Below are 83,610 nucleotides of genomic sequence, written 5' to 3' on the forward strand. Positions count from 1 at the left end.
TAAATCGTTAATTAACATTGAGACATGATGCAATCGCCGATTAAATCGTGACTTTTCTAACATTCGTGGTATCAAATTATGATCTTTCATGTAGCTGCAAGCCTTACTATGATTACCACTAAAGTACATAGCTGCAATTATTGCCGTTGTGATAATTTCTGCATCACTCATTTCACAACGAATATCCTGATCATGTCCAATCGCCTTTAATAGGTCATCTATCACAGAATAGATCGTAACTATTTCATTTAACATATCTTCCTCCTCATTGTCTGTTTGGAGGGATTTTCTTTTTTCTCTACCCCTATGTCATCCCTCTTCCAGAGTAACTAGCAACTTGAGTTAATAGGGATTTTGATAAATTGCAATAGATGATATCTTCCCGTGACAATCACCTGTTTTCTTTCAATCCCTAATAGGGATTTTGATAAATTGCAATTTGTGGATGGTTCTCGCCCGAATTGTCTCTTTCTTTCAATCCCTAATAGGGATTTTGATAAATTGCAATCGTGCTTTATAAAGTGCTTGAACTACACCACTATTACTTTCAATCCCTAATAGGGATTTTGATAAATTGCAATAAGGCGCTGCAAATGATTCTCAAAAATATATTACTTTCAATCCCTAATAGGGATTTTGATAAATTGCAATGCTGGCTTCTGAAAGCTTTGCCCTATTTGGTTTTCGAGGTTCGGTTGCGCGAATGCTGAAATGATAACACGATGAATTGTGATTTGGCTAGAGGCAAATGGCTGAAAACTAGTCTCCATAAGGTGCGCGGATGGTTTGAAATGCGTAGGCGTAGCCCGCCGCCGGCATCGCTCCCCAGTTCTTGCACATAGAACAGTTCAGCCATTTTTCTAGTTACCCCTTTCCCAACACCTACCCATCCGCGCATTTAGCAAAAAAACTAATCTGATTGGAAAGCTGCCTACTTATAAATACCCTACTCGATTAGTTAGAGTGATGCCGGGGTGGGCTACATCTACAAAATACCAGCACCCCCATGATTAACTTTATTTGCCAACGTCTTCAAAGTCTGTTATCGCACAAGCAAACTCCCTAAAAGCTGTTTTAATCAAAACCTCTTTCGTTCCCCTTTCTAGCGAAGAATTACGTATCATGTCTGTTAATTCTATGAACAGTAGAGAAAACATAAAACGATCTTGCCGATCAACTTGTTTCAAGCAAGACGATATAAACTGATAAAGCTCTGTTTTTCTCGGTTTGGTTTGTTCTTCCCATATTTGTAACCCAAGCCGGAAGGTTCTTAAGCGGATCTCGTTGCTATTGAAGGACGCGTCTTTGTAGCGAACAGATACGCGTTGGGGTATTTCCATGAGTTTTAGCTATACATATTCAATGTAAAGTAGTTATTCACTTATATTTTGGCTTAACCGGAAAAATCTGGTATTTTGCACCAATCTCAACAGCCGTCATACATTAGCAACGAATGATGTGCGTGGAATCTAGACGGTTAGTAGGGGGTCGTAACTGTGCATTGATGTCAACTTCAAGTCAAAGCCAGTAAGCAGTTGCAGCCCATCCAGCTTAAACCTGGAAATGAGGTTTTAAAAGGGTTTTGGTTTCAGTAAACACTAATGACAGCCATCTACCCCTACTACGATCAATTTAGAGGATGCCCCAGAAATGGAGTAACCCTTGACCAGAAAAAGCTTCAATCAAAATCGCAGATAAAAAACCAATCATTGCAAGACGACCGTTCCAATTTTCACTTTGAGGAGTGAAGCCAAAACGCACAGCATTAGGATCTTCTGAAACAATAGGCGCAGGATTCTTAAAACCTGTCATGAGTAAAACTCCAAAGTTCAAGTGTTATAGCAGTTGTAACTGTCTGTAAAGTAATGTAACAGATGTTTAAAAAAATGCAACATTGGGTGAATAAAGAAAAGCTGAAGAAAAATCTGCTCAATGAAGAGGCAGGGGGGGAGGGGTAGGCTGAACAGGTGTAGGTATTTAACAAATGTGGCTGTAATAGGGTTTTTCCGTTGGTTGAGAACTCAAATTTTAATTTCTGATTTCCCACCCAAGAACGAAATTTCGTTATTTGAACCACGTTTAGAACTCTGTTTGAGAGTGCCCATTCATGCACAAATAAAAAACCTACACCTGTCAGCCTCCTCCTCCCTCATCTCTGGCAAAGTTAGCAACAATTCGACAACCCGCGCCCGGTTTACTGACAATTTCTAGCTGGGCATTTACTGTAGCCATTCGTTCTCGCATTCCCTGGAGTCCGTATCCGGCAACGGATTGATCGCATTCAAAGCCTTTGCCATTATCTTGGAGTATCAACGATAGCCCCGCCGCCGTTGTTTGAATTCTAATTTGAACAGCTGTGGCATTGGCGTGTTTATAAATATTGGTTAGCCCTTCCTGGATAATGCGATACACAACATGATTTACTGAATCGGAAAGCGGTTGTGACAAATCAATTTTGCAGTATGGTAAGACATCGGTGAGGTGATAAAATTCCTGTGCAAGGTTAGTGATCGCATTTTCGAGTAATTGTCCGTGGAGTGGATCGGAGCGAATTGCCGAAACTGATTCGCGTACCTCTTGCAAGGCTTCAGAACCCAATTTTTTCGCTGCTGATAAAAACGATCGCGCCCGATTAGGATCGGTTTCCCAAAGGGTTAATGCTGTTTCCATTTGCACATTTAGCGCTACGAGAGAATGTCCTAGAGAGTCGTGGATGTCACGCGCAATGCGATTGCGTTCTTCTAGCGCCACCATTTCCTCGATGCGTTGATTCAACGCTTTTTGATGATCGAGCGATCGCCTTAGTTCTGCTTCTGTCTCCTGCAAGCGCCGATTTTGCTCCTGGAGTTGCATTTGTAAGCGGCAAAGGTTGAGTTGATGCTCCATTCGAGCAACCACCTCTTCAATCTGAAAAGGTTTGTTAATAAAATCAACGCCTCCAACCGAAAAGGCTTTCACTTTATCAAATACCTCATTCAACGCACTAATAAAAATGACAGGAATCTCTTGTGTTTGAGGATTAGATTTGAGTCGCTGACATACTTCATAGCCGTTCATTCCGGGCATGGTAATATCGAGCAGAATCAAGTCTGGAGGTTGAGCTTGTATGCCAATCAACGCCATAGAACCATTGGTAACACTCCTCACTTCGTATCCTTGCTCGGTAAGCATTGCTGATAGGAGGCGAAGATTATCTAGAGTGTCATCAACTATGAGAATATCTCCCTTGGATGATTGGCTTAATTCCATACTTCTCAAAGGGCTAAGAGAGTCGTTAATTATCAAGCTAGTGGTAACTTAATGTAAATAAATTATGGATTATAAGTGATAATAAATTCCATCTATGCAACAAATCTATTGATGATATTGGCAATTTCCAAGGCACTGATAAATTTACATTTATTTATATTATTTTTTTATATCCGTTTACCTACTTAAGTTATTTTTATTGGCAGTAATTAAAAAGAAATTGAGTACGTAAAAATTTTCTATTTTAATTACTTTACATAATTTTCTCACAATTTTAAATCAAGTTATAACCTTATTATTATCCGTTTTTTAGCTTGATTTTTCAAGATTGAGTAGCTAGGGCAGCGTACCAGAGTTAGCTCGGTACAAGCAAGCTATATGTAGCGTTTCTTAAAGGAGAAGGACTTAGAGGATTCTGAACTTTTTAAGAAAAAGATAAATTCAAACTCTCACAGAATAGGATGATGTATTAGTTTTCAATATTACCCAAAAGGGTAATATCATCTGAGAGAGTTAATCTTCTATAATTATGCCAAATAGAATTCATCAAAATCAAGAGGCTTCTGTGTAAATATTATTACCCCAACATTGCTGTTTAATTTCAGGAATTCGGATATGCCTTCTTTCACCCTTCAACTTTCAAAGCTTACTAAAAATGTGCAGTTGCGCCACATTCTTGTAGTGCCGTTTGTACTGCAAATTTCTCTAGCCGTAGGGCTAACTGGGTGGCTATCAATACATAATGGGCAACGAGCAGTTAATGAAGTTGCAATCCAACTCCGAAATGAAATCACAGCTCGAATCCAGCAGTACCTAAAGGTATATGTTGAAACGCCTCATAAAATCAATCAACTAAATGCTAATGCCATTAAGCTGGGTGAACTTAATATCCAAAAATTATTAACATTAGAACAACACCTTTGGTATCAACTGAAGACCTTTGACACAGTGACAGCAGTTTACTTTGGGTCAGAATATGGTGAACATGTTGCAGTTCAAAGGGCGGATGATGGTCAGTTTGAGGTGAAACTTTCAGGTAAGTCCACTGGGAATGAAATTCGGATTTACGCCGCAGACCAACCGGGACATTACACTAAATTATTAAGATCCAAGCCTAATTACGATCCTCGGACTCGTCCGTGGTATAAATCGGCAGTTAAGTCTAAGACACCTAGCTGGGGTGGAATTTATAAACTGTTTGCCACACCCAAATATGTGCTAAATGCCAGCTTGCCGATCTATGATGATGGCGGCAATCTGCTCGGCGTTACTGCTGTCGATTTTTCACTGACTGGGATTAGTCAATATCTGCGGAGTCTCAAAATCGGGCGAACGGGTGAAACTTTCATCCTAGAACGCCAAACAGGATTATTGGTTGGGAGTTCTGCCACTCAACAACCCTACGTAATTGCAAATCCGACAGCCCCAATCATAGATCAGAATCCGGTTCGAGTTCAGGCGATCGCCAGTAGTGATATTTTGACGCGACGTACTGCTGATTTTTTGCAGCAACACTTTGTAGACTTAACCCAGATTACCGAAAAACAACAACTAGATTTTGACATTGAGGGTCAACGGCAATTTTTACAAATTGTACCGATGAAGCAGCAGGGATTGGACTGGCTAATCGTTGTAGTTGTCCCAGAACGGGATTTCATGGATCAAATTAATGCGAATACCCGTTCCACAATTTTACTTTGTCTATGTGCCTTTGCACTTGCAACTGGATTGGGCATTCTGACAGCCGGCTGGATTACACAGCCAATTCTCCGACTGGGAAGTACAGCCAAAGCGATCGCCGCCGGGAACTTAGACCAAAAGGTTTCTGTGAACAGTACAACCGAGCTAAACTCTTTGGCGGAGTCTTTTAACCTTATGGCCCATCAGTTGCGTGAATCCTTTTTAGCCCTAGCACGAACCAACGAAGAATTAGAAAGCCGAGTCACGCAACGCACCATAGAACTCGGTGAGAAAAATGCCCAACTTCAGAGGGAAATTCGCGTTAGCGAAGCTGCCCAAAAGAGTCGCCGAAAAGTAGAAGCAGCACTAAAAACATCCGAAGCAGAACTCCGGTTAATGTTCGCTGCTATGACTGATATGGTAGTGGTTTTTGATGCAGAGGGACGTTACCAAAAGTATGTGCAAACAAAGTATGTGCTAACACAATCCTTCGCTTATAAGCCTGATATGGATCGCATTGGCAAAAAAGTTGATGAAGTTTTACCAAAAGAAATCGCCAATTTAATACTTGATGCCATTCAGCAAGCGTTGCATCTGAGAGAAGAACCCAGAAACCCAGATGGAAGTCGCAAAAATGTTTTTGTTGAATACCACTTATCAAACAAGAATCGAGAAACTTGGTTTTTAGCTAGTGTTTCGCCATTAACTGACAATACAGTACTTTGGGTGGCTCGTGATATCACCAAGCTGAAAAAAACCGAAGCCGCGCTCAAGCAAGCCAAAGAAACCGCAGATGCTGCCAACCTCGCCAAAAGCCAGTTTCTCTCTAATATGAGTCATGAACTGCGGACTCCTCTTAACATCATCCTTGGCTTTACCCAACTGCTGCTGCGAAATCGATCGCTCAACTCACAGCAACAGGAATATCTTGACACGATCAACCGCAGTGGCGAAGACTTACTGACCTTAATCAATGATGTATTGGAAATGTCCAAAATTGAAGCAGGTCGAGTTATCCTCAGCGAAACAAATTTTGACCTCTACGGGCTTTTGGATCGCCTGCAACAGATGTTTGCATTGAAAGCCCAATCGAGAGGATTAAAACTCATTTTGGAGCGATCGCCAACCATCCCGCAATACATCTGTGCCGATGAGAGTAAATTACGCCAAGTTCTAGTTAATCTATTAGGAAACGCAATTAAATTTACACGGTTCGGTCAAGTAACCTTGCGGGTAGAAACTCCTCACCAAAACATCACACCAGATGAACCCATTACCCTGAACTTCAGCGTCGAAGATACAGGTTGCGGTATTGCTGATTCTGACTTTAATCGTCTATTTGAGCCATTTGTCCAAACAGAGGCGGGACAAAAAGCTCAAGAAGGGACTGGACTTGGATTACCCATCAGCCAGCGATTTGTGCGGCTCATGGGCGGAGATATCAGGGTAAATAGCACGCTAGGAAAAGGCTCAATTTTTACCTTTGATATCCGAACTCGTGCAGTAATTATGGATACCTTGCCAACGCCTGCACCAAGTCGGCAAGTTATTGGTTTAGAAAAGGGACAACCCAGCTATCGCATTCTGATTGTTGAGGATAAACTAGAAAATCGGCAGCTTCTAATTGAGTTATTAACACCCGTTGGCTTTGAGGTACGGGAAGCGGTAAATGGTCAAGCTGCGATCGAACTTTGGCAAAATTGGTCGCCTCACCTCATTTGGATGGATTTACGGATGCCAATTATGAACGGATTTGAGGCAACCAAACATATTAAAGCAGCAGGCGCTCAAACCCCAATTATCATTGCGTTGACCGGAAGCGCATTTGAGGAAGACCGCTTAACAGCGCTGTCTGTAGGTTTTGATGACTTTGTGCGTAAGCCATTTCGGACGACCGTAATTTTTGAAAAGATGGCTGAATATTTGGGTGTTCGTTATGTTTATGCTGATGAACGAGAAAATCAGGAAAAAGCATCTTGGCCTTCTAACGCTTCATTCATCACACCGAAATTAACGGTTGCAGATTTAAGCGTTATGCCTAGCGACTGGATTGAGCAATTGCATCAGGCAGCGCTTCGAATAAATGCTAAAGAAATTCTTATGCTGATTAAGCAAATTCCTGAGCAACACGCTCATCTGATCGTGGCACTAACCAATCTCGTAGACTACTTCTGCTTTGAAGAAATTATTGCATTAGGGAGTAAAAAAAATAAATAACCCAAAAATGTAGATGCACAAAGCACGTTTGCTTCATCTTGATTAGAGGTTATTTATATTGTTTTAGTTCTTCAGATGTCAGAGATGTAATTAGACTTAACGGTAGTGGTTGCTGACTAATTTTATTAACATATTCTGTACTCAAGTATGGAAGGTAACTTGGCTGTCCAGCAATATACGTTTCAAAGAAAGGAACACTTAAAGCTTTAACATAGCGACGTGCCAAGGCTGGACTTGAACCGACTGCTTGTATAGGAATAGGAATAGTTGCATTAGGTGATTCGGCAATCGTAGAAAAGTGTGTCCCCCCATTGATCAGCGTTAAATACTTATTTGAAGTTGTTAACCAAGTAAAAGGCTGAATTTGTTCTAACAAAGCCGGAGCAACAGTATCAGAACTGCCAGATATAATCATCACAGGAATTTTGATTTGGCTAAGACTAGCTTGACCAAAAATACTGCTACCAACTGGATTAATGACAATTGCTGCTTTTATTCTTGTATCCGATAAATTATATTGGAAATTTGGTAAATTAACACCCAAGCATTGAAGTAATAGCGAAACATTTAACGTATCTTCCAAAGCTGAACAGTCAGCTTTTAATTGCTCAAAATTGATCTTTGCACCGGCTAATGCTAACGCTGTATATCCACCGAATGATTGCCCTATTACACCAACTTGATCTAAATTTAAACGTCCTTGAAAGGTTGGATTAGACTTAGATAACCTAGTGAGTTCATCTAGTAAATATTTAATATCTAAAGGTCTGTCAACAAGTTCTCTAGGATTAGTAACTTGATTTGTTGTACCTTTTAATAATGCTTGTAGTTGTTTTGAATCACTACCCGGATGTTCTGGAACCGCAACCACAAAACCATAAGAAGCGAGATGTTCAGCTAGATATGCAAAACTTGTTCTGTCAGAACCAAGTCCATGCGAAATAACAATTATCTTCCGAGGAGTTGGAGCAACTGGGAGGTAAATATCAGCTAAGAATCTTCTATTACGTGTAAGGTCATTAAGAGTAATGGTTTGCTTTAAGAAACGAAAACTTCCGGTTTTTCCTAAGTCCATCAAGGTAATAGAATCAAGCTTAGAAACAGTAATTACATTTTGTTGAGATTCTTCGTTAATAAGTGCTACTGCATTTTGAGTTTGATTTACTAAATCTTGTAATGTCTCTGCTATTTCTAAAGTCTGGTTTAAGTTAATTGAAATTGAGCTTGCAGGAAACTTGCGTAATATATTTAAAAGAGTAAAATCTTTTTGATCTGCGGCTGATAAAATTAGTGCCGAGCGAATTGCATAAAAGCCTGACAATCTAGATTCTGTCTGAATAATTTTCCCCAATCTTTGTAATAATCGCTCACCAATTGGTGTATAAAGGAACTGCGAAATTTCTACTTCATTTAAGGGAATGCGAGTTAGTAAAACTTTCCGCAGTTGAGTTAGTTGTTTTTTGTCTACATACTTACTATATCCAGCAAAATCATCATCTACATTGCCTGTTTTAGCATAGTTTTCAAGCGAACTAATGGGGATAGACCTTTCTAAAACACCATAACTAAATTTTAGGCGCTCTGCACCGAAAGCGGGATAAGTAGTTAGTGTAGGCAGCAATGCCATACTAAAAATTCTTAAAGCTAATTTCTGCCAAACAGTTTTTTTACCGATAAGATGAGTCATTAGACCACACTAGAGATACTACATTGATTACGCGACGAGAAAATTGGCTGATCATAAAATTTTAGATCGTTGAGGAAAGTTTTCTAGAATTTCCGCTTTGATTGTTTAAGTTAATTCGTGGGAAGGCAATAGGCAATAGGCAAAAAGGCTTTTTGAGTTGTACGAAGGAGGTATTTTTAAAAAATTAAATATTAGCCATATAATAATTATGTTTTCTGGAAAGACTAATTACTCAACTAAAACTGTATAATTATGCTGTTCCCATTTGCTGCTTTCAATCCAGAAAAAGGTAAAGTTTATTGGCTGTTGTTGGTTATTTGAAACAGAGATATCTACAAAGTCCACTCCTAATTTTGTGAAAGTAGAAGGCGTATCTTTTACGGTTTGCCAATTATCCTGCGACCAATGCAACCGAAAAGAAGCTAAAGCGTGAATTCGCAATGTATAACCTTTTTTAACTTTGTCTATTTGACGGTTAAACTTCCACATTTCCAATAATTTACACTCTTGTCTTTCGCCTAAATAGCGATTCGCCACCTCTGGAATAAAATCAAACACCTGATTGTCATGATTTGAGCGTACCAGCTTGATATACTCTGCGTGCGCCCACATTAAAGGCATGGCGGAACCTGTTGGTTTTCCTAAATATAGATGGCTTTCAGGTCTATCTCCTTCATCCCAAACCTGTTCTGGTAGCAAACAAGTGTTTGAAGCAAATCCTTCCATTGCCTTGATATATGTTTTGACATCACCACCAACAGCTAGTTCATAATGTCCCCTCTCTCCTGTCAAGAGAGGCCAAGCGCGTCCCTTACCCCAACCAGTGTAAGGACTGCCATCTTCTTGCTGTCCATAGCCATCGTGGTTGTAACGATGCCAACAAGGCCCAACGGGTGTATCTACTTTCAAGACTGCATCAATTACTTTGACAGAATCAACAATAATCGGATCATCAGGTTTACGAATTCCATAGCGTACTAGTTGCAAAAAGCCTGCATCCACAATTTCTTTCGCAGGAAATTCTGCTGGTTCACCAGGAGGTTGACTGCTAATCAAAATAGTTCCCTGATTAGGATTTTCGTTGGGTTGAGGATTATTAATATCTGTAGGAGTAATGCGGATGTAATGCCGATTGATGCCAGGAACAAGAGTGCCTTCGGTAGTAACTGTCCAAGCTTCAACGTGACATTCTAAAAAATCGGCGTATTCTTCGATAAATTGTGCTGTTACTTCATCCCCACGTTCACGAACAAATTTAGCAGCGCAGATTAAAGCGGCAATATTAGATGCCAGTGTAGAAGGTGAATAGCCGCTGTTTTCTTCCCAGCGTTCTTGTTGGGTAGCCGGGCCATGACGAATTAAATAACCTGCTGCCCGTAAAATCATGGGATAAATATCAAAGTTCAGTGGTATTTTTTGTTGGTGCAGTAGCCATGCTAGTAGAATAGGAAATCCCACTTCATCTAGTTGAATACCCTTCCAGTAAGGTTCCCCATTAACCCAGAAATTTTGGGCAAAACCGCCGTCTTCCTGCTGACTCGTGGCCAGATAGATTAGCGATCGCACTGCTGTTTCAGTTTCCCCAGCAGCCAATAAACCTGATACACTGCTAACCATATCCCGCGTCCAGACAAGGTGATATCCCCCTTGGTCTTGGTCGTCTTTGGCTTCACCCCAAGGAATTGCTAGGGAAGCAATTAAAGCACCTGGATAAGTTTTGTCTTCATGGGCCAAAAGCAGACTAATGCTGTGGTGATACAAGTTACCATCATCGAATGAAATATTTTCTAATGGTTTGATGCCCTGGCGCGTAGATGCAAAGCGGCTTGTCGTTAGACATCGCTTCCACTGTTCGATATAATGTTGCTTCTGCTGTTGAAAAGGAATATTTAGCGACTGAAACAGTGTGGAAATTGCATTGTGCAGAGTTGTACCAAATGCTAGTCCCAAAGTGAACTCGTGACTCTCATTTAGATTTAGTTGTCCAGTCAAAGCAATGTTGCCATCCAAAGCACTGTCAAACTCCCAATCCATCTGGAAATTATCAGCTAAATCTGTCCACCCATCACTTTGACCAACATAACCACATGAAAGACGGGCAAAGGGAACCGTTGCACCTAGCACCATCCATCTTCCTGCTTTCTCGGCCGTTAGAATCCGATGTCCAGCAACTTCTATGACGTAACCATTGTTACCTCTGCCGCCAACTTCCAAATGTGGCGCACACAAAGCGTATAGCTGGAGTTGCGAGATAAACTCGCTCTCTCCTATTAACTTTGTATGTTGTAAAATACAGGAGAAATGGGGGTCAGCAATCACTTCTTTGATCGCAGCATAACGCCCTTGTGGATCAGAATTAGTGACGCGGTATCCTAAACCATGAGTCCACATCTGTTCAACTTTTGATTCCAGATGCCGTTTCTCGTCATGGAAAAAGCTTTTGCCATCAGAAATTAGATATTGCAAATCTCGAATTTGGGGTCTGTCTACTGTGGGGTGGTAGACTTCTGTCACAACACCGTTGCAAACAGTAAACCAAACCCGACTAGAGGTAAAATAAGCTGTTCCGACTGCATCTTTATTGGCATGAGTCCATCGAGGCTCGATACCTGGTGAACCAAAAGCCTGTGCTTGACCAATAATCTTTACCATAATTGATTGTGCCGATAAGCTTTGAGTGCTATTTGGAAATGCTGTAGTTGATATTTATCGAAACAAAATTCTCCTTCAATTGAAAGGTTGAGAATATTTGCGAGTAGCAGCTAAAGACTTTGCTTCAATAAAAATTTGTTTTATTTCTGGATGCTTTCGGCGAATTTTTATTTATAAACGTTCTACAGTTAATGCTATTTCTTCGCCTGTGAGATTTTTAGAAAACTGGATTTCCAAGTTGAGTAATACTTCTTGTGGAGCAAGTTGCATTGTTAGTACCCGAATAACTTCTTGTACCCCTGGTTCTGTTTTTGATAAAGAACGGATATTGGCTATAGTTTGAGGATTAGCACTTTCACCAACTAATAATCCTTTACTTTCTCTAGCTAGTAAGACTGCTACTATAGACAAGATAATACCAATAATAATAGAGGCAATACCATCAAAATAAACATTATTAAATAAATGTCCTAAAAAAATTCCGATCAAAGCCACAATTAAGCCTAAAATTGCGGCAGTATCCTCAAATAATATTGTAAATACTGTTGGGTCTTTACTATTTTTGATTGCTTGCCAAAAATTTTCCTTACCCTTGGTCGGCAAAAATTCTTTTAAAGCTACAGTCCAAGAAAAGCCTTCCAATATTATTGCGATACTCAATACAATATAATTCCATATTGGATCTTCTAAAGGGCTGGGGTTAATTAAATGAGTAATTCCTTCATAAATTGACATCCCACCACCAATTGCAAAGATCAGGATAGCAACGATAAAAGTCCAGAAATAAAGTTCTTGACCATATCCAAAGGGATGGCTATCATCTGCTGGTTTTTGGCTTCTGTGCAGTCCTAGCAAAAGTACAAGTTGGTCGCCTGTATCTACAACTGAATGAATTCCCTCAGAAATCATGGCGGAACTGCCAGTAATGGAGGCGGCTATAAATTTAGTAATTGCGATCGCTAAGTTAGACCCTATCGCTGCAAAGATTGTTTTTTTAGATGAATCAGTTGCCATGAGCGTAAATAAGAGCTATCCAGAAACTTAGGTGCATCGTGCATCCCACATACAATCTCGTGTCTGACAGTTAAAAGTAAACTATCAGAAGGTATAAGATAGCTTTACTATGAGACTCATATTTGATTGCGTGAAAAAACCCCCTACAACTCAAAAAGCCTTATTTCCTATTGCCTCTTGCCTTTAACCATTTTCCGTAAATCCTGGATACAAGGTCATGCCGCCATCAATAAATAGTGTTGTACCGTTAACATAATCAGAGTCATCAGAGGCTAACCAAACTGCTGCTTTGGCAATATCATCAACATTTCCTACACGTTTTGCCGGGATCAGTTTTAGTAACTTTGCTTCTGCTTCGGGAGTATCCCAAGCTGATTTGTTAATTGGGGTTTTGATAGCACCAGGAGCAATACTATTAACGCGAATTTTATGGGGGGCAAGTTCTTGGGCAATACTTTTCATCATCATATTAATACCACCCTTGCTAGTAGCATAATTAACATGACCAGCCCAAGGGATTACTTCATGCACGGAACTCATGCAAATAATTTTACCTGCTGCACAAGAAATATTAGGCTTCACACCTCGACGCAAGAATTCCTTTGCAGCTTCCCTAGCACACAAGAATTGTCCCGTCAGATTTATCCCAATAACTGCATTCCATTGCTCAATGGTCATATCGATAAATGCTGAATCTTTTTGAATGCCAGCATTACTTACTAAAATATCAATAGTGCCAAATTCTTGAAGCGTTTTGCTAAACATCGCTTTTACTTGGTCTTCTTTGCTGACATCGGCTTGAATAGCGAATGCTTCTCCATTATTAGCTTTGATATCATCAACAATTTTGTGGGCTGATTCAGCTTCAGAATGGTAGTTGATGGCTACTGCTGCACCTGATGCAGCAAAATTGCGAGCAATGGCTTCACCAATCCCAGAACTAGCACCTGTCACCAGTGCTTTTTGACCTTTAAGCAGGTAAGGGGAATAGCTCATAATGCTTTCAATACTTTTCAAACGTGTATTCTTTGTAAGTGGCTGAAGGCTTGCATAATATGATAATTTTGCTTGCTTTGTGTAGTATTGCCTGAGCAAATTTAGATTATCAAATCGTTAAAATATCGATGAGACTAACAAAATCTTTTAGTATTTTAAGAGAACTTAGTATTTTACTAATCTATCCAGAGAAAGAGAAAAGTATATTCTTTTACTGACCAATATTTTAATTGTTTGTCATTCTTATGACAATACTATGTCTTTCTTTCTAAGATTTGTTAAGTTATAGATTTTAAGGCTATTTCAATCTGAACAATAATTTATGGTATATTCAGAGAAAGCTAGTTTATCAGTTTGAGTTGATATCGATTGGTATACTAAATAGACGAAAAGTCTAGCTATTGTGATTAGTTTTTATGTTTAAATAAATAATTACTAAAAAACAGTAGATACGAGAAAATTCTGATTTTAAAATATGTTTTAAAATTTTAAATGTATCACGTTTTTTGAATTTTTTTTAATTACTTGATATGCGGCTTTAGCACTAGCATTCTTGACAATATGAATGATGCGTTAGGCGGATAGCATCTATCTAAATACTTAGACTTATAAGGAAAAAGCGATGCCTGCTCTGTCTCTGAATAGCCAAAATTTACCATACCCCGATCCTTTGCACCCAATTATCGTTCACTTTGTGATTGCAATGGTGCTTTTTTCCTTCGTGTGTGATGTTCTAGGCTATTTCACCCGCAACGTGCGTTTATTTGAGGTGAGTTTTTGGAATATGTTTGTTGCTGCGATCGCAATTTTCATCGCAATTATCTTTGGCCAGTTTGAAGCCGGACTAGCACAAGCCCAGAAAGCAGCCCAGTCAACGCTGAATTATCATACCGTCTTGGGTTGGTCATTAGCGGCGATGGTTGCCGCGATCGCAGCTTGGCGTTTTGTGATTCGCAACCGCAGCCCCCGAAAAGTACCACCAGCTTATCTGGGGGTTGCAACATTGTTAGTCTGCCTAGTATTTTTGCAAGTGTATTTGGGGAGTAAACTGTTTTGGGTGTATGGGTTGCACGTTGAGCCTGTAGTTCAAGCTTTGAAACAGGGAGTTTCACCATGAACCCACAACTGATTGAGCAGTTGAGATTGCGGCTGGGTGCTAACGGATTACCCTACGAGATTCCTTTACATCCCCAGTTGGTGCATCTAACGCTGGGTTTGTTCATCATTGCCATCATTTTTGACATAGCAGGAGTGTTGTTTTCTTTAGAAAAACCAATTTTCAAATTTCTGGGATTGGCCGCCATCCGTTCTAGCTTTTTTGATGTCGGCTGGTACAACCTCATAGCAGCAGCAGCTATTACATTTTTCACGGTTGCGGCTGGTTTTTTTGAGCTACTTTTGGCAAATCCACCAGTAGATCAAAAGAGTGCTTGGGGGTTGAGTCCTGCTTGGACGATGCTTTTACATGGTTTGGGTGGCGTTTTGCTGTTGGCGATTATTGTCACTATGACTGTATGGAGAGGTTGGCAACGCTATCGCTGGCGTAAGGATGCTTCCAGACAGGTGCAGTGGAGTTACTTGTTAGCAGGGATTGCGATGCTAGGCATATTATTCGTCCACGGAACATTGGGGGCGCAATTGGGAGAAGAATTTGGGATTCATGTTACTGCTGCTAATACGATTTCTAAAAATGTTGACACCAAATAATTAAACGAGAATTTATTAAATTTTATGTTTAGTGTTTTTGAATATGTATTAATAGCGGTTTATGTAGCAGTGTTGCTCGTCGTCAGTCGGTGGATTGGGCAACAAGCGTTTTCTTGGATGCCTCCCCAAGCTACAGCAGAAGCACAACGGGTAGATGATTTATTTAGCTTCTTAGTTTCAATTGGAGCATTTATCTTACTTGGGCTAGTTGGCGTTATGGTGTATGCGATCGCATTCCATCGCGCCCCTCCAGAAGACTACACCGAGGGACACCCCTCTAGAGGTGATACGAGGCTAGAAATATTGTGGACAGCAACCCCGACTTTGTTAGTAGTGTGGATTGCCTTTCAAAGCTTCAATATTTATCAGCAGTTAAATATTTTAGGTCTAAAGCAAATTGTGCATTTGCATACACCTATAGAATCTGCCTCTGCCGCAACCATCAGCGATGTCCCTAAACCTGCATCTGAAACTATTGATGTTTTCGTTAAGCAGTGGGATTGGTCTTTTCGTTATCCAAATAATGTTACTAGCAATCAACTGCATCTACCTATTAATCAAAGCACTCGCTTAAATCTGCAAGCGCAGGATGTAATCCACGGTTTCTACGTCCCTGAGTTTCGCTTAAAGCAGGATATTATTCCAGGACGCGACATTGATATTGTGCTAACGCCCATTCGTGCAGGCAAATATCGGCTGAAAGATTCTCAATTTAGCGGTACTTACTTTGCCTTAATGGAAACGGATGTATACGTTGAATCCCTCAATCAATATAATCAGTGGCTCACGCAAACTGCTAATAGCGAACAAACCCCTGTAAATCAGGCAGTTGCCGAAAATATCCAACCACCAAAAACATTGTTTAATAGCGGCTGGTATACCGTCACACCTGCTCAACCTGGCATTGCCAATAAAAGGAAGCAAAATAATGACACATGATTTTAGTCAAGATATTACCGGGGATCGAGAATCGAAAAATTATCAGAACCAAGAGGGTAATAATTGGCGGGAATATTTCAGTTTCAACACCGATCATAAGGTGATTGGAATTCAGTACATGGTGATGACCTTCATTTTCTTCCTGATTGGCGGGCTGTTGGCGATGTTGATCCGGGCTGAGTTGCTCACCCCAGAATCGAATCTGGTCGATCGCCCGCTTTATAACGGTTTGTTCACCATGCACGGGACAATCATGATTTTCCTGTGGATTATTCCCTTCAATGCAGGGCTTTCTAACTATTTAGTACCGTTAATGATTGGAGCGCGGGACATGGCTTTTCCCCTGCTCAACGCCATCTCTTTTTGGATTTTGCCACCCGCAGGTCTTTTACTACTATCTAGCTTCTTCCTGCCAAATGGGACTGCACAATCTGGCTGGTGGTCTTATCCACCAATTAGTCTGCAAATCCCAGGCGGTGAACTGATTAACGGTGAATTTTTATGGATAGTCAGTTTAGTTTTGATAGGCATCTCTTCAATCATGGGGGCTGTCAACTTTGTGACAACCATCTTTTGGATGCGGGCCCCAGGGATGACATTTTTTCGGATGCCTGTGTTTGTTTGGTCGGTTCTCAGTGCCCAGTTATTGCAACTGATTAATTTACCTGCCTTGACGGGTGCATTGGTACTGCTGTTGTTTGACCTATCCTTTGGTACACAATTTTTTAAACCGGATGGGAATGGCGATCCGATCATTTATCAACATCTATTTTGGTTCTACTCTCACCCAGCAGTTTATATCATGGCACTACCAGCCTTCGGTATTTTTGCTGAGGTGCTGCCTGCATTTTCTCGCAATCCCCTATTTGGTTATCGGTCAGTGGCGATCGCAACCTTGGGTATTGCTTTTATCAGCATCTTCGTTTGGGCACATCACATGTTCACCAGTGCAACCCCCGGTTGGATGCGGATGACCTTCATGGCTACCTCAATGTTAGTTGCCATACCCACCGGTATTAAAGCCTTCGCTTGGACTGCCACCATCTGGAGAAGCAAGCTACATCTAGAGACACCAATGCTGTTTGCAATGGGAGGTGCAGCCATGTTTATTTTTGGCGGTGTTACTGGTGTAATGCTTGCTGCCACGCCCTTTGATATCCATGTTAATAACACCTACTTTGTTGTGGGACACTTCCATTACATCGTTTTTAACACGATTACAATGGCAATCTTCGCGGCAATTTACTACTGGTTTCCCAAAATAACTGGAAGAATGTATGCCGAGGGTTGGGGCAAATTACATTTTTGGCTAACCTTTATACCTGCCAATATCACCTTCTTCTCCATGCACCCATTAGGTTTACAAGGGATGCTACGCCGAGTTTCTTCCTACGAACCACAGTATCAAGGATGGAACGTCATCGCTAGTTTGGCTTCATTTTTACTAGGAGCATCCACACTGCCTTTCATTGCTAACATAGTAGGCTCTTGGCTTTACGGGCCGAGGGCAGTTGATAATCCTTGGCACACTACTGGATTGGAATGGACAACCTCTTCACCACCTCCGCGAGATAACTTTGAAGAGATTCCAATTGTCACAAGACCTCCTTATGACTACGGCAATCCAAAGTACTCAGTAATCGAAAATTCTAACAACATGGAGTAAGAAATTAGACTGATTTTAATTACGAATTACGAATTACGTAGCTTGCTTCTCGCCTTTGGCGAGTATTACGAATTATGCGTCGTACTCATATAGATGAAAGTCCAATCCGTTTTGATTTGTGGCGGCGACGCTTACCAAATTGGTTACAGCGCTTCCTACCAAGTGGTGGTGGCAGTCATGAAGATCATCATGGTAAAGGAATGTTCGGATTCACCGTATTCCTGCTGTCAGAAAGCATCATTTTTTTGAGTTTTATCTTTACTTATGTTGCTCTACGACTGAATAGTAAAAACTGGCTACCGCCTGGTATTTCGGGACCGGAATTGTCTACACTCGTGATTATTAATACGGTAGTATTACTTTCTAGTAGCTTTGTCATTCAACCAGCAGAAAATGCCCTCAAGCGTAATCAACTCACAAAATTTCGTTGGCTATGGTTAATAACGATCGCAATGGGAAGTTACTTCTTAGTTGGTCTGTTAATTGAGTGGAAAAATCTCGATTTCAAGATTACTACAGGATTAGTTGGTTCGACATTTTACTTACTAACAGGCTTCCACGGTCTACACGTCCTGGCTGGTGTTGTGCTTCAGATAATTATGCTGATTCGTTCATTCATCCCAGGCAACTATAATAAAACTCACTTCGGGACAAGTGCGACTACTCTTTTTTGGCACTTTGTTGATGTAGTTTGGGTCTTTCTTTTCTCGCTTCTCTACCTTTGGCGGGCATAAAAAAATTCATAAATTCCAGTATTTTAAGGAGTAATGTGATGAATCTATTCTTACAAGAAATACCAGCCTCCGAACGTACCCTAAAAACAATTCAAGAAACTCCAGCACCAAGTCAAGATCCATTAATTGCACGCGGATTACAAAAAGAGCAATACGCTGGCATTATTGGGCTAGCGATCGCTCTGATTGCTGCTGTCGGATTTTTTAGTCAGAGAGTTGAATATGCTATTGCATTTGCTGTGTTCCTCAGCGCTATTTTGATAGCTTTGTTTTTATTCATCTAGCAAAGCTTTCATTATCTGATTTAACAACATTTGTGAGGGATTTTATGAACAGCCCAGTTTATCAAACTGTGATTGTCGGCGGTGGTTTTTCAGGGCTATTTACAGCCTTACATTTAGCTCACGAACATTATCCTCGTTCTGTTATCTTGATTGATAAAGACGAGCGCTTTTGCTTTAAGCCGCTACTATATGAATATTTCGATGGCGAGATGGATACCTTTCAGGTAGTCCCACGTTTTTCGGAACTACTTAAAGGTAGTGGTGTCATCTTTGTGCAAGATACAGTGCAATCGATAGACTTGCATCAACGGGAAGTCAAATTAGTATCGGGAAACTCCTATAATTACAGCAACTTAGTATTAGCCTTGGGCAGCGTTACTGGCTATCATCAAGTTGAAGGTGCTAATGTTAATGCCTTTCCTTTCTGGACGCAAGCAGATGCGATCGCTCTTGACCGTCATTTACGTGATTGTTTGCACAAAGCCGTCCAAACTGAAGATTTAGAACAACGCCGAAAACTACTAACAGTAGTCATTGTTGGTGGTGGTGCAAGTGGTGTAGAAATGGCAGCTACTCTAGCTGATTTTCTCCCACATTGGTATAGCGCTTTGGGAGGAGATTCAAGTGAAATTCGTGTAGTACTACTCAATCATGGTAAAGAAATCCTTGATGGCGATATAAATAACCCATTGCGTGAAATTGCCGAACGGGAATTGAACAAACGTGCTGTGCCAATAGAGATGATTGTGGAAGCAGAAGCTACTGCTATTGGTTCCAACTCAATTCAATATAAGCGTAACGAGCAAATTGAGACATTAGCTACACATACTACAGTTTGGACTGCTGGCACTTCTACCCATCCACTGATTAAAGATTTGCCAATTCCTAAAGAACATCGAGATCGTCGCGATCGCCTTTTAGTTACTCCCACCTTACAATTACTCGATTTTCCAGAAGTTTTTGTCGGTGGTGATTGTGCAGCAGTTCAGGATAATTCGCTACCGCCTACGGCTCAAGTGGCTTATCAGCAAGGAGCCAGTATTGCCCAGAATTTGAAAGCGATCGCTCTAGGAGAAGACCTCAAACCTGTTAAGGTTAACATCCGAGGAACTCTTTTGAAATTGGGGATAAATGATGCTGCTGCTAACCTTTTCAATGTTTTTGAAGTTGCAGGCGAATCTGGGCATTTAATCCGTCAAGGCACTTATTTAACGCTATTGCCAACACCAATTCACGACTTTAAAGCAACAACGGAATGGGTGGATGAAGAGATTTTCCATCACCACCTTGACCCTCATGATGTCGGTAAAAAAGTGGTGCAAGCAGCGGAAATAGTTGGCGCAGGAGTTGTAGGTATTCTAGCTGCGAGAAAATTACTGAAAATGTTGGGAGATGAGGATAAAAAAGAGTAGGTAGGGAATCTCCTTTAATACAAGGTAAATTGCCAGCACAAAGGTTTCCTTTAAGTCTCTAATGTGAAGAATCATTTCTAGAACTGCTTACTTGGCAATTCACAGAGATAATTTTTTTACTTTGATACTGTGGATGCCCAAATATTTGAATATGTTTGTTAGTACTAAAATAAATCTCTCGTGTTTACCTGCTTTTACTAAGTCGAAGATATATAGTGCGATATTCGGTTTGATATTATCAGCATCCCTACCTGGTGTTGCAGGGGCAGAAACTGTGATGCAAAAAGTAGCACGAACAGGAGTATTAACAGCAGGTACAAGTAGAGATGCTTTACCCTTTGCATATTCTGACAGTCAAGGAAAATTGATTGGTTATTCTGTGGATATGCTGACTTTGATCCAGAAGCAGTTAGAAAAAGAATTAGGCAAGAAAATTCAACTTAAATTAGTTGGAGTTACCCCAGCAGAAAGAATTCCCAAGATAATTAATCGACAAGTTGATATTATCTGTGATGCGAGTAGTTTTACTTGGGAGCGAGATAAAAAGGTTGATTTTTCAATCAGCTATGGTGTCACAGGTACGCAAATTTTAATTAAGAAGGACAGCAATTTAGGTTCGCCTGAATCTCTCATTAACAAGCGTGTGGGTGTGCTGGCTGGAACTACCAATGAACAAGCCATCAAGCAGATACAACCCCAAGTCAAACTTGTATATTTTAAGACTAGAGCAGAAGGATTTGCGGCTTTGGAACAGGGTAAAATTGACGCTTTTGCATCCGATAGTATTCTTTTAGAGGGATGGTTACAAACAGCAAAAAATCAAGATAGTTTTGCGATCGCACCTCCTCGTCCCTATTCACGAGAAGGAATTGCTTGTATGGTTCCTGAGAATAACTCTAAATTCCTCGATTCAGTGAACTATTCCCTCGTCAAGTTTATGCAAGGATTTGTCAACGATAACCCCAAATATGTTGCGATTTTTGACCGTTGGTTTGGTTCTCAAGGTGTTGTATTTCTAAATCGAGACTTACGTGATTTAGCTGTGGAAACCATGCAATTGATGATAGAGTTTCACGAAGATATTCCCCAGAAAGATTTGTAGGCTGTAGTTAAGCTACATTGGTGTCAACTTAAGCTCAAACACTCAATTTACCGTAGTTTTAGATCCCCCAACCCCCTTAAAAAGGGGGCAAAAAACTCTAGTTCCCCCCTTTTTAAGGGGGGTTAGGGGGGATCAAAAATCTAGGTGGTACATCTAAAATTTTTGAAATGCTTATCAGACTCGGCTTTCACGTTAAGTTGACACCTATGGTTAAGCTAACGCGCCTACATATTACAATATTTTCCGTGTAGACCGTCATTAGTCATCACCAGTTGATGTGCAATCTTATTTGCGTAACAGCTTAGTATTGATGGTGAAGAAATTTGAGAGTATATTAGACCTCTAGCAAAACTCTTTTATTGTTATGAATCCAATGTCACAGTTTTAACTGGTAAGGTAATAACAAACTCTGTCCCTTGCCCCAGTATAGAAGTGCAGCTCAGATTACCACCGTGAGTTTCTTCGACAATTTGCCGAGCGATCGCCAACCCCAATCCAGTCCCTTTACCAACAATTTTTGTAGTAAATAAATGGTCAAATATTTTTCCTTTAACTTGTTCACTCATTCCCTTACCATTATCTGCAATGGCAATTTTAACTAGATGATTCTCGACTGAGGTTGTAATTATAATTTGGTTAGTAATTTCTTGAATCTCTGCTAAACTCCGCCCAATAGTTAACTCATCTAAAGCATCAATCGCATTTGCCAAAATATTCATAAACACCTGATTGAGTTGCCCTGGAAAACATTCAATTTGAGGTAAATCACCGTAGTTTGTGACAACTTCAATAGCAGGGCGTAGTTCATTAGCTTTCAGACGATGTTTCAAAATTAAAATTGTGCTATCAATGCCTTGGTGGATATTGAAAGGCACTTTGTAATCTTGATCTGCACGAGAGAAAGTTCTTAAACTGGTGCTGATTTTTTTTAACCTGTCGCATGCCATAGACATTGAATCAATCATCTTGGGCAAGTCTTCTAAGCTATAATCTAAGTCAATTTCGACCGCATGATCGAGAATTTCATCACTTGGATTAGGCACGCTTTCTTGATAAAGTTTCAAGTGTTTAACAATATCAGTAACAGTTGGTTGAGCTTGTTTGAGACTGGCAGCAATAAAACCGAGGGGATTATTCATTTCGTGAGCGACACCAGCAACTAAGTTACCCAGTGCAGACATCTTTTCACTTTGGACTATTTGTAATTGGGCGTTTTGTAGATCATTTAGCGCTTGTTGCAAATCAAGTGATTTTTGCTGTAAAGTAAGTTCTGCTTGTTTGCGATCGCTAATATCTCGCATCACAATTACTGCGCCAAGTTTGTTGCCTAAAGAATCGACGATCGCTTGTCCGCTAGCTAACAAAATTCTCTTAGAACCATGCTTCGGCGCAATTACAATTTCTGCATTTTCAACTATTTCCCCTTGCAAGGCGCGAAACAAAGGAATTTCTGTTGTTGATAGGGGTGTTTGACCGTCAGGTTGATAGAGATCGAAGTGTTGTGCCCATTGCTCTGGTGGTAATGATTCTAGTGGTAAGCCATGAAACTCACGAGTTGCGTTATTGAATAAGATCAAATTTCCATTAGGGTCACAAACAACAATCCCATCTGTAATATTTTGAATAATGGCATTCAAGAACTCTCGTTCTTTGGCTAGAGATGCTTCGGCCTGTTTGCGTAAGCGAAGCTCGTCGTAGACATCGCTAATATCAATTACCACCCCATCCCATAAGATTGCACCATCGGCTTGTCGCTCTGGCCGAGCCGCAGATTGAATCCATTTTACGGTTCCTGAAGGTAGGATAATGCGCCATTCTTGCTCAAATGGTGTCAGAGTTTGGGCAGAGTAAGCGATCGCTTTTGCAATAGCTTGTTGATCGTCAGGATGATTCATAGCGTAAAGGCTGTGTATCCCTGCCATCACTAACTCTGGCTCTAATCCATACAAGTCCAAACAGCCAGAGCTAACGTAGGGTGTTGAAGTTGAACCGTCGGCTGCCAAACGGAATTGGTACACCATCCCAGGAATATTATTCGCCAAATTTTGGAAGCGGATTTCACTAGCCTGTAATTTTGCTAGAGATTGCGTCAACTGTTGAGCATAGTTTTGGGAATTTCGATAAAGTCGGGCATTCACCAGAGAAATTGCCGCTTGAGCGCAAAGCAAGTTCAGCAGTTCGACGCGATCGCTTGTAAAGGCTCCAGCTGCTAGGTTATTTTCCAGATACAATATGCCCAGCAACTTCCCCTGATGTAATATCGGGCTGCACAAGATGCTTTTGGGCTGCTGTTGCTGAATATAAGGATCGTTGATGAATTGAGGATGCATTGTGGCATCAATAATTACTGTTGGTTTTAAGCTGCGTTTGACGGTATTAATTAAGCCAACTGGCACATCCTGAGAGTCTTCAATGGGTTGTGGATTCAGCAATCTTGGGTAAAAATCAACATGAGTAATTCCCTTTTTGTTTTCTACAGATACGATACCAAGAGAAAGCTGTGCTAACGCCTGAATTAGCAAACGCCCTGATTCCAAAAGCATGAATACACACTTATCTGCTCCAGCATTTTCAATGACGATATGCAGCAATACTGAAAGCAGTTTTTCCAGTTCGATTTCGCCAGATAGGGTTTGAGAAGCTTTGAGAATGGTAGCTAAATCTAGAGCAACAGAAATGCTGCTACTACTGGAATTGGCAGAACTGGTGGAGGTGACACTCCCCAAGGCAAAGATAGTTTCGTTAGTTGAGAGAGGAGAAGGACTTTGCTGAAGAATGGGGGAAAGTAATTTGGGATAGCGTTTTTCTAGATCGACGACTTTGGCTTTCGCACCCCAACGAGCATAACCATAGTAGGCTTGAGTCATGTATGACTGAGCAATCTGCTCTTTGCCCCAGTCTAGGTAGAATTTGGCGGCTAATTCATTGGCTAGTGCTTCTTCTTGAATATAGCCTTGTTCTTTAGCTCCAATAATGGCGCGATCGTAACATTCAATTGCTTCTGCCCGATTGCCCAAGACTCGATAACGCTCGGCTTCCACCAAATCAAATTTGTGTCGAAAATTCATTGGTGCATGGGTAGCCCAGTAGTTAAGTTTTTCTTGGTTGGCAGTAATGCATTCTTTCATTTGCTGCTGTTCTAGGGCTGAGAGTTGCTCAAACCATGCTAGTTGAGCTAAAGAATCATAGAAATGAAAGATAGGTACATATAAAAAAGCAATAATAGCGTCTAAATATTGTCTCGCTTGCCTAGCTTGTTCTACGGCTTGTTCAAACTCGGAAAACAAATACGATACAACCAGTTTGTTAATCCACAGCAATGCTAATCCGGTGCGATCGCCTGCTGCTTCATGTAATGGAAGTTGATGCTGTTCATTGTAGGCTGTACCGCTCAACACTACGACATCATCCGCATCTCCCATTAAATTCAGCAAAATTTGTCGAATCAATTGGGAATAGTTCAGAGCTAGATTTTGCTTCAAGTGCTTGAGCGCTTCACAATAACCAGCAACTTCCGGCTCTAGCTGTGTTAAATTCTGTCCTGAAAAATAGGAGTAAAAACCGTAGTTATACGCAGAGTAACCTGCGAAAGCCAAATCGCCCACATCTAAACAACTACAATAGGCAGTCTGCAAGGGTTGTAATAACTCCCGCAGGGGCATTTTCCAATGCCTTGTATACACACAGACTAATAATAAAGTTTTCCCTTTCAATTCGGAATTATGATAGCGCGATAGTAGGTCGAGGGCTAACTGACCGAATTCATAACCTAATTCGACGTTTTTGAATACACCGCACATCAGTATTCCATAAGAGGCATAGCTAAAGGTCGAGGTTGATTCATTACCATAGACGACAGATAAATAAACCTTTTTTAAAATCACCAGTAAATACAACTGTGGCTGGGACAGATAAGCGCAGGGTGCTACTGATGTCAAAATTCGAGCTGCTGCCAGGATGTTTGCATCCCTTGCATCGCTGAGGTTGAGCAACTCGGCAGGGAATCGCTCTCCAATTACATCTAAGACGGTACTCAAGTCCACTGCCACATCTTCCTGGGTAGGCTCTGTAGGTAGTTCCACTCCCAATTGCTTTAAAATGGTAAGTGCTGCTGCGATCGCTTCGGCAAAATAACCCTGAGCAGTGAATACCTCAATTTTCACCTCATAGACGCTGATTTTATCTAATGGAGTTTTGGCGTGATTTAGGACAAGATGGGCATTGGCTGCCATCTTCTCTAAATCACCGCTCAGATAGGCAGCTTCTGTGGCAACTTGATAGAGTGCTAGGGTTAACTCATACTGATGCTGCCAACTGTTTTGGGCGAGTAACCCAATGCCCACCTGGGCATATTTACAGGCAGCAGTGTAAGCGATCGCTGCCTTGGCCTTGCGGCTTGCCATCAGGTTAAATTGCGCTAATGCTTGACGTTCTGCGGGTTGGGTAATTAATTCAGCTGCAACGTTAAGTTGACCGACAATTTCAAAAATGCGTTCTTCCTGGTTGCTTTCGGGGGTATTACTCAGGAGTAACTGGCCAATTTTTAGATGAGTTGCCTGTTTTTGCTCCTCTGGGATGAGAGAATATGCTGCTTGTTGGACGCGATCGTGCAAAAATGTGTAAACACAGGAACCAGAATCCAGAATCCCTAAGTCAGAAGCAATAAAAGATTCTTCTGACTCTTGATAAAACTTATAGACATCACAATGTGGTAAAACTAACCCTTCTTGCAACGCTTTCCACAAAACTTCTGCCGTTTGGGTTGGAGACTGTTCAAAAACGATCGCCAATGTCGCCAAATCAAATTGATTACCGATACAGGCTGCCAATTTCAGAACTTCCTGAGTTTCGAGTGGCAACTTTTGTAGTTGAATTGCCATAAACTCAACGACATCATCCGTTAAAGAAAGCGATGTCTGAAGACAAGCTGCCGTGCGTCTGGGTACTTGCGCCAAATCATACTGCCACAAACCTATATCCCAATCAAAGGTAATTCGTCCATCTTCATGTAATGCCTTGAGAAACTGGGTTGTAAAAAACGGATTACCTTTGGCTTTTTGATAAACTAGCTCGGTTAACGGCAGGGCAACTTCTGTTGAATAACTCAATGTATCGGCAATCAAACGATTCACATCTGTTTGACTCAAAGGAGCTAATGTAATGGTGCTGACGGTGACTCCCTTCTCAATCTCTTCTAGGGCTACCATTAACGGATGAGCCGCAAACACTTCATTATCACGGTATGCGCCAATAATTAATAGATAACCCTTTAAGGTTTCACCCATTAACAGCCTCATCAAATTGAGAGATGCCAAATCTGCCCAATGCAAATCGTCGAGGAACACTACTAACGGATGCTCTCTTGTAGCAAATACCTGAATAAATTTCACAAACAGCAGATTGAAGCGGTTCTGTGCAGCACTTCCCGATAATTCTGGTACTGGCGGTTGCGTGCCAATAATTCGTTCTAATTCTGGAATCACTTCAATTATCACCTGTCCACTCTCAGAGATTGCGGACAGAATTTTGTTTCGCCACTGTTCCAACTGGGTGTCGCTTTGGGTGAGCAACTGTCCCATCAAATCCCGTAAAGCTTGTACAAAAGCAGACAGGGGAATATTGCGGTTGAACTGATCATACTTCCCTTTGATGAAGTAGCCGTTCCAGCGAACGATAACCTTATGCACTTCATTCACCACGGCAGTTTTACCAATGCCAGAGAAGCCAGCCACCAGCATCAGTTCCACTGCACCATTGGCAACCCGCCCAAATACCTCCAGTAAGCTTTCTATTTCCTGCTCCCGTCCGTAGAGTTTTTCAGGGATGAGAAAGCGATCGCTGATATCGTGCTGTCCTAAATCAAACCATGTGTGTTTACCTGTTTTTTGCCATTGTTCTAAGCAAAATACTAAATCATATTTGAGTCCCGTAGCACTCTGGTAGCGGTCTTCGGCATTCTTTGCCATCAGCTTGCAAATGATCTCTCCCAACATCAAGGGGATTTCCGGGTTGAGATTACAGATAGAGTCAGGTTGTTTGGCGATATGACAATGTAACAACTCCATCGGATCGTGAGATGTAAAAGGCAGTTGTCCACTCAGTAGTTCAAAGAAAGTTACACCCAATGAATAAAAGTCGCTGCGGTAGTCAATGCCTCGGTTCATCCGTCCAGTTTGCTCTGGCGACAAATACGCTAGGGTTCCCTCCAGTCCGTTGGGACTTTGGATTTCTTGGGTTTCTCGTGGTAGCAGCGAGGCAATACTGAAGTCAATTAGCTTAATTGTTCTGGTGTCAGGATGAATCAGGATATTAGCTGGCTTGACATCTTTGTGAATGACGCGCTGTTGATGCAACTGGTGTAAAGTGTCTATCAGTTGCAAGGCAATGGGTAGGAATTCCTCTAAGCTCAGTGGTTGTCTTTGGGTAAATTGTCGCAAGGAGATGCCACCAAAGTCTTCCATAACTAGGGCATAGCCATTGTGATGGGGTTCTAGGCTGTAAGGTTTAATGATGCTGGGAATATCTAGGTTTTTAGCGATCGCATATTGGTTGCGAAACTGGATTAATTCGCTAAAACTTGGATATTCTCGTTTTAAGAGCTTGATGACAACTGGTTGGCGATCGCATTCTCGTATTGCCCGATACACTTGAGTCCGAGAACCAGAATAAAGTTGCTCTATAATTTGGTAGCCAGCGATCCTTACAGTTGCATCAACTTTTGCACTCATAAATTTTTACCAGAATTCCTTGTCTAACGCTAGAATTCCCCAGACAGCATCTTCCTTAAATTATATTTTACATCAGTATCAAAAAGAACCATACTTTATTGGGTATTGGGCATTAGGATAAGTTTTTTATACTCGTGAAGAAGTCTTTATTTTAAATAAGGGGCTGCATCCGCAGCAAAGCTGGTAAATCCAGAGAGGTGAGGTGTTGATAAGCTCGATCTATAAAACGCTTGCCCCTAAGAAAACCTGTATTAGCTCCGGGACAAATGTACCTGAGAGTTTCTGGTGTAAAATGTTCTAATAATAACTGAACACTGTTGATTTGTCGTGGCCAGTGAAAGGTTTTAGTTATCCGTAATGGTACTGCATCGCCCTTCTGATTAGGAACCAAATGGCGACCAGAAAACAATATACCTCCAAGCTTACTGTAGTATAGGCAAGATGAACCGGGAGAATGACCTGGTGTCCAAATAATTTTGACTGCCGCATCAAGAGTAAATTCTTGACTAAAGGTAGTTACGGGTAAGCCTGGTAATAAATAAGCTTCTTGTTCTTGCATCAGGACTTCACAACCCAAGGCTTTCTGAATTTCAGCAGTTTTGCCTATAGCACCTCGATGGGTGAGAAATAACCAACGCACCCCTCCATGCGCCGCTAAAAAGTCTTGATTTGTTTGGTCTAGGGCAGGGCAATCTATGAGGATATTGCCTTCATTTCTTACAATAAAATAAGAGGTTCCCCCTAATGTGTCCCGATTGGGTGGGAAAGCAAAAATGCTATCTTGTGCGAAGTCCGATTGCAAGGAACTTCCGCTAGGAATTTCTTGAGGAAAGACAGCCCGTGGTGGCTTAGTTGTATGACTTGGCTGTTGAGGTAAAGGGCACATAATCAAAGAACCGGAACTGAGGAGTTGTGGACAATCTGGTTACAGTGTAGAAATTCTGAAGAATTGAACTGTAACCATCTGAAAAAATTGGGATTTGAGGTCTGCCTCGTAGTTAATGCTATGGTGCTGAAGCTACTGGTAGGGCGTTTTGTCAAAATTACTGAAGATAACATGGCATTTTGGTTTCTGTTTATCCTCCTACTGGGGCTAGCTACTTATCTAATGGTGCAGCACAGTGTCGCTCACATCACTCGAACGCCAGTATGGTTGTTGTGGCTGGTTTTAATGACACCAGCATTGTTGTTAAGTGGATGGACACTGATATATGGGGCGAAACAACCTCCACCACCAGGGCTGATTGTTTCGTCGTTATTTGTCTGCACAGTTTTGTACTGGATATTGTTTCTAGGGGGGCGGCGAGTGCCAAGAGATACACAAACTGAAGTCCCAGCCCAAGCCTCAGAATCACAGCCAATTATCCAGCCTACCCCAGAACCACTAGTGCGTCCCATTGAGCCAACAGAAGAAACTCAACTGCGAAATTGTTTTCCTTGGTCTGTATATTACGTTCAAAATATTGAGTATCGACCACAAGCCGTAATTTGCCGGGGTCAGTTGCGAACTAAAGCCAGCAACGCCTACCAGCAGATTAAGACTAATATTGAAGCACAATTTGGCGATCGCTTCGTGTTGATCTTTCAAGAAGGTTTAAATGACAAACCTTTCTTTGTGCTAGTTCCTAATATTCAGGCTGCTAAAGAGCGAAATACACCCCGACGCGACCAAGAACGCTTAACTCGACCAGGATTAGCACTTCTACTACTAGTAGCGACTTTGATCACTACTACCTTGGTGGGAGTGGAAATTGCTGGTACTTCTCTTCCGCCTCTATGGGAAATTGGCTCTTTGTTCAAAGTTCTATCTAACCGAGATGTCCTATTCAAAGGATTACCTTATGCTTTAGGGTTAATGACTATTTTGGGGATTCACGAACTTGGGCATTATTTGACGGCTAAATTCTACAAAATTCGCTCGACGTTGCCTTACTTTATTCCAATGCCTTTCTTTTTGGGAACTTTTGGTGCATTTATTCAGATGCGTAGTCCCATTCCCAACCGCAAAGCATTATTTGACATTAGTATTGCTGGGCCACTTGCAGGCTTTGTTGTTACCTTGCCATTACTAATATGGGGCTTGGCTCATTCTGAGGTGGTTCCCCTGATTGAAGAAAAAACCCGATTTTTGAATCCTGATGCTCTTAATCCTAAATATTCCATCTTACTAGCGCTACTGTCGAAGCTAGCCTTGGGAAGTCAGTTAACAGCAAAATCAGCCCTTGATTTGCATCCAGTTGCAGTAGCTGGTTTTATCGGACTAATTGTGACGGCGTTAAATTTAATGCCTGTAGGACAACTTGATGGAGGCCACATTGTCCATGCAATGTTTGGACAACGAGTTGCGATTATGATTGGTCAAGTGGCTCGCCTCCTCTTGCTATTACTTTCATTAATTCGGGAAGAATTTTTGATGTGGGCGATTATCTTATTATTTATGCCGTTGATTGATGAGCCTGCACTGAATGATGTCACTGAATTGGATAACAAACGTGATATTTGGGGATTACTGGCAATGGCTTTGTTGATTGTAATTATTTTGCCATTACCGCAAGCGATCGCTAACTTTTTGCAAATTTAAAAAGTATCAACGCAGCCATAAAATCTAGATATATTTTTTCCAACTATGAAATTAACCATAGCTTGGTGTTTTTTATTGAAACAGAAGTCAAAATTCTTTTTCACTAGTTTCGCGCAAGAATCAATTTTGAAAGCTGCGATGCCTGCGGTGGGCTACGCCTACGCTGTAATGCTTCCAAAGAACAAGCGAGTTTAACTAAATCCTGATTTCCGAGTAGGGGCAATTCATGCATTGCCCCTAAGCGTGTATAGTTTTGCGTAAGTCCTAAATAGGGAAAATACGCTGTATTACAACTAACTCGATACTGAATTAGCTGCCTCGGAAGCTTTCGCAGCAGGTGGAAAACCACCCATACGAATCTCAGAAGTGAAGGAAGTAATACTAAATCCGCCGAAACTCTTGAGGACATTTACCCGCATTCGCAAATTGGGGCTAGCAAACCACAGGCGCTCTTCTGACCAGATGTTTTCATCTTCTATAGTTAGGATTAAAGCACCATCACTGTCAAATTTGTAGTGTCCAGCAACTGGAGTTTTCTCAGCATCAACTATTTCCCGCAGTAACTTGCCTTCAGACGGATTATCTGCATCGGGTACTGAAACTAACACAGTTGAACCACTATGTTTTGTTTGCTCCTTTTCCATTGTGCCATTCCAGTTAATTTTGATAGCACAGGAGGCGGAACTAGGATTAATTTCGTACTGTTGACACAGTTTGATCGCTTCTGGATGATCTACTGCTAAAGTCTCAATGATAATGTCTGACTTGCTATGTTCAGATTCATTCAAAGCCAAATGTTGACTAGTCCGATGAGAAAACCATTTACCAGCACTTAACTGAAAAAACTCTTCAATATTCATGAATGAAATTACCCTGCATCAAAATGCTAAAATTCCCACTTAATTATTAAAAGGTAGCAGGAGGCTCTAATATTATTAAGCTTGATTGCCTATTTCCTCAAGCTTCTTGAGGCCAATTCTGGCTGCCTCAGCAACGTTGAAATGATTGTCTTTTTCTAAGTATTTTAAAGCTGAGACACTCTTGGGAGTGGGAAGATTACCCAAAGCTTCTGCCAAACGTTGTCTGACTAACCAATCATCTGATTGGGCAAAGCGTAGAATCTGATCGACAGACTCAATATCTTTAATTTCTCCGAGCGCAGAAATTGCAGCCTGTTGCAATACTACTTCTTTGCTGTCCAATGCCTGAAGAAGAAGTTGACGGGCACGGGGATCTTTAATGTTACCTAGAGAAACAGCTGCACTAAAGCGTACTAGCCAATCAGTATCTTCATAAAACGCCCGTGAAAGCACTTCAAAGGCTCTGGCATCGCCCAAATATCCTAAAGCACCAGCAGCATCAGCGCGTATGCCATAATCGGGGTCATTTTCGAGAATTCTGACCAAAATTGAATAACATTCTGGTGTTGGCTTGATTCCAAGGGCAAATATTGCCATCGATCGCAGTTGCAAAGATTCGTCGTCTAGTACCTTTTTAATTAAAGGGACTGCCTCTTCAGGAGAAACATGACGCAGATTAGCAAGAGCTACCATGCGATCGCGTAAGTTCGGACTTTCTAACTGAGTAGAAATTTCTTGTAAGCTGAGAGCTGTCATGTAGTTCAAAGCATTTTCTTTACTTATCTTAATTTACTCGATCCTTTCATCAGGCTGTCGCCATCGTGAAGTAGGAGTTTGGCGACTTTACAAAATGACTCAATTATGAGTGAAAAATAAATAAATGTTACAAGAGGAGGCAGAGGGCAGGAGGCAGGAGGAAGAAAATATAATTTTTACAAGAGGGTGCAGGGGGCAGAGGGCAGCAAAAAAATTGTAGGTTGGGAGCCACTTGCTTATCGCTTGGAACTAGCCGCGAACAAGTCGTAAAAACCGCAAGAGCGCAGTGGCTTTCCAACCTACGCCAGTTTCAGTTTTTAGCTTTAACTGAATCACATTGGTTTTTAAGACACCTTTCCTGCGGAAGGCTAACCCACTTTCAAAGAAATTTTAAGAATATATTTGGCAAGATCCCGCGATTTATTTGACCCGGCCATTTGTAGAAGTCTGGTTCAAACTATATATTTAGACTAGGTTTCAGAACGGAGAGGGGGGGATTCGAACCCCCGTTAAGTTTCCCTAAACAGACTTTCCAGGTCTGCGCCTTAAACCACTCGGCCACCTCTCCAGGTGCCACAAGTTACGATCATACTATAGAATCCCAGAAAATGCAAAGATAAAGAAAGATATTCTTAGATTGAATCTGAAAGTCCTAATTCTACAACGCAAATCCAGATGTCTCGTACATACACAATTAAAGTTCGCGATCGCGCCACTGGCAAAACATACACCCTACAAGTGCCAGAAGACCGCTATATCCTGCACACTGCCGAAAAACAAGGTGTGGAACTACCGTTTTCCTGCCGCAACGGGGCTTGTACCGCTTGTGCTGTAAGGGTATTGTCGGGAGAAATTTATCAACCAGAGGCGATCGGATTGTCGCCAGATTTACGTCAGCAAGGTTATGCCCTTTTGTGTGTGAGTTATCCCCGTTCTGACTTGGAAGTAGAGACACAAGACGAAGATGAAGTCTACGAACTCCAGTTTGGACGCTATTTTGCTAAGGGGAAAGTAAAAGCGGGTTTACCGTTAGATGAGGAATAAACAATTGAAGAAGGCAGGAGGCAGGGCACAGGAGGCAGGGAGCAGGGAGCAGCAGGGGGTAGGGGGCAAGAGGTTCTGCTCGTTAGGCGCAGCAGCGACCACAAGAGAATTTGTGATGGTTGGGAGTGTTGGTAACTGGGTACGAAAAATAACTATTTTGGTTTGCTTATTGCTCTTGGTGAGTTGCCAAAGTAAAAACCAGTTGCCAAATAATCAGGCTCAGGTGAAAGTAGCGCGGGTAGTTAGTGGGCAAAGTTTGGAAGTGTTAGGAATGGCTGAACAACCGAATTTGATTTCTCAAGTGCGGTTAGTTGGCGTTGATGCACCAGATTTGCGACAGAGACCTTGGGGAGAAGCAGCAAAAGAACAGTTAGAGAATCTTATTGGTGGTGCAGAAGAATTGATCGAACTGGAGTTTGATTTAGAAGCAAAAGATAAAATCGGGCGAACTCTAGCTTATGTATGGAAAAATAAGGTGTTATTGAATGAAGAATTAGTTAAACAAGGCAATGCAATGTTTGTTGGGCGATCGCCTAACCACAAATATGACCAGCGTTTAGAACGTGCCCAACAATGGGCTAGACTCATGGGCCAAGGAATCTGGAACCCAGAAAAACCTATGCGCCTCACTCCCGCAGAGTTTCGCCGCCAAAATCTTTGAAGAGTTGGGAATGGGGAATGGGGCAATGGGAGAGATGAACCAATGACCAATGACAAATGACAAATGACAAATGACAAATGACAAATGACAAATGACAAATGACCAATGACAAATGACCAATGACAAATGACAAATATACAAATTTTTCTAGATATTGCTACAGAAGCAGCCTTAGCTGCTGGTGCTATTTTGCAAGGTTACTTGGGTAAGTTAGAAGACGCAATTATTGAAAAAGGTCGCCCTGGTGATTTAGTCACGGCTGCTGATAAAGCCTCAGAAGAGTTAATTTTAGAAATTTTGCGTCGCCATTTTCCCCAGCACTCTATCCTCGCTGAAGAATCAGGCAAATTAGGTAATCAAGAAAATGAATACCTCTGGGCAATAGATCCTCTAGATGGCACAACCAACTACGCCCATCAATACCCATTTTTTGCAGTTTCCATTGGGCTGTTAATTAATGGCGTTCCAGAAGTGGGTGTAATTTATGACCCCTTCCACAATGAGCTATTTAGTGCGGCTACTGGCTTAGGAGCAACACGAAATCGTCGTCCCATCAATGTTTCAGCAACATCTGAACTCAGTAAAAGCTTACTAGTGACTGGATTTGCCTACGATCGCCGTGAAACCTCTGATAACAACTACGCAGAATTTAGTCACCTTACCCACCTTACGCAAGGGGTTAGACGTAGCGGTTCAGCATCGCTAGATTTGGCTTATGTTGCCTGTGGGCGTGTCGATGGTTACTGGGAACGAGGGCTTTCTCCTTGGGATATTGCCGCCGGGATAATTTTGTTACAAGAAGCCGGGGGCAAAGTCACCGCCTACGATGGCACTCCTGTCAAAATTGAGTCAGGTAGAATTCTCGCAACAAATGGTTATATTCACGACTCCCTCAGTAGCGAATTGTTACAAGTTCCACCACTATCAGCATGGGTGTAGCACGTGGAAGCTTTCCCTTCGACTTTGGGTAAACTAAAAAAAATCTAACTGCTCCTTTGGTGCAAATCCCCTATATGTCTTTCAAAATAGATCGTGGATTATTTAAATATGATTTCATAGATCATCACGCAATATTGTGCGTTCCAGTTGATGCGGATGTCAAAGAGATTCGAAAACGCTATCTCCAAATTGCCCGCCGCTTACACCCGGATAGTAGGTTTACTGAAAGCGATGAACAAAAACAGCTAGGAAACGAATTGTTATCAAAGTTGGTTAACCCAGCTTACGAAAAACTTGCTGGCGATCGCACTCGCACGGAATATATTTTAATTTTGTCGCAAATCGGCAAGCGCTTGTTACAAGAGTCTGCTTCGTTAACTCTCACCACCGATTTGGCTAAAGAGCTAGTCCAGTCACCTAATTTCGAGCATGTCTATAAAAGTGCGATCGCTAAACTAGCTCAAAGCCAATATGATTCTTTAGACCAAGTGCAGCAAGTCCTTGCCCAAATTAGTGAGTTGAATTTAGTCTATTTAATGCGGAGTGCAAGCAAAACATCCGCCGCGCCGCCGCCACCTGCTCAACCTAAAGTTCAATCAGTTACACCTCAACCAAGTACACCAAAAAATACACTCCCAGAACCAGCACCAGCGCCACCAAAAGAAGACACGGTTGTAGAACAGTATGTTCGTCGCGCTCAATCTTTGATTGACAAAAACCAATTTGCCCAAGCCAAAGTAGAGTTGCAAGATGCCCTGAAGCTAGAACCTAAAAATAGTCGCTGTCATAGCTTGATTGCAATGGTGTATTTGAGGCAAAATCAGCTAAAAATGGCAAAAATCCACTTTGAAAATGCTTTAAAGTTAGATCCCAGTGACGAAATGGCTCTGCAATGGAAACCTAAAATAGATAAGGCATTAGCACAACACCCTAGCGATCATAAGGTGACTTCATCCGCCAATAATGGAGATAAGCAACCAGATAAATCTGGTAGTGGTGGTTTGTTCGGTGGTTTGTTTGGTGGGAAGAAAAAATAATGGTGTATCAACCAGCATCGGGTGCCAGGGATTTATTGCCCTTGGATGTGGAGAAAAAACGCTGGATTGAAGATCGGTTACAGCAGGTGTTTCATCGTTGGGGATATCACAGGATTATCACCTCAACTTTAGAGCGTATGGATACCTTGATGGCAGGGGAAGCAATTCAGCGCCAGATGGTGATTCAACTACAAAATGGCGAAGATGATGAATTAGGGCTACGTCCAGAATTAACAGCATCCATTGCTCGTACTGTTGTCACTCGCATGGCAAATGCAACTTATCCGCAACGGTTGTACTACAACGCCAATGTGTTTCGCCGCACGTGGGAAAGTAGGCATAATCGCCAGCAAGAGTTTTATCAAGCTGGGGTGGAGTTGTTAGGTGCTGGCGGATTGCTGGCGAATGCGGAAGTACTGCTGTTAGTCGCGGATTGTTTAGCAGCATTGGGTTTGCGACAATGGCACTTAATTTTAGGTGAAGCGGGAATTACGCGATCGCTCCTGAGTGCATTTCCGGCTAATTTACAGGATAAAGTTCGCAGTGCGATCGCTCATCTCGACCGCATTACCATAGATACTTTACCCTTGAGTGACAAACTACGCGATCGCGCTAGAATCATGCTGGATTTGCGCGGCCCCAGTGCAGACGTGTTACAAAAAGTTAGTAGTTTGGATCTAGATGAAGAACAGCGAGAGGCAGTGAATAACCTCAAATCCCTAGTAGAATTACTAGAATCAGAGAAAAAATTTCCCTTAATCCTCGATCTCAGCCTGATCCAGACCATAGATTACTACACTGGTATTGTCTTTGAAGTTGTCAACGACACCGAATCCCAAGCCAGAGTTTTAGGGCGTGGTGGTCGCTACGACCAGCTTTTGGGTCTATATCATCCCCAAGGAGAAAATACACCCGGAATTGGTTTTGGATTAAATATCGAAGATTTATACCAAATTTTGTTATCTACTCAACAATTACCGCAAGTAACCCCAGCGAGTAACTGGTTAGTAGTACCAGAGACGGCGAGTGCTAACGCCCCTGCCTTTGCCTACGCGCAAAAACTTAGAGATTCCACCCATTTAGTGCGGGTAGAAATTGATTTAGGGGGAAGGGATGCAGACGCTATTCGCCAATATGCACGCGATCGCAGCATAGCCCAAATTGCTTGGATTAAAGCTGATGGTTCGCCCAAAATTGAGTCATTGCGTTAAGTGAGTTGAGAATTAGGTATGGGGCAAAACAGTTCCGTTAGCGATAGCGGGGCGTTTAGCCCGTGAAAAGTTAGGAGTTACGAATTCTCCTCCTGCCTCCCCTGCCCCTCTTCCCACTCCCCTGCTAGGCTAGAAATAGCCGATACAGAAAAGAGGGAATCGAGAATATGCCGCACACAATTGTTACAGAAGTCTGTGAAGGCGTAGCTGACTGCGTAGATGCCTGTCCAGTAGCTTGTATTCATGATGGCCCAGGCAAAAATGCCAAGGGAACAGATTGGTACTGGATTGACTTTGCCACTTGCATCGACTGTGGTATATGTCTCCAAGTTTGCCCAGTAGAAGGGGCGATTCTGGCAGAAGAACGACCGGAGTTGCAAAAAACTCCGTAATAGTCCATAGTCAACAGTCAATAGTTATTTTTTGACTTGACTGTTGACTGAAGAGGCAGGGGAGTAGGGAGCAGGGAGCAGGGGAAATATACTGATACAAGGGTTTCAGAGCAAATAAATTTATTTATTCTCAAAAGTAAAAATATTTATTTTGAGCGGAAAGTGCCAGAAGAAATAATACATCTTTGCCTCAAGCCCATAAATTTAATTTATGGGTTTCTCCCACTGCTCCACTCTCCCTGCCCCTTTTACTCTTTTTGACCAATGACAAACTACAAATGACAAATGACAAATGACAAATGACTATTTACTAGATGTTCAAAATGTCCATGCTGGATACATCAAAGATGTAGATATCCTGCAAGGTGTGAATTTCCTGGTTGCCCCAGGAGAGTTGGTGACAGTGATTGGCCCCAACGGTGCGGGCAAATCTACTTTGGCAAAAGCAATTTTTGGGCTTTTGATCCCCCACACAGGCACAATTACCTTCAAAGGTGAAAATATCGTGGGGCTAAAGTCCAATGAAATTGTTCAACGAGGAATGTGCTATGTACCGCAAATCGCCAATGTTTTCCCCTCTCTCAGTGTTGAAGAGAACTTGGAGATGGGTGCTTTTGTACTTAATGTTCCTCTGAAACCAATTAAAGATAAAATATTTACCATGTTCCCCAAACTGAGCGATCGCCGTCGTCAACGGGCTGGTACTCTCTCTGGAGGAGAACGCCAGATGCTAGCGATGGGTAAAGCTTTGATGTTGGAACCTAGTTTGCTGATTTTGGATGAACCATCTGCTGCTTTATCCCCGATCTTAGTGACACAAGTATTTGAGCAGATTAAACAAATTAATCAGGCGGGAACTGCGATCGTATTAGTAGAACAAAATGCCCGTAAAGCCTTAGAGATGGCTGATCGCGGCTATGTACTGGAGTCTGGACGCGATGCTATATCGGGCCTTGGTCAAGAACTGTTGAACGATCCTAAAGTGGGTGAACTATATCTGGGAGCAGGTAAAAGACATTAACCATCTTTAATCACTCTTGCCCCATTCAACATAACACCACTTTAAATAAGGAAACTTCACGAGCCGATAGCGATGTCGAAGGCGGTCTGCGCCTACGCTATCTATAAACTAATACAAAAGCTATAACAATTCCTGCCACTGCCGCGACCGTCGTTTTCGATGCTCAAAGAATTCTCCCCAATAATCCTTGCGTTTCTAATCACATCTACAGCAGGTAAAAAGGTAAAACAGGACATTCATTCAGGAAAAATTATAAAAATGCAAATTAACCGGATTTGCCAGAACCCCAATTGAACAAGAGGGCGTACTAAACTTCCTATATATAAAGCTCTGCATCAGTTTTTGATGTAATTCTGAGTCAAAATAAGGACTCAAAGCCGCTCCAGAGGAAACCTGGGGCGTTTTTCATGGTATAAAAACGCCTATGTTTACCCTAATCAAAATTGATTGAGTGCTTTTGGCAATTTGGCATCCAAAATTTTTCTGTTCCAGTTTTAATTGATATATCAGCAGGGTTACTGGGACATTGAGAAACTTCTACAAGGGATCGATTCCCGTCTCAAAAATCCCACCCAATGGCCAGTTGTTGACGCTCAGGCTCTGTAAACTACCTTAAATGGTGGATGCAGTAAACAAGCAGAGTAAGCGTCACCGCTTCATCACAACTGGCTAGAAATCAAACAGAAAACACATAGTTAGTTAAGAGATGCTCTCCTGGCTTGTCCATTCTTTTTATGGTATTGCGTAGAGGAGGAGCATTAGGTTTCATTAAGCAACCGTAGCTGAGAATTGTATCGGCTCAGTGATAAGTTAGGCGCACTCACAAATTCGGTTACTCAACGGTTAGAGGAATTACTCAACTTATTGAGTGCTGCAAAGGCGTTGAAGCCGAAGTAGATGCAAAGCGGCTTGTCGTCAGACATTGCTCGGCAGATTGTTGAAGAAACCCACGGTGGGAAATTGAGTTTTAGCTCGGTTATTGGTGAAGGCACGGAATTTCTAACTTAACTACCTGTGTAAAATTTTAAAGTTATTTCTTTATAAATAACTACAGATATCTGGCAATACTCAAGCTAGAAGTTTTAAGGTATTTTCAAGAAATAAATTATTCAAATAAACGTAGACGCATTAGCGAAGCGGTAGCGACGTTCGCGTAGCGGCTTGCCGCAGGCTACAACAGAGACGCAGATAACACAGATAGATAAGAAATAGAGAGAATTTTTGCGTCAGTTTTGGGATGTTGTTTTAATTGAAATACCTAAGAATTTATAATTGAAAATTTTGCACAAATACTGCTCAAGATAAACTGATTCATCTTTTATGAAAAAAATGAGAATTAATTTTTAGCTAGATATAACTCTGTGTTAAAATTTAAAACATTCAAAATTCCAAAGTTTTAAAATTTAAGTTTGACAGTATGTCGTTTGACTATCAGAGCGGCTCAACTGACAATTATGGAGGATATTGCACCGAATAAGCCGTTATTGTAGAGGGAACACGAAATGAAAAAAATGATTACAGTCATACTGTTAGGCATAGCAATCTTCACCTTTGCCTTCAGTAGTCCAGCTTTGGCAGGAGATGCCGTTAGTGGAGCTAAAGTATTTAGTGCTAATTGTGCTTCTTGTCATGCGGGAGGTAAGAATCTGGTTCAAGCAGCAAAAAACCTGAAGAAAGAAGCTTTGGAAAAGTATGGTTTGTACTCAGCAGAGGCAATTATTGCCCAAGTTACAAATGGCAAAAATGCTATGCCTGCCTTCGGCAAACGTTTGAAAGCTGACCAAATTGAAAATGTAGCTGCTTACGTGCTTTCCCAAGCAGATAAAGACTGGAAGTAGATTAATATCTAATACCATTTTTGTATGAAGATTGCGCTTAGAAGACTGATGTAAAACTACAGATTACAGGAGCAATTTATGAATTGCTCCTACGTGAATAAAGTGCAGTCTCACATAGAATTGGTATAACTTCAAAAATTAACAATTAGCGGGACAAAAGCCCCGCTAATTTTAGGTTTTCCAAAATTGTCAAATAGGATGCTTATACCAATTTTGGATTAATAGTCTTGATAAAAAGACTGTTCCAAGAACATCAAACACTATTACCTATCCTAATTTGGTGCTATGAGTAATTTCTGGCGATTATTTATCGGTGTAATTATTTCTTGTTCTCTCACTTTTTTGACTTTATCTGCACATTCAGCACCCGTTTCCATTACCCAAATTACAGCGAGTAATTTTTTGGAATTAGGTGTACATAAGATGCGGCGCGGTAATTATCAGGAAGCAATAGAGAGTTTTAATCAGGCAATTGAAGTTGAGGAAGATTTTGCTGTAGCTTACAGTGATCGCTGTCTTGCTTATCTTCAATTACAAGATTACCATCAAGCGATCGCAGATTGTACCCAAGCTATAAATTTTACACCTAATGACTCTGAGGCTTATCTGAACCGGGGTTTGGCACTTTACAGACAAGGGGATTATTCCGGTGCCATCGTTGATTATAATCGAGCGTAGGCGTAGCCCGTCGTAGACATCGCACTTAAACCCTACGATTTTCGAGCTTATTACAACCGAGGGTTAGCCTTTGCAGGGGATGGGAAAGACTCGGAGGCAATTATTGACTTTAATTTAGCTTTAACTCAAATTCCCCGAACTACTAGCTTACTGCTTGCAGATATCTACAATGACCGAGGTTTGGCGCATTTTGTCTTACAAGATACCCAAGCAGCGATGCTCGACTTTAATCTAGCAATTCGTCTCAACGCTAACGATTATAGAGCGTACTTTAACCGGGGTTGTACTTGCGGCCGAAATGGAGATGACTCTGGTGCAGTGCGTGATTTTTCTCAAGTCATCAGACTTAACCCCAGTAATGCCCAGGCTTACGTTAATCGGGGAGTAGCTCACTATCGCTTAGGATATCATTTAGGAGCTATATCTGATTTACAAAAAGCATCTGAGTACTATGGACAGCAAGGAAAAAAAGTTGCTTACGAAAAAACTTTAGATTTACTGAAGAATCTGCGACAACAAATTTCGTCTGCAACGGAAATCGCTCTTTTGTAAGACTGTAAAGACTATACAGGGTATCCACCAGCTTGAAAAATCTGTTCTGCGGTTAAGTTTAACTCTGGGAAAAGAGGTGAGATGATGCGATCGCTACCTCGAAACTGGCTGACTTGATATTCTCCCTCAATTAAGATGTAAAGCGAGACAGTTGCTTGTTTGGGGTTGCCAATAAATCGCCTACCGCCTAAAGCAGCATAGTCTACAATCCAGTATTCTGGTATGCCTACAGCCTCATAGTCAGCAGCTTTTTTTAAATAATCATCACGCCAATTGCTACTTACCACCTCAATTACTAAGGGTATTGATTCCGCTTGGCTTACAGTAGATTCTTTTTTCCACAGAGGTTCATTTACCAAATTAGGAAGATTTAATATCAGTACATCTGGTGAGTAAGCCGACTCACTTTCAAGCGGTTTTACAAGTACTGTTTTCGGAATGCCATAAGCTAAGTTGATGCGACTATATTCTAGAATAAGTTTCTGAACTAAAAATACGATAATCTGTTCATGATCGCCTGTAGGTTGCGGCATCTCTACAATTACTCCATCATGCAATTCATAACGTTTTCCTGTATTGTCGGGATATTTAGCAACGAATTCGTCAAATGTAACTAGTTTGCGTAAGGCTTGAATCATAAATTATTGCCTTTTATTTTGTTTATGAAGCGTCCAGTTTTCTTAATGCTAACGTAATTTATAATTAGTACGTAATAGCAAATTATATAGCAATACTGACTCATCTTTGAACAACAATATTCCCAACTTTTTAGAAAAGTGGGGAATCGAGATCTGTGGAAATATGACAGCGTGTCTTTTGACACGATTTTACTTTTACAGCAAAAATACTACGTGGTGACTATTTTTACTTGGTGTGAAAGAGAACGTGAAAAAAGATTTTTTGTTGCTAACAGTTGCTTTACCGGGTTTACTGATAGCATTTCCTAGCTTTGCTGCTGAGAGTGAAATTGAGCAGAGAAATACTGATAAATCAACCGAAGTCATTTCCGATATTCAGAGTTTGAGTGAAGTTGAGCTACCCGCTACTAATGCCGAATTATTAACTCAACAATCTGCACCGAGTGAAGTTAATCCAGAAACTCAGCCAGATTATACAGATGATGCAGACATTTCTATAGAAGCGATCGCAGAACCAGACAATTTACCTCAATCTACACCAACTTACGTAATTGATAAAGAAGAAATTCAAAAACAGGGTGCTACAAGTTTAGCTGATATTTTAAAAAGAATGCCTGGTTTTGCAATCAATGATGTAGGTCATGGTGCAGATATTCACACAGGTACATACTATCGCGGAGCCTCAATTAATCAGTCTGTATTTCTAATTAATGGCAGACAAATTAACAATAATGTCAACACTTATCATGGTGGAACTGACTTAAATAGCATTCCTGTAGAGGCGATTGAACGAGTGGAATTATATAGCGGAACAGCCTCCGCTTTGTATGGTTCCTCAGCCTTTGGGGGAGTTGTGAATATCATTACCAAGGAAGGTTATGGTAAACCTCAATTGAGCGCTAGTGCAGAATTTGGCTCATTGAGTTTAAATAATCAACAAGTGACTTATGGTGGTTCATCCAATAATGTCAAATATAACTTTAGCTTTGAAAGATTCTTTACAGATAACCGTTATCGCGTGCCTGTAGGTGCAGCAAATCGTGATGAACAGGGATTTTTATCAAATGCAGATACAGCTACAAGTACCTACTTCGGTAGCATTGGACTAGATTTAGATAAAAAAAATTCATTGAATTTAGATGTTACTGCACTTAGCAGTCGTCGCGGCTTAATTTATTTTGGTTTCCCTCTGCAAAGAGATAGATTAGACCACGATGGTTTAAACGTTGGCTTATCTTGGAAAACTCGACTAGGTAATGGGGAAAGTTCTAATCTGACAACTTCAATTGGTTATAACCAAGATTATTTTAGCACTTATGGCCCTACAGGAGCATTTTACCGTACAGGAGCTTTAGATACGCAACAACTGACAGCCAGGGTAGATCATGAGTGGAAAGTTACTTCCAATAATAAATTGCGCTGGGGATTAGATTTGAAAAACACCGATTTAACTGGTGATGTTTTGAGTACGAATCCTAGTAGGATTGCCACTAATGAAACTGAAGATAGAAGTTTGTTTAATACAGCTTTATTTGCTGTGAATACTTGGAATATTAGTGATGATTTTCTGATAGATTTAGGGCTAAGGCAAAGCTTTGACAGCCAGTTTGGAAATTATCTTAACCCTAGTGTTGGGTTACGTTATGCCGTCACACCAATAGTAGCAGTGCGTGGAAGTTGGGCAGGGGCACAACGCAATCCTGGGTTAGATCAGTTGTATGTTTATGATACAGTTCATGGTTGGGAACCAAACCCTGATTTAAGACCGGAAACTGGCTCTACTTGGAGTGCGGGAGTAGATGTCAATTTTTCTCAAAATCTGATTGGACAATTTACTTACTTTGGTAGTAGTATAGGCGATCGCTTGGGAGTCATCGCCGGCAGATGGGAAAACATTGGACTAGTAGATACCAATGGTTTAGAGGTTGCATTGCAATTAAGAATTGCGGCTGGCTGGTCAACTTTCCTCAACTACACTTATACAGATGCTCAAATAAAAACAGGCTCAGAGAGAGGTTTACAGTTAGGTTTGATTCCCTACTCTGTACTGCAAACTGGTGTGGGTTATCAAAATTCAGGTTGGCAGGCTAATTTGTATGTTACCTACAACAGTGGCACTCGCAGAGCCTTTTTTACAAACCCTGGTGACACGATTACAGATTTTTCGCCTTCTTTCGTAAATTTAGATTTGAGCGGTCGTGTACCTGTAACTAGCAATGTAGGATTGACAGTTTACTTAGAAAATCTCCTCGGTGAGCAATATGAGCGAGTTAATCGCATTTATAGCCCTGGATTTACTTTTCGTGTGGGTTTAAGCGCCAATTTTTAGTTGTCTGCTTTTCTCTCTGCGTTCTCTGTGACTCTGCGGTTTAAAAGTTATTTATTGAACCACAGAGGCGCAGAGAACACAGAGAATTTGGTAGCACCACTATGCAACATTGTGCGTTAGGCTAAAGCCGTAATGCACCCTATTTAAGAGGTTGTTTGAAAAGTGTTTCGCTGTGACTTTAGGCACTTTTAGATCCCCCCTAACCCCCCTTAAAAAGGGGGGAATCGGAATCAAAGTCCCCCTTTTTAAGGGGGATTTAGGGGGATCTAAAATTTTTGATACCGACAAGAGAACTTTTCAAACATCCTCTAAGATTTACTTTTAATCTAAAATCTAAAATTGCGATGAGAGCTAGAATTGACAATCAAATACTTTTTATCCACCACGAAGATTTACCAGAGTTTAAGAAAGGTGGTTCGGTGGTAAGGAATTCTTATTTCTGGGCGTTACGTTCAATTGCCGCTCATGCTTCGCGTTATCGTGATTGGGAATACGAACCGGAGGTTTGGCTAGCACTTTCACGAATGCTTTTGTCTTTTGCTGAATCTGGGTATTTGGGTCTTAGAGAAACTTTACTGGAATTTCCTTTCTCTCAAGGGGAAATTCCTAGTTTATTGCGAGATGTGTCTACTTTTGAGTAAGCCAAATGAACTGTTGTAAAAGCATTTAAGTATTTTGAGAAAGTAATCAGCAAATATGCTTGATAATTAAAAATTACGGCTGCAAACGCTACATTACCAAAATAATCCTTGAATTTATCGGGCACTCGTAAGAGGTTTAATCCGTCACGATTAGTCATCATAGACAAACCCTAGTTAATAGTAGGGGCAATACTTGTCGGTTAAGGGGAAAAGGGGAAGGGGAAAAGGGAAAGAAAAAACCTTTAACCCTTACCCTTTAACCTTTTCCCCAAACCAAATTCTGAGTTCAAAATGCTTAACCGAGTAGTATTGATAGTAGGGGTAATTTTGACAAAACAATTAAGATACGTAGGAAAAAACGTGAAAATAGCGATTATTGCGAAAACATTAATTACATCTATCGGTTTATTAGCTTTATTTGCCCCAAGTCAAGCATCGGCTCAACTTGTACCGCAACCTTGGGTTTCAGTCGGTGGAAAAGATGGTGACATAACTTATGCTGTAGGCGCTAGAGCTTTAAATTTTGGGGTTGAGCTAGGAACTGGTCCTGATGGCGCTACGGGAGTAGATGTTTTGAAATTTATCAGTTTGCCTGTCATCTCACCTTATGTAGGAGTTGGACTTTATTCAGAAGATAAAGGTGTTGCAGTTTCCGGTGGTGTTCAGGTAGGTGCTACTGATAACGTTTTTGTTGGTGCTGGTTACAATTCTATTCGTGGTTTTAACGGGCAACTGGGAATCAGATTTTAATTAATTCGTAATTATTGGTGATCTTGAATTAGTTGGGGTCTAAATATACAACTAATTCAATTATGGATATCAATTACGAATTAATATTATGCAGGGGGAATAACTGAAGTTGAGATTATTTCTCTGACATGAACTGCGGAATCTTGTTGTAATGCTGATGCCACGATCGCTTCACTCTCAACTATACTTAATCGAGCGATCGCCTGTTTCACTCCAGGTATACTTTGAGGATTGACGCTCAACTCATCCAACCCTAAACCTAATAAAATGGGTGTTGCTATAGTATCTGCTGCCAATTCTCCACATAATCCTACCGAAATCCCAGCAGCATGAGCAGCCTGGATAGTCTGCTGCACCATTCGCAGCACGGCTGGATGTAGCGCATCAACCAAATTTGCCACGCGGGGATTAGTGCGATCGCTAGCCATGACATACTGACTCAGATCGTTAGTCCCTATACTAAAGAAGTCTACTTCAGCTGCTAACTGATCTGCGATCGCAACTGCTGACGGAACCTCTACCATAATCCCCACTTTCATCGCGGCATCAAAGGGGATACCAGCTTGATTTAATTCAGCCTGCACTTCACTTAAAATTACCTTAGCTGCACGTACCTCTGTCACAGTGGCAATCATCGGCAACATAATTTTAATTTGGTGTCCTACACTGGCTCTCAAGATTGCCCGTAACTGAGTTTTGAATAAATCCAGATGATCTAAACAGAAACGAATTCCCCGCCAGCCTAAGAAAGGGTTGGCTTCTGGAAACCCGACTCTCAGATAAGGAAGTGGCTTATCACCACCGACATCTAAAGTACGAATAATTAGCGGACGATTATCTAAAACTTGGGCGATCGCCTGATACACTTCAAGTTGTTCTTCTTCTGTGGGAGCGCTGATTCTATCTAAATAAAGAAACTCTGTGCGGAGTAATCCTACTCCTTCTGCACCGCTAGCCACAGCAACTTGCACATCATTTATACTACCAATATTGGCGAAAACGCTAACTTGCCGACCATCAAGAGTAATTGCTGGCTGGTGTGCCGTAGCTCGTGCTTCCTGTTGGGCAGTTTGCCAAGCCTCTCGCTTTGCCTCCAGTAAATCCAGGATATGTGATTCTGGTTCTACCCAAGCTTTGCCACTTTCACCATCAAGCGCCATGAGTGTACCATCTGCCAAATGCAACACTTGGGGATCTACTCCCAAAACTGCGGGAATGCCCAATGTCCGGGCGATGATGGCGCTGTGAGAGGTGGCGCTACCAGAAGTTGTACAAATACCCAACACCATTTTCGGATCTAATCTAGCGGTATCTGAGGGAGTTAAATCAGTCGCTACTAAAATTGCCGGTTCCGAAAGATGCAAGTTTGCAGGAGCATTCCCAGCTAGTAATCGTAGTACCCTTTGCCCTACGTCAATAACATCCTCAACTCGCTCTTGCAGATAAGTATCCTCAAGTGTTCGGTAGGAAGTTACCACCTTATCGACTACGGCTTGCCAAGCTGCTTCAGCATTTATATGGTGGTCTAAAATACGCTGATGAGCCGCTTCCAACAATACTGGATCTTCTAAAAATAGTAATTGGGCATCGAAGATGGCGGCTTCAGCGTCACCAATTTGCAGAGATGCTTGTGAAAAAACTGCTTGGATTTCTTGTCGAGCAGTTTGAATTGCTGCTTGTACTCTTTGCCACTCTGATTCAGGATCGTCTACATGATATTCCGTAATCGTAATGTGAGTGGGTTGATAATTAACAACAGGTGCGATCGCTACTCCCCGAGAAGCGGCAATTCCCGAAAGTTCGCCGCGAGTTGCTGGGGTAACTTCATGCTGAAATACTGGTGGAGAATTCAAGGCAACATTATCTTCACCAAAATTATTCGCGAATAATGCCTGTAATGCCGCCAGCGCTTCATCTGCATCCGAACCAGTGGCAGTAATCACTAGTTCGTGTCCTTGACGCACCCCTAAAGTGGTGACTTGGTTAATACTGTCACCCCGAACTAGCCCAGTATTTCTAGTTAAATTCTGCACCAGAATTTGAGATTTAAACCGGGCGACGGTTCCCACAAACTGGGCTGCGGGACGGGCGTGTAATCCTAAGCGATTGCTGACAATTAACCGGATTTCTTTGACGGGAAACTCTGAATTTCTTACTTCGATGTTGTCACTGACAACTGACAACGGACTTACACCCAATTGAGTTGCTTTTGCTAGGAGTGCGCCGCGTGCTTCCGCCATGACTTGGTGAATGTTTTTACCAGCCCCCGCCGCAACAACAGCAGCTACTGCACCTTCTACTAGAGGTGCTTCACACAAATACACTTTTTGTTGCTGTACTTCTGGCAAAAACTCAATGGCCATTTCTGCACTCAGCAAAGCACTACCCAGATCCATCAATACCAAAACACCATCATCAGAGAAAACAGAAGCGATCGCTTCATAAACCTGAATCGGATCTGTACCCAATGGATTTTCAGGATCTTCAATACCTGCTGCAACAGCGATGGAAACTTGGCCCTGAACCATTTGCGCGGCGAGTTCCCGCACACCTAGAGCTAGTTGTTTACTGTGAGAGACGATAACAATTCCGATCGCTGCCATACCGCCAAACTTGTTAAGAGGTTTGCGTTTAGCTCGTTATCCATTACAATTTCCCATTCCGCACCGCTAAATAAAAGAAGGCAGAGGTCAGGAGGCAGGAGGCAGGAGGAAAAAATTATGAATCAAAAATTCAGTTCTGGATCTAGAGCCATAGTTTAAAAAGAAGAATTGTATCTAGCAGAAAATGCCGATACATACAAAGCATCCTTGCTTCAATCCCACACAGTTGCGTGTAGGTTACTCCTGCCTTCTGCCTTATGCCTCTTGCCTCCTTCAATACAATTGCAAGTCCCCGAAGATATTCCGGTCTTTCCAGCTAGAAATACGAATAAAATAGCCTTCTTTTACAGAAATACGTGGTATCCACTCATAAACACCATCGCTAGCGGTACGGGAAGAAATATTTTGGATAAGTTTGTCTCCATCGTACAGCTTAATCGAGACATCGCTATCAAAATTATCTTGCCACAATATTAAATAGGGCTGATCCTTCTTGGGAAGTACTTTAGGAATTAGCTGACCAATCGAGATTTTTGGCACAACCTGATTTTTAGTTGTCTTACGGAATCCCAAATAATGAGGAAGGTTTCGGAACGCAGGATTTTCTTGCGGATTAGAAAGTTGAGGAACAATAATATTTCCGTTCTGGGAATTGAACAAATAAGTTGATCTGCCGCCGTCAACAGTAATGATGTCGCCTTTAACTCCTAATTTACGTAATAAATCGGCTGCCTCATCCAGAGTTGCTTTGTTCACCGTCATAATCAACAATAACTCGTCACCTTTAACACTATCTTTGTTTAAAGTACCGATGACTTGATACTTATTTGCTTGGTTTTGGGCTAAGACTTTTGCTGGATGATCGCTGTATCGGTAAGTGACGATCGCATTTTTCACTGCTTTTTGGTTGAGAGGTGCGCCGCTAACCTGGTTGTAATCAGTAATGTATGCCTGCTTATTATCCCAGACTAAAGCTTTGAGGCGAATATTACTATAGTATTTATCTTTTGGTTGTTTGATTGGGCCATAAGGGCTATTGCCACCACTGATGACTACACCATTTAATTTAATTGGAAAGGATAATTGAGTACTAGACTCGTATTGCTCAAAGAAAGAACAATTAATTATTGAGAAAACGTTATTTGAGTAAAATTTCTTATATTCTTCTGCAACTTCAGAAAATAATTTTCTGTTGAAAAAAGGACTGTAATATTTACTTTCTCCTTGATAATATTTACCCTCATTTATACCCATACTATCTACTTCTCCGATAATTTGATCTATGTGCATTTTGCGGAGATTGATAACTTGTAAATAGGCTTCGTTACCATTGGTTAATTCTTTTTTATATAAAGCCGCTCCGTCTATAGCCTGGAGAGGCTGATAAGAAGATAAAGGGTTGAAAGTTTGGGAAATCCAAAAGCTACTGAGAATGGGCAGCAAAAAGAGCAATAAATTGATTACAATATTCATGAGTATTTGATTGAGTTATAAATAAGTATTTGGAATTATAATTGAAATTTAAATATTAGCCAAATTTTTAAATCTAAACTGTGAGTTCAGAAGGTGAAGTTTCAGATTCTAAAGTCCAAGTTTCAAGTTAAATTAAAATTAGAACCTCGACTTCTTCGAGAAGTTGGGGTTCTGGACATCGCGCATTTTCACAACTCATTTAGGATTGCTATAAAACTTATACATTGATAGGAAAAATCAAGTATAGATGATTTGAAAAATCAGATCCATCGGTGATTTTAACCTAACTGCATTTTAAATGCTTGTGCGATCGCTCTCAAAATCTCAACGTTGAGCCTCTGAACTCGGAACTTCGACCTTTTTGCTCGAACGTTGAGCCTCTGAACTCGGAACTCCGACCTTTTTGCTCGAACGTTCAAGCTTTGAGCTTTAAACTTGCACTTCAACAGTGCAATTGATGAATTATTTCCTACGGTGCTACCTGTTGAGACTTGACTTTCCGATTTTTACGAGAAAACCGTTGCCCCATTTCTTCAACCATCGTGTCTAAACCTGTCCCCTGACCACTGACTTTAGCATAGTTATATACTTGCAAGGCGGCTGCATAAGCTTCGCTGCCTACTGCCAAGGATGTATCATCTACCAAATCTTGCAATTGTGTCAACGAGAGCAATAGTGGATACAACGCTTCAAATAACTGGACATCTTTCCGCATCTCATCTATGTCAAACGATCGCGGTAAGAACTCTGGATTTTGCGTCGCCACCTCTAATGCTTTGCTTACAAACGCCCGACTTTTATCTCCCATCTTAGGTAAAGCTTTGCGATTATCTGCACTCAAATCAACTAAAAATGGTAAGTTTTCTTTAATCGTAGCGATCGCTTGGAACACAGCATCTCTCTGTGTTTGTGCCAGTGTTGCACTAATTGAGGTCGTAGACATAAGAATAACTCTCCAGTATGTTTCTTTAATCTAGAGTGCCCAGCTATACAAATTAAATTTCAATATGGTATTTCTATCTTGTCTAATCCGCGCGATCGCATAGTATATTTATCAAACAGAATTCAGGAGTTATGAGTCAGAATCCAGAATTAATTCTGTATAACTGGCGGATGGTTTTGTAATACTAGTGGTATCAGAGATGATGGCTCAATTCGAATACAGCACTCTCGCCCATCCACAGGATATCCAGCAGTTGGAACATATCCTTGAACAGTGTTTCATCAGCGCCCTTGGTGGTGAGGAAGCTTACATCAACATGATTGGCGTAGAAAATTTCCGTATTATTCGGAGATTAGAGCAAGTAGCTGGTGGATTAGCAACTCTCGACATGGGTCAGTGGTGGGGTGGTCAACGTGTACCAATGACAGGAATTGCCGTAGTGGGCATTGCTCCAGAATATCGGGGTTCGGGGGCTGCGATCGCTCTTATGCAGCACACCCTCAAAGAACTTTACGATAGAGATATAGCAATTTCCGCTCTTTATCCAGCTGTTCAAAGCTTGTACCGAAAAGTAGGTTATGAGCAGGGGGGTAGCTGGTGTATTTGGGAAATTGCTACCCAGAATATCCAAGTACGCGAGCAACCCCTACCTTTGGAACTAGTAGCAAGCATCAATCATGAAGTCTTTCATGAGCTATATCAGCAGCAGGCGAGACAAACGCATGGATATTTAGACCGACATCCAGCAATTTGGGAACGAATAATTCAACCAAATGATAAGGAAATAGTCTATACCTATTTGATTGGTACTAAAGACCAACCCCAAGGCTACATCATCTTTACTCAAGAGCGAACAGATAATAGTGAAATCCTCTTCGTCAAAGATTGGGTACTGAGTACAGTTGATGCTGCACAAAGTTTTTGGTCTTTTCTAGCAAGTCATCGTTCCCAAATTCAACAGGTGCGATGGAAGAGTTCTGCAATTGATTCCCTGACATTGTTGCTACCAGAGCAAACTGCCAAGATTAAGAATACGAGTCGTTGGATGCTGCGGCTAGTAGATATAGTTAAGGCATTGGAATTGCGTGGTTATCCAACGGGAATCCAAACTGAACTACACTTAGAAATTCAAGATAATTTGCTGACTGGAAATAATGGTAAATTCATTCTTTCTGTTGCCAACGGACGTGGCGAAGTCACAAAAGGTGGAAAAGGTGAGTTGCAGCTAGATATCCGAGAATTAGCACCATTGTATACAAGCTTGTTTACCCCCTACCATTTGCAAATAGCAGGAAAACTGAATGGTACAGAAACGGCTATTTTAGCAGCTACGCAAATATTTGCAGGTGCTTCGCCTTGGATGGCTGATTTCTTTTAAAGAATTGGGAATTGGGAATGGGGCATTGGGCATTGGGCATTGGTTATTAATTCATCTCCTCATCTTCCTCATCTCCTTTACCTGACTTACTTAAACAGACAAGGGGCTTAAGCTCCTTGTCTTAAACCCCTTGTTAAAAGTAGTTTTTGCTGTTGAGTTTTGTTCCTTAATCCAACCTAAACCTAGATAGATCAAAACCTATTAAAAATAAAAGTTTGTGATTTTTCTTTGATTAAGGTAATGGAAAATGGCTAGTTAGCTCAAGAAATTTGGTGTACCACTACCACCATTCTTACCAACAGCAGGAATTTCTAATAGACTATCTGTAGCTTTGCCAGTACCGTCATTGACAACGGTTGTAGAGCTACCTGATGGATGTCCATTGGGAACGAACAGTTGCGGATGGTCAAAAGGCGCTTTCTCATACCGAACTCGCTCATCAGTCAGACCTTTTAAAAAGGCGACCAATTGCTGTTTTTCTTCCGGTGAGAGACGCAGTGGGGGAAGAAGCCCTAAGTCACCACCCCGATTGTAAAAATCAATCACTTGCTCTAAGGTTGCATGACCTCCATTGTGGAAGTAGGGAGCAGTGAGTTCCACATTGCGAAGTCCAGGTGCTTTGAAACCTCCGGCTGCAAACACAAATTCATTAGGATTCAACGGTGGATTTAAGGTGGGAGGGTTTTCGCCAAGGAGAAGCTGGAATTTCCCTAACTGAGCCAATCGTGCTTCTGAAAGCGGATTACCGAAAGCGTCCTTACCACCCAAACTAGGATCTTCTGTAGTAGGTGTGACACCGATATTGAAGAAGCCAGTGTCTTCAGGGGAGTTTGGCGGGAAGGGCGCACGTTTGATTCGTCCTTCTTTAGCCACATTGCTTGTTGAAGCAGCTGTCAATTCCGAGCCTACGTGACAAGCAATACAGAAAGCTTTGCCCTCAAACAGTTGTTTACCTAGTTTCTGCTCAGAAGTTAGGGCATTAGTTTTTCCTTCTAAGAACTGATCGAAGGGCGTATCATTGGCAATGAGTGTAGACTCGTACAACTGAACTGCCAGCCCAAAGAATAGTGAGAAGTTGTACTCCATTAATGTGTACTCATTAGTCTCCAAGGAGCGATCGGGCTTTTTGACAAAAGTCCTTCTACCTTCATCATCAACTTGGATGAGTTGATTAGACTTCCACCACTCCGGCTTGAAAGCATCTTGAATCAGCTGCCCATAAGTTTTATCTTTGAGTCCGGGTTTGGGCGATCTACTATCTGCACCTAAAACGCTGTCTTGTGGATGCACTACCTGCTTACCTAGCGGTCTGAGAGGTAATAACTTTTTCGCAAGTTTTCGGGGAAGTTTTTTACCTTTACCAGCGCTGAGGGATCTTTTGTCAATTCGCCCGAACTTATCACCAATCTCTTGAAAAGTTCGACCATCAGCAGACGACTCAAAGGAACTGAGTGGCGGGCCAACCGCTTGGGATGCCAAAGATGCATTCTTCAGACTGACTTTGACAAATTCTAGTTTATTTGGGTTTGCTGCTTTGGCGATCGCAGCATTAGGATCTCTTAAACCAAAGGGATTCACCCCATTAAAGATATTTTCTGCCCTTCCGTCCCAAAAGTTACGGAAGTTGAATGCTGAATTAATCACGGTTGGAGTATTACGCGGCTCGACGCGGCGCACATTAACGCCTCCCACGTTAAACACTGGATCTGGCTCGTTTGTTACTTGGTCTTGTGCATTACCAGGCGTGACATCAACAAACTTACTATTGAAGATGCCCTGAGAAGAACTGACATCGTTACTGTGGAAAGGAAAATCTTCTGGTTTGAGTTGGTAGTTTGGTAAACCACCAACATTAAAAACCGCATCTGGATTTTCCGTACCATCAGGGTTAATCCGTAAAAGTCCAGGAGCAATCTGATTTTTGGATCTATTGTCGGCCCCAGCATGAAAGTGACAACTAGCACAGGCGGTTATGCCGTCGCTCCCAACCTGCATATCCCAAAAAAGAGTTTTTCCTAACTTTATGGCGGCTACTTTGTCTTTTACGAAGTCTCCAAGATTGTCCGGCTCCGGAACCGATATGCTTTTGAGCGAAGCTAGAGGCGATGGCGTAACCTGGGCTGAGACAGTATTTCCAGCTATTATTGCTGCCATAATAATGACAGCAATTGTTATAGTCTTTAAAAATCTTGATCTCAGGTAGTTAAGCTTGCCATATTTGAATCTCCACTCTTGGCGCTTTATTTTTGTCACCATAGATTTGAGCAAAAATCGACTTTTTGAGGTAAGTAGTAAGTAAATGGATAAGCTTGTAATAGAAATTACTAAGCTTAAGATGGGTATAAACCCCATAATGCTTCGTACTAAGATAAAACTGAAACAAATTATACGTTTACGTGGAACCCTGAATTTTAATATTCATGTAAAGTAACTACGCAATTTACAAATTTTCTATAAACAAGAAACGCCACGATTTAGCACTAAAAATAAATTGAGTAGGGTCGATAAGCCGTTCTACATTTAATTTTTTCACTAAGCTATTAATATAGATTGTCAATAAAAGATTGTAAAATTTAGATATGCAAATTAGATATGTTTTAACTTATCATCAGCCCTACTTTGAGTAGGATACTTGAATGTCACTACATCAAAGTTCTGGTCGCTGGCGCTTAGGGCTAGTATTATCGCTATTAACGGTTTTATTGTGGGGAATTCTACCTATTGCTCTGGCAGTAATTCTGCAAGTACTTGATGTCTATACCGTTGTTTGGTTTCGATTTTCGGTATCATTTTTACTACTCGCCGTGTATTTAGGAATACGTGGCAAGTTACCAAAGTTAGAACAACTGCGTTCTGCTTCTTGGAAATTATTAGCGATCGCTACACTATTCTTAGGGATTAATTACTTCTTTTTTACCCAGGGTTTATCACTAACATCACCTGCTAACGCTGAAGTTCTGATTCAATTATCTACCCTTTTATTAGGTTTCGGAGGGTTAGTGATTTTTAAAGAACGTTATCGGCTGTATCAATGGATTGGTGTCAGTGTCATGATTTGCGGTTATGTTTTATTCTTTCGTGAACAACTAACAAATCTAATTACAGCACATGGAACATATCTACTAGGTAGTGTTTTTATAGCCCTAGGCTCAACGTCATGGGCTATTTATGCTTTAGCACAAAAGCAGTTATTACAATCTTTATCTTCCGCCAGCATCATGCTGATTATTTATGGAGGATGTGCTTTATTATTCACTCCTCTAGCCAAAGTAAAATCACTTTTGATACTCGATCCTTTCCATTTAGGAATGTTGCTTTTTTGTGCTTTTAATACTTTAATCGCTTACGGTGCTTTTTCCGAATCATTAGAACATTGGGAAGCATCACGAGTAAGTGCCGTAATAGCTTTAGCTCCCATTGTGACATTAATATCAGTTGCAGTTGTATCAGTTATTGCACCTGATTGGATACCATCAGAACACTTCAGTTTAGTAGCAATATTGGGAGCAGGTTTAGTAGTTACAGGTTCAGTAGCGATCGCATTAGGGAAAGCTGATTAGTAGTAAGGATTTTCAGGATTTTTACTGTTTTATTTATCTATAGAATCCGTGCAACATTCAAAGCTACAACATAAATACTGAGGCAGAGTATTTTTTATTTGTTATGATTTGATAGTGAAGGCGAACTACGGGAGTCACCCATTATAAGATGGATACTTTACCCATCTGTGTGACACTGTAGGATCTGATTTTTGACTTTCTAGCCAAGAAAAAAATTCTTGAAGAAGAATTCATAAATCAGAATTCAGGAGTCAGATAAAGCTTTCTACATTCGCAAGTCATACAAAATTCATACTGAATTATAACGGCTGACTCCTAAATTCTGTTTTGATAAAATTGAGGCTAAAAACTTAAAGTAAACCAAGCAGGGTGTCCGAATAACTACCAAAGCCAACACCTGATAAAACCAGACCACCGAAACAGTTGAGCGATGAATAGTTTGTTTGGTAATTGGGCCAGCAGCCTCAGAAAAAGTTCCCTATTGCTGGTTCTTTCAACACTGCTGCCAACGTTTGGAATTAGTAATTCTGTCTTGGCAGCAGAGCGGATTTATGCATCTTATTCAGCCTTAGAGCTTTCCATTTCAGTCAACACTTTAGAAAACTATGCCAAAACAGGTGTAATTAACGAAGATTTGGCAGCGTATCAGCAATATCTTCCTCTACAACAGCTTCCAGAATTGCGACGGATTTTACTTAATCGTGTGAAAGTTAGTCCGGTAGTACTTTCGCAACTTCTCTACACACCGCAAGGAGAATTTTTGCTGCATCGATTGGCGCAAGTCATTAAAACCAGTCAACCAGGATTTGGTCATTTGCGTTCGGCATTAATTTCAGCCTCTGCTGAATCGGGAGGCTTGACACTTTTGAATGTTTTGCGTAAATATCCTAGCAGCAGCATTCGTCTTGATGTTGCAGAGACTTTAGAAATAGCTACGGAATTAGAGAAACTTGTTAACCAAACCCATAGTGCGATCGCAGCAGTTTCCCAAGAGTCTAAAATAGAAGCTGCTACCATTCCACAACCAAATCTCTCGCAATTGCCTGATTTGAAGGTTCCGGGCAAGTTTAAGTCGCAAAAATACACCCTAAAGTTTTTTGACTCAAAGCGCAATCGGCTTTTATTAACTGATGTTTACATTCCCAATGTTCAAAATACTGCACCCGTAATTGTGATTTCTCACGGCTTGGGTTTAGATAGCAGCAACTTTCAATATTTAGCTACGCACCTATCTTCTTACGGGTTTGCCGTTGTCGTTCCTAATCATCCTGGTAGCGATGCTAAACAATTACGTTCTCTGCTAAAGGGACACGCAATTGAAGTAGCAGAACCAGGTGAATTTCAAGACCGACCAATGGACGTAACATATATATTGAATCAATTGGAAAAAGGTAATCAATCTGATTCAAGGTTTAAAGGTCGCTTAAATCTGCAACAAGTCGGAGTATTTGGTCAATCTTTGGGAGGCTACACAGCCTTAGCCTTAGCAGGCGCAAAAATCAACTTTGAGCAGCTAAAACAAGACTGTCAACCAGCAGCACTGCAAAAAACCTGGAATATGTCTTTACTGCTCCAGTGTCGCGCTTTAGAATTGAGCATCAGCAAGTCTGGCAAGGATTATAACCTGCGGGATGAAAGAGTAAAAGCTGCGATCGCAGTTAATCCCATTACTAGTTCTATTTTCGGCAAAGCTGGCTTAAGTCAAATCAAAACTCCAGTGATGATTGTCAGCAGTAGTGATGATACAGTTGCACCAGCTTTATCTGAGCAAATTTTACCTTTCTCCTGGTTTGCGAATTCACACAAGTATCTCATCACGCTTGTAGGTGGTACTCACTTTTCCACCATTGGTAATGGCAATCCTGCAAATCAACAAGTAGCATTACCTACTGATATGATTGGCGATGCTTCTCAAGCGCGTCGTTACATGAATGTTTTGAGTTTACCTTTCTTCCAAACCTACGTTGCAGGAAAGCCACAATATACCCCTTACCTGAATGCCGCCTACACTCAAAGCATTTCTAGTAAGTCTCTTGGTTTAAGTCTTGTCAAGTCATTGAATACAACCGAATTAACTCAATTGCTGGATATACAAGGAGCCAAAACCGTAAAAAAAAAGTTCCCAACACCATAGTCAGCTTCGGATTTTGGATGTTGGATATTGGTGTTGCATTGCTGCATGTAATGATTTTTATTTGATTTATACAGACGTAATTAATTACTTACGTCTGTGCAATTTATTTGCTGCATTTTCGGTCGCTCTACACGATCTTCTAATTACTTGCGCTTACTTACAGTAAAAACCTTAACAAGCACAGATGAATGCGATCGCATTCATCCTTATCGGCATATACTTTAAAGAAATGTGACATTTAATTGCACTATTGTAAAATTCAGCTTTACATAAGTTGATTTATGAGCCAGCCTAAAAATACTACTACCCAAGCGACTGCTCTGACTAACCACGATCGCAAACCTATCCATATACCTGGCTCTATTCAACCTCATGGTGTACTACTAGCACTCAGTACTCAGTTAGAGATACTGCAAGTTAGCAACAATACCCAAGCTTATTTAGGTAAAGAGCCAAAAGATTTGCTTGGTAAACCATTGAGCTATTTATTAGAAGCTCAACAAGTAGAAGCTGTAAAGCAGTGCTTGGTAAAAAAAATTGGTAGCACGAATGCTTTTAAAGTATTAATAAATACTTCGTATGGAGAACAAGATTTTGATGCGATCGCTCATCGTACAGAAGAGGCTGTGATTCTGGAGTTAGAACCGACTGACTCAAAATCTGAGGTAAGTTTTCTAGGTTTTCATGCTTTGGCAGGTGAAGCGATCGCAAAAATGCAAAGCACATCAAACCTGATAGAATTTTTGCACTTAGTGGCTGAAGAAGTCCAAAAAATCATCGGTTTTGATCGGGTAATGGTCTATCAATTTGATGAGTCGGAAGCGGGTTCTGTTGTTGCAGAAGTAAAACGGGAAGATTTATCACCTTATTTAGGACTTCATTATCCCGCTACGGATATTCCAGCGCAGGCTAGGGAGTTATACACACGATGCTTTCTGCGATTTCTTCCCGATTTGACGGCCGAACCTGTCCAGCTAGTTCCAACGCAAAATCCGACAACACATCAGCATCTTGATTTAAGCTACTCTGTGCTACGGAGTTTTGATTGGTGTTGTGCTGAATATCATCAAAATATGGGAGTGAAGGCTCTTTTGGTGATTTCGTTGATTCAAGAGCAGAAACTTTGGGGATTAATATCTTGCCATCATCAAACACCAAAGTATATTTCCTACGAAGTACGCAAAATGTGCGAATTTTTGGGACAAATCGTATCTTCAGAGTTAGCGCACAAAATTAGTTCTTCGGAATGGGACTATAAGGTAAAACTCAAATCGCTACAGTCTGAGTTCCTTGAGTCCATTTCCCAAGCAGACAACTTTATCGATGCCTTAATCAAACCGGAAATCCGCTTGCTGGATTTTGTCAGTGCCTCTGGAGCGGCGGTTTGTCTAGATAATGAAATTAACCTTGTGGGAACCACACCAAATATTGATGAAGTGCGGGCGTTAATTGAATGGGCAGATACTCAAGTTACTGATAACCTGTTTTCTACCGATTCTCTGCCGAAGCTTTATCCAGAAGCGCTCATATTTAAAGATACTGCTAGTGGTTTGCTGCTACTGCGAATTTCTAAAGTCCGGCGTTATTATATTCTTTGGTTTCGCCCTGAAGTTATCCAAACAGTACACTGGGCAGGAAATCCACAGGAATCGATTAAAGCCGAGCAAGATGGTAGCTATACCCTGTCTCCCCGAAAATCCTTTGAACAATGGCAAGAAACGGTTAGATTAACTTCTTTACCTTGGAAAGGGTGTGAACTTGAAAGTGCGATCGCTCTGAGTAATGCGATCGTTGGTATTGTCCTCTCGAAAGCAGATGAATTAGCTAAAATCAACCTGGAGTTAGAACGCAGCAACCAAGAGCTAGCATCCTTTGCCTACGCTGCTTCTCACGATCTCAAAGAACCTTTGCGGGGCATTTATAACTTCTCGACGGTGCTGCTAGAAGACTATGCCCAAGTATTAGATGATGATGGAATTGAGTGCTTGCAAACAGTAGTGTCTTTATCTGTACGCATGGAAACTCTGATTAATGCTTTGCTGCGACTATCGCAGTTAGGACAAGCACATCTCCGAGAGCAAGCAACCGATCTCAACGAATTGCTCAACCAAGTAATTAATGTCTTTCATGCTAGTCGCCAAGGCTCTGGGCTTGTGGATATTCACATTCCTCGGCCTTTACCAACAATTCAGTGCGATCGAGTTCTCGTTAATGAAGTCTTCAGTAACCTGCTTAGTAATGCGTTCAAATACAACGATAAAGCAGAGCAATGGGTTGAGATTGGCTACTTAGATGAGGGACTGGGGACTAGGGACTGGGGACAAGGAGACAAGGAGAATACCCAATCCCCAATCCCCAATCCCCAATCCCCAATCTTTTATATCCGAGATAACGGTATTGGCATCCCACAGCATCACTTAGAAACTATCTTTAGATTATTCAAGCGGCTGCACTCTCAGGAAAAGTATGGTGGAGGAGCAGGTGCAGGATTAGCTATTGTTAAGAAGATTGTTGAGCTTCATAACGGCCAAATTTGGGTTGAATCTACCGTAGGTGTTGGCTCTATTTTCTATTTCACGCTGGAATAGTTTAAGATAATAACCAAATATGTATTTTTGTTAAGCTCTTTTAAGACCACGAATGACAAAAAAACTTCATGAACCTCTGCTTGTTGTTGAGGACAGCAATGAAGATTTTCGGATGCTACAACGTCTGATGCGGCTCATGTCCGTCCAGAACCCCATACATCGTTGTACTAATGGGGATGAGGTTTTAGAGTTCCTGTATCAACAGGGGAGCGATGCCCATAGCAAAGGCGAAAACTTACCCAACTCTAAAGTAGCATTACGACCCTCTGTGATCTTGCTCGATCTGAATTTGCCAGGTATTGATGGCCGTGACATTTTAGATCGGCTCAAGCAAGACAAGAGTTTCAAGGAAATCCCCATCGTTGTTTTTACCACATCATCAAATCCCAAGGATATTGAGTTGTGCTACCAAAAGGGCGCAAATGGATATCTGGTAAAGCCGATGGATGCTCAGGAACTAAAAAAGACGATCCAGGCATTTGTGGATTACTGGCTTGAAGCCAATATGCCGCCAGTCTTGGATTAATTTTTTATTGCCTGTTGATGAGGCAATAGGGAAAAAAGGATAATAAAGGAGACGGTTCAGAGGGCACAGAGACATTTTCTTCTTTGAGTCACTGTGTCTGTTTGTCTCTGCTAGATTTCTTTTCCCCATTTTTCTGTTTTTGAGTATTTGATGTTTCTTTAGGATTACTAAAGAATTTAGATTTTATTTATACTTATTTTATATTATTTTTAGAATTATGCAATAAAAACCAATCTGGATAAAAGGGATCTACATTCCCGATCCTCATACCTGTATATGTTGGACATAAGGACGCTACTCATCATTGATGATTGTGCAGCAGATCGGAAAATCTATCGCCGATATCTGTTGAAAGATCCGCACCAGTCCTACCAGATATTTGAGGCTGACTGTGCAGAAGAAGGACTTGCTTTGTGCCAAAAAATCCGATGCGATGCCATTCTGCTGGATTTTTGCCTACCTGATATGAGTGGGATAGAACTCTTCGATCAGATGCAGCAGGAGATATTTAAGACTTCCGTCCCTGTGATTATGTTGACAGGACGGGGCGATGAAGAGGTGGCTGTGCAAGTCATGAAACGGGGTGCGCTGGATTATTTGGTTAAGCATAATCTGACACAGGACATACTGCAACTAGCAGTCCGAAACGCTATTAAGCAATCATGCTTGCAAGCCCAACTCAGCAAAACTCAGGAAAGGCAGCGTTTAATTGCTACAACTGCTTTACGAATTCGCCAGTCTCTTAACCTAGAGCAAATTTTGAATACAGCTGTAGCAGAAGTACAGCAACTTCTAAAGTGCGATCGCGTGATGGTGTATCAGTTCACCCCAGATACTGACGGTAAAATAGTTGCCTCATCAGTTGAGTCATTCCGCACTGTCGCATTGTGCGATCGCGTCGCGGCTGGGGAAGAAGCAGGGGAGCAGGAAGCAGGGAGAAAGGGTAAAATTCCTCTCCTCTGCACCCTTCCTCCTGCTCCCCTGACTAATCCCCAATCCCCAATCCCTTATATTTATGAGCTTGGGTTGTGTAATTGTGTCAGCCTGAAAGAGCAATTTAATACTAATGCAAATCTAGTAGTTCCCATTAATTTGAGCAACAATGGGAACCCAACTCCCAAGCTTTGGGGTTTGTTGATTGCTCACCAAAATTCTGGAGAACGGCATTGGCAAACTGATGATGCCCAAATGCTCAATGAGGTTTCGGTACAATTAGCGATCGCTATCCAACAAGCTGAATTGCTAGCCCAAACTCAAGCAGCCCTTGCCAAAGAAAAGCAACTCAATGTATTTAAATCCCAAATTATTGCAACGGTTTCTCATGAATATCGAACGCCACTAACTTCAATTCTGGCGGCTGCATCAACTTTGGCAAAACATAACCAACAACTGGATGAGTCTAAACAACAAAGATTTCTAGGAATTATTGAACAGAAAGCAAGGTATATGTCCAAACTCGTGGATAATATGCTTCTGGTTAACCAATTTGAACTAGAAAAACCTAAGTTTAAGCCAATTCTGCTTGATTTACTGCAATTCTTTTCCGATCTTATAGAACAAGAGCGAGAAACAACAGGCGATCGCCACGAATTAATTTTTCAAATTACTGGCCATACTCAAGGCTTTTGGGGCGATCGCGGACTGTTGCAGCAAATTTTTATTAACTTAATGTCTAATGCAATTAAGTACTCTCCAGATGGAGGGACTGTAGAGTTTCACCTGATCGGTAAAGAATCAGAGGTGATCTTTTACATCCAAGATAGAGGAATTGGTATCCCGATTAAAGATCAAGAAAATTTGTTTCAATCCTTCTGTCGCGGAAGTAACGTTGATACAATTCCTGGTACGGGTTTAGGATTGGCGATCGCTAAAGGCTGTGTAGAATTACATGGTGGCCATATCACCTTATTTAGTGAAGTGGGGCAAGGAACTAAAGTTACAGTCAGCTTACCAAAGGTATTCCCAATCGATCAACTTTCCCCATCATCAACTTGATTTGTAGAAATATATAGCACTTATAGCTTATCTGCATTACTTACAATTTTAAAAACAAATATTGTGATTCTTACTTATGAATTTCTATGTTGGTAATCAGCCATTCTTTGATTGTTTTACCGCAAGGCTCAGAACTTTGGCAATCACTGACATTCTCTAGCCCATAAGACATCTTTACTTTTTTGTTGACGTATTTCTCTGGTTCGCAAACCTCAAATGTTGCCCCGATACCTTCATATAACTTACCATTCTCATCTAAAACAGTAACATAGCATTTTAAGTCTCCATTTTGCATATCTTTGATAGTACCCAATATCGGGTTATTGTGAGGAATTTCATTAGGTTTGTTATTTTTAATAGGTGTTTTTTGATTTGATGTTGGATTACTAATTTTTTTACCAACTTCGATGTTGTTTAGCTTTTCTTTATTTGCAGAATTAGCTGGAGTAGTTGTTGCAGTATTTGCTTGATTAACTTTATTTTCTTGAGAAGTACTATTGCCATCACTGCAACTTGCAATCAACATAGGACAAAGAATTAACGTAATAGTAGTGAAAATTGCTTTTTTCATTTAATTTATGTTTATAAAATCCTATGGATGATTATTTTGGTAAAAGTATTTTATGTGTTGTCACTTATAAGTGACAATGTGGTATTTACTGTACATACTCGGCGTTATCTGCATTTTGTGTGTATTATTCGGTAAAGTGCTTACAGGATGTCTTAAAGGTAGTGAATGTGTATAAATTAATGCTTGGTTAAGCTTTAATTACCAAATATTAATGCTTTGAGCATTAAATAAGTATTTAATAGAGTTTAGAAGCTGTAAGTATTGATTTTGTGTTATTTCAAGGTTTTCTCAACTTAAACAAACCATTTGGCTGGACTTCCCACGACTGTGTAGCGCGGGTGCGAAAATTGTTGCGCCTCAAACGTGTCGGACATGCGGGAACCTTAGATCCAGCCGCCACAGGGGTTTTACCAATTGCCTTTGGTAAAGCCACAAGATTATTGCAATATCTGCCAGAAAACAAAGCTTACAAAGCCACTATTCGCCTGGGTGTGTGTACCACAACCGATGATTTGCAAGGTGAAATCATCACTTCTCAACCTTGTGCTGGATTGAGTTTGGCAGAAGTGAAAAGTGCATTAGCACAATTTGAAGGCAAGATTGAGCAAATACCACCTATTTACAGTGCAATCCAAGTGGATGGTAAACGTCTCTACGATTTAGCACGCCAAGGGAAAACGGTAGAAGTTCCAGTGCGAACAGTAGAAGTTTTTCGGATAGATATTTTGGACTGGAGAGAAGGAGATTTCCCAGAATTGGATGTGGCGATCGCCTGCGGGAGTGGTACATATATTAGAGCGATCGCTCGTGACTTGGGTGCAAACTTAGAAACTGGTGGCACTCTTGCGGCTTTAATTCGTACCGAAAGTAGTGGTTTCAATTTAACTGATAGTCTTACATTGACTGATTTAGAAGCACAACTACAAGCTGGAATATTTCAACCCGTTTGTCCAGATGCAGCCTTACAACATCTGTCATCTGTTACTTTACCAGCAACATCTGCTCAAAAGTGGTGTCAAGGTCAGCGCATTTCTCTAACTTTTGATGTTCCTACAATAGTGCGAGTTTATGATGAAGAGACTCGCTTTTTAGGTATTGGGCAATTACAAGATGAAGTGTTGATCCCTCAAATGGTTTTTGAACCAATTTCTTAATATCTTAGTTATTGGTCATTGGTCATTTGTCATTTGTCAAGAAGAATAATATAACGAACTACTATGCAAGAAAGGTTAGGCCAGATTGAGGTGATTATACAGCTGACAGTACAAAGGACTGAAGCGATCGCTGTGTTCGCTAGACAGGAGAATGGCAAGCAATGAGTGATCGCCATCCTACCACTGCTGCACGTCTCAATGTTTACATCCAAGGTCAAGGATTCCCTATTTTGGGCTTACATGGTCATCCAGGTACTGGTCGTAGTCTTTCTGTCTTCACCAATCATTTATCAAAACGCTATCAAACTATTGCCCCTGATTTACGCGGATATGGCAAAAGTCGCTGGAATGGCAATTTTGATATGAATGACCATTTAACTGACTTAGAAACGCTGCTAGATCGCTTAAATATTGAAAAATGCCTAGTATTGGGATGGTCACTTGGGGGCATTCTGGCAATGGAACTGGCATTGCGTTTACCAGAGCGCGTTACTGGGCTGATTTTGGTGGCGACAGCCGCAAAACCCCGTGGTAGTCATCCGAGCATCACTTGGCAAGATAATTTATATACTGGCGTTGCTGCCCTATTAAACTATATAAAACCGAGTTGGCGATGGAATATTGAAACTTTTGGCAAGCGATCGCTTTTCCGCTACTTAGTCCAACAACATACATCTACCACTTACAAATACATCGCCAAAGAAGCAGTACCAGCTTATCTGCAAACCTCTCCTGCTGCTACTCGCGCCCTCTATAGTGCCATTCAGTCAGGATACAATCGGATTCCAGAACTGCCACAAATACAATGTCCTAGTTTGGTACTTGCTGGCGATCAAGACCGCCACATTACATCTGATTCCAGTTTACAAACTGCTCAACACCTCCAAAATTCTCAGTGGCAGTGCTATCCAAACACCGCCCATCTTTTCCCGTGGGAAGTCCCCCAGCAGGTGCTGAATGACATTGATCATTGGCTGGAAGAACATCCGCAGGTAATTGGTATTCAATAGTCCCAGAGTTTTTAACTCTGAACCACATAATTCGCAATTAGAACTCGAAATTACGTTAGGTCTCGTAGAGAAACCCATTACGAATTACGAATTACGAATTACGAATTACGAATTATCTTGATTTTCGCCTAACTTAAATCTGACCGCCAAAGGCAGGCTGTACTTTGCGGTCAAATCTTTCCCCCAAGTCTTCAGCAATTGTTAAGGTATTAGGTTTGCAACGTTTGACACGCACAGTAATTCCCGTAGCTCCTTCGACTTCTAAATCTTCTATGTATCCAATGCTTGAAAATTTTGCATCAGAAGAAGTCAGAAATGGCCCAAAGTAGTAAGTACACCGGGGATTTTGCGTCACAATCTCTACCCACCAAGCCAGGCCGATGGAGTCGAATGTGTTAATCAACACTTCCTTGAGGTTATGCCAAAGGGTTTTCATGTTTTTCGCCGATTTATAAACGTCTACAGGGTGTTAAACGATATGGTGCTTTATTATCTTTTACATTTCTTTATACTCTGTTACTGTTATTTTTTCAAAGAAATTTTTTGTACCTTATCTAAGTACAGCGTATTTAGTGATCGCTGACGATAAATTTCATAAAGCGCCATCCCTGCTGCTACAGAAGCATTCAGGCTGGGAGTCTTACCTTGCAGAGGAATCGATACCAAGAAATCACAGGAACGTTGAGTCAACATACCCAGACCTTCGCCTTCTGAACCGATTACCAAAACGATTGGGCCTTTAAAATTGACAGTATGCACGGGTTCGCTTCCACTTGCAGCAGTGCCATAAATCCAAAAGCCAGCTTCTTTTAATTCTTCTAAAGCGCGGCTAAGGTTAACAACTCTAGATACAGCAAAGTTTTCTAAAGCGCCTGCTGCTACCTTCATGACAGTGGAAGTGATCCCAGATGCTCTTCTTTGGGGAATTACCAATCCTTGAGCGCCTATTGCTTCGGCGGTGCGAATAATTGCTCCTAAGTTGTGGGGATCAGTAATTCCGTCAGCTACAACAATAACGGGATCGGTTACAGATTTAGACTGTTCAATGAGATCGGCTAATTCAATATAGCCGTAGGGAGCAGTTTGTGCTGCCACACCTTGATGATTAGCGCCATTGGTGAGGTAGTCTAAGCGTTTGGGTTCAACCTCATCAATAACGGTGCCATTTTCCTTAGCTTGCAGCAGAAAATGGTGGAAGCTGGGATCGTAGCGCAGACGGGTAGTAATCCAGATGCGGTTAAGATTGCGCTGTTTTTGCAATGCGCTCAATACTGGATGACGACCGTAGATGAGATCGTTATCTTCTTCTATTGGTTGTGTAGATACAGGCGGCTGAGAGAAGTTGCTATTTCGTTGTCGGGAGTTGCCAGAAATAGGGTTGCTGTCATCTATTTTCCGGGGATTGCGAACGGGAGCAACAGAAATGGGGTTACTATCTATTTTCCGAGGATTACGAGTGGGATTAGCAACAGAGATAGGGTTGTTATCTATTTTTCGGGGATTGCGAGTGGGATTACTAACAACACGCTTACCCTTAATTTTTATAGGTTTACTACGATTGGATTCGCCAGTAGAAGTGTTAGTGTTAATGATTTTCCTCGGTTTATTCTGCATTTGATTTATGGATATAGCTTATGGTTGAACATACCGATTACCGTAATTTCTGGAACCTAATCTACTGCTGTACCTATTGTTGTGAAATTGAGTTTTCACCCTTTTTCTACATGAAGCATTTGCAACAGTTCGGTTAGACGCTGGTAATCGGTGAGATATAAATAGCCTATTAGGGTTTCTAGACTAGTTGCCTGTTGATAAATTTCGGGATTAAGTCGCTTAGGGCGGCCTGTCGCGGCGTTTCTACCCCGTCGGACAATTTCTAATTCGGTGTCCCTCAGATGAGGAGTTAGCGATCGCAAATGTAGCGCTTGTGTTTCTGCCCTTACCTGCTCCACTACCAGACTATGGTAAATTCCTGACCGCTGCAATGGCAGCAGATAGAACATTCTAACATACAACTCATAAATTGCATCCCCCAAATATGCTAAAGCAGTAGGAGAAATTTGTTGCACTTGTGAGAGGGAAATCTGTTGGAATGGCCCTGTGGTTGCCAAGAGTGCTTCAGTCCAAGATAAACTCTGCTTGGGAGTTTGATCTTGTCCATCTAATAGCTCTTCCTCCTGTGACTTCACAAATAAATCATTCCTTGACGGGCTAGATTTGGCAGGCATTCTTCGCAAAGACTGATTTTTCTGAAGTATGCCATGATAGTATACTTAGCATAATCAATACTATCAAAGTTACTTTTTAATTTCATCTTTTTGATTGAGAGTTGGCATTTAAAATCACCCTGATGTCAACGCCTTGTAAACCAAATTTCGCCTACTTCTTGTAGCCTGTGTCTAAGATAGGGTAAAATCTGAACATCAAATAGAACCCCGTTACTAGATAGCATTGCTATGCTTACTTAGTAAGTGACAATTTTTAACTATACAGTATCAAGTCAAGTTTATCTATAGACAAATCTGCTAAATTTGTATTTTTTACAACTTTTTCAGACTTGGTTATTTATCCGAATGTTCTAGTAAGCGATTACACAGCAATCACTTGGTATATATATTTTTTTGATTGCTCTACTTTAAATATAATAATAGCGCAACTGGCTTATTGCCTCTCCCACAAGGAGAGAGGTTTTCTGCCAGAAGTTTTAAAAATTAAGCTACCCAATGTTGAATCTGGATAGCTGAATTAGTCTCTCGGTTCAAGCAACCAAGACTACTTGACGTTTTCTAGAGCTTCTTCAACTGATTTTTGCAGGGAGAGAAACTTCTCTAGACGAACAAGCTTGACTGTTTGAGTTACGCGGGCATTCGTGACAATTTGCAAAGTGCCTTCAGCAGTTTGAGCCTGCTTGGCTAGCTGCACCAGAGCGCCCAAGCCAGAGCTATCAATAAAGTCGATTTGTGAGAGATCCAAAATAATGTGCTTAGGGCCCTCTTCAATCTTGCTACCAAGCACTTTGCGAAATGTGGGTTCAGAAAAGGCATCTAACAAACCTGTGAGGCGGAATAGCTGGCAGTTATCCCGGACTTCACGAGTACCCCTCAGGCTAACGGTTAGATTCAGTGGCTCAGCAATAATTCCCTCCTCATGAGTTAAAGTGAACGCTCAAGTATAGATGGTTTTTGAGCAAGTTGTCTACAATCTTTTGGGGCATTGGGTATTGGGCATTGAAAAACTTTTTCTTAGTCCCTAGCTAGTACCCATTCCCCATTTTTACTTAACCTCGGCTGTTGCGGCTTGACGTGCTGCTTGCATGGCTTGAACAAATTGCTCAAACAAGTAATCGGCATCGTGTGGGCCAGGACTGGCTTCTGGGTGATACTGTACAGAGAATACAGGTAGAGATTTGTGACGTACCCCGGCAATGGTGCGATCGTTTAGGTTCAGATGGCTAATTTCCACAACTGCCGTAGGCAAAGAATCTGGGTCAATAGCAAAACTATGGTTTTGGCTGGTAATTTCTACCCGTTGTTGTAAACCCGCAGGCTGATTTAAACCACGATGACCAAATTTTAGTTTATAGGTTTCTGCCCCTAATGCATGACCTAAAATTTGATGCCCCATGCAAATACCAAAAATGGGTTTTTGACTTAACAAAAGCGCTTTGGCAGTTGCAATCCCTCCAGTGACGGCAGCCGGGTCGCCCGGCCCATTAGAAAGAAACACACCATCTGGATTGTAATTGAGGATTTCTTCTGGTGGCGTATCAGCAGGCACAACAATTACCCGACAACCGTAACTTACTAAGCGACGCAAAATGTTGCGTTTTACGCCAAAGTCAAGGGCAACAACGGTAAAGGCTTCTCCAAGATTTTCCGCAGCCTCACAGTTGAATTCCCAAGCTGGAATTGTGGGATCTGACCATTCATAAGCCGTTGATGTGGTGACTTCGCGAACCAGATTCAATCCCGCCATGTTGGGAGCCGCCTGTACCTGTTCTAGCAATTCTGCCTCATCGAGAATGGTTGTGGAAATGCCACCGTTCATGGCTCCAAACATCCGAATTTTGCGGGTGAGGGCGCGGGTATCGATGCCGTAGATCCCTGGTACTTGATTTTGTTTGAGGTAGTCTGGTAAGGATTGTGTCGATCGCCAGTTACTTGGTCGTTGACAAATATTCCGGGCGATCGCACCCCGCACCTGGGGGCCATCTGATTCCTCATCTTCAAGATTAATACCAGTATTGCCTAATTCAGGATAGGTAAAAATGACAATCTGACCGCAGTAACTAGGGTCAGTCAGAACTTCTTGATAGCCGGTCATGCCAGTGTTAAACACCACTTCTCCGATCGCGGTTCCCGTCGCACCGAAAGACCAACCGCGATAAGTAGTTCCATCTGCCAAGACAAGTAAAGCAGGTATTGCGTCAGTCAGGGGCATAGTAAATTGGGGAATTGGGAATTGGGAATTGGGAATTGGGAATTGGGGATTGGGCTGGTACTAAACTCTTCCCCATTGGCTATTCCCCATTTCCCATTCTTCAATACTGCGATTGTTAATTATCCCATGAGTTGAGCAATTAGGAGTTTTTTGGATAGTTAATTAAAATTAAATTGGGAATTTAAAGTGGCGGGAGTGGATTTGACAAAGCTTGGGCGGTTAAAATTAATTATGCTTCAGTCTTTTTTATCCCGTGCAACCCTAATTTTAGTATCAAGCGCTCTTGCGGTTTTGTGTGTTGCCTGTAGTGAAGACAAACGGAACACTGTGACTGGTGGCAATGAGCAACCCTCGCCAATTGGGGATTTGGCATCAGTAGAACCTGCCGTTGAATCACCAACACCAGCAGTTACCCCAGAAGTACAGCCGCTAGAGCCGTCTGAAAGCGAACCAAGCCTTTTTGAACAGGGGCTAGATAAAGCGGTTGGCGCTTGGAGTATCAGCCGTTCTGCTCAATCTCCAGGTGATTGGATTTTGGTGGCGAATCAGTACCAGGATGCGATCGCGCTGATGCAAAGAGTCCGGCGACAAAGCCCAGAATTTGCGATCGCTCAAACCAAAATCACTGAATATCGCCGCCAAATTAAATATGCCCAACAACAAGCTACTCCTCGGCCTGTGCGTCTTGCCGAACCGAAGAGGATAGTGGTTGTGGTTCCCCAAACAACAATTACACCAAAGTATACCTCGCCTCCACAAGAAATAAAGCCATTACCAACAGAGCCAGCTTTGCCCTCATCAGCAGTAGTAATTCCAGATCAGCAGGTATTTACAGCCCCGATTAAAAGGCGGATTGGTGGAACGCCGATTGTCGAAGTCACTTTCAATGGACACCGACAATTTGAGATGATTGTGGATACGGGAGCCAGTGGCACTGTCATCACCCAACAGATGGCCAATGCTTTGGGAATCGTGACAGTAGGGAGAGCTAAGGCAAATACCGCAAGTTCTAGGGCTGTAGAATTCCCTGTGGGCTATGTTAATTCGATGGCACTTGGTGGGGTAATAGTGAATAAAGTACCAGTAGCGATCGCAGGTGCGGAACTAGAAACTGGACTTTTAGGCCATGACTTTTTTGGCAACTATGATGTCACCATCAAACGTAATGTCGTAGAATTTCGCCCGCAATCGCGATCGCAAATCAATTCCCCAGAAACTCAACTAACTGCTCCAACTTCGTCCAAGCTGCCCCGCTTTGTAGGATATCCTTAGCGATTTTAATCCCTTGGGCGTGGTCGAGGAGTGCGATCGTACCTGCTACTTGCAGCGCCAACGATGCATTTAAGGCAACAGCATCTTGTTGTGCCTGAGTCCCCTTACCTTGGAGTACCGCCTTGAGAATTACTGCATTTTCTTGGACATCGCCACCCCGAAGCATACCTATGGGGGCAGGTGTTAGATCCAAATCTAGGGGATTAATGGTAGTTACCTGCACTTCTCCATCTGATAAAACCGCTAAGTCAGTTTCATCTCCTAACCCAGCCTCATCAAGTTTTTCTCGCCCGTGCAAAACAATCGCCTTTTCCTTACCCAAATTGTTTAATGCTTGAGCAACTGTTGCCAAAAGCTTAGGAGTAAATAACCCCACCACTTGCCCAGTGGGACGTAAAGGATTTACTAATGGCCCCAGCAAATTAAACACCGTTCGTACCCTGAGAGTCCGCCGCAATTGGGCAACTGCTTTAAGTGCTGGATGCCAACCAGGTGCAAACAAGAAAGTGATCCCCACCTCTTGTAGTGCGGCTTGCACCTTGTCACTGGATGCACCTAAGTTTACACCCAAGGCTTCTAAAACATCTGCGCTCCCCGTAAGACTTGAAGCTGAACGATTGCCGTGTTTAGCGACTGGTACACCAGATGCTGCGGCTACAAATGCAACGGCTGTAGAAATATTAAAGGTTGATGAACCATCTCCACCAGTTCCACAGGTATCTATTAGGGGGATTGGGGATTGGGGATTAGGGATTAGGGATTGGGTAGATTCTTGCCCAGTCCCTAGTTTTAATTGAGATTGTAATACTTCAGCCATGCCGGTTAACTCATCGGCAGAAATGCCTCTAAAGTTCAGCGCTGTTAAAATAGCCCCTGATAACTCTGGGGGAACCGCTTCACTGAGCCAACCTTGCATCAATTCAGCAGCTTGAGTACGAGATAAGGATTGGCCATCTATTAATTGTTGCAGTAACATATACCAGCTAACAGACGATTCTTGAGCAGAGATTGGAAAAGTTGTCATAGCTAAGGTTTGTAGTTTGGTAGGTGTAGCTAGGTTGAAGGGTATGGGAGCTATACTACCGGAAAATTGGTTGCTATTAAAGTTAGGTTGAAATATCAAGGCTCAACTGCAAATCTGGATTAACAAGTTTCTGATTTTTTGCTTTTTTATCCAAATAAAGTTTAACTTCATAGTTAGTAATAAATAATTCTTTTCCTTTAGCTGCACCACTCTGCTTATAGTTATTCATGCCATACTGTAATTCCCATTCTGAGATATTAGCCCATTGGAAATTTTCTAGAATTTGCGTTGAGTTGTCATAGGTAATTAGCCAGCGATGATGACATTGTTGCAAAAGTTCAGCAAATCTCTGATGTTCAAAAGAAGTGTGTAAGTTACCGTCTTTACCATATAGCTTTGATTTTGTAGCACTAAAATATGGTGGGTCTAAAAATAAAAATACATCTTCCCCTTCTGGCTTTAATAGGTGGCTGTAATCCAAATTAGTAATTTGGACATTTTCTGATAGAATATTTTCTAACTTTTCTAATCGTTCTATTGAAGAATCAGTAAATCTTTTATGAAAAGCTTCTTGGGAAAAACCACCTGATTCTACAGTTCCTGAAAAAGTAATTCTATTGAGTACGAAAAACCGAACTGCTCTTTCTAAATCAGATAAACTCTTGACATCTACACTAGCTAATTCTGTAAAGAGTAATTTACCATCTTTATATTTGACTTTAATATGCCGAATTTCTTTAACTAACTGAGCTATATCAGATTGGGCAAATTTCCAGAATAAGAAAAGCTCGCAGTTTAAATCATTAATCCAAATCTTAATATGAGGAAACTTTTGTCTTAAATAAATAAATACAGAACCACCACCTACAAAAGGCTCTCGAAATTCCGAAAAGCTCTCTGGCAAGTATTCAACTATCTGATTTATTGCTTTTGACTTACCACCAGGATATCGCAGAGGACTTTTGAGCATAATTCGTATAAATGTTACATTTAAGTTAATAAAAAATAATATTTAAGTATCTGTAAAATAGTCTGAATCTATCTTTTTTATTTCATAAACTGATACTGCTGATACTCCTACATTATTGTCAATCATCAATTGTGCTAATTCTTGACCATCTATCAAGACAACCTTTATATCTATTCCCAACACATAATTTTTTGCATCTTGAGTAAAATTAGAAGTTGTAATAAACACTCCTTTTTTTGCCCTTTGTCCATATAATGCACCAACAAATTTTTGGATTTCTGGTCTACTTATAACATTAGTATCCCATCTCTTCGCTTAGATATAAACAACATCTAATCCTAATTTATCTTCTTTAATTATACCATCAATACCACCATCACCACTCTTTCCAATTGCTTTACCAGCATCACGCCTTGAGCCTCCATATCCCATTTTGATAAGTAAATCGATAACAAGTCTTTCAAAAAAATCTGGCGAAATATTTTTAATTCGGTTAATCAAATCTATTTCCAATTCCTTACGGATTTTTTGATACCCTAATTCTATAGATTCTTGTGGAGTTTTTTCTGAGATTTCGTCAAGTTCAGAACTAACTTTGTCATCTTGCTTTTTGGAATTATTAAAGTTAACAAAATCAGGGAATTGGCTAAGAAACTGAATATTTATATCTTTTTTAGATTGCCCAGCTACGTTTATACCTTCTTCGGTAATCTCAAAATATCCTCTTTTTGGGGTTGCTAATAAACCTGCTTTTTTTAAATATGTTCTTGCCCATCCTACCCGATTATCAAATAATGGTTGTTGACCGCTAGGTAATAATTCTCTTCGTTCGTCTTCACTTAAATTAAATTGGTCGGCTAAAGCTCCAATGACCTCTCTCATAGAGTGTTCTTGACCATCAAGTGCATATTGAAGCAACGGAAGCATTATCTTTTGATAATCAGGTATTGCCATTTTTATTTATCTAAAATTTTACAGAAATTGAATTTTAGCCCTTTTAAACATTATTCCCAGAAAATTGGTGAGAAATAAGTTAAGCGATCGCAAACCGTCTAATATAAAATTACGTACCCGTAATATTTGCTAATAAATTTTATTTAGAGTTTATGTTGCATTCCCTTAAAAACCTGTTACATTACTTTACAGGCAGTTATAACTGTTACAACATAAAAGCTCGGAGTATTATTTATGGCAGACGTTAAAAAGACTACGCCTTCAGTTTCACAAGATCCCAATGCTTTGCGCTGGGGCTTCACTCCTCAGAGCGAAAACTGGAACGGTCGTTTTGCAATGATTGGTTTTTTATCTGCTGTTGCGCTTGAAGTCTTTTCTGGTCAAGGGATTTTACACTTCTGGGGCATTCTATAGATTTAAACGTTTTTATAGCTTCATTAGATGATCGGGTAAGGCAGCGATTCGTAAAATCGTCTGCCTTTCCTTTATGGGGAAATTCTCTTACCGTGATGAGCGAAATATTACACGGCCTGGGGATTCTTCCTGATTAATTCGCGCATATACTCGCAGACAAGTTAATACTTCGCCAGGAATACCACCACAGTCTAGTTGTAGATCATCTTTGGATGAAGCACAGATATCCGCATAAAGTCCCGACAATTGGCGAATTCGCACTTCATTACCTGCATTAATAGCTTCGTCAGCGACTTTCTTCAGGATGCGCCGTGATTCATGTTGTAGCTTTCCCCACCAAGAATAGCGTTCAGCCGGTGGTACAAATACTAAGGAATGTATCGCTTCATCCATGTCAATCCAAGCACGGAGAATTGACAGGGGATCAGTGTTTTTCTCTGCTTTTTGGGTGCGTTGGAAGCGATCGCTTAAAGCATCAATATATTGATCGCGCTGTTCCGCTTTAGAGTGTAAGGAAATGACATCGAAGCTAAAAACGCTCTTTAAAGCATGATGTAAATCTGGGTCTATTTCGATAAAATTCATATATAAAAATAGGAATGCTGCTGGTAAATCGGATACATTACCTTGGGGAATTTTAGATGTTGAAAGTGCCTGTTGATACAAGGTCAGTCCCTGAGCTTGAACAGTACCACTAAGTCCGGGGTAGATAATTTCGTCGCGGATAAAGGGAAGTTGATAGAGGTTAGAATTATCTGCGATCGCACCAACTTCTTGAGCTAAATCTAAAGTGCGCGATCGCCAAGTTGCAGCCAAATCTTCTGGTACTCGCAGCAGCTTGCGTTGAATCTCATTCCACAAATCTGAGTCCGTTGTGCTTTGCAGTTGGGAATTACCTAGATAATAATTAAGTTCTGAGTCAGAATCGAAAGCTTCTCGCAGGTGACTGAGTTTTAAATCAGCTGGCGCATCTTCCCAACCAATATTTTGCTGTGGGGGTTCAGGTTGCAACAAGTTATGAATTTCTTGCAGCACCTCATCGCATATTTCAGATCCAGGATCTAGTGGAAATTCTGTGCGAGCCTGATTTAAAGTAGCCTCTAGTCCATACAAACTAAACCGCAGTAGCCGGGCTAACTCTGAGTTTTCTACCTCTAATAATTGACGCAAGTGCTGCATGAATCTCACCTCCAAATATTACTTATATGTATGTGATTCGTAGCGAATAAAACTTGGCAAACCTCTGCGCCCCTTTGCGTTTACTCCGCGCCCCTTTGCGTTCAAAAATCTTAATTTTTTTCAACGCAGAGGAACGCAAAGGTTAGCGCAGAGGAACGCAGAGGTTTAATGTATACCGCAAAATGGATCGCGTTCTTTATCAACTTCATTGGGCTGCAATTCTAATTCAGCAAGATAAACGCATCCCTCTTCTTTTAGACATTCCTGACTGTTTGATGTCCAGTAAGGTACTTCACCAGCGTGCATCCGCAGAATGCCTTGATCATCAAGAGTTACCCGATATTGGCAAGGGTAATCTGTTGTCACATCTGGTTTGCTGAGTGCGCCAATTCGTATCCATTTTTTGCTGTTAGTTTCTGAATCTGTTTGATAAACATAGAAAGTGTGCTGGCCAGTTTGCGGGAAAGGAGGTAAGGGATTACTAATTAACCCAATTCCTGGTTCCGTCACACCATCACGCAGATAGTGAAATTTTTGGAACAATTTACTACCATCATTTCCTACTTCAAATACAAGATGATAAGCATCTGGTTGATCAACAGTTGCGGACTCAATAACATTGACGGCAATATCACCATCATTTAAATCTTTATTGAAGCCTTCCACGGCAATATTCCAGTTCAATTGACCATCAGTAAATAGCGCTGAATATTCTGAAACTACCGATTCCAAATCAATACCAGGAATATCAATTAAATAATGGGGATTTCCTTGACAAAGCAACACATTAAACTCAAGGGTTTGGTCAATCTCAAACTGGACTTTAATTTTTTTCAGGAACTCTGCTTCTTGCATTCCCAGTTTATTCATGAGGTTTTTGCCGTCGAAGCTACCCCATAGTCGTAAATCTCCATCCTCGTAGTCTTGACGGTAAATAATATTAGTTAATTGTATCCCTTGCCATGCAGTCCGAACTTTGGCGACAGTTTCCCAAGGTGCGAGTTGATAGAGTTCTTGTCCAGCTTTAAATATGGTGAGTAAATCGTTACTTTGAGTTTTGCGTTTGAAGTTACAAGGCAAATAATAAAACAGATTTTTAACATCAATTTCTAGCTGGTTAGCTCCCTTACGCAGCAAGCTTTTGGACTCTTCTGGATCGAATCTTAATCTTCGTAACTTCTCAGCATAGCAAGCACCAGCAGAGGTTGCTAATTTGGTAAATTCCAAGACAAAGGTAATTCGTTCTGGATTCCAAACAAAATATGGAGACTTACTAAATTCTTGGTAGATTTGGCGCTGCACTATATCTAAATTACAAGTTTTTCCAGACAGAATTAACCAATCAACTTTTTGGGAATTCCAAGAATCTTTGGCGATCTCATCGGGACGTAAGCGACTTTCCATCAATCCTTTAGCAATACCGATCGCTTCTTTAATTCCTGCAACGGCGGCTCGTTCAAATTGATGGTTATCTAGGGTGACACAGATGCTATTTGGATCTTTGACTTGCAATTTAACGGCGCTTTGAGTGAGCAGTTCGGAAATTTGCTGCTCAGAAAGTGTGAAAGTTAATAGAGAATTATCTGCTGGTGGTTTTTGCCCAAGTTTAAGTTTAGCTGCTTCTGCATGATCCCACAGGATATAAAAGGATTGCAGGCGTTGGGGTGTTTGTTGCCAACGAGTGGGTAATACTTTCTCGGCAGTATCTAGGGCATCTTTGTAAGCAATATCACCTTCTGGATTTTCTTTATCTAGACATTTTAAAAGACTACCACTTTTGAATTTACCTTGTTCTAAAAATCGCTCGTTTAATTCAGAGCTAATTAAATCTTCTAGCTTTTCGCTTTCGATATCACCTGTTGTTACTGCTGTCAATAAGAAGTCTGCGATCGCAACTTTTAATAATCTAAAAATCCGCAGCGTAATTAACTCACCACCTAACTGTAAATGACCAGATGAACCTAATAATTTGGGGGTGAGTTTATAGTAACGTCCTCCTAAACCCCGGTCTTCATAATCAGCAAAAGTTGGGGTTTTATCTTCTAAAGTCAGTTCAATTAAAGCTAAGTCTGTGGTTCCGCCGCCGATATCCAAAACGAGGACATTTTGTGACCATTTATTTCCTACTTGACGGCAACGAGTTTTGAATGACTCGATGCCAATATTCAGATTACCGCCAAATTCTCGCCATAAAAAGAATATTGCCACAGAAACGGCTTCATCATAAGCAGTTTGGACATCATCGATCCCCAATTGCTCAACAAATTCCTTAACTTCTTTGCGAACAACTGGTGGGGCGACAGTGGGGTAGGTGACAACTGCTGTCAAAAAAGTTCCTTCTGAAAATCTGCGTTGGGCGCGTTGGCGATAATCTTCAGTTAACTCGATTAAATGTGCCCAAGCAGATTGAATCAGTTGATTTGCAGTAATTATTTTTTCTTCACCATCCAAAATAACTGAAAACGATCGCTCCTGGCCAAAATAGCGCTTGGGCGAATGGTGAAACCTGCTGATAATTTCCTTTAAAGAACCGCTTGTACCTTGAGCGATCGCTTTTTTGCGGTTATCTCTAGCTTCCCTACCCATCCGCAGTTTTAAGTCCCCTAACTGCGAAATTTCCAACTCGCTGGGAATTTCCGTATCGCGGCGATCGATATCCAGCACAACTGGGATCAGATTTTGCGACTCTAGAGTAGGGACGCGGAACACCTCATGATAGATTTGGTAAAGTTTTTTGCTGACAGCACGGCGAAACCTCTCGCTGTTTCCTAAAGAAAGCTCAATTTGGCGAATTGCTTCCAAAAATCGCTCTTTATTGTCACTTTCAAAAACTTCGCTCAACTTTCTTGGATCTATCTCTAAGTTTTTGCTAATTTCTGTGATGAACTTTGCCCAATCATCATCACTGACATCTGGTAAAGCGACTGAGGCGGGAGAACTCAGCCATTGTGATAAGCGATCGCGCAACCGCATTTCTTGTTCTTTTGGGAGAATTTCTGCGATCGGTACTTCAATCGGATCGAACAGTGTAACTGTAGAGTTCGATGTGCCAAAATCTAAAGCAAACCATCCGGGAAATCTTTTTTGTTGTTTCTCGCTTGGTTCGCGATCGCTATATTTATTGAGTTGAAAAGGGTTCATTATAGTATCACTTTCTGTTGTTTGTTTTATACCTGGCTAAAAACTGTAATGTTGTATCATAAAATTACAAATTTAGAGAATCTTTGGTCTTGTACCACTAATTCTCTTTAGCACTGGCTTTTTATTTGGCGCGATATCTATGTGGGCTACGCTTTTATATGAAAGGGCCTAGGCGTAGCCCAAAGTAGGCATTGCTATGAAAATTACGGCAGTTATTAAGTTGATGTTGAAGATTCTTGCTCAGTTGCAAGTCTTACTTGTTCGATAGTTAAATTAAGTAATTGGGCAACCTCTTCCATCGACATACCAAGAGCTAAAAACTGAGGTACAAGTTCAAGTTTTACTTGTTCTCGTCCTCGTTGTACTCCTAGTTCTATCCCCTCTTGTTTCGCTTCTTGATAAACTCTAGTTTCTTCTAACTTAACTCCTAACATAGCCTCTACCTCTTCACGACTTAAGTTGGCAAATTTATAAACTGCAATCGTTGTGATTACATCTATTATCTCCTCCTTAGCTAAAACAGTTATCTGTTCTTGTTGCACCCGCTCTATTAAACGTTTCGCATCTTGCACCATTTGAGTATCTGAGGCAATAGTCAACTGCATCAAACTGATACCTACTTTTTGCTCATCAGAGCTACCTAACTCATCTAAATAAATCCGTTGTACTTGGGAACTGTTCAGTAGCGATCTGTGAATAGTAGTGTTTTCCGGTTCCAAGCTGCGAGACTGTAAAATAATTACCCCGTACCAGTCATCGTAAAGCGATGGGTTACGATACATATACAGCATGGATTCTGAAAAAAACCGATGGTACAGTAACTCATCCTTTTGGAATTGCACCTCAGCAAAAAAGATCATTTGAGATGTTGCATCAGGTGGAGGTAAAAATACCCCATCAATGCGAAATGTTGGTTCTTTAACTTCAACTGATTCAAAGCGATAGCTACTAGCTTCGGCTGGTGGCTGTTCTACTAACTCGAAAAACAATCCTGGGACACGCTTAAAAATTGCATAAAAAATTGCATCACGTCTCACAAATACATCCTCATAACCGTAGCCGATCGCAATCAGTCGCTTTCTGAGTTAGCTTATCTCAAATCATCTAAGTAAGAAACAGCAGCAAGTTCTGAAATAATCTGCAACCAAGTAGGAATTGCTATCTCAGTTGGTAAGTCCCCAGCCGCCAAATATCTCAGCAAAGTTTCTTTTTTTGAAAGGTTTTGCAAACTAGGAATAATTTGATCCAAAATGCCTGCTATTTCCGAATTAATTTGCTGATTAACTTCGCTAACATACTGTACAAGATGGAGACTAGCGCTAGCAGTGATTTCATCTCGCAGCCGCAATACTAAAAGTTGGTGATTGCTCGATCTAGATAAACCTTGGCTTTTTTCTGGTGCCCAGTCAAAGATTTGACCAACGTTGTGTTTCTCGTCTTGACGCGCTAGAGGAAAGATGGTCTCAGGTGCAACTGTTTTATCTTTACTACTAATTTCCGAAATAATTGCTTCTTTCCATTCGTTAGGATCGCATCCTAGTAATAACTTGTAAAAGAGATCGGCATCTTCAAAACCAAATTTTTCTTCAATTTGTTGTTCCATATCTGGATGGAAAAATACCTGCAATTGTTCGCGTTCTAGGGCGACATAATTTGATAATTGGTTCAACAAATCTACCACGGCTTGATGAATGCGATCGCGGGCAAAATCTTCTACTTCTTTAACGGTTTTTTCAAATACTGGATAAAAATCATCGCTTTTAGTTGGAAGAGAAGTATTTACACGGTTTCCCCGATCAAATAATTTCCCGGCTGCACCTTTAGATTCTGCCAGAGCGATCGCTCCATTGTTGGCTTTGTTGAAGAGTAAAGTCCACTGGTTCCAATTGAGGATTCTAAAAGTGAGTTCGTCTTTAACTACATCGCTGACGACAACACCGCGCCGATCTTTAAGTGGTTCTGTCCCTAAATCTTTTTGAAAATTCCTGTAGATTTTATCTAAGCTTTCGACGACAAAGCGCAACTCGATAAAGGCGGGACTGTCTCCTGTAGGGATTCCTTGCTCGTGAATTTCATCTATGATGTCCTTCAAGTGATCTTGTTGCTGGCTCACAACATCAGCCGATCTCCGAGTATCTTCATACAGTTGTTTCAAACCATGAGTCGCTACGTGGGTTTGAATCAATTCCCGCAGTTTACTAAGTCCCCCATCTTGACCAAAGTAACCTAGCTGTTTGCCTAAATTACTGCGGGGATCGGTCTCTAACAGCCGTTCACTTAATAGCTCCCATTTATCTTGTAGCCGTTTAGAGCGATCTAGGTAATCAGGATAGTCCAAGTTAGCCAAAAAATCTGGTGAGCCTGCTTTGACTGTACTAGAACGTTTTGCTAATTCAGCCAGTCCCAACAGTGGCGACAGTAAAACGATCCGGTCTTTTTGGGTTGTAAATGCCTCTGCACCATCGATGGTAGTTTGCAAAACTTTGAGTTTTTGGAAAACGGTTTCCTCTTTTAAATGGCTATCTTCAATTAGGTGGTCAAGTTCTCTTTCGCCACCTTCACTGTCTAGGGGGAGTTGATCGAAGCGACCCACACCTACGAGAATTAAATCTTTTAGGTCTTGTCCTGGTCGCTGCTGCTGCATCATGGTAAAGATTTTATTGGCGCGATCGCTTCCAGGAGATTTACCATTTAGCAATACCAAAATTGTTTGTACTTCTGCCAATTCTCGCAGTGACAAAAAGGTATCCCTTGCTCCCGAATTAGCAGCCCCCAATCCTGGAAAGTCGATGAGAATAAATTTCGCTGCACCTGTAAAATCCCAAATTTCCCGTGAGATTTTCACATCGATATCTACGCGACGGATGAGTGGAAAGCTATTCTGCAATAACTTTGTTGGTAGCCTCTGGGGTGGACTTGGTAATCGGATATGCGCTGGAGGTAAATCCTCAAATTTTAGACTTTGGATTGCCATTGGCTGTTCGACCAGCTGTAGCCCTTCGCGGGCGGTGGTAGCATCAATCTGGTAGTGCCCACCACACATCACTTCCCCATAAGCTTGATAAGCCCGCAGGAATAATACCAACTCCCGGAGTAAATAACGTAGCTCCAAATTGTTACTACTATTCCAAGCCTCTTCACACCAGCTAATAATATCTTTGCCAGAATTAAGTTTCGATACTGGTATTGGAGGAAGTCCTGCTGCTGTCGTGCGTTTATGGGCTTCTCCTAGCATGAAGCGTAGACACTCATGTACGCCTTCGTGAGAAAGATACTCTACAGTGAAATTACTTAATTGGGTAGTTGCAAAGTCGTCTTGCGGGATGATGTGTATTGCGGTAACATTACCTGTAGTAGGGTTTTCACTGACTGGTAAAGCATCTGCATATCCGATTAGACTGCCTAAAAGTAAAGTTTTCCCACTACTGAATTCCCCCATCACCCCAATTTTGACAGGTGAAGTTGCCAGGTCTACAGTTTTCTGGGCCGCTGACCGTAAACGTAGGAGACAGTCATCAAGACTAGCTGGAACCCAATCTTCTTGTTTTGAAGGGTGCTGGGGCACAGAATCTATCTTTCGGAGGATGAATTCGCCGTACTCCTTAAAACGGCCCAGCTTATCTGGTTCCATAAAGTAGTTCCCGCCTAACATGAATTTCTGTGAGCTTTATAACATATAAAATAGGATCGCTAGCCATTGTTATAACGTGTTGATATCACATTTAGCATCTCTCTCATTTAATTTGCGATTTTGGAATGAAGCATTTTGAACAGTCAAGACAATCTTGAAAAATCGGGTTTTTCAGGAAAAATTGAAGAGGAAGTCAGGATAATTAAAGTAAGCTTTTATACGCAAAATACATGAAAAATGCTTAGTATAGATGTGGGCATTAAATCGTTGTAGACCAGTAATTTTAAAACGATTTCTGAAAAGCATTAGGTGAATATAGTTCACTACTACACAAGCAAAGTTTACCTACACGGAAAACATGAAAAATCAAAACTTTCAAATCCACGGAGGTGGGTTTTGTCTGTATAGTCGTGACTTATAGTCGCCAGGACTTTAATTCATGCTGAATTCTTCTTGATAAAAAATCAATATTTATTTGATATGAAATTATGGATTATTATGAATTTCTGATAAAGATGTAATCGCCTCATAGCGACTCATATAGTTTTTGTGAAGCTAAATAAGGTTTTGAGCTATGTGATTACATAGCTTAGATGAATTTTAAGGGAATTTTAAAAATAAACATAGTTAAATAATTTTCCTGACAGATGAATAT

At 41.2% G+C, this 83,610-nt stretch carries 60 protein-coding genes, 1 tRNA gene, 3 pseudogenes and 1 CRISPR repeat array; of the genes and pseudogenes, 33 read left to right on the forward strand and 31 right to left on the reverse strand.

Annotated features, from left to right (window positions below; translation table 11 throughout):
• The 4 genes and pseudogenes from G1O98_RS05050 to G1O98_RS05065 all read right to left on the reverse strand — a co-directional run.
• Positions 1-225, reverse strand: a pseudogene (locus tag G1O98_RS05050) (IS982 family transposase); the annotation flags it as partial.
• Between the two features lie 107 nt (positions 226-332).
• A CRISPR array of direct repeats spans positions 333-651; the repeat unit is 37 nt; unit sequence CTTTCAATCCCTAATAGGGATTTTGATAAATTGCAAT.
• 365 nt (positions 652-1,016) lie between these two features.
• A complete protein-coding gene (locus tag G1O98_RS05055; protein WP_114080697.1) occupies positions 1,017-1,340 on the reverse strand; it encodes a hypothetical protein in 324 nt (107 codons plus the stop codon).
• Positions 1,341-1,632: 292 nt separating this feature from the next.
• On the reverse strand, positions 1,633-1,812 hold the full coding sequence (locus G1O98_RS05060) for a chlorophyll a/b-binding protein (RefSeq protein WP_012407782.1): 180 nt from the start codon (positions 1,810-1,812) through the stop codon (positions 1,633-1,635).
• A gap of 321 nt (positions 1,813-2,133) precedes the next feature.
• On the reverse strand, positions 2,134-3,249 hold the full coding sequence (locus tag G1O98_RS05065; protein ID WP_163927572.1) for a response regulator: 1,116 nt from the start codon (positions 3,247-3,249) through the stop codon (positions 2,134-2,136).
• A gap of 615 nt (positions 3,250-3,864) precedes the next feature.
• On the opposite strand from G1O98_RS05065, the gene G1O98_RS05070 reads away from it, so the two are divergent.
• The gene (locus G1O98_RS05070; protein ID WP_163927573.1) at positions 3,865-7,146 is read left to right on the forward strand and encodes an ATP-binding protein; all 3,282 of its coding nucleotides are present in this window, start codon (positions 3,865-3,867) and stop codon (positions 7,144-7,146) included.
• 49 nt (positions 7,147-7,195) lie between these two features.
• On the opposite strand, the gene G1O98_RS05075 is transcribed toward G1O98_RS05070, so the two are convergent.
• From G1O98_RS05075 to G1O98_RS05090, 4 genes are all read right to left on the reverse strand, one after another.
• On the reverse strand, positions 7,196-8,833 hold the full coding sequence (locus G1O98_RS05075) for an alpha/beta hydrolase (RefSeq protein ID WP_163927574.1): 1,638 nt from the start codon (positions 8,831-8,833) through the stop codon (positions 7,196-7,198).
• Between the two features lie 228 nt (positions 8,834-9,061).
• Positions 9,062-11,485 carry a glycoside hydrolase family 15 protein gene (locus tag G1O98_RS05080; protein WP_163927575.1) on the reverse strand — a complete coding sequence of 808 codons (2,424 nt, stop codon included), beginning with the start codon at positions 11,483-11,485 and terminating at the stop codon, positions 9,062-9,064.
• Positions 11,486-11,656: 171 nt separating this feature from the next.
• Positions 11,657-12,499 carry a cation diffusion facilitator family transporter gene (locus G1O98_RS05085; protein ID WP_163927576.1) on the reverse strand — a complete coding sequence of 281 codons (843 nt, stop codon included), beginning with the start codon at positions 12,497-12,499 and terminating at the stop codon, positions 11,657-11,659.
• A 183-nt stretch (positions 12,500-12,682) separates the two neighbouring features.
• Positions 12,683-13,495: an SDR family oxidoreductase gene (locus G1O98_RS05090; RefSeq protein WP_163927577.1), complete on the reverse strand. Its 813-nt coding sequence runs from the start codon at positions 13,493-13,495 to the stop codon at positions 12,683-12,685.
• A gap of 622 nt (positions 13,496-14,117) precedes the next feature.
• On the opposite strand from G1O98_RS05090, the gene G1O98_RS05095 reads away from it, so the two are divergent.
• The 8 genes from G1O98_RS05095 to G1O98_RS05130 all read left to right on the forward strand — a co-directional run bounded on the left by G1O98_RS05095 (position 14,118) and on the right by G1O98_RS05130 (position 21,339).
• Complete coding sequence (locus tag G1O98_RS05095; RefSeq protein ID WP_163927578.1) at positions 14,118-14,612, forward strand: DUF2231 domain-containing protein; 495 nt, start codon at positions 14,118-14,120, stop codon at positions 14,610-14,612.
• The gene (locus G1O98_RS05100) at positions 14,609-15,202 is read left to right on the forward strand and encodes a DUF2231 domain-containing protein (protein WP_163927579.1); all 594 of its coding nucleotides are present in this window, start codon (positions 14,609-14,611) and stop codon (positions 15,200-15,202) included. Before G1O98_RS05095 ends, G1O98_RS05100 begins: the two co-directional genes overlap by 4 nt.
• Positions 15,203-15,226: 24 nt before the next feature.
• On the forward strand, positions 15,227-16,141 hold the full coding sequence (locus G1O98_RS05105) for a cytochrome c oxidase subunit II (RefSeq protein WP_163927580.1): 915 nt from the start codon (positions 15,227-15,229) through the stop codon (positions 16,139-16,141).
• The gene (locus tag G1O98_RS05110) at positions 16,131-17,807 is read left to right on the forward strand and encodes a cbb3-type cytochrome c oxidase subunit I (protein WP_163927581.1); all 1,677 of its coding nucleotides are present in this window, start codon (positions 16,131-16,133) and stop codon (positions 17,805-17,807) included. Before G1O98_RS05105 ends, G1O98_RS05110 begins: the two co-directional genes overlap by 11 nt.
• Before the next feature lie 74 nt (positions 17,808-17,881).
• Complete coding sequence (locus G1O98_RS05115; protein WP_167306183.1) at positions 17,882-18,541, forward strand: heme-copper oxidase subunit III; 660 nt, start codon at positions 17,882-17,884, stop codon at positions 18,539-18,541.
• A gap of 38 nt (positions 18,542-18,579) precedes the next feature.
• Entirely contained in the window at positions 18,580-18,825 is a 246-nt protein-coding gene (locus G1O98_RS05120; protein WP_163927582.1) for a hypothetical protein, read from the forward strand.
• Positions 18,826-18,869: 44 nt separating this feature from the next.
• A complete protein-coding gene (locus G1O98_RS05125; RefSeq protein ID WP_163927583.1) occupies positions 18,870-20,237 on the forward strand; it encodes an NAD(P)/FAD-dependent oxidoreductase in 1,368 nt (455 codons plus the stop codon).
• 151 nt (positions 20,238-20,388) lie between these two features.
• Positions 20,389-21,339: an amino acid ABC transporter substrate-binding protein gene (locus tag G1O98_RS05130; protein ID WP_243458345.1), complete on the forward strand. Its 951-nt coding sequence runs from the start codon at positions 20,389-20,391 to the stop codon at positions 21,337-21,339.
• Positions 21,340-21,701: 362 nt separating this feature from the next.
• On the opposite strand, the gene G1O98_RS05135 is transcribed toward G1O98_RS05130, so the two are convergent.
• Together G1O98_RS05135 and G1O98_RS05140 are read right to left on the reverse strand one after the other, a co-directional pair.
• On the reverse strand, positions 21,702-28,067 hold the full coding sequence (locus G1O98_RS05135) for an AAA family ATPase (RefSeq protein WP_163927584.1): 6,366 nt from the start codon (positions 28,065-28,067) through the stop codon (positions 21,702-21,704).
• A 151-nt stretch (positions 28,068-28,218) separates the two neighbouring features.
• Complete coding sequence (locus G1O98_RS05140; RefSeq protein ID WP_163927585.1) at positions 28,219-28,953, reverse strand: MBL fold metallo-hydrolase; 735 nt, start codon at positions 28,951-28,953, stop codon at positions 28,219-28,221.
• A 171-nt stretch (positions 28,954-29,124) separates the two neighbouring features.
• Here G1O98_RS05140 and G1O98_RS05145 point away from each other — a divergent pair, with 171 nt between their 5' ends.
• Complete coding sequence (locus G1O98_RS05145) at positions 29,125-30,648, forward strand: site-2 protease family protein (protein ID WP_163927616.1); 1,524 nt, start codon at positions 29,125-29,127, stop codon at positions 30,646-30,648.
• 293 nt (positions 30,649-30,941) lie between these two features.
• Here G1O98_RS05145 and G1O98_RS05150 read toward each other — a convergent pair whose 3' ends face one another.
• From G1O98_RS05150 to G1O98_RS05160, 3 genes are all read right to left on the reverse strand, one after another.
• A complete protein-coding gene (locus G1O98_RS05150; RefSeq protein ID WP_163927586.1) occupies positions 30,942-31,508 on the reverse strand; it encodes a phycobiliprotein lyase in 567 nt (188 codons plus the stop codon).
• Between the two features lie 75 nt (positions 31,509-31,583).
• Positions 31,584-32,264 carry a HEAT repeat domain-containing protein gene (locus tag G1O98_RS05155; RefSeq protein WP_114080714.1) on the reverse strand — a complete coding sequence of 227 codons (681 nt, stop codon included), beginning with the start codon at positions 32,262-32,264 and terminating at the stop codon, positions 31,584-31,586.
• Between the two features lie 483 nt (positions 32,265-32,747).
• A tRNA-Ser gene (locus tag G1O98_RS05160) sits at positions 32,748-32,832 on the reverse strand.
• A gap of 107 nt (positions 32,833-32,939) precedes the next feature.
• On the opposite strand from G1O98_RS05160, the gene G1O98_RS05165 reads away from it, so the two are divergent.
• The 10 genes and pseudogenes from G1O98_RS05165 to G1O98_RS05210 all read left to right on the forward strand — a co-directional run bounded on the left by G1O98_RS05165 (position 32,940) and on the right by G1O98_RS05210 (position 41,637).
• Positions 32,940-33,308, forward strand: coding sequence for a 2Fe-2S iron-sulfur cluster-binding protein (locus G1O98_RS05165; RefSeq protein ID WP_163927587.1), 369 nt, complete (start codon positions 32,940-32,942; stop codon positions 33,306-33,308).
• A gap of 115 nt (positions 33,309-33,423) precedes the next feature.
• Positions 33,424-33,969, forward strand: a complete 546-nt coding sequence (locus G1O98_RS05170) for a thermonuclease family protein (protein WP_163927617.1) — start codon at positions 33,424-33,426, stop codon at positions 33,967-33,969.
• Positions 33,970-34,095: 126 nt separating this feature from the next.
• The gene (locus G1O98_RS05175) at positions 34,096-34,908 is read left to right on the forward strand and encodes an inositol monophosphatase family protein (protein WP_163927588.1); all 813 of its coding nucleotides are present in this window, start codon (positions 34,096-34,098) and stop codon (positions 34,906-34,908) included.
• 74 nt (positions 34,909-34,982) lie between these two features.
• Positions 34,983-35,945 (forward strand): J domain-containing protein, encoded by a 963-nt coding sequence (locus tag G1O98_RS05180; protein WP_163927589.1) that lies wholly within the window; start codon positions 34,983-34,985, stop codon positions 35,943-35,945.
• Entirely contained in the window at positions 35,945-37,156 is a 1,212-nt protein-coding gene (locus G1O98_RS05185) for an ATP phosphoribosyltransferase regulatory subunit (RefSeq protein WP_163927590.1), read from the forward strand. The genes G1O98_RS05180 and G1O98_RS05185 overlap by 1 nt, the downstream gene beginning before the upstream one ends.
• A 167-nt stretch (positions 37,157-37,323) precedes the next feature.
• Positions 37,324-37,548 (forward strand): ferredoxin family protein, encoded by a 225-nt coding sequence (locus G1O98_RS05190; protein ID WP_012407913.1) that lies wholly within the window; start codon positions 37,324-37,326, stop codon positions 37,546-37,548.
• Between the two features lie 292 nt (positions 37,549-37,840).
• Positions 37,841-38,569 (forward strand): ABC transporter ATP-binding protein, encoded by a 729-nt coding sequence (locus G1O98_RS05195; RefSeq protein ID WP_012407914.1) that lies wholly within the window; start codon positions 37,841-37,843, stop codon positions 38,567-38,569.
• An 897-nt stretch (positions 38,570-39,466) separates the two neighbouring features.
• Positions 39,467-39,577: an ATP-binding protein gene (locus G1O98_RS05200; protein ID WP_175586542.1), complete on the forward strand. Its 111-nt coding sequence runs from the start codon at positions 39,467-39,469 to the stop codon at positions 39,575-39,577.
• Positions 39,578-40,071: 494 nt separating this feature from the next.
• Positions 40,072-40,407 (forward strand): cytochrome c6 PetJ, encoded by a 336-nt coding sequence (gene petJ / locus G1O98_RS05205; protein WP_114080721.1) that lies wholly within the window; start codon positions 40,072-40,074, stop codon positions 40,405-40,407.
• A gap of 285 nt (positions 40,408-40,692) precedes the next feature.
• Positions 40,693-41,637, forward strand: a pseudogene (locus tag G1O98_RS05210) (tetratricopeptide repeat protein).
• An 11-nt stretch (positions 41,638-41,648) separates the two neighbouring features.
• Here the strand turns inward: G1O98_RS05210 and G1O98_RS05215 are convergent.
• The gene (locus tag G1O98_RS05215) at positions 41,649-42,275 is read right to left on the reverse strand and encodes a Uma2 family endonuclease (RefSeq protein ID WP_163927591.1); all 627 of its coding nucleotides are present in this window, start codon (positions 42,273-42,275) and stop codon (positions 41,649-41,651) included.
• Between the two features lie 247 nt (positions 42,276-42,522).
• On the opposite strand from G1O98_RS05215, the gene G1O98_RS05220 reads away from it, so the two are divergent.
• The 3 genes from G1O98_RS05220 to G1O98_RS05230 all read left to right on the forward strand — a co-directional run bounded on the left by G1O98_RS05220 (position 42,523) and on the right by G1O98_RS05230 (position 45,995).
• Positions 42,523-44,604: a TonB-dependent receptor gene (locus G1O98_RS05220; RefSeq protein WP_163927592.1), complete on the forward strand. Its 2,082-nt coding sequence runs from the start codon at positions 42,523-42,525 to the stop codon at positions 44,602-44,604.
• Positions 44,605-44,948: 344 nt separating this feature from the next.
• Positions 44,949-45,245, forward strand: coding sequence for a hypothetical protein (locus G1O98_RS05225; protein ID WP_114083200.1), 297 nt, complete (start codon positions 44,949-44,951; stop codon positions 45,243-45,245).
• Positions 45,246-45,605: 360 nt separating this feature from the next.
• Positions 45,606-45,995 (forward strand): hypothetical protein, encoded by a 390-nt coding sequence (locus G1O98_RS05230; protein WP_163927593.1) that lies wholly within the window; start codon positions 45,606-45,608, stop codon positions 45,993-45,995.
• 86 nt (positions 45,996-46,081) lie between these two features.
• Here the strand turns inward: G1O98_RS05230 and ptsP are convergent, their stop codons facing one another.
• The 3 genes from ptsP to G1O98_RS05245 all read right to left on the reverse strand — a co-directional run bounded on the left by ptsP (position 46,082) and on the right by G1O98_RS05245 (position 51,014).
• Complete coding sequence (gene ptsP / locus G1O98_RS05235; protein ID WP_163927594.1) at positions 46,082-48,598, reverse strand: phosphoenolpyruvate--protein phosphotransferase; 2,517 nt, start codon at positions 48,596-48,598, stop codon at positions 46,082-46,084.
• A gap of 273 nt (positions 48,599-48,871) precedes the next feature.
• Positions 48,872-50,071, reverse strand: a complete 1,200-nt coding sequence (locus G1O98_RS05240; protein ID WP_163927595.1) for a phosphodiester glycosidase family protein — start codon at positions 50,069-50,071, stop codon at positions 48,872-48,874.
• A gap of 469 nt (positions 50,072-50,540) precedes the next feature.
• Complete coding sequence (locus tag G1O98_RS05245; RefSeq protein WP_163927596.1) at positions 50,541-51,014, reverse strand: hypothetical protein; 474 nt, start codon at positions 51,012-51,014, stop codon at positions 50,541-50,543.
• 199 nt (positions 51,015-51,213) lie between these two features.
• Between G1O98_RS05245 and G1O98_RS05250 the strand changes: the two genes are divergently transcribed.
• The gene (locus tag G1O98_RS05250; RefSeq protein WP_163927597.1) at positions 51,214-52,392 is read left to right on the forward strand and encodes a GNAT family N-acetyltransferase; all 1,179 of its coding nucleotides are present in this window, start codon (positions 51,214-51,216) and stop codon (positions 52,390-52,392) included.
• Positions 52,393-52,647: 255 nt separating this feature from the next.
• Here the strand turns inward: G1O98_RS05250 and G1O98_RS05255 are convergent, their stop codons facing one another.
• Positions 52,648-54,744 carry a cytochrome c peroxidase gene (locus tag G1O98_RS05255; protein ID WP_175586544.1) on the reverse strand — a complete coding sequence of 699 codons (2,097 nt, stop codon included), beginning with the start codon at positions 54,742-54,744 and terminating at the stop codon, positions 52,648-52,650.
• Positions 54,745-55,028: 284 nt separating this feature from the next.
• Here G1O98_RS05255 and G1O98_RS05260 point away from each other — a divergent pair, with 284 nt between their 5' ends.
• The 5 genes from G1O98_RS05260 to G1O98_RS05280 all read left to right on the forward strand — a co-directional run bounded on the left by G1O98_RS05260 (position 55,029) and on the right by G1O98_RS05280 (position 63,195).
• On the forward strand, positions 55,029-55,952 hold the full coding sequence (locus tag G1O98_RS05260) for a DMT family transporter (protein ID WP_163927599.1): 924 nt from the start codon (positions 55,029-55,031) through the stop codon (positions 55,950-55,952).
• Positions 55,953-56,382: 430 nt separating this feature from the next.
• Complete coding sequence (locus G1O98_RS05265; protein ID WP_163927600.1) at positions 56,383-58,086, forward strand: alpha/beta hydrolase; 1,704 nt, start codon at positions 56,383-56,385, stop codon at positions 58,084-58,086.
• A gap of 281 nt (positions 58,087-58,367) precedes the next feature.
• The gene (locus G1O98_RS05270) at positions 58,368-60,674 is read left to right on the forward strand and encodes an ATP-binding protein (protein ID WP_175586545.1); all 2,307 of its coding nucleotides are present in this window, start codon (positions 58,368-58,370) and stop codon (positions 60,672-60,674) included.
• A 52-nt stretch (positions 60,675-60,726) separates the two neighbouring features.
• Entirely contained in the window at positions 60,727-61,200 is a 474-nt protein-coding gene (locus G1O98_RS05275; protein ID WP_163927601.1) for a response regulator, read from the forward strand.
• A 276-nt stretch (positions 61,201-61,476) separates the two neighbouring features.
• Complete coding sequence (locus G1O98_RS05280; RefSeq protein WP_163927602.1) at positions 61,477-63,195, forward strand: ATP-binding protein; 1,719 nt, start codon at positions 61,477-61,479, stop codon at positions 63,193-63,195.
• A gap of 70 nt (positions 63,196-63,265) precedes the next feature.
• On the opposite strand, the gene G1O98_RS05285 is transcribed toward G1O98_RS05280, so the two are convergent.
• A complete protein-coding gene (locus G1O98_RS05285; protein ID WP_163927603.1) occupies positions 63,266-63,766 on the reverse strand; it encodes a hypothetical protein in 501 nt (166 codons plus the stop codon).
• Positions 63,767-64,035: 269 nt separating this feature from the next.
• Between G1O98_RS05285 and truB the strand changes: the two genes are divergently transcribed.
• Both truB and G1O98_RS05295 read left to right on the forward strand, forming a co-directional pair.
• The gene (truB, locus tag G1O98_RS05290) at positions 64,036-64,920 is read left to right on the forward strand and encodes a tRNA pseudouridine(55) synthase TruB (RefSeq protein ID WP_163927604.1); all 885 of its coding nucleotides are present in this window, start codon (positions 64,036-64,038) and stop codon (positions 64,918-64,920) included.
• Between the two features lie 161 nt (positions 64,921-65,081).
• The gene (locus G1O98_RS05295) at positions 65,082-65,930 is read left to right on the forward strand and encodes an alpha/beta hydrolase (protein ID WP_163927605.1); all 849 of its coding nucleotides are present in this window, start codon (positions 65,082-65,084) and stop codon (positions 65,928-65,930) included.
• Positions 65,931-66,063: 133 nt separating this feature from the next.
• On the opposite strand, the gene G1O98_RS05300 is transcribed toward G1O98_RS05295, so the two are convergent.
• From G1O98_RS05300 to carA, 5 genes are all read right to left on the reverse strand, one after another.
• Entirely contained in the window at positions 66,064-66,366 is a 303-nt protein-coding gene (locus tag G1O98_RS05300) for a DUF1816 domain-containing protein (RefSeq protein ID WP_114083179.1), read from the reverse strand.
• Positions 66,367-66,452: 86 nt separating this feature from the next.
• On the reverse strand, positions 66,453-67,544 hold the full coding sequence (rlmB, locus tag G1O98_RS05305) for a 23S rRNA (guanosine(2251)-2'-O)-methyltransferase RlmB (protein ID WP_163927606.1): 1,092 nt from the start codon (positions 67,542-67,544) through the stop codon (positions 66,453-66,455).
• Between the two features lie 95 nt (positions 67,545-67,639).
• Entirely contained in the window at positions 67,640-68,119 is a 480-nt protein-coding gene (locus G1O98_RS05310; RefSeq protein WP_179075199.1) for a ribonuclease III domain-containing protein, read from the reverse strand.
• Positions 68,120-68,702: 583 nt separating this feature from the next.
• Positions 68,703-69,068, reverse strand: coding sequence for an STAS domain-containing protein (locus tag G1O98_RS05315; RefSeq protein ID WP_083782327.1), 366 nt, complete (start codon positions 69,066-69,068; stop codon positions 68,703-68,705).
• 135 nt (positions 69,069-69,203) lie between these two features.
• Positions 69,204-70,370 (reverse strand): glutamine-hydrolyzing carbamoyl-phosphate synthase small subunit, encoded by a 1,167-nt coding sequence (gene carA / locus G1O98_RS05320; RefSeq protein WP_012407939.1) that lies wholly within the window; start codon positions 70,368-70,370, stop codon positions 69,204-69,206.
• Positions 70,371-70,601: 231 nt separating this feature from the next.
• Between carA and G1O98_RS05325 the strand changes: the two genes are divergently transcribed.
• Positions 70,602-71,642 (forward strand): retropepsin-like aspartic protease, encoded by a 1,041-nt coding sequence (locus tag G1O98_RS05325; protein WP_163927608.1) that lies wholly within the window; start codon positions 70,602-70,604, stop codon positions 71,640-71,642.
• Here the strand turns inward: G1O98_RS05325 and trpD are convergent.
• The 3 genes and pseudogenes from trpD to G1O98_RS05340 form a co-directional block, all read right to left on the reverse strand.
• Positions 71,572-72,666, reverse strand: a complete 1,095-nt coding sequence (gene trpD / locus G1O98_RS05330; RefSeq protein ID WP_163927609.1) for an anthranilate phosphoribosyltransferase — start codon at positions 72,664-72,666, stop codon at positions 71,572-71,574. The two genes, G1O98_RS05325 and trpD, sit on opposite strands and share 71 nt — an antisense overlap.
• A gap of 82 nt (positions 72,667-72,748) precedes the next feature.
• Positions 72,749-73,636 carry a DNA adenine methylase gene (locus G1O98_RS05335; protein WP_163927610.1) on the reverse strand — a complete coding sequence of 296 codons (888 nt, stop codon included), beginning with the start codon at positions 73,634-73,636 and terminating at the stop codon, positions 72,749-72,751.
• 42 nt (positions 73,637-73,678) lie between these two features.
• Positions 73,679-74,590 (reverse strand): annotated as a pseudogene (locus G1O98_RS05340) (restriction endonuclease).
• Positions 74,591-74,824: 234 nt separating this feature from the next.
• Between G1O98_RS05340 and G1O98_RS05345 the strand changes: the two are divergent.
• The gene (locus tag G1O98_RS05345; protein WP_114083171.1) at positions 74,825-75,004 is read left to right on the forward strand and encodes a high light inducible protein; all 180 of its coding nucleotides are present in this window, start codon (positions 74,825-74,827) and stop codon (positions 75,002-75,004) included.
• Between the two features lie 87 nt (positions 75,005-75,091).
• On the opposite strand, the gene G1O98_RS05350 is transcribed toward G1O98_RS05345, so the two are convergent.
• From G1O98_RS05350 to G1O98_RS05365, 4 genes are all read right to left on the reverse strand, one after another.
• On the reverse strand, positions 75,092-76,183 hold the full coding sequence (locus G1O98_RS05350; RefSeq protein ID WP_163927611.1) for a hypothetical protein: 1,092 nt from the start codon (positions 76,181-76,183) through the stop codon (positions 75,092-75,094).
• A 165-nt stretch (positions 76,184-76,348) separates the two neighbouring features.
• On the reverse strand, positions 76,349-79,324 hold the full coding sequence (locus tag G1O98_RS05355) for a molecular chaperone (RefSeq protein ID WP_243458346.1): 2,976 nt from the start codon (positions 79,322-79,324) through the stop codon (positions 76,349-76,351).
• A gap of 215 nt (positions 79,325-79,539) precedes the next feature.
• Positions 79,540-80,361, reverse strand: a complete 822-nt coding sequence (locus G1O98_RS05360; protein WP_163927612.1) for an Rpn family recombination-promoting nuclease/putative transposase — start codon at positions 80,359-80,361, stop codon at positions 79,540-79,542.
• A 53-nt stretch (positions 80,362-80,414) separates the two neighbouring features.
• Positions 80,415-82,955 carry a proteasome protein gene (locus tag G1O98_RS05365; protein WP_163927613.1) on the reverse strand — a complete coding sequence of 847 codons (2,541 nt, stop codon included), beginning with the start codon at positions 82,953-82,955 and terminating at the stop codon, positions 80,415-80,417.
• Positions 82,956-83,610: the final 655 nt, after the last annotated feature.

It is taken from the genome of Nostoc sp. UIC 10630, from assembly GCF_010747425.1.
Classification (GTDB): domain Bacteria; phylum Cyanobacteriota; class Cyanobacteriia; order Cyanobacteriales; family Nostocaceae; genus Nostoc.

What these genes read in the sequence shown, in the direction of transcription:
- G1O98_RS05150 (WP_163927586.1), bottom strand. Translation starts at nt 31,508, where the DNA reads ATGAATATTGAAGAGTTTTTTCAGTTAAGTGCTGGTAAATGGTTTTCT.
- G1O98_RS05115 (WP_167306183.1), top strand. Translation starts at nt 17,882, where the DNA reads ATGCGTCGTACTCATATAGATGAAAGTCCAATCCGTTTTGATTTGTGG.
- G1O98_RS05195 (WP_012407914.1), top strand. Translation starts at nt 37,841, where the DNA reads ATGACAAATGACTATTTACTAGATGTTCAAAATGTCCATGCTGGATAC.
- G1O98_RS05350 (WP_163927611.1), bottom strand. Translation starts at nt 76,183, where the DNA reads ATGCAGCACTTGCGTCAATTATTAGAGGTAGAAAACTCAGAGTTAGCC.
- G1O98_RS05085 (WP_163927576.1), bottom strand. Translation starts at nt 12,499, where the DNA reads ATGGCAACTGATTCATCTAAAAAAACAATCTTTGCAGCGATAGGGTCT.
- G1O98_RS05135 (WP_163927584.1), bottom strand. Translation starts at nt 28,067, where the DNA reads ATGAGTGCAAAAGTTGATGCAACTGTAAGGATCGCTGGCTACCAAATT.
- G1O98_RS05095 (WP_163927578.1), top strand. Translation starts at nt 14,118, where the DNA reads ATGCCTGCTCTGTCTCTGAATAGCCAAAATTTACCATACCCCGATCCT.
- ptsP (WP_163927594.1), bottom strand. Translation starts at nt 48,598, where the DNA reads ATGGCAGCGATCGGAATTGTTATCGTCTCTCACAGTAAACAACTAGCT.
- G1O98_RS05125 (WP_163927583.1), top strand. Translation starts at nt 18,870, where the DNA reads ATGAACAGCCCAGTTTATCAAACTGTGATTGTCGGCGGTGGTTTTTCA.
- G1O98_RS05180 (WP_163927589.1), top strand. Translation starts at nt 34,983, where the DNA reads ATGTCTTTCAAAATAGATCGTGGATTATTTAAATATGATTTCATAGAT.
- G1O98_RS05200 (WP_175586542.1), top strand. Translation starts at nt 39,467, where the DNA reads ATGCAAAGCGGCTTGTCGTCAGACATTGCTCGGCAGATTGTTGAAGAA.
- G1O98_RS05175 (WP_163927588.1), top strand. Translation starts at nt 34,096, where the DNA reads ATGACAAATATACAAATTTTTCTAGATATTGCTACAGAAGCAGCCTTA.
- G1O98_RS05075 (WP_163927574.1), bottom strand. Translation starts at nt 8,833, where the DNA reads ATGACTCATCTTATCGGTAAAAAAACTGTTTGGCAGAAATTAGCTTTA.
- G1O98_RS05055 (WP_114080697.1), bottom strand. Translation starts at nt 1,340, where the DNA reads ATGGAAATACCCCAACGCGTATCTGTTCGCTACAAAGACGCGTCCTTC.
- G1O98_RS05100 (WP_163927579.1), top strand. Translation starts at nt 14,609, where the DNA reads ATGAACCCACAACTGATTGAGCAGTTGAGATTGCGGCTGGGTGCTAAC.
- G1O98_RS05240 (WP_163927595.1), bottom strand. Translation starts at nt 50,071, where the DNA reads ATGAATATTGTAATCAATTTATTGCTCTTTTTGCTGCCCATTCTCAGT.
- petJ (WP_114080721.1), top strand. Translation starts at nt 40,072, where the DNA reads ATGAAAAAAATGATTACAGTCATACTGTTAGGCATAGCAATCTTCACC.
- G1O98_RS05295 (WP_163927605.1), top strand. Translation starts at nt 65,082, where the DNA reads ATGAGTGATCGCCATCCTACCACTGCTGCACGTCTCAATGTTTACATC.
- rlmB (WP_163927606.1), bottom strand. Translation starts at nt 67,544, where the DNA reads ATGCAGAATAAACCGAGGAAAATCATTAACACTAACACTTCTACTGGC.
- G1O98_RS05300 (WP_114083179.1), bottom strand. Translation starts at nt 66,366, where the DNA reads ATGAAAACCCTTTGGCATAACCTCAAGGAAGTGTTGATTAACACATTC.
- G1O98_RS05185 (WP_163927590.1), top strand. Translation starts at nt 35,945, where the DNA reads ATGGTGTATCAACCAGCATCGGGTGCCAGGGATTTATTGCCCTTGGAT.
- G1O98_RS05170 (WP_163927617.1), top strand. Translation starts at nt 33,424, where the DNA reads ATGGTTGGGAGTGTTGGTAACTGGGTACGAAAAATAACTATTTTGGTT.
- G1O98_RS05325 (WP_163927608.1), top strand. Translation starts at nt 70,602, where the DNA reads ATGCTTCAGTCTTTTTTATCCCGTGCAACCCTAATTTTAGTATCAAGC.
- G1O98_RS05260 (WP_163927599.1), top strand. Translation starts at nt 55,029, where the DNA reads ATGTCACTACATCAAAGTTCTGGTCGCTGGCGCTTAGGGCTAGTATTA.
- G1O98_RS05255 (WP_175586544.1), bottom strand. Translation starts at nt 54,744, where the DNA reads ATGGGGTTTATACCCATCTTAAGCTTAGTAATTTCTATTACAAGCTTA.
- G1O98_RS05270 (WP_175586545.1), top strand. Translation starts at nt 58,368, where the DNA reads ATGAGCCAGCCTAAAAATACTACTACCCAAGCGACTGCTCTGACTAAC.
- G1O98_RS05140 (WP_163927585.1), bottom strand. Translation starts at nt 28,953, where the DNA reads ATGTGCCCTTTACCTCAACAGCCAAGTCATACAACTAAGCCACCACGG.
- G1O98_RS05225 (WP_114083200.1), top strand. Translation starts at nt 44,949, where the DNA reads ATGAGAGCTAGAATTGACAATCAAATACTTTTTATCCACCACGAAGAT.
- G1O98_RS05365 (WP_163927613.1), bottom strand. Translation starts at nt 82,955, where the DNA reads ATGGAACCAGATAAGCTGGGCCGTTTTAAGGAGTACGGCGAATTCATC.
- G1O98_RS05345 (WP_114083171.1), top strand. Translation starts at nt 74,825, where the DNA reads ATGGCAGACGTTAAAAAGACTACGCCTTCAGTTTCACAAGATCCCAAT.
- G1O98_RS05165 (WP_163927587.1), top strand. Translation starts at nt 32,940, where the DNA reads ATGTCTCGTACATACACAATTAAAGTTCGCGATCGCGCCACTGGCAAA.
- G1O98_RS05285 (WP_163927603.1), bottom strand. Translation starts at nt 63,766, where the DNA reads ATGAAAAAAGCAATTTTCACTACTATTACGTTAATTCTTTGTCCTATG.
- G1O98_RS05110 (WP_163927581.1), top strand. Translation starts at nt 16,131, where the DNA reads ATGACACATGATTTTAGTCAAGATATTACCGGGGATCGAGAATCGAAA.
- G1O98_RS05080 (WP_163927575.1), bottom strand. Translation starts at nt 11,485, where the DNA reads ATGGTAAAGATTATTGGTCAAGCACAGGCTTTTGGTTCACCAGGTATC.
- G1O98_RS05065 (WP_163927572.1), bottom strand. Translation starts at nt 3,249, where the DNA reads ATGGAATTAAGCCAATCATCCAAGGGAGATATTCTCATAGTTGATGAC.
- G1O98_RS05130 (WP_243458345.1), top strand. Translation starts at nt 20,389, where the DNA reads ATGTTTGTTAGTACTAAAATAAATCTCTCGTGTTTACCTGCTTTTACT.
- G1O98_RS05265 (WP_163927600.1), top strand. Translation starts at nt 56,383, where the DNA reads ATGAATAGTTTGTTTGGTAATTGGGCCAGCAGCCTCAGAAAAAGTTCC.
- G1O98_RS05335 (WP_163927610.1), bottom strand. Translation starts at nt 73,636, where the DNA reads ATGCTCAAAAGTCCTCTGCGATATCCTGGTGGTAAGTCAAAAGCAATA.
- G1O98_RS05120 (WP_163927582.1), top strand. Translation starts at nt 18,580, where the DNA reads ATGAATCTATTCTTACAAGAAATACCAGCCTCCGAACGTACCCTAAAA.
- G1O98_RS05190 (WP_012407913.1), top strand. Translation starts at nt 37,324, where the DNA reads ATGCCGCACACAATTGTTACAGAAGTCTGTGAAGGCGTAGCTGACTGC.
- G1O98_RS05090 (WP_163927577.1), bottom strand. Translation starts at nt 13,495, where the DNA reads ATGAGCTATTCCCCTTACCTGCTTAAAGGTCAAAAAGCACTGGTGACA.
- trpD (WP_163927609.1), bottom strand. Translation starts at nt 72,666, where the DNA reads ATGACAACTTTTCCAATCTCTGCTCAAGAATCGTCTGTTAGCTGGTAT.
- G1O98_RS05155 (WP_114080714.1), bottom strand. Translation starts at nt 32,264, where the DNA reads ATGACAGCTCTCAGCTTACAAGAAATTTCTACTCAGTTAGAAAGTCCG.
- G1O98_RS05215 (WP_163927591.1), bottom strand. Translation starts at nt 42,275, where the DNA reads ATGATTCAAGCCTTACGCAAACTAGTTACATTTGACGAATTCGTTGCT.
- G1O98_RS05250 (WP_163927597.1), top strand. Translation starts at nt 51,214, where the DNA reads ATGATGGCTCAATTCGAATACAGCACTCTCGCCCATCCACAGGATATC.
- G1O98_RS05275 (WP_163927601.1), top strand. Translation starts at nt 60,727, where the DNA reads ATGACAAAAAAACTTCATGAACCTCTGCTTGTTGTTGAGGACAGCAAT.
- G1O98_RS05105 (WP_163927580.1), top strand. Translation starts at nt 15,227, where the DNA reads ATGTTTAGTGTTTTTGAATATGTATTAATAGCGGTTTATGTAGCAGTG.
- carA (WP_012407939.1), bottom strand. Translation starts at nt 70,370, where the DNA reads ATGCCCCTGACTGACGCAATACCTGCTTTACTTGTCTTGGCAGATGGA.
- G1O98_RS05355 (WP_243458346.1), bottom strand. Translation starts at nt 79,324, where the DNA reads ATGAACCCTTTTCAACTCAATAAATATAGCGATCGCGAACCAAGCGAG.
- G1O98_RS05060 (WP_012407782.1), bottom strand. Translation starts at nt 1,812, where the DNA reads ATGACAGGTTTTAAGAATCCTGCGCCTATTGTTTCAGAAGATCCTAAT.
- G1O98_RS05280 (WP_163927602.1), top strand. Translation starts at nt 61,477, where the DNA reads ATGTTGGACATAAGGACGCTACTCATCATTGATGATTGTGCAGCAGAT.
- G1O98_RS05145 (WP_163927616.1), top strand. Translation starts at nt 29,125, where the DNA reads ATGGCATTTTGGTTTCTGTTTATCCTCCTACTGGGGCTAGCTACTTAT.
- G1O98_RS05070 (WP_163927573.1), top strand. Translation starts at nt 3,865, where the DNA reads ATGCCTTCTTTCACCCTTCAACTTTCAAAGCTTACTAAAAATGTGCAG.
- G1O98_RS05245 (WP_163927596.1), bottom strand. Translation starts at nt 51,014, where the DNA reads ATGTCTACGACCTCAATTAGTGCAACACTGGCACAAACACAGAGAGAT.